Origin of the sequence: Phascolarctobacterium succinatutens, assembly GCF_958453765.1 — a bacterium.
In the GTDB taxonomy this organism is placed as follows: Bacteria; Bacillota; Negativicutes; order Acidaminococcales; family Acidaminococcaceae; genus Phascolarctobacterium_A; species Phascolarctobacterium_A succinatutens_B.
In genome coordinates this window covers 1-108556 of sequence record NZ_CAUDZA010000004.1, presented here as the reverse complement: position 1 = coordinate 108556, position 108556 = coordinate 1, and the positions used below count along the sequence as shown (strand labels likewise).

The window sequence follows — 108556 nt, the reverse complement described above, 5'->3', positions numbered from 1 at the left end:
GTAGCCTCACTTCTACTAATGCTAACGTAGATTTGAACGCAGGCGGCAGCATTACGACGAATAGCACAGTAAATGCTAATAACAACGTAACAGCCAATGCTAACGGCGATATCAACACCAAAGGCGATGTTACTGCAACAAACGGTAATGCAGTGCTCAACTCTAAAGGTGGCAGCGTAAATACCCAGAACGTAACTGCTGGTCAGGCAGTAGATATCGACGCAGCGAATAATATCACTGCCAACGGTAGCCTCACTTCTACTAATGCTAACGTAGATTTGAACGCAGGCGGCAGCATTACGACCAACGGTCAAGTTACTGCACAGAAGAATGTTGATTACAATGCTAAAGGCAGCATTACTACCGGCGGTATTATCAACAGTACAACTGGCAATATCAACCTGCAGACAGATGCTGCTCAGGGCGATATCATCTTCGGCGGCGACGTAACTGCCGAGCATGGCAACATCAATATCGACGTATTGCAGAACGGTAATGTAACTGATGACGATAACAAATTTACCGCTCTTGGCGACAAGGGTGATATCAATAGCGGCAACTTCGCACTGCAGATCAAGGGTGCCGGAGATGTTGACCTGCACGAGATTTATGCTACCAACAACGCGCTTATCGACGTTGTCAACGGCAATCTTGCCTTGGCAAAAATCGACGGCAATCTGGTAGCTCTGCAGCTGAAGACCGAAGGCAAGCAGCTGAAGGTTGATGAGCTTATCGCAGGCACCAAGATTATTGCACAGAGCAGCGACATCAATATCGATAAGATTCAGCAGCGTCTGGATGCTGACGGCCTTCTGACTATAGTTCCAGATAGCGCACAGCCCAATAAGCCTATTGACAACCTAAATATTGGTGAGATAATTACTAATAAGGGTGTCCGCTTTGATCATCTGTGGCTGAATAACGGCTCTATTAACGTAAGCGAGGGCATATTCAATATCGATAAGCTGGTAGTCAATAATGTTGCTCATTTCAGCAATAAGCATATGAAGACTGCTGTATGGGGTGCACCGCCGCAACGTGACGATAGCGACAGCATTTATTGGAACAACATTGCAGTGAATAACCCTGCTAACAATTTAGCTGAATGGCAGCAGGAGGGTATAAAACCGTATAAATGGATGTACCTGCACTTCGCAGAACAGCCGAACATTCAGTACAGCAACGGCATACTGCTTTACCTGCGTAATTACTATTATGTTTATAACCAACACTATAGCGCTGTAGACTATATGCTGTATCAGCTCAATGAGAACAAAGCGGAGGAATATGATATTAACTATGCACCTGGCGTAGTACAATACTTCCGCTATGACCTGTATGACCTGGATGAAGACAATAGCAAGAGTGAACCCGAAAAAATCACTGTAGAAGCATAGGAGGAAACGCTGATGAACAAAAAGGCAGAGGCTTTTATCAAATATCTGGATAATAACAAGATTACCTGCTTTGCTATTGAACAGATTAGCGAGGATAAGCTGAACACAGTGGTCTTCCGTTCTCACATTGTTGTTGAAGGCCAGCGTCTGCCGACGCTGGTCATCCTGGACAGCAGTATTTATGGTATGCTTCGCGTGCAGCTGGCAGCAAATGCTGTCAACGAGAGCAACGAAGTGGCTATTTTGAGGGAAATCAACAAGGTGAACCGTCAATATAAGGTTTTTAAATATTATCTTACTGATGACGGTTCACTCTTCCTAGACAGCTGTCTGCTCTGCCAAAATGGCAGGCTAGAGGGCGACATGATTTATACCGTGCTGGATGTAATCATCAAGCATCTGGAAAAGGAATATAAAAGAATAATGCAGCTCATCTGGCAGGCCAATTAGCCTGCCGGATGCAGCAAAATTTTGTATATCAAAGGGGTGTTGTCGATGATTACTAATAAAACAAGCTTGCTACTGGTTACGCTTTTGCTGGGATGCAGTGCCGCTGCTTTCGCAGCGCCTACACCTTCGCAGGAAGCAGAATTCAATAAAAGCGGCTTGAATAACGCCGGTGTGGCAGCCAACAGAACTATAGAGTATATGGAGCGCCAGCGTGTTGCCAGACAGATTGCTGAGGACAAGGCTAAGGCTAGCAGCAAGGTAGAGCAGGGGAGCCAAAAGCCTGATGCAGAGCAGCAGGCTGCAGTGACCTTTAAGCTGGAAAAGCTGGAGCTTGATGAATCCACTGTACTGGAGCAGGCAGAGCTGCAGAAGCTGACGGACGAATATATCGGTAAAGAGGTTGGCGTCAAGGATTTGTACGAGCTGGTGAATAAAATCAACAAGCTGTATCTTGATAATGGTTACTTTACCTGTCGTGCAATTTTGCCGGCACAGACGATCAAAAACGGTACGGTAAAAATTGAGCTTATCGAAGGCAAAACGAATGCTGTTGAGGTGCAGGGCAACAAGTATACCAAAAGCAAATACATCAGCAAGCGTATGAGCCTGAAGCAGGGCGAGGTTGCCAACATCAACAAGCTGAATGACGATTTACTGCGCTTTAACGCTGCCAATGACGTGCAGCTGCGCATTTCTCTGCAGGCTGGCAGCGAGCCGGGAACTACGGATTACGTCATCAGCGCTTATGAACCGCAAAACATTACCTGGACTGTTTACAGTGACAACGCAGGCAGTGATACGAGCGGCGAATACCGTGGCGGCCTGTTCTTTACGGACAGAAGCCTGACAGGTGTGCGTGACGCGCTGACGCTGAACACGATGCTGAGCGATGGCACCAAATCCTTCGGCCTTGGCTACAGCAGGCCCTTAGGACATAGCGGTACTAAGCTGAACATACAGTACAGCACTAACAGTGTTCACATTACTGACGGAATACTGGAGCCTTTGAATGTACGTGGTCATGCTTACGCGATGAACGTTGGTCTGAGCCAACTGTTGGTAGCGACGGAAAAGATCCGTACTGAGGCAACACTTGATTACGGTCAGCAAAATTCTAAGACTGATTTCAGCGGCCAACATTGGCTCGATGATGCTATTAAAGGCGTTACGGCAGGATATTCCGTAACTAATTACGGCGCAAGCTCTGTTATTTACCAAAAGCACAGCTTTAACGCTGGTACGCATACCGATATTGCCGATAATGACAAGGATTTTTCCATGTACCAGCTTAACGGCCTGTACCAGAAAATGTATCAGCATGGGCAGCTTTTAAGCCTGCGCCTGGACGCACAGCGTGGCTTCAACAATTATCTGCCTTCCGCCCGCCAGTTCTACATTGGCGGTATGTACAGCGTACGTGGCTACAAAGAAAGCTTGCTTGGCGGCGACAGTGGCTACAGTGTGGGCCTGGAATATTCCGTGCCTGTGACTAAGGACAAAAAGACTAGTGCCTTCGCCTTTATGGATCATGGACAGGTCTTTGGCGACAGTGCCTTTGACAGCCATGTACTGACAAGCTGTGGCCTGGGCGTGCGCAGCAACATCACCAAGCACATCGGTGCTGTGGTAACATTGGGCGTGCCTTTGATTAAGGAAATCAATAATACTGATGTAGATTCAACTCGCATCCATTTCATGGTAAGCGGTCAATTCTAAAAAAATCTTGTGTAATAATAGGACTAGGGAAACCCGGTCCTATTATTTTTTGCCTGTATACCTGTATATATGTAGGAAAAAGAAGCTTTGCCTGTAGCTGATATCCTATTATATGAAAAAAAATTCGATAACTGATGACAATTACCGCAATTAAAGCTATAATAGGTATATAAACAAAAAATTATTTTATGAGGTGACATACAATGCAATTTCCGATAGTTTTAGGTGTTTCTGCACGTCACGCACATCTGTGCCGTGAGCATATGGATATTTTATTTGGTGAAGGCAGTGAGCTGCACGTTAAAAAGCCAATCGGCCAGCCCGGTCAGTTTGCTTCCGAAGAACAGATTACCATGGTAACTCCCAAGGATTCCATGAAGCTGCGTATCATCGGTCCTCTGCGTCCGGAAACTCAGATTGAGCTTTCTCTGACCGACGCGCGCAAGGTCGGACTGGATGCTCCTATCCGCAACAGCGGCGATATCGCAGGCAGCGCAGGCGCTAAGCTCATCGGTCCGAAGGGTGAGTTGGAGCTGAAGGAAGGTATTATCATCGCAGCACGTCACGTGCATCTGTATCCGGAAACCGCTGAAAAATACGGTCTGAAGGATGGCGATATCGTTGATATCCAGACAGAGGGCGAGCGTTCCGTAACACTGCATAATGTTCTTGTACGTGCGGGCGTAAAGCATGCTGACGAGGTTCATATCGACACTGACGAAGCTAATGCCTGCAACCTGGGCAGCGGCGTGATGGTTAACATCGTCTACAATAAATAATTCCACCGTTTTTCCAACAAAAGGATGGTGAGTATATGAAAAAAATTACAGCCTTGGCGGCAGTGCTTGTTTTGTGCGCTGCGCACGCTTCAGCCTACGAAAACAGCTATGCAGGCTACAGCGTTAAGGACGGACAGCCTTACTATAAGCTGGAAGCGAAGAAGGTTTATGCGTATACCAATATCAGCAGCAAAAAGGTTTATCAGAACGAAGAGGATTTAAAAAATACCGCAGTTAATATTGTTAACTATTACACAGCAGAGGATATGGAGCAGATTTTAGGCGAAAAATTCTCTACGGCTTATTTTGATGCGGAATATGAGAAGCTGGCACTTTTGGAGCGCTCCCAGCTTAATCCGAAAACCGTGCCTGCGCCGCTGCTGGAGCTTGATAAATATGCCGAGCATGACAGTAACGGCAATCTGACGATTCAGAGCAAGGTGCTTAAAGAAAAGCTGGAAAAGCTTACGCCTCTTATTAAGACAGGAAAAATTGCCGGCAAAAAGGCAATTACTATTTCCTACCTATATAAACAGGGTGATGTGCTGGTTAAAATTGATACCAGTCTTGTTTCTGCCAACGACAGACTTTATCTGCTGTCGACAGTAAACACAGACCAGGATCTTTACGCACCCAAGAAGGACGAAAAATCTGCTGATGCCGATGCAGATATCGACGAAACAGACACTGATGAAGAAAACGAAGAAGCGAAGACCGAGCCCAAATCTGCTGCTTCCGTAAAGGAAGAAATGGAAAAGGCTCTGGAGGTTGAGAACGTTTTTGTTCGCGATGTACCGGCCGAAACCATGCAGCGCTTTGATAAAGCACATACTGATTTGCTGAAGGGCTTTAAGGCTTTTGCTCCGACAAGCACGCCGAAGGCTATCAGCTTTACCGATGCCGCAGCCGGCAAAAGTGTGCAGCTGCCGGATGACTGGTTCTACGGCCAGCTGAATCTTAAATATAAGGACAAGGGCACATTTTACCTGACTTTGGCTTCTTCGTTGAAGGAAATGCAGGAGGTTGCCGCAAATACTGATTATGACAGTATTTATTCCGTATTAGCTATTCCGCAGGCTGACCCCGAATACCAGAAGAAGGTTACGGAGCTTTACAGCAGCGGTGCGCGTAATGTTCTGCAGCACTGGAATCATCTGCTGATTACTGCCAGTGTTGATAACATTACTGACGCTGAAATCAAAGAGCTTCTTTCAACGCCTGTTGCCAACAGACTTGCGGTTGAGAGTTTTATCTCCGAAGGTCTGCAGCGCATGAAGGGTTTCAGCAACGAATACTTTGCTTTGAAGGATTATAAGACAAATTTTGACTTCACCCAGGAAAAAGCTCTTATCGGCATCAATGCTGATACCGATTTGCTGAAGGATTTTGCTTATAACAACAAAATTTTACTGAGCTGTAACCAAAAAGCTGCTACAGCGATGCTTTTTATCAAAAAAACCGACGTTATAACGGAAAAAAGCCTTGAACAGCAAGTAAACGAATGGCACTTTTAACTACACAAGTGCAATGAATTGCAGTGCATGAAAATCTCACGCCTGAGAAAAGGAAAATTTAACATAATATACATTATCGGACGTAAAATATTATTTTGCAGTCTTTGTGGTAAAAAGGCAGCATTATAGACATGTTTATTTCCCGACTGAGGAAAATGCTGAGAAAAGCGTCAGATTATGAGAATTCTTCGCTTTTTGCTCCTCCCCCGGAGGTTTTGAGAAGTTTTTAGCATTTTTTATGTTAAATTAGCCACTGTGCGCACTGCTGTTTGACGAAATTACTTTTATCTGTTATAATTTGTATAAGGTTAACTATAAACACATGATTGGAGGGTCTAAAATGGGAAGAAGAAAAGCACTCCCGCCGGACTTTGATGGCAACTATACCGAAGATATGTTGTCTGAACGCCAACGTAACATTTTGAAATTCGTCCGTACTTTTATTAATCATAAGGGCTATCCGCCTGCTGTACGCGAAATCGGTGCAGCAGTAGGTTTATCATCCAGTGCCAGCGTGCATAATCATCTGAAGAAGCTGCAGGAGTATGGCTTCATTCAGCGTGATGCTGCTAAGCCGCGTGCTCTGGAGCTGATGAGCGAAAGCGATGCCTGGAGAAACAAGCTCCTTGTTCCGGTACCGCTGGTTGGTAAGGTTACTGCAGGTGTTCCTATTCTTGCTGTCGAGAACATCGAAGAGACCTATCCTATTCCTCGTGACCTGATTGGCTGCGACGATGATGTTTTCATGCTTTCCGTATGCGGTGACAGCATGATTAACGCAGGTATTCTGGATCATGACTACATTATTGCACGTAAGCAGAATTTTGCTAATAACGGCGATATTGTTGTTGCCCTGATTGACGGCGAGGAAACTACCGTTAAGCGTTACTTCCGCGAGCTGCGCAGTGTGCGCCTGCAGCCAGAAAACGATAAGTATGAGCCTATTGTAGGTTCTGACAACATTAAGGTGCTTGGTAAGGTTATTTCTGTATTCCGTATGCTCTAATAACCTGACTGTAAAATGCATGTAAAATGATGTCACTTTAGCGTCAAATACAAAAAACAGCTCTTTACAGAGCTGTTTTTTTGTTATATATTATAGTTATGAATGTATGTAAACGATTTTTACAAGGAGATGACGCATATGTTACATCCATCTACTGATATTATCATGAACGCCCAGCAATTCTTTGCTGCGGACCAGAGCGAAGCTAATCTGGTGAAGCTGCTGCATGCAGTCAGCGTAATGCTGCAGGAAGGTGCAGAGGTGCTCATTCCTACTGCTGCCGATGCGCCGGAGGGCCAGCTGCTGCTGCAGACGCAGACTACGGACAGCGGCTTGGAATATATGACTGCTTACAGCAGCAAAGAGGCCTACGAGCAGGGCGAGCCTTGCAACGTTATCAGCCGTCCTTTAGTCAACTACTTTGAAGCTATCCTGCAAATGGACGGCATTGCCGGCATTATCTTTAACCCTGCTTCCCCTGCTCCCTTCAATATTCAAAACCGGATGATCAAGGAACTGCTGGCCGATGCCAAGAAGAACAAGCAGCAGAACGCTATTTCTGTTTGGCGCGGTGATATAACTACGTTGGACTGCGACGCGATTGTTAATGCTGCCAACAGTACGCTTTTAGGTGGCGGTGGCGTTGATGGTGCTATCCACCGCACTGCAGGACCGCAGCTTTTGGAGGAATGCAAAACCTTAGACGGCTGCACAACCGGTGCGGCAAAGATTACCTATGGCTATAACCTGCCTGCAAGCTACATTATTCATACTGTAGGACCAATTTATAATGGTAAGGTTGAACAAAGACTGGAGCTGGCCGACTGCTACAAGAACAGCCTGGACCTGGCGCGCAAGCATCATCTGCACAGCATTGCTTTCCCGGCGATTTCTACCGGTGCTTATGCTTATCCTGTGGACGAGGCTGCCCGTATCGCTCTTTTGACCTGCACCGAATGGATTAATGCCAACGCCGACTATGGCATGAGCGTTGTGCTTACCTGCTTCAACAGCGGCGTTTATAACGCTTATCAGAAGCTTGTTAAAAAGGCGCAGAACGGCGAGTTAGATTAACCTTATAGCACTTTTATGTACGACAAAACCCGTGACTTCCTTTGGAGGTCACGGGTTTTTCTTAGCTTTGGTGTAAGCTTAACAGCGTACAGATTTACGCGTTGATGATATTGTTGAACAAAGATTTATTGGCTTCAATAGGCTGCTTGCCGCCGACTACGCAGATCAGGCCGTCGCTGAGCATGTCCTCTACTACCTTAGCCAGTGCCTGCAGGTCTGCATTGCTTACATTAAGGATTTCGCTGCGGATGCGCTGGCGCAGCTCAACGGGAACGTGCTTCAGATATTGCGCGGTTGCCTTGTCAAGACGCATGCTGTTGGTCAGGGGCTTATCCATCGTGCTGATGGTACCGATAACATACTTGTTCAGCTCGCGTTCGGGGAATTCTTCGTTTCTCAGCCATTCTGCCAGACCTTGGTAAGCCTCCAGAGTTTTCGGCAGCTGCGGGTCGCGGTAGGATGCAAACACGCCTACGCCGTTAAGCTCAAAGCGTGCGGTAACACCGTAAGCGCCGCCCTGAATACGGATTTTGGTCCAGAGATATTCATAGCTCAGAATGGTTTCCAGTACAGCCATCGCGCCCACGTATTTGTGACCGTGCTTAGCAAAGTTGCCGCCTGCAGCAACGTATTGTACCTTACCTGCGGTAGCAATAGCCTCGTTAACGGTGCCTACGGGCAGAATTTCAGCCTTCTCCCCTGCTTCTGCCTCAGACAGCTTGCTGATGAAATCAAGGCACTGTTGTCTTACTGTTGCCTGCTCCTTCATGTCACAGCTATAGCTGAGCAGGAAACGGTTCTTCTGGAAGAAGCGTTTGATTAACAGGCGCAACTGCTCCAGTACCTGCGGTGCCAGCTCGTCGAAGTTATCGGTCAGCTTTTTGAGGAACTGGTAATAGCTGAATTCATCCTGCTCGTTGACGCGTGCGCCGGCAGAGCAATAGGAGAACAGTCTGGTGATAGCAACGGTCTGACCGCGGTTGAAGAAATTGTCATCCCAATCGGTTTTCAGCTCGGATACCAGCTCGCGGAAGCGCTCCAGATCGTTCATCTTGCTTTCCAAAGCAATGGCCTGCAGGATATCCAGCATTTTCGGCAGGTTATCGGTGAGGCATTTGCCTTTGGTGGAGAAGTAAATTTTATAATCATCCGTAGATTCTGCTTCGGTGAAGGCGCGTACAGCGAACGCAATGCCACCGGTATACATTATGGCGTTGGTTGCCAGCTCCTGATAGCTGTAGCGCTCGGTGTTGAACTTGCCCATGATATCTGTGAGCAGATAGCACAGAGGCAGCTTTTCGGCTTTCATATCGGTAATATCAAAATAGAAGCTGGTATAAGCAATTTTATTAGTGTTGCGCGGAAGATACAGCAAATGGCTTGCGCCCAGCTCTTCCTCCTGCGTTTCAATCTTCTCTACCTCCTGCCTGATGTCGCTGCGCTTCAGTACAGGGATGGTTGCGCGTGCTTCCTCACTGTCGGGAGTAGCCTGCAGACGGTGCAGCTCGGCGCATTCGTCGATATGCTGCTGCAGCTCCTCCTGGCTCATCTGTGCCTTGATAGCGCTCATCTTGGCAGCAGCGGCTTCCTGGTCTGCTTCCTCCTTGCCGGGCTGCGGCAGCAGGGTTACCAGCACCTTATGGGTGTTGTCCAGCAGATAGTTTTCAATAATGCTTTCGTAATAGTTGGTTTTCAGACCCTCGCGCAGAGCTGCCAGATATTTGTTGTAACAGAGGCCCTCAATCGGATTGCCGTCATACAGCCAGTTATCCATAACGCCGATGCCCAGAATCAGTCCCTTGGGATAGCCGCCGAAATCTGCTTCACGCAGCTTGAATTCCATGGAGTTGATGTTGGCCTCTAACAGCTTTTTGTCAATGCCGTTGATGGTGATGTCCTGCAGTGTTTTATAGATAACGCTGATAAATTTATCACGCAGCTCCTTCTCACTGCCGCTGGCACGTATAGAGAATACCGGCTGATACATGCTGGAGGTATAGCCGCCGTTGATAATCTGGCCTACGCCTGCATCCATCAGTGCACGGCGCAGTGCGGAGGATTCGCTGTCCAGCAGGGTGCTTTTCAGCAGGCTCAGAGCCATGCTGGTCTGCAGGTCGGTTGCCTTGCCTGTTACGATAGAAAGCTCGTGATATGTTTTGGCAGTGCAGTCCTCCTCTGCCCCAACCGGATAAAAAGCTTCGATATCCGCAGTACGCGGCAAGGACTGCTGTTCTGCGATGGCGGAATCAACAGTACCGGTTTTCTCGAAGCTGCTCAGATATTCGCTGTCGAGATATTCCAAGGTAGCGTCGATATTCATATCGCCGTATAAATAGATATAGCTGTTTTCCGGGCTGTAATAGGTTTTGTGGAACTGCTCGAATTTTTCCTGAGTCAGCTGCGGAATAGCGTCCGGATAGCCGCCGGATTCAAAGCGGTAACAGTTATCGGGGAACAAAGCCTTCAGCGCTTCGTTTTCCAGATAAGCGTCCGGCGAAGAATATACGCCCTTCATCTCGTTATAAACAACGCCGTTGTAGCTCAGCTCGCCGTCGAGGCTGTCCAGATTATAGTGCCAGCCCTCCTGACGCAGGGTGTATTTGTTTTGGTAGAAGGACGGATAGAATACAGCGTCCAGATATACGTCCATCAGGTTATGGAAATCCTTATCGTTGCGACTGGCAACGGGATACATGGTCTTATCCGAGAAGGTCATAGCGTTCAAAAAGGTGTTCAGAGAGCCCTTGACGAGATCCACGAAGGGCTCCTTTAAGGGATATTTGCGTGAGCCGCAAAGAGAGGAATGCTCCAGAATATGTGCCACACCTGTATCATCTGCAGGCGGAGTTCTGAAGGAAATAGAAAAAACCTTGTTATCGTCATCGTTAGCAAGGTACAAAAGGCGTGCGCCGCTTTTGATATGCTCCATGATATAAGCCTGAGAGCTGATTTCATCTACAAATTGTGCTTGTAAAACCTTAAAGCCGTGGTATACGGCATTTATTGCTAAAGTCATTGTTGCCTCCTAAAAAATTTACACTATGGTATTTATTATAACATATTTGCATATCTATTGTCTGAAATTCTTGTAAAAACAGTTAGCTGTTGCTAAAAAAGATTATCTCCTTGCCAAAAGCGATGTTCTTGCCTATAATAATTAGTAGAATAGTCAGAATCTGGAGGGAGTATTCATGGAAGAAGCACGCTTTACACTGCGCATTCATCCTATTATTATGAATAAGATGAAGCATTTGGCAAAGATAAATGGTCGTTCGGTCAATAAGGAAATCGAACAGATTTTAAAATGGGTTATTGATGATTACGAGCGCCAATACGGCAAAATTGAGCTGACCAAGGCGGAAATGCCGGGCTTCAGCACAGGCGCAACGGTTAAGGAAGCGCCGGAGCAGCCTATGGAAATGCTCTTCGGTTTGGATAATAAAAGCAAAAAATAATATGTAGGCTCCCCTGCACTACGCTATACAAATAATTAAGGCACTACTGCGCTCACAGTAGTGCCTTTAGTGTTTATACTTATTTTGCTATTGCGTGCTCCTTCAGCTCCAGCTTTTGCTTTTCTTCCACCTCTTTGATGCGGCAGCTGGCGAAAATAGAACCGGAAACGTTATGCCATACGCTGAAGATAGCGCCCGGAAGCGTAGCCAGCGGGTTAGCAGCGAAGTTTGCGGTTGCCAGTGCAAGCGCCAGACCGCTGTTTTGCATAGCAACCTCGATAGCAATAGAAGTTTCCTTAGCGTAGGATACCTTCATCAGACGCGCCATGCCCAGGCCCAGTGCCATACCGATGCCGTTGTGCAGGACAACTGCCAGCATTACGATCAGACCGCAGCTCATCAGCTTAGCAGCGTTTACAGCAACGATACCATCGATAATGGTTACAATCGCTACAACGGAAACCAGCGGCAGAATACCGCCCAGCTTGACGATGGTTTCGTGGAAAAGGCTGTTTAAGATGATACCTGCAAGCACAGGCAGCAGCACAATCTTCACTACGGAAAGTACCATAGCCATAAAGCTTACCTCAACCCAGGAACCTGCCAGCATGTACACCAGCACAGGTGTTACTAGCGGTGCAATCAGAGTCGAAGTGATGGTCATGCCAACGGATAAGGGAACGTCACCCTTAGCGATGTAGGCAATAACGTTACTGGCAGTACCGCCGGGGCAGCAGCCTACGAGGATAACGCCCAGAGCGATATCAGTATCAAGATTCATCACTACAGCCAGAAAATAGGCTGCCAGGGGCATGATGGTGTATTGCAGGATACAGCCGGAAATAACCTCCTTAGGTCGGGAAAAGACGATTTGGAAGTCCTCGCGCTTGATGGTCAGACCCATTCCGAACATTGCCGTGCCCAGGAAGAGAGCTGTGTACTGCGGAATCCACATGAATTCCTGCGGATGGGTAAAGGCAATCGCAGAGGTGATTAAAATCACGACGGCGATGTACTTGGATAACAATCCGCTTACCTTGCCAATGATGTTTAAAACGCTGTTTTGCTCGTTCATATTAAATTGCCTCCTTACATGTATGCTGCCCTGGGGCAGTCACGCTGTTAATTGCCTCGAGCAGAAGCAATTACATGGGTATTGTACCACAAAAAGGAGGAAAAATCTATGCCCGGCTTAAAGTATCAGCAGGCCTCCAGCAGGTGCGACACCTTCACCTGCAGCTTATCGGCGATGCGGAATACCAGGTCCATACTCGGGCGCGCGCTGCCGTGCTCTATTTTGCTCAAATACTGCGGAGTAATGCCTATCTGCTCTGCGAGCATCCCCTGCCCCAGCTCCTGCATGATTCTGTAATAACGTATTTTTCTGCCCATTTCTACATACTTTTCGCAATACATATATCATCCACTCCTCTACTTTTTACTGATTATAGCTTACAGTATTTCCGGCATTTCTTCATGTAAAAAAAGGTGCGAAGACAGCCTTGATACTGCTTGCCAAAGTAAATACAGGCGCATTCCTGAAAAACGTGCCGGCAATCAGTATTGCTTTTGCGTTATGCCTTAGCATAATCTTATTATAAAAAATAGGATAGCCAGAGATTGGCTATCCTAAAAAATTTTTTGAGAAATTTTTAGATATTTTTTGCGAAAATGAATTTTGCACTTAATTTACCGGTATCTCCTGTCTGGAAATAACCTCAATCAGCTCGCCCTGGCTTTTAAGCCAGATATCAATACCCTTGCCGAAAACCTCCGCTTCGATAAGTGTGCCGTTTTCGCTCTCCGCTACTACCTTTGCAGTAGGCAGGCGGTCAAGGATGTACTCGTAGCTGCCACCCTTAAACAGGAAGCGCAGGCGCTGCAGATGGCCGCCGTACATAAACTGGATGCGCTTGCGGAACTCGCCCTCCTCAAAGCGTTTGGAATACGGAACGGCAAAATGCGTTTCGGTGACGCTAAAGCTGTTGATTCTGTCGATGCGGTAGATAGTCGGGAAGGGATCGTTTTCTATCTCGAATTTGAGCTCCTCCTTTTCCTTGGGCACAATGAAGCCTGCCAGATAAAAGTAGAATTCGGAGAACATGATGCCTACGGGTTGCAGTCTGCGCTGCACCAGCACACCGTCGGTACGGCGGTAGTTGATGATTATTTCCAGATGCTCATGCACAGCGCCGCTAAGCTCCCACATTTTCTTCAGGAACTTGTCCTTGTGCTGCGGTTCTACATAAAGCAGCTTTTCGTTGCCTATAAGCTCGCTCACACGCTGCTGCTCCGTTTTAGGGATACAGCAGTCAATCAGCTTATCGATAATCGGGTAAAGCTCATTTTTGGTGAAGGCCCTGCTTTCCAGCAGTATTTTGAGCGTGGCGAAAACCTCCTCGTTGGACAGCAGATTGCGTGAGGGCGGTACAAGCTGGTAAGCGCCGAGCTTCTGGTTGTAGACCAAATCCTGCACCAGGCCTGATGCTTCATTCTGCTCATGTAAAAAGGACCGCAGGTCTTCTATGTCGCGCTGAATAGAGCGTAAGGAGCAGCCGAAGCGTTGGGCTTCCTCCTTCTTGTAGAGCATTTTGCCGTCTACCAGGCGCGAATACATATAGAGCAAACGATCCTTTGCGATGCGTAAATCTGTCATTATTAGTTCCTCCCTGCCATGAAATTTGCAAAGCGGCTGATGTAAGAAAATCTCTTTAAGCTTATTATAGCACAATCATTCTCTTAAGCAAACGTTTTGCCACCAGCTATAAGCAAATTTTACCATAGCGGGAGGACACATATTGTCTTTCTCTAAAAATATTTTTGGCTTTTTTATTTATTTTAGAGATAACAGGCTAAAAATTACGCCTGTTCAGTTTTAAGCGTGGGCAGAAAGCCGTCCAGTGCTTCCAAAGCGCGTGCTGCAATCTGAGCGTTCTTTTCTCTCTTCTTGCGGATGCGTACAGTGAGCGGCGGAATGAGGCCGAAGTTGATGTTCATCGGCTGGAAGTTTTCAATCGCCGGATTGCTGATGTAGTTGGCCAGCGCTCCGTGTGCGGTTACGTCGGGGAATTCTACCTCAGGCAGCTCCAATACCGCTCTTGCAGCAGCTAAACCGGCCATCAGTCCGGAGGCTGCCGACTCGACGTAGCCTTCTACGCCTGTCATCTGTCCGGCAAAGTAGAAGCGCTTGTTGCTGCGCAGGTTGAAGTGCTTATCCAGCAGCTGCGGCGAATTCAGGTAGGTGTTTTTGTGCATAACGCCGAAACGGACGAACTCTGCGTTCTCCAGACCGGGAATCATGCCGAAAACACGTCTTTGCTCCGGCCATTTGAGATGTGTCTGGAAGCCTACCAGATTATAAAGGGAGGCAGCGGCGTTATCCTGACGCAGTTGTACTACTGCATATGCTTCCTTGCCATTACGCGGGTCAATGAGGCCTACAGGCTTCAGCGGACCGAAGCGCATGGTGTCCTCGCCTCTTGCAGCCATTTCCTCGATAGGCATGCAGGCTTCAAATACATCATGCTCAAAATCCTTTACGGGAGCGCTTTCCGCATTGCAGAGAGCTTCCCAGAAGGCAACGTATTCCTCCTTCGTGTAGAAGGGGCAGTTGAGGTAGTCGGCGCCGCCCTTGTCGTAGCGGGACGCACGGTAAACCTTGTCATAGTCCAGGGAATCGGCGGTAACAATCGGTGCTGCGGCATCAAAGAAGTGCAGATAATCAGCCTGCAGCAGCTTTTTGATATCGGCGAAAAGCGCGTCGCTGGTCAGCGGGCCGCTGGCTACGATGACAGTGCCTTCGAGGCTTTCCAGGTCGGTCACCTCTTCGTGGATGACGGTAACGAGCGGATTGGCCTTCACTGCTTCGGTTACGGCAGCGGCAAAGCCGTCGCGGTCAACAGCCAGAGCGCCGCCGGCAGGCACCTGATGCTCGTCAGCCTTTTGCATGATGAGGGAGCCTAAACGACGCATTTCTTCCTTCAGCAGGCCGACAGCGTTTTCAATATTGCCCGCGCGCAGGGAGTTGCTGCAGACAAGCTCGGCAAAATATGCGGTTTTATGTGCTTCGTCACTTTTTACGGGACGCATTTCGTGCAGGATTACAGGGATACCGTGGCGTGTGAGCTGGGTAACGGCTTCGCAGCCTGCCAGCCCCGCACCGATTACATGTACAGGAGAGATAGTCATTTATTCCTTGCTGCCTTTCTTAGTTGTAGTAGTTTTTTTAGTTGCGGTTGTTTTCTTTGCAGTAGCGGTTTTTTTGGCGGTAGTTGTTTTAGTAGCGGTAGTCTTTTTTGCTGCAGTGGTTTTCTTCGCAGCAGTTTTGGTAGCAGTCGTTTTCTTAGCGGTAGTCTTTTTTGCCGCCGTAGTTTTCTTGGCTGCGGTGGTTTTAGTTGCGGTTGTTTTAGCTTCTGTAGTCTTTGCTGCAGCTGTTTTGGAAGCATATACCGGTCTTGCCTTGGAGCATTCCTGGTTGCTGCAGAATTTGCGCTTGCTGCCGTTGCGCTCCACGTGCTCTACCATCATGGCGCCGCAGTCCGGGCAGGTTTCGTTGAGCGGCTTATCCCAGGTGGTGTAATCGCACTCAGGATATTTTTCGCAGCCATAGAATACCTTGCCGGTCTTGCTCTTGCGTTCGAGGATATCGGCGCCGCACTTAGGACATTTTACACCAATAGGGTGCAGAATGGGCTTGGTATTGCGGCATTTGGGGAAGTTGGGGCAAGCCAGGAACTTGCCGAAACGTCCCTCGCGGATAACCATCATCGTGCCGTCGTTGCACTTGTCGCAGGGAACGTCGGATACCTCCAGCGGGATTTCCACGATAGGAATAGCAACGCCTGCGTGGTCCAGTTCCTTTTTGAAGGGACCGTAGAATTCGCTGAGAACCTCGTCCTTAGTGTGCTTCTTCTCGGCAACCTCATCCAGCTTTTCCTCCATCTGGGCGGTGAAGCCGATGTTGATGAGTTCCTTGAAATATTCGGTGAGCATATCTACAGTCATAATGCCAAGCTCGGTAACGAGCAGCTTTTTGGCCTCTTTGACAACGTAACCGCGGGTAAGCAGTGTAACGATGGTAGGTGCAAAGGTGCTGGGGCGGCCGATGCCCTTCTCCTCCAGCTCCTTGATGAGCGTTGCTTCGGTGAAGTGCGCAGGCGGCTCGGTGAAGTGCTGTTCTGCCGGCATGAGCTTGTAAAGCAGCAGCTTGCTGCCTGGTTCAACATAAGGAACCTTGGAGTCCTTTTCTTTATCGTCATATTTGCTGTGCAGCTGCAAGAAGCCCGGGAATTTCAGTACGGAGCCTGTTGCGCGCAACTGGTAGTCAGCAGCATCAATTGCCAATGTGGTAACGTCATATACAGCGTCTGTCATCTGGCTGGCAACAACGCGGTTCCAGATGAGCGTATACAGCTTGAGCTGGTCGTTAGTGAGGTGCTCCTGCATCTCGGACGGCGTACGCATGACGCTGGTCGGACGAATCGCCTCATGCGCGTCCTGAGCGTTCTTCTTGGTGCTGTAATGGTTGGCCTTGGCCGGGCAGAATTCGCTGCCGAAGTTTTGCTTGATGTAGTCGCGGATTTCGTCAACGGCTACGTCCGCCAGACGTACGGAGTCGGTTCTCATGTAGGTAATAAGGCCGACGGAGGTTTTGCCCAGAGATACGCCTTCATAAAGCTGCTGTGCAAGCATCATGGTCTTTTTGGCGCTGAAGTTGAGCTTTTTGTTGGCCTCCTGCTGCATGCTGGAGGTAGTGAACGGCGGTACGGGGTGACGCTTGCGTTCCTTCTTTACTGCGTCGCTCACGATGTAATCAGCCTTGGAGAGTGCTTCCTCCGCTGCTCTTGCCTCCTGCTCGTTGTGCAGCTCCAGCTTTTTGCCTTTGTATTTTACTGCTTCCGCTTCAAAGAGCTGGCCCTTGCTGCCTTCACGCAGCTTGGCGCTGAGTGTCCAGTATTCTACCGGCACGAAATCTTCGATTTCACGGTCGCGGTCGGCAACAATTTTGGTAGCAACGGACTGTACGCGGCCGGCGCTCAGGCCCTTGCGGATTTTGCGCCACAGCAACGGGCTCAGCTGATAGCCTACGATGCGGTCTAAAATGCGGCGTGCCTGCTGTGCATCAACCATATCCATGTCAATGCAGCGCGGATGCTTGATAGCGTCCTTGACAGCAGCAGCGGTAATCTCATGAAATTCAATGCGGCAGGCAGATGTCGGGTCGATGCCCAAGATAAATGCCAGATGCCAGCTGATTGCTTCACCCTCGCGGTCAGGGTCAGTTGCCAGTAAAACTTTGTCGGCTTTTTTGGCTTCAGCCTTCAGGGATTTGATCAAATCGCCCTTGCCGCGGATGTTGATATATTTCGGCTCAAATTCGTTTGCATGCTCCTCGTCCGGCAGAAAGGTTACACCTAGGGTGCTTTTCGGCAGGTCGCGCAGATGGCCCATAGAAGCCTTTACAGTATAGTTTTTGCCTAAAAATTTTTCGATAGTCTTGGATTTCGTAGGTGATTCCACGATAACCAGAGTCTTTGCCATTTATGTTCCTCCTACTTTCGGTAGTAACGCTGCGCCTGGTCTGTAGCCACCAGTCCGGCGGCCTGCAGGTCAAGCAGCTCCATGCTCACGGCAGCAAAAGCGGCTCCGCTCTGCTCCGTCAGCTTTTCTAAAGAAAGCGCTCCTGCCTGCAAAAGAGCAAGCAGCTTCGCTCCTAATTCTGTTGTGACAGGTGCGGGCGCAGGCTTTGGCTCCTGCGGCGCGCAGTCAAATATACTCGGCTGGGTTATGCGGCGGTTCATCGCCTGCTGCCAGCTTCTTTTATCGTCTAAAATATCCTGTGGCATATCCACCAGCTTGGCACCGGTGCGGATAAGCTCGTGACAGCCAATGCTGCTGCCGTCGAAAATATTCCCCGGTACGCAATATACCTCGCGTCCCTCATCTGCAGCGATATTCGCCGTAATTACAGCGCCGCTGCGCTTGCCTGCCTCTGCAACCAGCACGGCTTGCGACAGACCGACGATGATGCGGTTGCGCGCAGGAAAGTTGGCCGCTGCAGGCGGAACTCCCGGCGGATATTCCGTCACCAGTGCGCCATGCTCGGCAATGCGGGCAAACAGCTTGGCATTTTCGGACGGATAGACAATATCCAGACCGCAGCCCAGAACTGCCACCGTCACACCTCCGGCCTGCAGGCAGGCCTCGTGCGCCGCCGTATCAATGCCCTTGGCACCGCCGCTGATGATTGGTATGCCCTCACGCGTCATAGCCTGCGCAAAGCAGGCAGCAGCACGCACACCGTATTCCGTGCAGCGACGTGAGCCGACGATGGCCAAAGCATAATTTGCCTGCGGCAGCTCGCCCTTGACGTAGAGCACCAAAGGCTTGTCGTTCAGGTTTTGCAGGCTCTGCGGATAGGCAGTGTCGGTATAGGCCAGTATCTGCACGCCGTTATGACGGCAGAAGTAATCCAACCTTTGCGGCAGACGTGCATCACGGTTGCTGATAAAGTTTTGCACTGCTCGCGGCGTACAAAGCCCTGTTGCCGTGAGCGTGGCGGCGCTCGCTTCAAAAACAGCGCGGGCACTGCCCAAAGCGTTAATCAGATCAGGTATTCTGCTGCGTCCCAGACCGGGGACAACAGCGCAGACAGCGGCAAGATATAAGGTATCCATAAGGTCACACTCCTCCTGTAATACATACATTATTATGCAGTCAGAGCGGAACTTCATGCCACAGCCTTCATAATATGCGATTTTCTTACATTATAATGATGAAATTCGTATTGGTCAAGTAAATTAATTATATAATGGAAGAAATTGTCAGCAAAATACGGAGAATTTTATTCACGAAAATGCACAAAAATCGGCCTATATACAGCAAAAGGACTCCCTCATACGAAGGAGTCCGAAAATTATTTTTGCAGTCTTTGCATAACGTAGTCAACAATCTGCTGTGCTGCCAGCGGATGCGCATGTTCGCTGCAGGCTGCTGCCTCACGCGGGCTTACCGTACTGTTTTTGATGTGCTGCACCAGCTCGTCGGTAGAGCGTGCCACCAGAGCGCCGCAATACTGCTGCAGGAAGGCGGCGTTGCCCTCCTCCTGCCCCGGAAGCGGTTTGTAAATCAACAGGTCCAGTCCGCTCGCCAGCACCTCGGCAGAGGTCAGACCGCCAGCCTTGGTAATAATCATATCCGCTCCGGCCATGAGCTGCGGTACGTCCTCACGGAAGCCGTAGATTTCGGCCGTTGCGCCGTATTTGGCTTGCAGCTGTGCCGCCAACGTCTCGTTGTGGCCTGTGACAGCAACAACGCGCAGGTTTTTCAGAGAGGCGCGCTGCAGTGCCGCAATAATTTCTGCCATCGGCAGCAGGCCCTCGCCCCCGCCCATCAAAAGGCAAACGCGTTCGTTTTCGTCCCAGCCGAAGAACTCGCGGCATTTCTGCTTGTCGTGCTTAATCATAAACTGCTGGCGCACGGGAATGCCCGTAGCCTGAATGTCGGAAGTAGTAGTGAGCTTGTCACGCAGCAGCTCGTCGGCGATAAAGTAGGTATCCACGCCGTCGCAAACCCACCAGCGGTGAATCGTAAAGTCGGTCACTACAGCGCCGAGCCAGAGTTTGGGATGCTGCTTTTTGTAATAGCCGATAATGCCTGCGGGTGTAGCATGCGTAGCGATTACCGCGTCAGGCTGTACGCTGCGCAGGTAGCTGCCGCCTAAGCGTGCCAGCAGGCGGTTTAAAAGCTCACGCAACCATAAGGAGCCGCCCTGCTTATTTCCCCAGCTGTAGGCCAGCTTGTAAAGCCACGGGCAGCATTTTAAAATCCACAGGTAGGTGCCTAAAAAGGCCTTGCCCAGAAACTGCGGGAAGAAGTCGAAGATGTTGCCGTGGATGACCTCAACCTCCGGACGGTCGGCGAAGGCCTGCTCCAACGCTTCGGCTGCCAGTCTGTGTCCGGAGCCTATGGGTGCCGAAAGCAGGAGCACAGTATATTTTTTTCGTGTTTCGTGCATATGTATCACCATCTATATTGTATCGGAAATATAGCTAATCGGAATTTTTTTGCGAAAAAGACTTGCTATCATAGCCTTTATATTGTATCATATTTTTAACTACAATCAATAGTTAATGTTCTCGCAAAGAGTAAAATTCGTGAGAAATTTTTGGGAGGCTCGTCAAATGACTACAAGAAGACCTGTTGAAAGCTTTAGCTTTCCTGTAGAAAAAATTAAAGAAGGTTACTATACTGACGCATATTTTATGCGTTCCGAAGAAATCTTAAACGGTGATAATTATCATCCGCGCGTGCTGATGCAGGTGTTCGCCCGTGACCATGTTGTTGTTTGCGGTACCGACGAGGTCATTGCTCTGATCCGTCAATGCGCTTTCCATCCGGAAACTATCGAAATTCATTCCCTGCGTGACGGCGAAGAGGTTGACGAATGGGAAACCGTTATGACTATCGAAGGCGATTATGCCGACTTTGCGCATCTGGAAACCATCTATCTGGGTATTTTGGCACGCCAGAGCCGCATTGCTACCAATGTTCGCCGCGTAGTGAAGGCTGCCAACGGCAAGCCGGTGCTTTTCTTCCCTGCACGCTATGATATTTACCAGACTCAGGAATCCGACGGCTATGCAGCTTTGGTTGGCGGCATCCACGGCTTTTCTACCGATGCCAACGCACTGGCAGCAGGCGGCAAGGGCCTGGGCACTATCCCCCATGCATTGATTGCTTCCTACAAGGGTGACACTGTTGCTGCTACCGAAGCCTTCGATAAATATGTTGACCCGTCTATTGCACGTATCGCTCTGGTTGACTTTGACAACGACTGCGTAAACACTTCTTTGGCTGTTGCCCGCAAGCTGGGCAAAAAGCTCGCAGGTGTACGTCTTGATACCTCTGGCAGCATGGTTGACAAGAGCCTGTGGACTCAGATCGGTACCTTTAAGCCGACCGGTGTTTGCAAGGAGCTGGTTTGCAATGTTCGCCGTGCGCTGGATGCCGAAGGCTTCAACCACGTTAAGATTATCGCTTCCGGCGGCTTTGACGCTGAGCGCGTAGCAGCGTTTGAGGAAATGGGCGTGCCTGTTGATACCTATGCAGTAGGTTCTTCCTTCTTCGACGGCAATATCAACTATACTGCGGATATCGTTAAGGTTGACGGCAAGGACTGCGCTAAGGCCGGCCGCAAATACAATCCTAACCCCAAAATGGAGCTTGTAAAATAATTTGCAACAATGAGGTTGCAGTGCGAAAGTGCTGCAGCCTTTTTTGCTATCCTAATGAAGGAAATATGGCTATCAGCAAGAATACTTACTACGGGAAACAAAATGTCCCTTCAGTCAGGAAAAATTACGGCCACTCATTTCGTGTGGAACCAAGACGAAGCGGCGCAAAACTCGCGCGAAGCCAAGAGATTCTGCAATATGAGTTTGCATAGCGCTCAGACATTGCGCCCCTTAGCGGTTCGTGTCAAGCAAATCAGCTACGCTCTGTGAGCTTGCTTCTTGGGACACTATCGCATGGCGCGCATAAACCAATCAGCATCGTCCTACGGACTTGCTTCTTGGATGCGCCCGCATGTGGTTCCAGACACTCATTCGCTGTAATTTTTATTACTTACGCGACTTTCCGTTTCCCTATTCATAAGAATGAAGGAAATACTTACTACTGGAAATATAATGTCCCTCCGGTCAGAAAAGATTACGGTCACTCATTTCGTGTGGAACCAAGACGAAGCGGCGCAAAACTCGCGCGAAGCCAAGAGATTCTGCAATATAAGTCTGTATAGCGCTCAGACAATGCGCCTCTTCTGCGCTTCCAGACACTTATTTGCTGTAATTTTTATTCCCTGCACGACATTCCATTCCCATATTCATAAATCTTAGCTTTGATATACCATGTGATTATCAGAATTTCATCTACATAAAAAGGAGAACCCACTATGTCATTGAATACAACTCCCGCTGCCGAGCGTATCCACATCGGTATTTTCGGTAAGCGTAACGCCGGCAAGTCCAGCCTTATCAACGCCATTACCAGTCAGGAGCTTGCCATTGTCAGCGAACAAAAGGGCACCACTACCGACCCTGTATATAAGGCTATGGAGCTTTTGCCCCTCGGCCCCGTAATGATTATCGACACCCCCGGCCTTGACGATGAAGGTGAGCTGGGTGCGCAGCGCATAGCCAAGGCTCAGCAGGTGCTCAACAAGTGCGACATCGCTCTGCTCGTTGTAGATGCCAGCGTAGGCCTCAGCGAGGCGGATAAAGCACTGTGGCAGCAGCTGCAGGCAAAAAAGCTGCCATCCATCCTCGTACTGAACAAGGTAGAGCTTTTGGACGAAATGCGCCAGGCACTGCTCACTGTGGAGGCCATGAAGCTCACCAAACAATGCTTCCTTGTCAGCGCCCTTGCCAACCGCAACATCAACGAGCTGAAGGAGGCTATCGCCGCCCTGCGCCCGCGTGAGGTAGAACGCCAGCTGCTTGGCGATTTGATCAAGCCCTGCGACATCGTAGTGCTTGTAACGCCGATTGACAGCGCCGCACCCAAGGGCAGACTCATCCTGCCGCAGCAGCAGGTACTGCGTAACGTGCTCGACAACAAGGGCATTGCCGTAACCGTGCAGGAAAGCGAGCTGGCGGAAGCACTGGCACGCCTTGCCTTCCCGCCCAAGCTCGTAGTAACCGACAGTCAGGCCTTCGGCGCAGTCAGCAAAATCGTACCGCCCACCGTTCCGCTCACCTCCTTCTCCATCCTCATGGCGCGCTACAAGGGCACACTCAGTTCTGCCGTAGAGGCAGTGCGTGTGCTCGATACAGTGCAGGATGGCGATAAGATACTCATCAGCGAGGGCTGCACGCACCACCGCCAATGTCAGGATATCGGCACAGTAAAGCTTCCCGGCTGGATTCGCAGCTTCACCAAAGCGGAGCCTGAATTCTGCTTCAGCAGCGGCACGGAATTCCCCGCTGACTTGTCACAGTATAAGCTTGTAGTGCATTGCGGCGGCTGCATGCTCAACGAACGCGAAATGCAAAGCCGCAGCGAGCGTGCTGCAGCGCAGAACATCACCATGACCAACTATGGCATTGCCATTGCCTATATGCACGGCATTTTAAAGCGCAGCGTCGCTCCCCTGCCGGATATCGCCAAGCTGCTGGAGTAAAGCAGCTGAACAGGAGAAAGTGAGGGTATGAACCATGCACAGCGTTTTATATTATTACCTGATCTTCATCAACTGCACCGCCTTTGTCGTCTACGGTGCGGATAAAGCCTTCGCCAAGCTGCATAGCTGGCGTGTGCCGGAAATAGTGCTGTTGCTTTTAGCAGCGCTCGGCGGCAGCGCAGGCGCATTTATTGCCATGCAGCTTTTCCGCCACAAGACACAGCATCTGAAATTCATCTTCGGCGTACCGCTCATCTTCTTCCTGCAGGTAGCACTCATCAGCTATTTTTTCTATAAGGGCTGAGCGCTCTCTAAAAACCGTACAAAACCGTACAACCCCTTGCTGCATAAGGCTTTGGGGCTGTACGGTTTTATTTGTTGTGTACGGTTTTTAGCTGTTTAGACCTTCTCCAGTAAATCCTCGATATTACAATAAAGCTGTTTGGCTATTCTGGCAAGCGTTTTTGCCTGCGCGCGGTTAATATTCTTCTGTCGCTGCTCATACTGCTGCACAGTGCGCAGCGGAACCTCTGCCAGCTCCCTTTGCGTCAGCTTTGCCCTCTGGCGCAACAGCTTCAGGTTCGTGTCCTTTTTCGCTTCTTTATAAAGCTCCGTCATCTTCTCCGTAAAATGGCGGATATCCATCTCGTGATAAGGATTGTACAGGCTCTGCACAGTTTTGATCAGAGTTGATGTTCTAAAACCCATTGCACCAAATCATCAAGATTGCTCTTACCGGAAGCTACTGCTAAAATTACATCTATTAACTCCTGCTGACTATATACTAATTCAATTTTGTTAAGCATCAGAAACATTAACATAACATGTGCTCCAATGCGCTTATTTCCGTCGATGAAGGCATGGTTTTTTATCAAGCCATAAGCTAAGCGAGCCGCCTTTTGCTGTATTGTGGGAAAGATATCAACTCCGGAAAATCCCTGAAAAGGAGCCTGTAGTGCTGATTCAAGCAACCCGTGATCTCTTACTCCGTCAGTTCCCCCGGTGATTGCAATAAGCTGAGAATGTAATTTTAGTATTTGAGTTTTTGTCAAAACAATCATTCTGCCAGAGCCTTATATGCTTCCATATTTTTAGCAATTAATCGTTTGGAAAGCTTCATAATATCTTCATCATCGGCATCTTCTTCTTGTTCTGCAATGCTATATTCTATAATCAAATAACGTGGAGCATTATTTTTCAGAACTAATACAGAACCATTTTCATCAACCATACGGGCAATTCTGGAGAAGTTTTGATTAGCTTCTGTAATAGAAACCATATTTTTAGTATTGATATTCATTTTCTTACCTCCTCGTATATTTCTTTAACTATATTATAGCCAGCTTCTAGGAGAAATTCAACCTAATTTTGAGCGATTGACTATGATTGTGAACGCATGAATTTTACTATTCGTGTAGTTTAGTGTAAAAAAAGCGCATTTTTTCGCATATTTTTACACGAATATTTTAGGAAAATCAACATTTTTTGACACCATGACAAAAAATGTACACGCGCAACGCCTTGCCCAGCTTGCGTTTGTACAGTTTTGTTGTCTTAATGATGATGCTCTGACACATCATCATTACTTTTATCAGAAAATACTCATTCTGCCAGGACCTTAGATGCTGCCATATTTTCTGCAATCCATTGCTTGGATAGGTCCATAATATTTTCATCAGCAGCATGTTCTTACAGTTCCGCAATCTTCGGCGGATACTTTTCTTCAAAAGCTCGCAATACACCAAGCAGTCTTTCGTCCAGATAGCTCATGCCCTGCTCCCGTAGTTTTTGCGGAATGCCGTAGTAGCATTCTGCTACCGCCCCGGTGATTGCTGCCAGTGTGTCGCTGTCGCCGCCGATAGAAATAGCATTACGGATTGCATCTTCATAGCTTGTCGACTCAAAGAAGGCCATCAATGCCTGCGGTACGGTATTCTGGCAGGTTTCGTTGAACATGTAGGAATCGCGAATGCCATCGAGCGTAAAGTCCATAGGATAATAGTTAGCATCAATATAATCCCTTATGGCTTGCATATCTGCGCCCTGCTTAGCCATAAAGGCTGCCACGGCAGTTGCTTCCGCTCCCTTAATGCCCTCCGGATGGTTGTGCGTCACATCTGTCACCATCAGCGAAAGCTGTTTGACCTGCTCCATAGTATTCGCAGCATAGACAACACCGCTCACGCGCATTGCCTAACCGTTGCCATAGCTGTTATAAGGCTGCGGGTCGCCGAAATAAAGCCAGCAGGAAAACGTTCTGCCATAACCAGCATCAGGATATGCGTCACCAAAGTCACGCATTTTTGCTACAGCCTGCTCGCGCAAATCACTGAAATCAGGCTTGCTCTCCAAAAGCGCCTCGCATAACGCCAAAGACATTACGCTGTCATCTGTAAAAAAGCAGTCATTAGTCAAAAACTCAAAATCCTTCGCTTTGTAATTATCCCATTCAAAACGTGAACCGACAATATCACCGATAATTGCACCCAGCATTGTATACGCCTCCACTCATTTGTTATATGTATATTATAGCATAATTGCTGCGATATTACTTGTGATGTACGTATATACGTGCTAAAATGAGTTTGTAAACAGATAAATTCGATAGTCTTTTCAAACTTTTCTTTTATATTTTTATAAGGAGTTGGTTGTATTGGAATACTTGGTTATCAAAAACAATATTACTGAGATAAAATGCGATGCTGTTGTCAATTCAGCTAATCAACATTTAATTAAAGGCTCTGGCATTTGTAAATCAATATATGAAAGTGCCGGAGAAGCAGAATTGGATAAGTATTTAGAATGCGCTGATGGTCTTGTTGAAGGTGAATGTATTGCAACACCAGGATTTAATTTGCCGGCAAAATATATTTTTCATGTTCTCACTCCCAAGTATTATATAAAGAATGATATAAACATAGAAAAATTTAGTCAGTGCTATGCCTCTATTCTACAAGCAGCAGAATACTATCGTTGTGAAACAATAGCCATTCCATGTATTGGCACGGGACATCATGGCTGGCCGTTGGATTTGTCTTCTAACATTGCTGTAGATACTTTATATTGGATTATAAATGCAGACGAATCGCGATTTTCTTTCTTAAAGCAAGTTATTTTTAGTTGTCCCGATTGGCAGCATTACTTAACTTATAAGGGATTAATAAATACAAGGAAACTATAAATATATACTATTGTATCTTTCCGTATATTATCGAACATAAAGGAGGCGCTACATCATGCTCGTTATATATCCCGCAATTATTCATGTTGATGATGATGGCCTGTTGGCAGAATTCCCCGACCTTCCGGGCTGCTTTACGCAAGGCGATACGCAGGAGGAGCTGCTGGCCAACGCGGCGGAAGCGATGGAATGCTTTTTGCTGGGACTGCTGGAGGGCGGCGAAAAGCTGCCTCAGGCTTCTGCTCCCCAAAACATCAAATTGACCGAACCTAATACCTATACTTCCTTGATTCAGTCCAAAATAGACTTGGCAAAGAACACGAGGTCTGTTAAAAAGACGCTGACTATCCCTGCGTGGCTCAATAAGCGTGCTCTGGATGCTAATATCAATTTCAGCAGCCTGCTGCAGGACGCTCTTGTAAAAGAATTGAAAATCGTTTAAACCGTACACCAATACAAAACCGTACATGCGCAAAGCCTTGCCCTGCCTACGTTTGTACGGTTTGTACAGTTTTGTACGGTTTTTGAGGATAGCCAAAATATACACATATATACAGAAACGCTCTGCCAACCTTGCGGTCAGCAGAGCGTTTTATTGTGTCGTTATTAAGCCTCAGCTTATTTGAAGTAGCTTACGCCGGACAGGAAAATCTTCTGATCCTTGTCGCCTGCAATATTGCGGAACAGGCCCGGAGCAAAGCGCTCGCTGTGGCCCATCTTGCCGAGGATACGTCCGTCGGGGCTGGTGATGCCTTCGATAGCATACAGGCTGCCGTTCGGGTTGAACGGAGTGTTCATGGTCGGTACGCCCTGAGCATTTACATACTGGGTAGCAACCTGGCCGTTGGCGAACAGCTCTTTGATAGTGCTTTCCGGAGCGTAGAAGCGGCCTTCACCGTGGGATACGGCAACTGCATGCTCTTCGCCGGGCTCGCACAGGCTGAACCACGGAGATTTGTTGGAAACAACTCTGGTGGTAACAATCTGGGAAATATGGCGGCCGATGTTGTTGAAGGTCAAGGTCGGTGCATCGCTTATCATGTCGCGGATATCGCCGTACGGAACGAGGCCGAGCTTAATCAATGCCTGGAAGCCGTTGCAGATACCCAGCATCAGGCCATCGCGGTTTTCCAAGAGTTCGCTGATTGCTTCCTTGATGCGCGGGTTGCGGAACATGGTAGCGATGAACTTGCCGCTGCCGTCAGGCTCGTCACCGGCGCTGAAGCCGCCGGGAATCATAACGATTTGGGAGTTGTTGATATATTTAACCATTGCTTCTACGGATTCTTCGATAGCAGCAGCGGTAAGGTTGCGTACGATGAAGGTGTTAGCTTCGGCACCTGCAGCTTCAAAAGCACGGGCGCTGTCGTATTCGCAGTTGTTGCCGGGGAATACGGGGATGAATACGCGCGGTTTGGCGATATTCACCGGAGCGGTTAAAGTCAGCTCGCTCTTGTACAGCGGCATTGCGATGTCAGCAGGCTCTTCTGCCTTCGGAGTGCCGTCCGGGAAAATGCCCAGCAGCGGCTCGCGGTATGCGGCAAAGGCTTTCGCAGCGTCAATCTTGGTATCGTTGATGGTGATGCCTGCTTCGGCAGTAGTGTGGCCTAGCAGCATGTAATCAAGGCCTTCGAACAGCTCTTCCGGTTCTACGCCGGCTGCCAGCTCGAGGACCATGCCGCCGGGCTGCAGAGTGAAGAGACTGTCGGTATCGTGGAACGGTTTGATGAATTCAAAGCCAAGCTCGTTGCCCAGGCTCATGGTGGTTACCAGTGCAGCTACGCCACCCTCTTTAACAGCGGCAGCAGCAGCAATCTTGCCTGCTTCCATAGCCTTGTGTACAGCGGTCAGGTTTTCCTTCAGGGCTGCAAAGTCCAGAACTTCGGCATTATTGCGCGGGCAGGACAGGAAGATTACCTTGTCGCCTGCTGCCTTGAAGTCGGCAGATACAGCCTTGTTGCCGTCGATTACGCCTACTGCGAAGGAAACGAGTGTCGGCGGAACGGTTTTATCCATGAAGGTACCACTCATGCTGTCCTTGCCGCCGATTGCCGGCAGGTCCAGAGCATCAAGTGCGGTGAAAGCGCCCAGCAGTGCGCTGAACGGCTGGCCCCAGCTTTTGGCATCATGCAGCTTCGGAAAGTACTCCTGCAGAGTCAGGCGCAGCTTAGCGGGATCAGCACCCAGAGCTACGGCACGAACTATGGATTCAGTTACAGCGTACATTGCGCCATGGAACGGGCTCCAGCAGGCAACGTTCGGGTTATAGCCGCAGGCCATTACGCTGGCTGCGGTGGTGTTGCCGTGCAGCACAGGAATGCGGCCTACCATGCCCTCGCTCGGAGTGAGCTGGGTTTTGCCGCCGAACGGCATCATTACGGTGCCGCGGCCGATGGTGCTGTCAAAGCGCTCTGACAGGCCCTTTTCGCTGCAGACATTCAGACGGCCGAGGTTAGCCAGCCATGCAGCCTCAAGGTTAGCAGCGGAGGTTACTTCGGCAGGAACCTGCTCGAATACGTTGTCCTCTTTTTCTTCGCTTACTACGATATTGGTGTGCTGTGCAACGCCGTTGGTATCGAGGAAAGCGCGGGACAGGTCAACAATTTTATCGCCACGCCAGAACATAACCAGGCGCGGTTCTTCGGTAACGTCGGCAACAACAGTTGCTTCCAGGTTTTCTTCGTCAGCATATTTGATGAAGGCATCACGGTCAGCGGCAGCGATAACAACAGCCATACGCTCCTGAGATTCGGAGATAGCCAGCTCGGTGCCGTCCAGGCCTTCGTATTTCTTGGGAACCTTATCGAGGTCGATAACAAGACCGTCGGTCAGCTCGCCGATAGCAACGGATACACCGCCTGCACCGAAGTCGTTGCAGCGTTTGATCATTGCGGTTACGGCAGGGTTGCGGAACAGGCGTTGGATTTTGCGTTCGGTCGGAGGATTGCCCTTCTGTACCTCTGCGCCGCAGCTCATGAGGGAGTCAACGGTGTGCTCCTTGGAGGAACCGGTTGCACCGCCGCAGCCGTCACGGCCGGTTTTGCCGCCCAACAGCACTACGATATCACCGGCAGCGGGACGCTCACGACGAACTGCACTGCGGGGAGCAGCGCCGATTACGCCGCCGATTTCCATACGCTTCGCAACAAATTTATCATGATAGTATTCCTGTACATGGCCGGTTGCCAGACCGATCTGGTTGCCGTAGGAGCTGTAGCCTGCAGCTGCACCGATGGTAATCTTGCGCTGAGGCAGCTTGCCGGGCAGGGTTTCGCTGATTGGGGTGCGCGGGTCGGCACTGCCGGTTACACGCATAGCCTGATATACATAGGAACGGCCGGACAGCGGATCACGGATGGCACCGCCGAGGCAGGTAGCAGCGCCGCCGAACGGTTCGATTTCGGTCGGATGGTTATGGGTTTCGTTTTTGAACATTACCAGCCACTCTTCGGTCTTACCGTCGATTTCGATAGGCACAACGATAGAGCATGCATTGATTTCTTCGGATTGGTCAAGGTCAGCCAGCTTGCCTTCCTTGCGCAGCTTCTTCATGCCGATTACGGCAATATCCATCAGGGTTACCGGACGCTCGGTGTCTTCACCGTAAACCTCGTCACGGGCAGCCATATATTTGTCATAAGCCTCTTGCACAGGCTGGGTAAAGGTGCCGGGAACGATATCTACATCTTCAATCTGCGTCATGAAGGTGGTATGACGGCAGTGGTCGGACCAGTAGGTATCCAGCACACGGATTTCGGTAATAGTCGGCTCGCGGTGCTCTTCGTTGAAGTATTTTTGGCACCACAGCAGGTCATCCAGGCTCATAGCCAGGCCCATGGATTGGCGCAGTGCTTCTGCCTCTTCTTTAGACATGGTCAGGAAGCCTGCAACAGCCTTAACCTTTTCCGGCTCCTCGCAGGTGCTGATGAGGGTTTCAGGCTTAGCCTGTTCAGCCTCACGTGCTTCAATCGGGTTGATGCAGTAAGCCTTAATCTTTTCAACTTCTTCCGCAGTCAGCTCGCCTTCCAGCACATATACCTTAGCGGCAGCAACCATCGGGCGCTCCTTTTGGGTAATCAGCTGGATACATTGTTCGGCAAAATCCTCGCGCTGGTCGTATTGACCAGGCAGCAGCTCTACAGCGAAAGCAGCCTCGCCTGCAGCCAGCGGCAGCTCCTCTTCTACGACATTGTCGACAGGCGGCTCGGACAGCACAAGCTGTTTAGCCATAGCGAATTCTTCATCGCTCAGGCCCATCACGTCATAGCGGTTAACGATACGCATACCGGTAAGATTGCTCATACCGAGGTTGTTGCGCAGGTCTGCCAGCAAGCCATGTGCTTCGACAGCAAAGGCATCCTTCTTTTCTACAAAAAGTCTTCTAATGTTACTCATATACACGGCCTCCAATGTAATTTTTTCGAGGTGAATACTTGCTATTTATGTATCTATTTTAACACACTTCGGCGTTTTATCCAATATGGATAGCGATAAATATAGGCATATTAGTGAACATTTTTCAGTTTTAACTAAAAATAATTCGGAAAATCAGCTTTAATACAAAAATGGCCACCCTAAAAGATGACCATAATTTTATTGAACAGGAACGTTATTATAACGTTTATTATTTGGTAAACTCTTGGCTTACCCTGGCAATAGCTCTTACCGTAGCGCGGATATCAGGCTGCGCCAGTATGCCGCTGACTATGGCTGCGCCGTCAGCGCCTGCCGCGCGCACCTCGCGGTAATTGTCTGCAGTCACGCCGCCGATGCCGACAACAGGCAGTCCCTTCTCCCTGCAGATAGCCGTAAGTCCTTCCGTACCCAGCTTTTTAACGTCTGCCTTCGTAGCAGTGCCAAAGACAGCGCCGCAGCCAAGGTAATCCGCACCGCTTTGCAGCGCCGCTTTAGCCTCCGCCGGATTGTGCGCCGAAAGGCCGATGATGTAATCCTCGCCCAGAATCTTGCGTGCCGCAGCGCAGGGAAGGTCGTCCTGCCCCAAGTGTACGCCTGCTGCGCCCACCGCCATAGCGATATCCAGACGGTCGTTGATAATCAGCGGCACCTTAAAGCTGTCGCACAGTGCTTTCAGCTGCAGCGCTTCGGCGTACATCTCCGCGCTGGATGCCGTCTTGGCGCGGTACTGCACCAGCGTCACGCCGCCTTCGAGCGCCTCACGCACGCAGTCAAGCAGCGCCCTGCCCTGCAGGCAGCCATCGTCCGTAACCAGATAAATACTGTAATCAGGCTGTGCTTTCATCAGGACACCTTTTCCTCCGGCTTCAGGTTCACCAGATTCCACTTCGTAGTTACATGGTAAATTGCGTCAATCAGGCGCACCTTGAACATGCCGGGGCCGTCCTTCTTCTCGAGAAAGTTGGCTGCCAGCTCGGCGCTCTGGCCCATGATTACTACGCCCAGTGCTGCCGCAACGAGCATATCCTTGGTAATAGCGGCGCAGCAGGCAACTAAGGTAGTAGTCATGCAGCCGCTGCCGGTGATATCCTGCAGCAGCGGGTGACCGTTGTTCAGCACAACAGCCTGCTTGCCGTTGCTGATGTTGTCAATCGGGCCGGTAACAGCAAACACGCAGCCGAATTTCGCAGCAGCGTCCTTGGCGGTGCGCAGTGCTTCACCCTCTTCGGTCCCCTGCTCCATGTTGTCTACGCCACGGCCGCCGGTTGCGCCTAGCAGCAGCGCCTGACATTCGCTGTGGTTGCCGCGCACGATGTCAATATAGCCTGCGTTCAGCAGCTTCAGTGCGAAGTTCAAGCGTACGGTAGAAGCCATTACACCCACAGGGTCCAGCACTACGGGGATGCCCTTGGTTTTGGCCGCCTGCGCCGCACGCTCCATAGCTATTTGCTTATTAAAGCTCAGCGTACCAAGATTCAGCACCAGTGCATCGGCACCGGCGGTAATTTCAATAACCTCCTCCGGCTCATCGGCCATCACCGGAGAAGCGCCTGCTGCCAGCGCAGCATCTGCACAGCTTTCCGCCGTAACATAATTAGTAATTTCGTGGATGACAGGTCTTGCCTTACGCAGCTTGTCAACCAGCTCGCCAAAAGTATTTTTTAAATCCATTAGTCTAAGATACCAGCCTTTCTGTATAAATCAACAAAATGATGCGTCGGACCGCAGCCGCTGCCCAGTTCGATGCCATGCTCGATGGCTTCGGTAACGTAGGCCTTGGAGGCGCGTACCGCATCCGTCAGCCCAAGCCCCTTGGCCAGATTTGCCGCCAGACTGCTCGACAGTGTGCAGCCTGTGCCGTGGGTATTCTTCGTAGCAATGCGCTTGCCGGGGAACCATGTTTCCGTGCTGCCGTCAAAGAGTAAATCATCCGCCGTATCGCTTAAATGACCGCCCTTTACGAGCACAGCCTTCGCACCCAGAGCAATAATTTTTTCCGCTACTGCGCGCATCTGCGCTTTTTCCGTAACCTGCATACCGGTAATCGCCTCTGCTTCCGGCAGGTTGGGCGTAACCAGTGTAGCCAACGGCAGCAGCTCCTTAATCAGCGTTTCGCAGGCCTCCGGTGCCAGTAGCGGATAACCGCTTTTGGAAATCATCACCGGGTCCACCACTATAATGCGCGGCTGATAACGGCGCAGGCAGGCGGCAATCGTACGGATAATCTCCGGCTGCGATACCATGCCTATTTTCACTGCGTCCACACGGATATCGTCAAAAACGGCAGAAATCTGTGCTTCGACGATATCACAGTCAATATTCTGTACTGCGGTAACACCACAGGTGTTTTGTGCCGTAACGGCGGTAATGACGCTCATACCGAAGGTGCCATGAGCGGCAAAGGTCTTTAAATCGGCCTGGATTCCTGCGCCGCCGCTGGAATCACTGCCGGCAATCGTCAGCAAATTCTTCATCTGCTTTCTGCCTCCTTTAATGCGCACTCAACGCGCGCAGGTATTTTCCTTGTTCTGTCCGGAGTAATCGAACAGGCCATCGTTCTTTTCCTCCAACGCTTTGATAATATGATAGGTATATTCGTTGTAGGGAGTGGGAATCCCCAGCTCCTTGCCCATCGCCATCAGAGCACCGGAGAACATATCAATCTCGGTGTGTCTGCCTGCGTCCAGATCCTGCAGCGTGGAATAGCGCACAGATGGCGGAACGGCACTGCCACGGCCGGAGCTTGCGGGACATTTACTCATATCAATGCCCTTGGCGGCGGCGATGGCCTCCAGCTCACGGCGCAGACCTTCCTTAATAGCACGCATATGCTCACTGTCCTGATAGCAGCCAAGACCTGCGCCAATCACAGCCTGCGGCAGATTGTTGCAGACGTTCAGGCGGAACTTGCACCAGATTTCTTCATTAATGCAATCCGTATGACGGATATGGATATCGGCACTGTGCATAAGCGCTTCAATCGCCAGCACACGCTCGCTGTCAAAGGGAGCCTGCACTTCACCGAAAACAATACCGATAGTTTTTTCCGGGTTGAAGCGCACGCCGTTGCCCTCGTGACGCGACGCAATCTTAATCAGAGCAGGCAGAATCTGCTTGCTGTCGATAGCACCGGCAATAATCTCCTCGCTGTCCACGCCGTTCATCAGGCTCATGACAGTAGTATGGGGGCCTACTGCCTCGCGGATGCTTGCCAACGCGCCCGGCAGAGCGCCATATTTTAAGGCGACAATCAAAAGATCTACGCCCTTGGCCTCCTGCGGGCTCCACACCTGCGGATGATAGGTAACGTTGTTGATGGTGCAGCCCTCGTCACGCAAACGCGCAGCACGGCTGCCTTCGGCGATAATGCCGAATCTGATATCGGGGAGCTTGCTCAGTCCCCAGATTATATAAGAGCCAACGGCTCCTGCTCCTAAAAGTGCGACAGATTTTATCTCCATGCTTATCACTCCTTATTGCTTGCGAAAAAGCGCTGCAGGCCGTAGCGGAATTTATTCTGCTGAGGCTGTAACGCTCATTGCAGTAAAGCTAATTATACACTATATATTATAGCAGATTTTAGCGCATAAAAAAACAGCAGCGAAGTGCAAGGCACAAGCTGCTGTGAAGAACGGGTGAAATTTATAATATTATGGAAGAAGTTTTTATGCGGTCAGCTTGGAGGCAAGCTCACGTACCTCTGCTTCAGAAAGTTTAGAGTGACGTACAGTGAATTCGATACTCATGCCGTCAGCCAAAAGGCCTTTGGCAAGCTCGATTTTGTTTGCCTGCTCTTTTTTCTTAGCTTCTTTTGCGACTGCTTCAGCCTTTTTTGCAGCATATTCTTCAACTGCCTTCGCTGCTGCTTCTGCTTTTCTTGCAGCATATTCCTCAATTACGTCTGTCATTTTTTCTTCGCCCTCCTTGCTGTATTTCAAAAATTCCATGCGCTCGGCAAATTCTTGGTAATGTAAATTTTTAGGCTCTGTGCAGTATAAGTCCTGCATGAGCTTGCCCAGCGCTGTATCATCACGGCGCTGACTGTTGACATAAATAATATGCGAACCATCTTCAAAATCCCTAGCACTTTGCTTAATTGTTCGTCTTATATCATATAACGGCAAATTATCGCGCAAGACATCATTCTCGGTGATAAAAATCACGTAGGTATCCGGCAGCTCTTCATAGAGCTTACTTGGCTGCAGAAAATGCGTATCAAGAATACTGCTGTAAAATCTGGCACGTCTTGCCGGAGCGCCTTCATCGCTTCTCTGCACTTCTACGTTAAAATAACGTCCTTTGCTATCCTGCGCTAAAATATCCAGTTGCGAAGAATGTCCGTAGATATTTTGGATAAAGCTCTGTATTCTGACATTCTTCACTTTAATTTTATCATCTCCCAGGATAATGCGCAAGAAAACCTGCGCTGCTTTCTTGTTGTCATCAAGCATGAAGTTCATAAACCTGTTATTCATCATACATAGGCTACGGATGACCTGCTTGATTTCACTTTCTTGACTTGCTTCATTTGTCTGCATTACTTCAACTCCCTTCTTAATAAAAAACGCCATATGTACTACTTCAATAATACATAAGGCGTTCGTGACGCTGCAGTGACCGTGCTCCAGGCAGGTGTGCAAAATCTTATGGGTTTATATTATCAGATAATTGTGACAATGTCAAGAATAGTTAGAAAATTCTCTAATCCCTAAGATCAGCCTTCAAGATCTATATTTACTTCTTTCGTCCCCGAAAGAAGTTGAATTAACCCAAAGTATCAAAAAACAAAATCCCCCGCAGGGTTCCATACGGGGGATTTGTGCATCCTAAAGTATTCAAAGCATACAGCTGCTCTATTCACTTCTTCACAGCCAGGCTGCGGATGGAAACATTCACATTATTCACCTTCATGGCCGTCATATACTCAATCTTTTCCTTAATCTTCGCCTGGAACTGCTTGGTAACGGCAAAGAGCTTAACACCGTAATACAGCACAACCTCTACGCTGATAACAATGCCCTTGCTGTTGTCACTGCGGCGGCGCACCTTAATTGAGGTGATGCGCTCCACGCCCTCCAGCTTGCGCCCGATAATTTTGATGATATCCTCCAGCGCACTGTCGGAAATCAGCAGCTTGCCGTAAAAGCTAAACGAAGGACGTACAATAGAACGGTCCGCATCCTTCTCCTGCTTGCGCTGGCTGGAAAAAATATTATAGGGCAAATCGGCAAAATAGCCTGTGAAATGAGGTTTCAGCTCAATCGTCGGCACCGGCACGATATGTTTGCCCTCCTGCAGACGCGCATGGCGGGCCTTCTTGATTTCGGCCTTGCTGGCAATCTGGTTGATATACACCGTCTTAACCGGCTTATCCAGCTTCAGCCTGCCGATAATCTTGTTGATCATATTGTCCGAGGTAGCGATAATCAGCAGACGATGAATGTTGTTGGTCGCCAGCGCCTCACGCACCGCCTGCGCGTGCCCTTCATCTGTGAAGATAGCGCGCTTAACGGCCTGTATTCTGTTGTCTTCGTTTTTGGCGGAGGTGCCTGCCAGAATTTTGGTGCCCTTAATCAGCAGGCCGTCGTCAATAATAGCGTCACAGCGGTTGTCAAAGGCCACGCCGATGGCATGGTGGCTCTTGCCTGTGCCGCTGGGTCCTACAAAAGCAACTACTTCCATTCTATTACACCCTTAACATCATCATATTGCACCTGCCATATTCCGAGCTTTGTGGGGAAACGGTCAGGAATTCCATGAAAGTCACTGCCGCCGCTCACCAACAGTCCGCGCTCCTTTGCCAAAGCACGCCAATGGGCTTGCGCCTGCACATCTGCGCTGGGGTGCCACACCTCTATGCCGTCAAACGGTTCTGCGGCAAGCAAGCGCTCGGGCAGCGTTTTATCAACAAGCTCCGAGGGATGCGCCAGCACAGCTATGCCGCCTGCCTTGTGAATCAGCGCCACTGCCTCCTGCGGAGAAAGCTTGGGCTGCGGCACATACGCCGGTCCGCCGCGGTGCAGCAGTGCGTCAAAAACCTCCTGCACGGTAGCAAAATATCCCTTGGCCACCAGTGCCTTGGCCACATGCGGACGGCCTACTGCCCTGTTCTTGGGGTCGCAGGCCTCTACCTCTACATGGTAGCCTAATTTTTCCAGCTTTTCCAGCATGGCATATAAACGGTGCTCGCGCGCATGGCGCATTTCGTTCATTTTCTTATGCAGCGCTTCACAGTCCATAGAAACGTGATAGCCTAAAATATGCACGGCATCATCCTCGTACTGCGTTCCCAGCTCCACGCCGGTGAGGACGCGGATGCGTCCGCCGTAGCGCTTCGCCGCCTCGCGCGCCTCCGCCAGACCGTTCCACGAATCATGGTCGGTGACAGCGATAACGCTGATGCCTTTAGACACAGCCTCGTCCACCAGCATGGTCGGCGTATAGCGTCCGTCGCTGAAGGTGCTGTGCAAATGTAAATCTACAAGCTGCGTAGCCATTACAGCATACCTGCCAGCTTGATAAGCGTCATAGTGCCAAAGGCAGTACCGCCTTTAACCTTGAAGCCCTCCGTCTTGGTTGCGGTGGAGGTGCCGCCGATATCAAGATGCGCCCACGGGATATCTTTATCAACGAATTCACCAATGAACAGGCCGCCGGTGATGCAGCCGCCAGCACGTCCTGCGCTGTTCAGCAAATCGGCAACGTCGCTCTTGATGGCTTCCTTGCATTCGGGCAGGGAAGGCAGCTGCCAGTAGTTTTCACCGGCCATGCGACCTGCCAGCTTAATCTGCTCCACCAGCTCGTCGTCATTGGCCACAATCCCGCTGGTTTCATTGCCCAGGGCGATGATTACCGCACCGGTGAGCGTTGCTATATCAATAACCTTTTTGGCACCCATTTGGCAGGCATACCAGACTGCGTCCGCCAGCACCATGCGTCCTTCCGCATCGGTGGAAACAACCTCGATGGTCTTGCCGTTGGCTGCACGCACGATGTCGCCAGGGCGTTGCGCCTTGCCGTCAGGCATATTTTCCGCGCAGGCCAGCACACCGATAACGTTGCATTTCAGGCCTAAACGTGCGATGGCACGCATAGCGCCGAGCACAGCACCTGCACCTGTCATATCGTCCTTCATCTCGCCCATGTTATCGTCAGGCTTAATGGAAATACCGCCGCTGTCGAAGGTGATGCCCTTGCCTACGAAGGCTGTATAGGGAGCGTCACCGTTGCCGTTGTAGCGCAAGGCAACGAGGCACGGAGGGTTATGACTGCCCTGACCTACTGCCAGCAGTGCATGCATGCCTCTTGCTTCCATCAGTGTTTCGTCCATAATGGTAATTTCCAGCGGCAGCTCCTGCCCCAGCTTCAGGGCATCGTCAGCCATGGTCTGCGGTGTTACCACGTTACCGGGGTTATTCACCAGATCACGTGCATAGCACACTGCTTCCGCAGAGATTTCCGCAGCGTTAATGATTTCCGCCGCCTCCGGCACAGCGCTCAGCACGGTAGCCTCGCACAGCGGTGCCTGCTTTGCTTCGCTCTTGAAGCGGTTGAAGGTGTACGCGCCGAGGTACAGGCCTTCAACAAGCGCCTGCAGGTTTTTGCTGCGTTCGGCGTTCAACAGAATAGGTGCGGCAAGTACCGCTTTTTGCGCCTTATCCTTGTGCAAAGCGCGGGCAGCAGCGCCGGCAGACTTACGGAAATTGTTCGGCTTGCAGTCCTTGCCCTCGCCACAGCCTGCCAAAAGCAGTGTCAGCAAACCTTCTCCCTGCGGCAGCACCAGTGTGGTTACGCTGCCTGCGTCATAAATATCATCGTGCTGTGCAGTGTACGCCATCACCGCCTTGGCTGCAGCCTCCGGCAGCTCCAGCTTGTCGATAGCTGCCGCACATTCCTTACACAGAAAGAGGACAATACTGTCCGCATCATTATAAGCTGCAGCGTTGACTTCCGCTGCAATGCATTGAAATTGGTTTAACATATCTTAAACTCTCCTATCATTATTTATATTCTATTGCAGTCTGCAATTCGTTAAGCATGGTATTGCCGCTGGAACGCTGCAACGACAAATCGCTCACCAGCACCTTCATCTCACGCATCAGGCGGCCCTTGGAAAAATAAGAGCCCAGCGCATGAATCGTATACGGTGTCTGGTTGATATTGCCGATATACATCAGGCAATGGCCATCCATATAAAGCGCTGCACCGGGCATCAGCTTGCTGATAACGGTGGCGCGTTCCTGTGAGCTGCCGCTGAGCTTTTTCTTCGTGCCTGCGGTCAACTCCTGCTGGTCGGCATTACGCGGCAGCACAATGCCCACAGTGCGGTAAGCATTGAACACCAGGCTTGAGCAATCCACGCTGTTTTTCAAACCGCCCCAGCCATAAGGCTTGCCGTAAAATTTGAAGGCGGAATTAAGCAGATTATTGCTTGTATAGGGCAAATAGCCGTAATGCACGGCGGATGCAGCCTTCGGCACCAACAGCTTCTGCTTCTGCAGCTGGCCTGCTTTAGTGCGCACAGGCGCAATTACCGTATAGGTATTGCTTTGCACACTGTCAACCGGCAGGCGTGCTCCCTGTTGGTACAGCACCTGCTCGCCGTCTGTTTTCAGGTTATATTCCGCATCGGTAACAACAAGAAACTTCTGCGGCTTTACAAAGCTGTTCCAGGAATTCTTATCGGTCATGGCTACATTATACTTGCTCACCCAACCGCTGTAATTTACTGCCTGCACGTAGTAAAAATAACCGTTGGCACTGGTGTGCAGCACAGCCACAGGCTCGCCGGGGTCCAGCATAGTTTCTTGCAGCGCGTCAAAATCTCTGTCTCCCGCGTAATAATACAGGCCTTCGCCCGTAGGCAGCGCACGCACCGCTGTACGGCGCACCGTCACTGCGTATTGCACAGCCACGCTTTTGGGAATAGCGCTGATATTGCTCTGTTTGCGTAGGATATTCTTATAGTTTTCGCTCACCTTGTTGCCATGCAGATACAGGTCATCGTCAAGGATAGAATAATCCATAATCCTCGTTTTGAGCGCATCACCGCTCATCGTCGCAGGATAATTTGCCAGGTCAGGCATACTGCGGGAAGCAGCGCGCACCTTGACGTTGAAGGCTGCCACACCCTTCGCATCCAGAATAACCGTATCACCGCTCTTATTCTGCTCCGTCCAGTGCGACGGATTCACCAGCGGCGGATAATTGGTAATGCCTGCGGCCGAAGCACCCAAAGGCAGCAGCAGTCCGCAAACAACAGCAGCTGTATATAAAAGCTTTGCTAATCGCAATTTCGTTCCTCCCTTCTTGCAGCATATATTTTACTGCAAGTAACCTAAAATACTTGTAATATTATTATATTCTTTAGGCAGAACAAAAATCCTGCTTTAGTATATGAAAAAAGCTGATGTAAGCATTGGCCTACATCAGCGTAGAAGCGATATTTTATTTCTGCAGATCCTTGGCATTGCCCGGTTTGATTTTGCTTTCGGTGCCTGTGAGCAGGCGATGGATATTTTCCTTGTGGCGCAAAACTACAAAGAAAGCGGCAACCACCGAGAAAATCACATAGGCAGAGGGATAACCCAGATACCACGCCAGCGGCGGCGTAAAGATGGCAGCCATAATGGAGCCAAGCGATACATAGCGCGTCAGCAGCACGCACACCAGCCAGATACCGAAGCTAGCCACAGCAACCTTAGGCATCATGAAAATCAACAGGCCCAGTGCGGTCGCAACGCCCTTGCCACCCTTAAAGCCCAGAAAAAGCGAATAATTGTGTCCCAAAAGCGCCCCCAAAGCCGTAACCACATCCAGCAGCGGATTGTGGAAAAAATAACTCATAATACCAACCGCGAGAATACCCTTGAAGGCATCGGCAATCAGCACCAGCACCGCAGTCTTGGGACCGACGGTACGGAAAACGTTCGTCGTGCCGATATTTTTGCTGCCGTAATTACGGATATCAATACCGTGAAAGGCCTGCACCAGCCATAAGCCGCTGGGAACAGAGCCGCAGACATGACCGAGCACAAAGCCCAGCAGAAAATGTAATATACCCACCTCATTGAACATAACAAATCACCTGACTTTTATTTATTCATCCTCGTTCTTACCACGGATAATCATCTGAATAGGTGTGCCTTCAAAGCCAAAGGCCTCACGCAGTTTGTTCTCCAGATAACGTTGATAGGAGAAATGCATGATTTCCGGTTCGTTGACAAAGATAACAAAGGTTGGCGGTTTGATTTTAACCTGTGTAACATAAAGAATCTTAAGACGCTTGCCTTTTTCGGTCGGCGGCGGATTGATAGCCACAGCGTCCTCGATAACCTGGTTGAGAATACTGGTAGCGATACGCATAGCATTCTGCTCGGCAACATAGGAGATAACCTCCGGCAGTCGGTGAATACGCTGCTTGGTAACGGCAGAAACGAAAACTACCGGCGCATACTGCAGGAAAACAAGCTCCTTGCGCAAAGTTTCGGTATAACGCAGAGTGGAGGAATTGTCCTTCTCGTACAAATCCCACTTGTTGACAACCAGAATAACAGCCTTGCCTGCCTCATGAGCATAGCCGACGATACGTTTATCCTGCTCGGTAACACCCTCGACAGCATCAAAAACCATCAGCACAACGTCACTGCGGTCAACTGCGCGCAGTGAACGCATAACGCTGTATTTTTCAATCGGTTCGTCAACCTTAGCCTTGCGGCGCATGCCTGCGGTATCAATGAACAGGTACTTCTGACCGTTGCGTACTACCGGAGTATCAATCGCATCACGGGTAGTGCCTGCAACATCACTTACGATAGAACGCTCCTCGCCTACCAGTGCGTTGAAAATAGAGGACTTGCCCACATTAGGACGGCCGATCAGAGCAACCTTGATTTCGTCCTCTTCCTCCAGGTCGCCTGCCATCTTATCGGACGGGAACTTGGCAACAACGGCATCCAGCAAATCGCCCAGGCCCAAATGGTTGGACGCGGAAACAGCAATCGGATCACCGATACCCAGATTATAGAATTCAAAGGTATTCATCTCCTGCTTCGGAGAATCCGCCTTATTGACAGCCAGCACAATCGGCTTCTTGGACTGACGCAGCAGACGGGCAACGTCAGCATCCTCGGTAGTAATGCCTGCGCGCGCATCGCAGACGAACAGAATAACGTCCGCCTCCTTAATCGCAATCTGTGCCTGCTGACGGATAGAAACAGCAATAGCATCGGCATTCATGATTTCGATACCGCCGGTATCAACCATCATAAACTCGTGGTCCAGCCATTCGGCGGTAGCATACAGACGGTCGCGGGTAACGCCCGGTGTATCCTCAACAATGGAAATCCTGCTGTTGGCAAAAATATTAAAAAGAGTAGATTTGCCTACGTTCGGACGTCCAACTATAGCAACTATCGGTTTAGCCATAATCAAATCTCCTTCATCATAATAAATTTTTTAGTATGTGTCTATCATAGAAATGTAAATTTTTTGTATATTTATGGGGAATATGTCTATTACAGCGCATACAACCCTCAGTCATCGCCTTCGGCGATGCCAGCTCCCTTGACGCTACGACCCAGTTTGTCGCAAGCACAACCCTCAGTCAAAATCACTGACGTGATTTTGCCAGCTCCCTTTCAGGGAGCATATAGAGGTTAGCGATAATTGTGAACTATAATCTTAAATCGAGCCTACTATATCTCCCCTGAAAGGGGAGGTGGCTACGAGCGTCAGCGAGTAGACGGAAGGGTTGCCTCTAGTGATCAATTCCATTCCTGGAAGAAACTCCCTTATGGAAGTAATGCTTAACCTCGCTCATATCAGTAACAAGGTCGGCAATTTTAATAAGCTCTTCCGGTGCACCTCTACCAGTAGTAACAACCTCAACGTTATTTTTATGCTCACGCAAAAAATCGACAACCTCCTGCGTTGGCAGCATCTGAGTAGCAAGCACAATATTCAGCTCATCGAGGATAATAATGTCCGCAGCGTGCGAGCTGATAGCCTCTTTCGCCTCTTCCCAGCCGTCACGGCACATCCTCAAATCAATAGGATCAGGATTATGGAAATTAACAAAGGCGTCGCGTCCCACCTGCCGCAGCGTAAACCAGGGCAGATTCTTTGCAGCCCGCGCCTCGCCGTACTCAGGATCATCCTTCAAAAATGAAAGCATCAGTGTCTTCATACCATAACCGGAGGCACGCAACGCTACGCCCAAAGCGGCAGTAGTCTTGCCCTTGCCTGTACCTGTATAAACCTGCAGCATACGCTTCACCTATCTTTCCAATAATAAATGCAGCAGCTCCTTCGCACCCTTGGCAATTTCCACCTTGCCGGGGTAACGCTCCTTGAACTGCGCCAGCGACATATCATCCAAAAACAGCTTATCATTATTCAAAACCACATCCGGCAGAATAATCTTCTTGTCCTGAACGTTCGCTAAGATATCGCTGCCCGTCAAAAGACCGGTAACATTCACCTTGCCGCCGAAAAAGCTGTTAGGCACAGGCACAAAACGGTGCTCCGAACCGAACTGACTGTTCAGCTTCGCCATCAAAGGCTCCAGCACACGGTAAGCGCCCTCACCCACGGGAATCACCGCAGGCTCTGCAGCATGAAAGCTCTGCATCTGCGCCAACGCCTCGTCCCACTCCAGCATAAAGTTGGCCGTAAGGCCGATGCCGTTTTCCAGCTGCGGGAAGCCGTCGTACCATTCGGTAGGAGGAAAAGGCTTTTCCGCCAGCAGATAAAATTCATCGCCCAAGTAGATAAACGTCTTGCCTGTTTCCTTACGGCAGCGCTCCTGCCATGCGGTCACCTGCTCCACAACCTCTGCGGCCTGCTCCTTCGTAAAGGTAGCAAGCTGTGTCAGGTGCTCGCGGTGCTTAGTAGTACCTACGGGAACAACCGCCATAGTCAGTACATTGGGATACTGCGCGTACAAATCGTGGAAGCTCTTGGCAAGAATCTCGCCGTCATTATAACCGGGGCAGCACACAATCTGCGTATGCACCTGAATGCCCGCATCGAACAAAAGCTGCAAGCGCTCCATCAGCTGACCGGCGAAACGGTTGTGCATCATCTGGCAGCGCACCTGCGGGTCGGTAGCGTGTACCGAAACATATAGCGGCGTAAGATGCGTGCGGATAATACGTTCAAAATCTTCATCCTTCATATTGGTGAGTGTAATGAAGTTACCATATAAGAAGGACAGACGGTAATCGTCATCACGCACATACAGACCCGGACGCATACCGGGAATCATCTGGTCAACAAAGCAGAAAACACAGTTATTGTAGCAGGTCGCAACTCTGTCGAAAACTGCGGAATCAAACTCCAGGCCAAGATCCTCATCCGGATATTTTTCTATATGTACCTGACGGCGTGTGCCATCGGTGGCCTCTATCTCCAGATCAACCTCGTAATCGGAGGTATAGAAGCTCAATTCAATTATATCCTTAACCTGTACGCCGTCCACGCTGCACAGCTTTTCGCCGGCCTTGATGCCTGCGTCCGCTGCCAAACTGTTCTTGCGTACACCACTAATAAGTCCTACCATTACAACTCCTTAAAAAAATGCAGATAATCAACCGTGAAAAGATTAGTCGTCAAATTATTATATCATATTAGCTTAAAGAATGCAAAAAGGGGACGCTATATACGCTAAAAGCTTCCGGACGAGCCATAAAAGCAGGTCTGGAAGCTTTTATTGTGTAAATCAGTACTTAGATGACAAATTATTATAAGGATTGCCGTCAGGCAGAGTGCGATAATGCTCGCCAACATAGGTGCCGTCACTTCGTGTATAACCATCGACATGCACTAGCGGTCTGCCATCATCACCAAAAATCAGTGGATGCGCCTGATAGTTATGAGCGTGCACCAATGGATCTACCTCGCACAAAATGCAATGAGCATTACCATGACCAATGGCTGCACTCGCATCATGATAAAATGCTGCCCCGCCATCTAGGGGCAACAAATGCGCATCATAATGGCCTGTGCCGTCATGAATATAGCCACCATCATCATTATGAGTGTAGGAATCATGTCCATACATATTATGGTCAAATTGGTCAAAAATGTTCATCTTAATACACCTCCTGTAATGCTTGTAATGCCTTGTAATGTTTTGTTGATGCTGTTGATTTCCGCACTGAGCTTGGCAATTTCTCCGCCTAAATCATTGCTCAAATGCTTCTTTTCATCTATTTCTGCATCTATACGCGACCGCAAATCCTCCAACACGGTATCATAAGCATATTCCGAATTTTTTATAATAGTCGTGCTCTGTTCATCAATATATTTATGCAGCTCCTGCTGCATCCGAAAAACGCAGTCCGACAGCTGCTCCTGAATGGACGGAATAACCTGCTCCTTCGCTGTAGCCAGCTGATCCTCTAAGAATCTGCGCTGCAAAAATGGGAACGCTGCCATGCTGATAAACGGCATCAGTACTGGTCCGCCAATCAGCATTAGTAGGCCCGCGCCGCCAGCTGTAAGCGCTCCGGCCTTTACAGTTGCATTGGACACATCCAGCGCCGTAACATTCACGCCATAGCCGCCACTACTAACCTTACCGCCAAAGTTAGCGTTCAACGCAATCTTTTGGTTGAATCGATAAGAAATGCCGCGATCAATTTCTTTTTCCACTGTACGCAGCAGGACGTCAATATTAGGCGCATAGCTCATAAGCCAATTTTCCAGCTCTCGCTGTATCGCCTTAGAAACACGCTGCTCCACATAATCCTTAAAATCAAGACCTTTATAAAACTGTACGTCGTCAATAATCCTTTCTTCTAACCTTTTATAGAAGAAGCGTAAGGATTTATCCGTCATCGCGATGATATTCTTCTTTTCCTCTTCTACAAAGCCAGCCAGCTTCTGTTTATTTTCTAGCTGCTCGTCGAACAGCTCCTGCAAGCCAGCCTGCGCCTCTCGCAGCTTCTCCAAGTCTGCGGATTTCAAGGCTCGTTTATATTCCAACTCACTGCCTAAGCCTAGCAGCACGGTCTGCACTCTGGCCTTATAGCGTGCCAGCTTTTCTTCCTCCACACGACCTTCGCTGACAGTTTTTTGTAGAGTTGTCTTTATTTCCATAATACCAGAAGCATCAATAAAATTCTGCTTTTGCTCCAACACACCACGCAAAGCCATTTTTGCTGAAAGTGGATACATATTCAAAGCCTTCAGCGGATGCTCGCTTTCAGAGAACGCCTTGATCATGTGTACTTGCAGATTTTCCCAAAAATCCTCGTCCTCTTCATCATCAATGTTATCATATTTGTTGACAAGAAAAATGATATTATCTATACCCTGTGCCAGCAGCTTTTTTTCAATAAAATCAAGCTCAGATTTTTTCAGCGGAGAGTTGGCGTCCAGCAAAAATAAAACAGCATTAGCCTTGGGAATAAAGTTATAGGTCACGTCGCAGCGCTGCTCGTTGAGGTCCGAAACACCAGGAGTATCAACGATGACGACGTTGTTATTCAAAAGCTTGAATGGATAACCAATTTTAAGATATTTGATTTTACTACATTCGTCAGTCTGGTTTTTAGCAGAGAAGCGCTCCAAAAAGCTCCTTTCCACCTGCCCACACTCTACGCTTCCGTCCTGCATAATGATTTCTAGCTCTGGCTTTTCGTTGTAAATCAAGGCGTTAATCGTCGCTGTTTCCGGCAGTACATCCGTCGGCAGCAGGTCATTGCCTATCAGCGCATTAATAAAGGTTGATTTACCGCGTTTAAATTCGCCTAAGACAACTACGACAAAAAAATCATTTTTGATATCCTGCTGCAGCTCCGTAAGTTTTTCGTAGGCAGCTGTATTCTCCTGCACAAAATCCTGTGCTAATAGTTCATACAAAACTGCTTGAATCCTCTTTTTTGCCTCAACTGTACTCATTATTTAAGCACCTCATTTAACTTATTTTGCAGGCCTGCAATAGTCTGCTGCTTTTTATCTAAATCAGCAAGTACGTCATCTACGTTCTGCTGCCTGCTTTCCTTTTGCTGAATCAAGGACTGCAGCTGATCGTTCATCTCGCCCACACGCTCGTCGACTTCGGTCTGCATCTCCTGACAAATCTGCTGCACGCTCTTATTGTACTGGTCGGCAATATTTTTGCTAAAATCGCGCAGATTGCTGTTGAACTGACTGCGCACCTGCTCCTTTGTTTTACGCTTTTTGTCCTCAAATGGATTGGCACCGCCACTAAGGAACCAGGCTGCTGCACCTGCCAGCAAGCCGAATATACCGCCAAATAGCGCACCAACAATTAAACCAGAGCCTACGGCTGTACCTAAGCTATCATTATTATTAGCATTAGTAGGCACATTATGGATTTCTCCTAACGCCGCAAAACGATTGGTTATCGGCAAAGTAGCAGCGTCAAAGTCCATGTCCTGCCAAATCTGCTTGAGTTTTTCTGCCGCCTGCGCTACCTCTTCCTGCACAAGTTTGTTTTGCAGATCGTTTATATCCTTGATAAACTGCTTTTGAATAGGCGTAACAGTTCCGAACCGGAAAGCTCACTGATGTTGCCGTCATAGCCATCTATTGAGCCTATGGCTGCCTGCTTGATTTTGTTGGCAGTCAAGTCTGCCAGCTGCTCAATATCCATCTGCCTGCTTTCAAGCTGCATCTGTAAGCCCTGCGTAATCTGCGCCGCCATACTCTTGGTTTTCATAAACTTAGGCCGTTCTTCAAAAGCTTAGCCTTTAAATCGTCTAAGGAATGAGAAAGTCCTTCCTTCTGCACTGCTATGCCGTGCTCTGCTTCTCTCAATGCCAGGTAGCAGCGTTCTGCATATTTTTTCAGCTTGGCATTGCCCTTTTCTTCGCTGAGAAAGCGAGCTAAGGCAGTTTCTAACTCCTCAATGCCAGTCTCTTTCAAGGTAGCAGGACAGTTCAGCAAGGCCTTAGTCTTCAAAGCCTCGCCTGCCTGCTTACGGCGATAAAGCAATGCCTGCTTGCTGCTCACGATAAAAATGCGCTGAGAAAAATCCTGCACGTCCTGCAAATTGTCTAGCACATGCTTAACTACACGCTCTTCCTGCCCTATAACCTCGTCCTTGTAGTTGATGACGATAACAATATCCTTGATATTGTTACCCACAACCTGCTCGACGAGGAATTCCTTTTCTGTGCGCGTCAAGGGCTGCGTTGCCGAAAGTACCAGAATCGCTGCCTCTGCCTGACGCAAAAAGCGATAGGTGATTTCAATGCGGCCTACATTAAGGTCATTCGTGCCCGGCGTGTCCACTACATCTACCTTGTTTTCGCAGAAGGATAAGGGATAGGAAATCTCCGCATGGTCGATGTTGCCAAAATCCACATGGCTTTCTTCATGCTTGAGCTTGCTCACAACCCCCTTTAGCAAAGAGAATTTATCCGGTTTATCCTCGGTCTGCGCCTTGATGAGGTCAAACTCCTCCTTGCTAATCTCCTGCTTCTTGCCGTCCTTATAAAATAATGTATACTTTTCCTGCTCACCATAGACAATTTTACTGATGATATTCGTTGTAGGATTAGCACTAGCAGGTAAAATGCTTCTTCCCAGTAAGGCGTTGATAAAGGTCGACTTGCCACGGGAAAACTCACCGATAATGACGAGATTAAAGCGCTCGTCTGCGAGGCGGGCGGCGTCATCTGTCATGCGCTTGTAGGCGCTGGTTAGGTTGAGGGATTGGAGAACGGAGAGAGTGGTGGTGATGGTTTGTTGTAATTTTGTTTTTCTATTGTTGTAGAGAGTAAAGTCCATGGTTAGCTCCTTAAAAATTCTTAATTTCTAGTTTGTTTAATTGTTCGCTGTTAATTTTCTCTCTTTGTTTTTTATTCGGATAATGCTTTATCTCTAATGCTCTTTTATCGGATATATCAAACTCAATCCATTGATATCCTATTGTAAAATTTATTTCAAATCCATTGGCAATTAAAGCATTTATATGTTCAGCCTCCGGGTGATGATACCTATTAACACCTGTTGAAATTATTGCTCTAGCATGGCCTTGAGCATCAACGCAACAATTCATATCACTAGATTCATTAAGTACCGCATATTTTGAACCGTGATGTGCAGTAACAAGAAAATCATATTTCTCTCTAAAGATTTCTGAATGCATTTGTGCATATTCACAATCTCCTGTAAAAAGTAATCTTTGTGTCATTTTCTGAGACTTATTATTATTAGTATCAACTTCTATAGACAATATTAAACCAATATTATTACGAATACCATTAGCAGTATCCCTTCCAGTTCCTTGATATATTTTTATTTTTTTATCTTTTGATTCTAAAACACTAACGAGTTTCTTAGTTTCATCTAAACTTTCACTAACACCATTTCCAAACATCAAAATAACTTTATTTTTCACCAAATAGGCACATAATCTAGCAGAAGAAACTGATATTTTCTCTTTTGAAAGCATCTTTAAGTTTGGAGCAATCCAGTATGTTGTTTCTTTTTGTTTATCTATATCTATAAAAACTTTTTCTGATAACAAATGTACACCCAAAATATGATCTAAATCCCAATGAGATAATAAAATTATAGATGGATCTACTTTACTGATTTTTTTACTATTTTTTTCAATATAAAATTGTTCTTCTGCCACATCTTTGGGAGCCATAGATTCTCCAATATCACAAAAAATACTTTTTATACCTTCATCATTTTGAAAATCAATTGAAATGCAATTTCCTTGCCCAACATTGTATACAAATCCTTGCAGACCAACTATTTCATTAGTTATACTTTTAAATCTTTCCTTAATAACTTTAGTTTCATTTTCTGAATAGCCGTCAACTACATTCCATAAATTATTTTTTTTCATCATTTTATAAAATGATATTTCAGAAAATGATTCTTCATAATTGCTAAAGTCAAAAGTTAAGTAGCAGCCTACTCTTATAATGGGACTTGCACTAAATATAAGCTCACCCTGTAATGAATAAGCATCTCCATCGCTAAATTGCTCCCCAATAATACGTATCTTTAACCATTTTCCAATACTGGAGTTTAAAATTTTTTTAGTTATTTTATCTAATTTTTTAGAGCTATCTATGCTAAATTCACAAAAGTAAGGATGGTAATCTGTAGTTTTATTGTCAAAGTACTTATTATCCATATCCAACATTTCTTCGCTCATTATTGAAATCTGATCTATCTCACCTTCTTCCCCCTCAAGTACCTTTCCATAAACAATCTTTTCTTCTCCAGTTAGTGAATAGACACTATAGAATAAGTTTTTACTAAAATCAGTATCTGGTTTATTGATTTTTTTAGATTCCTTTAATTTAATGTATTTATTCATATCAACACTACCTATACGCAAAATTTTATAATACAAGTAATTTAAATAATACTCCTATGGCAACTACTATAAACAACAAGCACCACAACATCAGAGCTGCTAGCTTTTTTTGCGCATCTTTATTACCTCTTTTGGCCGCTAATGTATACCATTTTAACGCTTCGATTTTATCACCATCACAGTCCTTACCATAATAAAGCTTTTCAGCTACAATATATTGTGCATATTCATTTCCTGTTTCAGCTACTGCCATAATATCTCCCAGATCATTATTTTTACTTTTTGACCATACTCTTCTTCCGATATCAATTTTAGCAGCTTCATATCCTTGTTTAGCAGCCTTCCTATGCCATTTTAACGCCTCTTCAGCATCTGCATTTCCTTTTGCGGCTGCTTTCTTATACCAGTTTAATGCTTCCTCCTTATTCTGTTGACAACCTTTTCCATAATATAATTTATCCGCTAATCTATATTGTGCTTTTGCATGTCCTTGCTCAGCTGCCTTTTTATACCATTTCAATGCTTTTTCTTCATCTTTTGCACAACCTATTCCATTTGCTAAGAAAACCGCTAAATTATATTGAGCCAGATCATATCCCTGCTCAGCAGCCTTTCTATACCACTCAACTGCCTCTATTTTATTTTTCGTTACACCTCCCCAACCTTCTTCTAAATATCTTCCTACCATATTTTGTGCGTTTGCAATGTTTTGTTCTGCAGCTTTTTTATACCATTTAAACGCTTCTGCTTTATCTGCTGCACAACCAATACCTTCATCTACTTGTCAGATTGATTCTTCACAAAATACACCGCCATAAAGTACTGGGCAACAAAATCATGCTTCTCAACAGCTTTTTCGCACCATTTTTTAGCTAATTCAAGGTCAGCAGTTACACCAACACCATTAATATAGCACTCCGCAAGATTCCCCTGTGCTCGCGCTAAGTCTTGCTCTGCGGCTTTTTTATACCATTTAAATGCTTCTTCTTTCTCATTTCGTTTTTGCAAAATTTCAGCATACTTATTTTGAGCTTCTGCAAATCCATCTTCTGCTGCCGTTTTATACCAGTATTCTCCTACCGACCTGCCTTTCCAATTTCTTTCTTGATTACAAGCAAATTCCATATCATCATTAATTGTGTAATTCTTATCCATGTTGATTGCTTTTCTGTAAACATCAACCACTTTTTTTAAAGCATACTTTGCATTAATATAATAAAAATTATTAGCAAGAATATATTGATCTTCAGCACTCCAATTCCCTACTATCTTTTCATACCAAGCTAATGCTTGTACCCTATCAACCGCACAGCCATCTCCGTTATATAAGCACTCCGCTAATGCATATTGCGCTGATACTACACCTTTTTTAGCGTCCTCAGTATACTTATTAAATAGAGCTTGTTTTTCAAGTGCCTTTTCTATTACTTCTATATGTTGCTTAACTTTAACACCTTGTGCATAAGCCTTTTTATACCAACACAATGCTTCTTGAAGATTTTTTTGGCACCCAGCTCCTTTTTCAAAACACTCTGCTAAGTTTCTTGCAGCATATTTATGTCCCTGCTGCGCTGCTTTTCTATAAAAGTTTACTGCCTCTGCACACATGGCTTTTTTATATAGATATTCTCCCCATATATTTTGCGCTTCTGCTAGTCCACCCTCTGCTGCCTGTTCATACCACATAAAAGCATCATCTATATTTTTCTGGCATCCAGTTCCTTTTTCCAAACACTGTGCCAATAAATATTGTGCCTGCACATCTCCTTTTTCTACTTTCTCCCTATATTCTGCGACCTGCAATTCCGCTTTTATCTTTTCTATTACTGGCGCAACGCTTTTCAATCCTTGCTTATAAGCCTTCTGACACCACTTCAAAGCTTCCTCTAGATTTTTTGCACATACTATACCATCATAAAGACATTCCGCTAATCTCTTTTCAGCCGCAATATATCCTTGCTCCGCTAATTTTTTATACCAAAAATAAGCTTCTTTTTTACACGAAGTATCTCCGCCTGCTCCGTTTATCAATTTATTAATAGTGTAATTAGCCTGCTCATTAATTGATATCTCATATATTTCCGTAACACTCACACGTTTAAGCAAATTATTTTCATTATACATGTTTTCGGCAATAATTAGCTGAGCTTCTTTATTCCATCTTCCAACAATTTGTCTATATAAATTTATTGCCTTCAGTTCATTTAAAGCGCACCCAATCCCTTTGCTCAAGCACTCCGCCAATTTATATTGCGCACCAACGTCTCCTTGTCCGGCAAGCTTTTCGCACCATATAAAATATTCTTCATATTTTTCCTGCACTCTTAACAAATCAATATATTTATGCTGCGCCTCCGGCAAGCCCTGCTCTGCCAATTTTTGCAGCCAATACTCTGCTGTTTCATCAGCTCCATTATCATTATAATAGTTATACATATTCAGCATAGCACCCTGATGCTTCTTTAGCGCAGCCTTTTGGTAAAACTTCAAAGCTTTTTCTGTATCCTGTAATACGCCTATGCCGGCATCATATAGTACGCCCAACAAGAATAAAGCCTGCTCATTATTACGTCCTGCTTCACGCTCACAGTAATCCTGTATACCACTAATAACATTTGCAAGAATATCCTCTACCTGCATAAATCTTTCTTCATTCTGCATATAAACAGCATAATTCCCACTTTTATGAGCTTCGTTCTTTTCCTTCGCCTGCGCAAACTCTCTATTGAACGCAGCAAAATAAGCACCCAGCTCATCGAGCAGTGTGTTCAGCTTAAACTTCTCGCGGTGAGGCATCACCAAATCAGCCACAGCCTTTTCCAACTCGGCAAAATTACCAATCTCCCGCTTTAGCGGATTATTCTCCTTCTTTCCTTCCAGCTCATACTTTGCAGAAATGCCCACAACAGACTGCACTCTGCCCTTTAATGTTTGTCTGGCCTTTGCTAAAAACTCTGCTGGGTCGTCCTCTTCCTCGTCCAGCAAATCCATCTTATTAACAACAGCAATCGGCTTCAGGCGCGGCGTCAGTCTGTCCATCGCCGCCATCTCTTTCCTCGTTGCCAGCTGGAAAACATCCACAGCACCGTATCCGCCTTACTGACAAAACGCTCCGTTGCTTCCGAGCGTTTTTCCTTCACATCATTGAGGCCCGGGCTGTCAATAATGCTGACCTGCTTTAAGATTTCCAGCGGCATCTGGCGTTCGACATAATCCAGCTTTTCATGAACCTCGTTGAGCATTTCTTCATCGTTAACAGCTGTCATTCTAGTAAATTCCTGCGGCGTTGCAGACTGCACCTTGCCATCTCTGAAATGCAGCAAAAGCTTATCCTGCTGACCATAGCAAAGCTTCGTTACAACAGCCGTTGTCGGCTTCGCCTCAACAGCCGCAATTTCTTCGCCCACTAATGCATTAATAAATGACGACTTACCCGTAGAAAAAGAGCCCATGACCATAAGCATCAATGGCTCTGATGTATGGGAAATAAGCTCATCTAGTCCTGTAGCAAACCGCGCAAAGCGCTGCTGCTTTTGCAGCTCTCCCTTCGCTGTTTGTAATTTATTAATAATCTCCTGTAAATTGACATTCATCACTAGCAACCTCCAGTTGAGCTAAATTTTGTATAATATAAGCTTACAATTTTTCTTTATAAGTATTCTTTGATAAAAATTATAACATCTTATCTCCCCCAGTCAAACTCTTCTCCCAATAAGCTGAACTCTTGACGATTTTTCCCCTTCTGCTCGCATAGCTATACAATTTTTAACATATTGCCATCTCAGCATCATCCTCCAAAATGTAAAAAACGCCATCGCAGGTTTCACCCACGATGACGTTCTATGCATATTTTATTATAACTAGAGCTTACGCGCTCAGATTTTCTGCCAGCTTACGCACCTCTGCAACAAACGAAGTAGTTACTCTTGCAGTACGCTCGATGGTTTACGTTTTCTGCCACAAGATTCTTGGCAAACTCAATACTCTTCTATATCCCTTAGAAGCCAGTCAATAACATTCACGACTTTTATGCCTTCATAATTTCCGAGGGAGAAGCGATCAAGCGTCAAGACGATTTTCTCATAATTGTCTTGTATTCCCCGTAGCGGACGCATCTCTCGTTCAAATGTTTCCTCAGCAGTCATATTAGCAGTAACCTGATAATAAGTTAATATTCCTTGCTTCTGAGCGACAAAGTCCACTTCAGTTGAGCCAAACTTTCCAATATTGACCTGATAGCCTCGCCGTAAAAGCTCGAAATATACAATATTCTCAATGGAAAAGCCCAAATCATACCGTTTTCTCGGAAGAATATGATTGCGAAGTCCCAGATCAACCATATACAGCTTTTTATTGGCTTTCAAAAGCTGTTTTCCAACAATATCAAATCTTTCAGCTGGGTAAAAGACAAATGATTCAGTCAAAGCCTCCACATAATCACTAACCGTATTCGGGGAAATCTTTCTGCCAGAAGAGATTAAGTAATCGGTTACGCTTTTCATAGAAATCGGACTGCCGATTACACTTGCCAAATAGCGTGCAATGGTCTTCAGTAGTGCAATATCTGTGATTTTACGTTTACCTGCATCTTTTTCTTTTCTTGCCTGGCGTTCCTCAATATCTTTAACAATAACGGTGTTGTAGATTCCCTCCAGATATTGATTTACTTTTTCATCCGTACGGTTCATCACCGCAACATACGGAAGTCCTCCCGTTTGCATATATTCTGAAAAAGCATCTTCTTGCGGTCTCCCCGTCACAGTGACATACTCACTGAAAGAAAGGGGAAGCATTGATATTTCCACATACCTTCCAGACAAAAGGGTTGCCAGTTCACTTGAAAGCAAATACGAATTTGAACCCGTAATATATACATCCGTGTTGTTCTTTACATATAGACTATCTACTACTTTGGGGAAATCAGGCACGTTCTGAATTTCATCCAAAAATATATATGTCATTTTATCGCTGCACAGACGTTCTTTTATATAACGATAAAGTACCTTATAATCCAAAAGCTCTTCAAACTCTAGGTCTTCAAAGTTGATTGATATAATCTGTTCTGCTTCCACGCCAGCTAAATGAAGTCTGTCCTTAAACTGTTCCAGAAGCACCGATTTACCACAACGTCTAATTCCCGTCACAACTTTAATGATGTGCTCGTCTTTCCACTCCCAAAGCTGTGCGAGGTATTCTTTTCTTTCAACCATAGTTCCATCACTCCTTTATCCGAGTATAGCACATTATGTTTTGAAAATCAAACTATATTCCCATTTCGGAATTTACTTTTAAATATTTTATTTTGTCTTCTTGTTTTGGAAGCTTTAGTTATAAATATCCATAAGCTTCACTAACTATCACGAAGTCTATTTCGTAGTTGGCGAGAAAAAATCTGCGCAAGCTTTCATGCCCTCGCAGATAGTATGCTATGAAATTTGTTAATAAATAACCTCTACTCTGCTCAACCTCTCCAACGACTAATCCTCATTACACAACTTTCATTTAGATAAAAAATACGATACAGAACTTCTCGCTCGTAAAGTACATACCATTTACAAATATGGTATTACGTTTAGAGGTAAAGAAGTAAAAGTCATAAGTAACTTAGAACGGTTTTCTCACCAAAAACTGCGGAGCAAGCTCTCGCCTGCTCCGCAGTTTTTCTATCCTCTTCTTTTTTCTACCCTCTGCGCCATCTGCACAGCTTCGCCAGCTCGTAGCCGCGGCTAGCGATAAAGTCACGTGTTTCTCCCGTCACAATCAGCGAAACGTCACGCAGCTCCTTCGGCGTCAGGCAGCCCAAAAGCAGCATGTACTTCTGCAGTCCTTCCGCCAACGCTTCCACATAGTTTGCGGCAGCGTCAATACCTTGCTCCATGACCAGACGCAAAAGCGGAGCGGTAATCCCCACCGCGTCCGCACCCAGAGCAAAAGCACGCGCTACGTCACCTGCACTGCGGATGCCGCCGCTCGCCAAAAGCAGAGCATTCTGCGGCAGTGTCTGCTGCGCGTCAAGCAAGCTCCAGCACGTAGGCACGCCCCAGGCAGCAAACTCCTCCGTCAGCTCAATCCCCTGACGCTTCGCCTCAATCGCCGGGAAGTTCGTCCCCCCTGCGCCGGCACAGTCAAAGGCTGTAAAGCCCTGCTCCAGCAAAAGCTCGTACTGCTCTGCCGCAATACCACAGCCTGTTTCCTTGACGATAACAGGCACGCTCACAGCATCACGAATCTGCACCAGGTTTGCCAAAAGTCCGCAGGTATCCTTGTCGCCCTCGGCCATCCACAGCTCCTGCGCAGCGTTCAGGTGAACCTCCAGCGCGTCAGCCTGCAGCATGTCAATGGCAGCCTGCGCCTGCGCGGGCGTAGCAAGTGCGCTGATGTTACCGATAACAAGACCTTCGGCAAGCTCCTCGCGCACCACAGTATAGCTCGCGATACCGCTGCCGTCACGCACAGCGCCGAACTGCGAGCCGACAGCCATACCGATACCGGTTCTTGCCGCCACCTGCGCCAGCTTTCTGTTAATCTCCGTCACCGCATCTGTACTGCCGGTAATAGCATCAATGAAAAAAGGCAAACGCAGACGTTTGCCTAAAATTTCTACAGATAAAACAAAGTCTGCCGGATTAATCTCCGGCAGACAGTTGTGTAAGAAGCGGAGATCAGCAAGGTGCGTTGCCGCCGGGCCGTCGCCCAGCTCCAGTGCATATTGAATATGTTCTAGCTTACGCTTTGCACGTTGCATATCCTTCTCCAATTATTTTTCGAGGCTTTCCAGCTGCTCGGACAGGTTTTGGCTCAGGTGAGATTTTTTGCTGCCCATGTAGGAACGGAATTCGTTCTTTTCAGCATCACGTTTAACTTTGGAAATGCTCAGGCCGATTTTTTTGCTGTCCAGATCCATTTTAATGATTTCAGCTTTAACAACTTGGCCAACTTCCAGAACGTCGCTCGGAGCTTCGATACGCTCAGGAGCGATTTCGGAAATGTGAACCAGACCTTCAACCTTGTCGCTCAGTTTAACGATAGCGCCGAAAGCCAGCAGACGAACAACTTCTACATCCAGAATGTCGCCGATGTGGAATTGAGAAGCTTCAACCTTCCAAGGATCTTCCAGAGTAGCTTTGATGCTCAGAGCAACACGTTTGTTTTCGCGGTCGATGCTCTTAACCAGAACTGTTACTTCGTCGCCTTCTTTAGCAACATCAGCAGCTTTTACGCTACGGTCCCAAGACAGCTCGGTGTTGTGAACCAAGCCAACCAGGCCTTCGCCGATTTCAACGAACAGACCGAATTCAGCAACTTTTACAACCTTACCGGTGTATACTTTACCTTCTTCAACAGAGTTGTAAGCAGCTTCTTCAGCAGCAGCGCGTGCTTCTTTAGCAGCAGCAATGCGAGCTTCTTTAGCTTCCTTGTAAGCTTTGCGTTTAGCGTCAGCTTCAGCTCTCAGCAGGTCGCGGCGGGAAACAACGATGCGTTTTTTCTCCAGGTCAACTTCGATGATTTCAGCTTCCAGCTCTTTGCCGATATAACCGGTGAAGTCTTCTACGCGGCGCAGTTCAACATGAGATGCTGGCATGAAGCCTTCAACACCTTCAACTGCAACACCCAGACCAACGATGTTTTTAGCTTTGTTTTTGATGATGCGCAGAACTTTAACGGTTGCCGGGCGTTTTTCGCCTTCGGGCAGTTCAGCAACATTTTTCCATGCTGCGTCGCGCTCTGCTTTGATTTTGGACAGACGAACGAAATCGCTCTTGGTGCTGCCAGGAACAACCTTAGCTTCTACTTCGTCGCCAACTTTGATGGAGTTTTGCAGTTCTTCAGCAGATTCGGTCTGGGACCATTCGGAATAAGGAATCAGACCATCATGTCTATATCCAAAAGATACATAAACGCCGTCTTTATCCAATTGAATAACGGTACCGTTGACAACTTTGCCAGGATATACCTCTACCTCCATACTTTCGTTGAGCATGCTTTCAAAATCCATGTTTTCCATTACTAAAATAGCCTCCTTAATTAAACGGTCCGGAGTCGATGCTCCTGCCGTGATTCCTATTTTATTGCAACCCCTTAGCATATCGCTGCTCAGTTCGCTGGCAGTCTCTATATGATATGCTTGCCTGCAATGCTTTTGCACCAGCTCGAAAAGATGCCTTGTGTTGGCGCTGTTGCGTCCGCCGATGACGATAACGGCATCCGACTCTGCAGCCAGTTTTACAGCCGCCTGCTGTCTTTGCGCTGTCGCCAGACAGATGGTGCGCTCCACACGGTATTCTCCCGGGCGCTGCTCCTGCAGTGCCTGCAATATATCATTAAATTTCTGCAGCTCAAAAGTCGTCTGGATTATTACTCCATAACGCTCCCGGCGCGGTACATAAGAGATATCTTTTATACATTCTACACAGATAGCGTTTTTTCCTGCCCATTTTAAAATACTTTTTACTTCCGGATGATTTTTTTCTCCGACTATTACAGGAAAATAGCCATCAGCTGCTGCCTGAGCAGCCTTTTGCTGTGCCAGGCGCACATTCGGACAGGTTGCGTCCAGAATTGTCAGCCCTTGTTTTTCTGCCTGCGCGTAGGTTTCAGGCCCCTCGCCGTGTGAACGGAAGATAACCGTTTCACCGGGAGCAAACTGCTCCAGGCTGTCCTTACAGGCAATGCCATTAGATGCAAGCTCAGCAATTAGCTGAGGATTGTGTATCAAAGGTCCCAGCGTTGCACCCTGCACACGGTCGGTTGCAGCTTTCTGGGCCAACGCCACCGCGCGCTTCACACCATAGCAAAAACCACAGTGCTCTGCTACCTTAATTTCCATTATGCATTTTCACCTGCCTGCAGCCTTGCAATGTGCTGCATCAGCTCTTCAGTCATTGCATGAAAAAATTCTTTGTTGACCACAGCGTCTTCAGGAAAAGGCATCGGTTTGCCAAAGCGCACCGTAACCTTCGGCCATATACGGCCGTGACGCTTGTAATCGGTACCGATGATGCAGGCCGGCACAATAGTTGCCTTCGCCTTGCTCGCCATCATCAGCGCTCCGGGCTGAGCCTTACCAAGCTCGCCGGTCTTGCTGCGTGTTCCCTCAGGGAAAATCGCCAGCACCTGACCGCTTTCCAGAATATCAATACCATGCTTGATTGCAGCACGGTCCGCGCCGCCACGGCGCACCGGGAAAGCACCCAGAATTTTATAGATAGTGCCCAGAACCGGCACAAACAGCTCTTCCTTGGCCATAAAATGGACCTTACGGGTTGCTGCCGTACCAAGTACAGGCGGATCAAGCAGACTCAGATGGTTGCTCGCTATAACTAGTGGACCATCCTTGGGAATATTTTCTGTTCCTTCTACCTTCAATCGCAAAAAGATGGTAAAAAGAATTTTAAAGAGATTCTTCACTAAGGTATAAATCATTGTGCGCGCTCCTGCACCAGCTGTAAAATTCTATCGGTAACCTCGCTGATGCCCATATCGGATGTATCCAGAAGCAAGGCATCCTCTGCCTGACGCAGCGGACTGATAGCACGCTCGCTGTCCTGCTTGTCGCGCTCGGCAATATCCGCCTGCAGCTGCTGCAGATCAACCTGCTGACCTTTGGCCACCATTTCCGCATAGCGGCGGCGCGCTCTTTCCTCTACCGAAGCTGTAAGGAAAATTTTCAGCTGTGCGTTCGGGAAAACTACCGTACCGATATCACGGCCGTCCATCAGGACACCGCCTGCCTCGCCCATACGGCGCTGCTGGTCTACCATTGCCTCACGCACTGCTCCGATAGCAGCAACACGCGATACAATCGCCGTCACTTCGGGAGTACGGATAGCATCGGTAACCTCGGTACCGTCCACAAAAACACGGTTGATTTTTGCTTCCGGTTTGAAGTCAATCAGCATAGTTTTGGATAAGCCGCTGATAAAGTCCTCGTCAAAAGGTTTGCCTGTCTGCAAAAACTTCCAGGCTACGCTTCTGTACATGGCACCGGTATCAATATAGGCATAGCCTAATTTTTCGGCAGCCAGCTTCGCAATAGTGCTTTTGCCTGCACCTGCGGGACCATCAATTGCCACAACAATTTTCTTCATTCTACATAACCACACTTTATAATGTATTAGCTATCTATATAATACCATGTTTTACATGTATATGGATAGCCTAATTTAAGTCAAATTTATGAATTATTCTTCCGCAGCTGCCGCTTCGCCCGCAGCATGGCCGCTGCTGAACGCCGCCTGCAGATTATAGCCGCCGGTATAGCCGTCGACATCCATAACCTCGCCTGCAAAGTACAGGCCCTTGATGCGCTTGGATTCCATGGTCTTGGGGTCAATCTCCTTCACGCTCACGCCGCCTGCGGTAACGATAGCCTCTGCAATCGGACGTGTTGCGGAAATGGTGATGACAAAATGCTTCAGCGTCTGCAGCAGTCTGTGACGCTCCTCGCGCGAAACCTGGTTGATGAATTTGTTCTCATCAACGTAGGACATATCCAGCACAACTGGAATCAGTCGCTGCGGCAGCAAATCCTTCATGCCGTTGAGCACCTGCTTACGGCTGTACTGCACAAAATCGCGCTGAATGCGCGCATCCAGCTTTTCCTCGCTTAGCGCAGGCTTCAGGTCAACCTCTAGCTCTACATCCTTACCTGCAGCCAAAGCGTCTACGGCAAGATTGCTCAGCGAAAGCACAATGGGACCGGAAACGCCGAAATGTGTAAACAGCATCTCGCCGAATTCACTGCCCAGCTTCACGCCGTCGGCAAAAAGCGTTGCCTGCACGTTGCGCAGGGAAAGTCCCTGCAAATCATCCACATAAGGATAATCGCTTTCCAGCGGTATCAGAGAAGGCTTCAGCGGCACAATCGTGTGACCCAGCTTTTTCGCAAGCTTGGCACCGCCGCCATCGCTGCCTGTGCCCGGATAGGACGCACCGCCCGCAGCCAGAATAACTCTGTCTGCCTCGTACACGCCGTTGACCGTGCGCACGCCGTACACATGGCCTTCCTTGACCATGATATCAATAACCTTGGTGTCAGTCTGCAGCTTGCCGCCGGCCTCGGTATAAACCCTTACCAGCGTATCGACTACATCCTTCGCCTTGTCGCTTACCGGAAAAATACGTCCGCCGCGTTCAACCTTCGTCGGCAATCCGTTACTCTCCAACAGCAATACTATATCATCATTTGTGAACCTATGTAAAGCACTATTTAAAAATCTTCCGTTTCCGGGCAGATTTTTTATGAAATCGGGGATTTCGCAAGCGTTGGTAATGTTGCAGCGTCCCTTGCCGGTGATGAGCATTTTCTTGCCCGGCACACGCATTTTTTCATAAATCGTTACCTGCGCTCCGCCCCAGGCTGCAGCAATACCTGCCAACAGGCCTGCCGCGCCGCCGCCTACAATCGCAACTCGCGTCATAGCTTAGCCGCCTTTCTGAGCTGAGATAATTCCTGCTCGCTCAGGCTACGGAACTTGCCGCGTCCCAAGTTGCTCAGCTGCAGCGGTCCCAGCTTGATGCGCTTCAGATCGCGCACCGGAAAGCCGATAGCGTCGCACATGCGGCGAATTTGGCGGTTACGTCCCTCATGGATGGTGATATCAAAAAGCGTAAAGCCACGCTCATGGTCATAATCACGCAGGTTGACAATCGCCGGAGCGGTCGGACCGTCCTCCAGCTTTACGCCCAAGCGCAGCTGGTCCAGCTTTTCCTGCGGCACAATGCCCGGAACCTTAACGAGGTAGGTTTTATTAACCTCATGGCTCGGATGCATCAGCGCCTGTGCCAGCGCACCGTCATTCGTCAGCAGCAACAGTCCTTCGGTATTGAAGTCCAGGCGGCCTACCGGGAAAACTCTCTCCGGCAGGTTCTGCACGAAATCGGCAATGCTGCGGCGGTTTTGCGGGTCGGACATCGTGGTGACTACTCCCCTCGGCTTATAGAACATGTAATATGCCTTGGCCTCTTGGGCAATCGGCTTGCCGTCAACGCTGATGCGTACCTTAGCGGCATCAAACTTGCAGCCCAGCTCGGTAACAACCTTACCGTTCACGCGGACGCGACCTGCCGTAATAATTTTTTCTGCTTCGCGGCGGGAGGCAACGCCTGCTGCCGCCAGAATTTTTTGTAAACGTTCTTCCATCTATCTCAGTTTTCCTTTGCTTCTAATGTATTATCAAGCTGCAGCACCTGCTGCGTAGCCTCTTCCTCATCTTCAGGCTTCGTTTCCAGCGGAGGCAGCTCCTCCAATGAGTTTAGTCCGAACACCATCAGAAATTTTTCTGTCGTAGCATACAAAATCGGGTTGCCCAAAGCTTTTTTGCGTCCTGCTTCCGCCACCAGACCTAAGTCCAGCAGTGTATTGAGTACACCGTCAACCTTCACGCCGCGGATGGCTTCCATCTCAGCGCGCGTCACCGGCTGCTTAAAAGCGACAATCGCCAAGGTTTCCAAAGACGCATTCGTCAGCTTTACTTCCTTTTTGCGTCCCAAGCCCAGCAATATGCTGTAGTAAACCGGCTTAGTCACCAGCTGAAAGCAGCCTGCTGTTTCACGCAGCATCAATCCCCTGCTTTCCGCCTCGTAGGATTGCTTCAGCTCCGAAACAAGCTCCCACACCTGCGGCTTTTCCAGTTGCAGAAGGTCCGCAAGCTCCGCCACAGAAACAGGCTCACCTGCAGCAAACAGCAGCGCTTCCAGTGCTCCTGTCATTTTGTCAAGATACATCGTTTGCTTCCTCCTGTCCCTGCTTGGCGAAGATATAAATCGGTGCAAAGCGCTGTGCCTGGCTGATAGTAATCAGTCCCAGCTTCAGCAGCTCCAACACACCCAAAAAGCAGGCCACCTTTTCGGCAGGGCTGCCTGCGGTAAAAATCTCATTCAGCATAAAGCCCTGCGGCTGACGCTGCAGTCTTTGCAGAATATCTGCCATTTTATCCTGTACGCTGAAGGCCTGCGGCTCAATAAAGGCTGCCGGCTTGCCATCAGCTGACGTCGTCATGCCTGCCAAAGCCTTCAATAACTGCTGCACCGTGCAGGGAGCAACAGTGCGCTCCACCAAGTTGCCGAACATCGGCTCACGCTGCCAGTACAGGTCAGCGCTCTGCTTCATATCCGCCAAAGCGGCAGCGGCACGCTTAATGCGGCGGTATTCCACCAGCATCTCCACCAGCTGTTGGCGCGGGTCTGCTTCCTCCTCCTCGCCCTCAGCGGACTGCTTGGGCAGCAGCATACGCGATTTAATCTGCAGCAGCGTTGCGGCCATCACCAGAAAATCACTGGCGACCTCCATATCAAATTCACTCATGCTGCGCAGATAGCTTATATACTGCTCCGTAACCGCAGCGATGGGAATATCATAAATATCTACTTTATCACGCTCGATAAGGTGCAGGAGCAAATCCAGCGGACCTTCGAACGCAGTCAGCTTCAACGATAAATCAGCCATGGCTTAGAACACTAAACCCAATATACCGTTTACCAACATCATGTAGCCTGCGGCAAGCGGTCTGATAATCGCACCTGTAATACCGGTGAACACCAAAGCAATCAGAATATAAAAGCCGTAGCGTCCCACCAGATTGTCAAACTTCCAGGCCATAGACGGCGGCAAAAGCTCCGAAAGAATCTTGGAGCCGTCCAGCGGCGGAACCGGAATCAGATTGAAGAAAGCAAACCATACATTATATAATTGCATCCACAGCAAAAAGCGGTAAACGCCATCACTCAAAAGACCGAAGCGATTTAAAAATGTCATGAAGAATGCTGCAAGAAAGCACAAAAACAGATTGGCTGCGGGACCGGCAAAGGAAACCTTCAGAATACCCTCGCGGCGGTTGCGGAAATTGCCGGGGTTAATTTCTACGGGCTTAGCCCAACCGAAGCCTGCTACCACCAGCAGAATCGCGCCCAACGGGTCCAGATGCGCCATCGGGTTGAAGGTCATGCGTCCCATATAACGCGCAGTCGGGTCACCCATGCTGTCCGCACATTGCGCATGGGCATATTCGTGTATTGTAATCGCAAACAGCAGCGCAGGAATGCGATAGATCATTGTACTGAAATCGAGCATACTTTCCTCCGAGAAAAATTTATCAATAGATTTATTATACAACATCTTGTATTCCTACGTCAAAAAGAAAACGGAACCATCAGTATAAATTATGTGACAGTTCCGTAAACATTTACTTTTTTCTGCTGATTATTTTCTTATTTGCCTGTGAATTGCGGCGCACGCTTTTCATAGAAGGCAGCAATGCCTTCCTTGCAGTCATCGGTACCCATCAGCAGTGCCTGGGTAGTTTCTTCGATTGCCAGCACCTCGTCCAATGTCAGGTCGTGGTCATTGAGATATTTTTTCGTCAGGCTGATAGACAGCGGAGCGCTTGCTGCCAGACGTGCAGCCATAGCATAAACCTTGCCCTTCAGCTCTTCGTCCTCATAGACATCATTCAGCATGCCAAGCTCCTTGGCAGTTGCAGCGTCAATCAGGTCACCGGTAAACATCAGCTCTTTAGCCTTCAGCACACCGATAGCCTTCGGCAGGAAGTACAAGCCGCCGCAGTCGGGAATCAGGCCAACCTTGGCAAAGCTCTCGCCAAAGCGTGCCTTGGCAGATGCATATACCAGGTCGCAGGCCAGCATTAGGTTAACGCCGGCACCGGCAGTAACGCCATTGATATAAGCAATAACAGGTTTAGGAATAGTAGTCAGGCGTTTGGCAACGTCGCCCACCTTAGCGATGAAGTCCTTCTTGGCAGCAACGCCCTCCAAGCCGTTCAGATAGCTCAGGTCGCCGCCGGCACAAAATGCTTTGCCGTTGCCGGTAAGTACGATAGCACGCACCTCAGCGTCAGCAGCAGCCTTGGTAATGGCAGCATGCAAACCGTCAATCAGCGCGTCATTCATTGAATTCAGGCTCTTCGGACGGTTCATAGTAATCGTCGCAATATTGTTTTCCACAGCGTATAATACAGCTTCTTCCATGGGGAACACTCCTTTACACATGTAGTTTATATCATTAAGGATATTATAGCATAAAACCTTAAACAAGCCTACTATTTATCTAAAGATTTTATCTTTTCTTACTGTCTGCAGTTGTTGTATTAACTAAAGGCAAAGGGCGGAGTCTTTATGGTAACGCACCCGGAACAGCTATCCCTCGCCATCTATATCACTTGCCTTCGTTCCATATATAAGCTTATTCCCTGCTGAAACCTGCGCTATTATCGCCTTCAAAAAATACTTATAAATTTTTCTAAAAAAACTGTTGACAAATAATTGCCATGCGAGTATAATAATCTTCGTTGGTTGACTTACCAACCTTAATTCCCCGATAGTTCAGCCGGTAGAACACCTGACTGTTAATCAGGGCGTCGTAGGTTCGAGTCCTACTCGGGGAGCCAAGAAGTTAAAGCTTCGAACTTTTAGGAGTTCGGAGCTTTTTATTTTTATTCTTTTAGCAATCCTTCATCAATCTTCCTTGCATACTAAAAATTTAATTGATATAATAGAAAAAGCTGAAAATTATATAAAAGGAGATTCTGTTTATGACCAACAACCATTCCAAGGGGCGTGCCATCGCTCTGCTGCCTATCGCAGTCTTTTTGCTGTTTTTTATAGGCTCAGGCCTGATTACCGGGGATTTTTACAGCATGCCTGCGATTGTAGGCTTTTTAATTGCTTTAATCATAGCTTTCCTGCAAAACAAAAAGCTCAGCTTTGTGCAGAAGCTGCGCCTTGCTTCTACCGGCGTAGGTGACGAAAATATTCTCACCATGTGCCTCATCTTCCTTGCCGCAGGTGCCTTTTCCGGCGCTGTCCGCGCTGCCGGCGGTGTAGAAAGCACCGTTAACCTCGGCCTTTCCATTCTGCCGGGCAACATGGCGGTTGCAGGCCTCTTCGCCATCGGGTGCTTCATTTCCATTTCTATGGGTACTTCCGTAGGCACAATTACCGCACTTGCTCCGATTGCTGCAGGCATCAGCGACAAAACCGGCTTCCCGATGGCTATCTGCGCCGGTGCCGTAGTCTGCGGTGCAATGTTCGGTGACAACCTTTCTATTATTTCCGATACAACCATTGCTGCTGTTAAAACACAGGGCTGCGATATGCGCGACAAGTTCCGCGAGAACTTCAAAATCGTTCTTCCGGCAGCAATCATCACTCTTGGCCTGTTCTACTTCTTGGGCAAAACCAACGAATATCAGGTCAACGGCAACCTCGATTACAGTCTGATTAAGGTTCTCCCCTATCTGTTCGTATTAATCGGTGCCGTAAGCGGTGTAAACGTTTTCGTTATTCTTATTATCGGTACCGTGCTCAGTATGCTGGTAGGCCTCGGAACAGGCATGTTTACTGCTACCAAAATGTTCACCCATGTCGGCAACGGCATTATGTCTATGTATGACATCACCGTTATTTCTATCATTGTAGCCTGCATCATCACTCTGATTAAGGAATACGGCGGTATTGATTTCGTACTGAACTTCATCAAGAGCCGCATCAGCAGCACCAAAGGCGGTGAGCTTGGTATTGCTGCTCTCGCTCTGCTTGTTGATATCTGCACCGCGAACAACACTGTTGCGATTGTTATGGCAGGTCCGATTGCCAAGGACATCAGCGAAGAGTTCGGCGTAACGCCTCGCCGCAGTGCTTCTCTGCTTGATATGTTCAGCTCCATGGGCCAGGGACTTATCCCCTACGGCGCACAGCTTCTGGCTGCGGCAAGCCTCACTGGACTTAACCCCTTCGCCATCATCCCCTACTGCTTCTACCCGCTGCTGATGGGTATCAGCGGACTGATCTTCATCTTCATCAAGAATAAAGACTAAAAACAAGCCGTACTGCTATAAATTTACTGTAATAGTAAAAATCAAGCCGTACGGCTTTTTTCATGCTTTAATAACAACATAACGCCAACGTAAAAAGCCTGAGCAAACGCCCAGGCTTTTGTTATAGCTTATTATTTTTCAAACGGGAATTTGTACTGAGTCAGGCCCAGCTCATCTCTGAGCTGAACGAATTCCTTCTGAATGGATTCGCCAACCGGTACACCCTTGTCTTTTCTATCCAGCCAAGACATATATTCCTTCTCGCCGGCAGTATAGATGCGTTCCTGACCGGGAGCCTTGGTGGAATTGCGCAGACCGCGGCAGATATCGCCGGCAGTTTTCTTGAAGGTGTCAACGCCCATGAAGAATGCAGGGTTGATAACGAAGAAGAAGTGACCCAGATGATACATAGCGTTGTTGCCGTTTTCATCCTTACCGGACAGCGCCTTCATGAAAGGACCGCCTGCCAGTGCGGAGGACAGAATCTCTACGATAGTAGTGAAGCCGTAGCCCTTGTAGCCGCCAGTTTCTTCGCCCAGACCGCCCAACGGCAGCAGAGCAACGTTGCCTGCACGCATTTCCTTCAGGATGGTAGCGGATTCGGTCATAGTGCCGCCGTCCTTAGCAACTACCAGACCTGCCGGAGTATCCTTACCCTGTCTAGCATAGAACTCAATCTTACCGTTTTGGATGATGCTGGTTGCACAGTCAAAGTTGAACGGGAATTCCTCATCGGTAGGCATAGTAAAGGTCAGCGGGTTGGTGCCCATCATCGGCTCAACGCCGAAGGTAGGAGCAACGGAAGGTCTTGCGTTGGTACCGGAAATACCGATCATGCCTGCCTTTTCAGCCATAGTGGTCCAGTAGCCTGCAATGCCATAGTGAGTAGAATTAAAGATGGTGCCGCCGGCCATACCGTACTTGGAAGCCTTTTCAATCAGCATTTCCATCATCTTATGGGAAGCAACCATGCCCATGCCGTTATGAGCATCCATAACTACAGTACAAGGAGTATCCTTGACAATTTCAATTTCGGTTTTCGGCAGCAGGGTGCCGTTTTTAATTCGATCCAAGTAAATAGGCTTGAAGCGGTTGCAGCCGTGGCTTTCAATACCGCGTCTGTCGCTTTCCAGCAGAACGTCTGTACAAATGCGTGCATCCTCTTCGGGAACGCCGTATTTAACAAATACGTCTACCATAAAATCGTGGACTAAGTCCCAGCTTACAAAGGGTCTTGTTTCTTCCATGCTGTTTCCTCCTTGAAGAAAATTTTTTCAATTCATAATAATATTGCTTTCGCACTACATATAGTATACCTCATTACTCCATAATTGTACAGTATTGCTTTTACGGCTACACTTAGCACCTGTTACAAACGCTGATGTCAAAAAAAATATTTTATTCTTAGGCATTACCCACCTATAAAAAAATACCGTGCAGACCTCAGCGTCATAGCCACCGAAGCCTGTACGGTATTTACGTTTTGTAATTTTCTGCTTATCCCTGCTCTGCTCCGTCCGCAGTAAAGGCAACCGGTGCCTTAGCCTCCAGCTCCTTCGTGCTGCCGTCGGCATTATGCCACAAGGTTTTCTTGTTCAGCGAACCGTTGGTTACAAGGCCGGTCGCATCAAAAGTGATGCCTGTACCGCTCTTGAACTCTACAAAGCCAGCGCTTTCATCCTGCAGGTTGTGCTGCCAGCCACGAGGACGCAGCTTCGTTGCCTCCGCCAGTGTACCGCTTATAACCCTGCCGTTTGTATCAAAGGTCAGCAGATTGTCATTTTTAAAGCGCACAAAGCCGTAGCCGTTATCGCTCAGCTGCAGGATAACGTCATTATCAATCACACCGCTGAGCACAGTGCCGTCCTTGGCAAAGGTCACGGACTTGTTGCCCATGTAGCGCACATGACCATCAGCAGGAATCACCAGCCCCGGGCGGTACGGATGGTAGAAGAAGCGCGGAGGGAAGAACGGCGCACTGCGCTCCACATAATAATAGTTGCTCGCCAGGCTCTTCCATCCTGCAGGACGCAGATAGGTTGCGCTCGCCAGCACGCCCTCGATTACCTGACCGTCATCGTTGAGCTTTACAACAGTATTCTTCTTGAACTTGATATCGTCCGCTACCGTCCAGCCCTGCGGCACCAGCTTGGTATCCTTGTCTAAGGTTATGGTTTTATCAGCAAGAGCTGTATTGGCGCCTACAAGCACTAAGGCAGCTAATAGTAAGACTGTAACTTTACGCATGATAATCACCTCATTTTCACTTTCTAAGCATATTATAGCATAGGTTACTAAAAGAAAATATAAAACTATTGTGAATTAAGTGTGGAGGGGATGTGGGGGTATTCTTCTATTTACTATTCACCCCTGCTACGCTATAATATAATTAAATAAGCTCATTGAAAGGAGTTGTGCGTCTATGTGTACCAACAAGCATTACTACTGCATGTTCAACGGCATTACAGTCACTACCAGCGACATTATAGATGAAGAATACAAGGAATATATTTGCGTAAGATTTGAACGGCCCAACAATAATAATGGTTTTGATTTCGCTGAAATCATTATGCCTGACAAAAAGTTTATCAAGGCTTTTGGCTTTAGTGAGGACGAGCTTTATTGGATTGAGAGCTTCGCAGCGGATAATCTTTTACTTATGTGGGAAATGGCAAAGGAGAGTAAGCAAATTGCCTAAAATATTAGCAGGTTTCTTAGGGTATGTGTTTTATTTTTGGGCTAATGAAAACATGGAGCCAATACATGTTCATGTTGCAAAAGGTACTCAAACACCTAATGCCACCAAGTTTTGGATTACCAGTGATGGAGCAGAATTAGCCAATAATAACGGAAAAATTCCGGATAATGAGATTCGCCAAATCAGGAAATATATTTTACTGAATCGCGAGCGTATTATAGCTCAATGGATTAGTGTTTTTGGCGAAGGCAAAGTAAAAAAATAAGATTAGAATAGTAAGTAGTATTCTCCCCCTCTAAAGGCATTGCCTACAGAGGGGTTTTCTTTATGCTTTATGATGGACTTCATGCATTGAAATGCAAAAACTTTATTTTTTTGAGAGTTTTTGCACTCAAGTGCAGAAACTTTTTATTTTGAAAAGTTTTTGCAGTAGTCAAGATGGTAAAATCCAAAAGCATATTTTGCATATCTTCAAAAACTATGTTAATATTCTTCACTGTCTTTACTCATGTAAATCCTGTGAGCATCCCCAAGTGATATATTTCTCACATTTTTCTTGACTACGAGCAAATTATGTGATATTATTTCAGCATATGTTAGAAATATATCGCATTGGAGGCATTAAAAATGAAGAATTTCAGATTAACACTCAAGCAAAAATATGGTTATGCCAATATTTTTTTCGGAGCCAGCTTTGTCCTTATGGCACTATTTATCAAATCCGGCAACATATATTTAAGCATGAGCAGCACATTATTAAATTTAGTAGCAGTATTAGGACTTCTGCTGACATTTTTTCTTAAATCTGACATTGATGATGAACGTGCTCTTGATAACCTTCACCGGGCTGCTTACCGTTCTTTAATGCTGACATTGAGCTTAATCAGCGCCCTTCTCTTCATTATGGTTTTAATCAATATTACCGTTGATACTGATACCATACTTAGAATTATTCTTGGCATCAGCTTAACACTTTATGGGTACTTTTTCCTACAATTTGAACGTGAATAATGAGGATGGTGCAAAATGCCTATATTAAAAACTAGAATCCACGAACTGCGCAAGGAAAGAAAAATGCAGCAAAGTGACCTTGCAGAGCTTGTCGGTGTCAGGAGAGAAACCATCGGCAATCTGGAAAACGGAAAATACAATCCCTCGCTTAAGCTGGCTATGGATATCTCCAAGGTGTTTGGCAAGCCGGTGGAATATATTTTTCAGTTCGAGGAAGAAGATAAGTAAGGTTATTTTTGGGATTAACAAATACAAACTCCTGTCATAAGTTGGCCAACGCCAGCCTATGGCAGGAGTTTTATTCTTTTGCTATCTGACAACTAAATACCGAAACCGCTTATCGTTTGATTGCTTTTCTATAATCTATTTCACCATTTCTATATTAAAGTATTAACATTAAGCAGAATATTCACTTTTTAATCATAGACTGATACTTATCAAATTCTGTTTTTGCAACACTAATTGCTTTTCTATACAACTCTCGTTGCGGTGACATATCAGTTACATTCACAAGGTGCCCCGTTTTACTAAAAGCCTTTAAATCGGGACTACTAAATACCATGCCATGAGAAGCTGGTCCTATACGGTCAACCATTAAATAGCCTGTCTGAGGATTAACAAAAAAAGTGTAATAGGTTCCCATATGACTGCCTCCAGATGCACAATATGCAACAGGAACTAATCCCATTGCAGTGTATATTCTCATTGAATATGATGCATCTGGAGTTACTATTCCTGATTCGTTAATAGTCATATCCGCCATAACCCAACCATTATAACTAGAGAATCCCTCATCAGCAGATATACTTGCACTAGAATGAGCTTCTGCTTTATTCATAGATATACCAAGTATTACTACCATCAACAAGAAACTACACAATATTTTTAGCATTAAAACCAACTCCTATTATTCATTGTAGACATCTATTAAATAAGCATACTACATTAATCCACAGAAATAATCAGACTATTTTAATGGACACCAAATCGTTTTTCAAACAAAATTATTTTTAGTCTACTCAGTACCCTCTAACATATCTGTTATAATCATCTACAGCTTCATTTGCTGATGCAATAGCCTCTTGTTTAGCTTCAATAATGCGTTCTATATCATTATCTGCAGCTTCAACATAATTTCTTGCATCTTGAATATAATTTTCTACTTCACTTCTATATCTGGAATCATCATACTGATTACGAGAATAAGGCGCCGTTGGCTTTTTGTAACGATATCTGTCAAAATCAGGATAATCGCTTAAAGGCAAATTACTGTTCCCTATTACATAACCAAAAGCTACAGAAACTGAGCATAGAAGTATAATTAAAGTCAACAAAACAATCTTTTTCAAAATAAATGATTCCTTTCTAAAAAAAGTCTATCTATCGTCTGAAATCTTATCATATACATCGCAAACTTTACTTAAAAGCTCGTATGCAATAGTTTCGGTATCAGCAAGACGTACATCAGGAATAATTTCGTCGATAATAAGCAAGCCGGTATTAACATACTCTTCTGCAATCTTATGAACCTCATCAGTTGAGGTTATAAGATTTTCTTTGTTGTCACGTATAAGCTCCCTTAGTGCCACAGCATCAATATAAGCGAGGTAATCTCTAGGAAATGCACTCGGTCGTACCCAGCCTTTAACCTTTTTGAGTGGTGTACGAAGACCTTTATTAACACCTAAAGCAAGACAAATCATAAAAATATTGCAGTTTCCCTGTTCATTTAAGCCCAAAACATTAAGCTTTTTAATCTTGTTCTCTATTATGGATTCAAGATTATTTATATCTACGTTAAAAGGACTATCTCCAATGTTTTTGTCAAGCATTTCAATTCTCCTTAAACACACAATTATTCTTTAAATACAATCTAGCATAACTTGAAAGTTCCGGCTGTGACAAAACGTCCTTTATTTCATCAGAATACTCGGAAGGTGTTACTTCTAAAATGATTTGTTTTTCGGTGCTGATTTTCAGCAGCACTTCAGCAAAATTCTTTCTGTTAGTATCAGAAACCCTGCCTACCGGTGTGTCTATAAGTAAAAAACTATCATAACCAGATACTTCATGAACAGCCAAGGTGAATGCTAAAGCCAAAAGTTCTGTTTCTGAAGCAGAACAACTGTCAAGACAAGATTTGTTATTATACTTATGATAAAGCTTTAATGAATAATCTTCTGCAAGTTCGACTCTGCCATAGGTATCTTTTTTCCAGATAAGTTCTCCGAAAAGTTTTTCTGTTCGTTCTGCAATACGGTTTCTACCGGTTTCTGCCAAATCATTAATAACCTTGTTAAGAACATCATAAGATTCACTGGCAAATTCCCAGTATTTCTTAGATGATTCTTGTTCTGCTGCTAAATTTAACGCTTTTTTGTATTCGATTTCTAATTTGGCAACTTGATTTTTTACATCTTCAAGCTGACTCGAAAAATTATGTTGCTCTTTTTTCTTCTTTTCTAAAAGGGTTTCATAGTCTTTTCTTTTTTGTATTAATTCAGCTATATTTGCGACTGCATTAGAACCGAATTCTTTTAATTTAACGTCCAATTCGTCAATTTCTTTTGTGATTCCTTCGATTGCATAATTTTTATCTTCAATAGACTTTAACAATGTATTTTTACGAGAAGTGAAATCATTGATATCTAAAGAATTTCTTATTAATGGAGCAAGTTCAGCAATTTTCTTCATAGAGGAATTGCCTTTAATTTTTTCCAGTAAGAATTTCAATACTTGGAGTTTGGTTTTGTCTAATTTCTGTTTGCAAAGCTTACATTCACAATTAGCAATGCTTTCTTCAATATCAGTATCACGAAGATCAGTGAAAGCATCGTCTTCTTCCTGTCTATTGTTTATGTACTCTGTTACAGATTTATTATTATGATAAAGTAAAATATTGATTATTGAATCTCTAATAAATCTATCTCGTTCAGAATACAATCTGCTTAAGTCTTCCTCATATGACTGTAAAAGTTTCTTTTTATCATTATAGTTGTTGTTGTAAACCGAAATAAACTCTTGCCCATTTATATCAGAATTAATTATTGCCAATTCTTTTTCTGCTTTCTTTAATTCAGAGACAGTTTGATCAAGTTTTAATTTTAATGCTTCACGATTTTCTTTAGCAGAATTCAGTTCTGTTTCTTTATCCGAGAGCTTAGGATCTTTTTTCAAGTATTCATTCTTGTAATAGTCCTTTGTAGATTTCAAATGTTTCTTGACTGTATCAAGGATATTGATTTGAGCAATTGTATAAACATTATCTCTAACATTTCTGCGTTTGCTATCACGGAAGTAAGTTAAAAGCTGTTCACCATCGAAGTAAAAATATTCCCTGATATCTTTAGGTAAAACCGTTTGTAATTTCGTATATATATCATCTTCCTGCAAAAACTCTGTATTACCAAACGAAGTTAATCTGCTACATGTTCTTTTCTCCTGGCCGAAAGGAACTCCATTATCTACTTTAAAAGACTGTTCGCGAGTAAATGTATATTTTTCACCATCAATATCCAGTTCTACAATTACTTTAACTAAGCAAAAACTTGCGCCTGTTTCTTTTAATTCTTGCATAACCTCAATGTTATATAAAGGCAGGCTGTTGGAATCGTCTTTCGTTTCGTGAATGTCATCACGTTGAAAGATTCCGGATTTATGAGGTTCGTCACCATAGAGACACCAGTTGATGGCATTAAGAAAATTGGTCTTTCCTACGCCGTTAGAAGCTTCTAAGATATGGATATCATAGCTGCCATTTTTCGGAAAAGTCAGCTCTAAATCCTTATATTGTCTGAAATTATGTGTTTTAACAGATATGAGTCGCATAAATTTACTCCCCTTTATCTACAGCGTTTTCAACGAGTTTTCTGTATTGCTTTGAATACTGTCCACCTTCTGTTTCGTGCTTTATAATATCAAGCAAGAATTTGGCAATCTGTTTGTTCCCATTACTATATTTTTCAACCTTATCTTTTATAGCAGGATTCATTTTCATAATTTGCTTTCCTCCAAAACCTTGTAAACCTTTGTCAATACGGTAACACTATTAGCTGCATCCTGTGACAAGTCTTTTACCCTAACCATTTCTTTTTCAAAAATCCGTCGTTCGACAGCAGCAAGTTTGTCATCACCAAGCCTATAATAATCAGGTTCTAAAATCATATCATAGATACGGGCAGAATACTTATTGGGTGCCTGACGGATAATACGTCCTATACGCTGCACATATTCTCTGGGATTAGTGCTGGAAGCCATAATAATAGCTGTGTCGGCTGAAGGAATGTCTATGCCTTCGTCTAAACATTTTATGGCGACAAGCACCTGATAATCCTTAGACTTGAATTTACTTATAATATAATCACGTTCTGAAAGCCCACCATATTTTGCCATAGGTGCAGTGCCTTGCTCCTGCGTAAACTTAGTTGTTGATATCCCGCGCTTTCCTAGTGTTTGGACAACATTGTCAATCTGGGCATCAGAAACAAATATAATCATATTGCTTATGTCGTTGCCAAGGTTATCAAGGATTCTTTCGAGCTCGTCGTACTTGGCAACAGCATTTTTCTCAATATCCGCACGTTTAAATCTTAATATCTGCAGATATGTATCTTTATCATCCATGTAACGCTTAGACTTAATAATTTTCTCTGTAAGCTTTTTATATTCTTCGATTTCATTATCTGTAAGAGAAACAAAGCATGGCTCATAATCAAACTTAACCAGAAAATTCTTTTTAGTTATAGGATTAATTTCTGTTAAAGCATCATGAATTGTAAATTCAAAAGACTTGCCGCCAAAATACTCCTCAATAAGTTTACTGCCAGCATCATCAAACCAACGTTGCGGAGTTGCACTTAAGCCAAGTCTATAAGTATATTCATCAATAAGACCATTTCTGGTTTTATCAGCACCCATACCGTGAACTTCATCACCTATCAAGAATTTAGTAACACTACTGAATTTCTGAGATGTAATGATCTCAAGAAATTTAGTAACACTACTGAATTTCTGAGATGTAATGATCTCAAGAAATTTAGCTGATGAACAAATCTGGTGCGTAGTATATACTACCAGATGCTTATACTGCCCTAATTTAAGCTTCAGCATCTCTCGATTGAATATGGTCTGCCAGTTTTTCACATTGCCATTTAATGATATACTGTGCGTTATATCAATATCCAAAGAATCAATATCTCGTTTCCACTGGTCAGATAAAGTAACCTGCGGGCAGGCTATTATTACCAAAAGATGCTTAGTATCCTTTAATGCTTTATCAAGACAACCGATAGCAGTCCTCGTCTTACCTGTACCAGTAGCCATCTGCAAGAGCAATGAGCGATTATTTTCTTGCCACATATCCAGCGCATTCTTTTGATAATAGAACAACTCGAGTTTCTGTTTTGGCTTTGGTTTATCAGTTACAGTAGAAAAATATTTTTTAGTTGCTATATGTTCAGGTTTAAAATCTTTACTTTCAACTATCAGCTTTTCCTTTATTGCCTCTGGTATATCTTTAACCTCAACATCAAAACGCCGGCCTCCCCAAAAGCTGTCAAAACGTTCTTTATCAGCTTCTATATAAGGCAATGCACCTTGCCAACTACAAAACACTTTAAATTCCTCAGTATTAGCCATCCATCCGCTGGCAGATTCATTATTGGAGCCACTAAAAGAAAGTGCATTCCCAGCTTGGTCATACAACACCCCTACTTTCTGATGCATTATTCCCAAACGTTCAATTTCATCACTGTTGCATACCCCAGAATTATTGCGAACAACAGCAATTTTTATTGTCAAAAGATTATTAGCAATCATCCATCCCAAGGCTTTAACATGATCAAGTTCAAATTTATCAGTTATATCCTCATATGAATGAATAAAATTCTTATAGATTACCGAATCCAAGCTATCAATAGAACCTTTCATTGCTTCAACATCAGAACTGCTTAACCTGGGACAAGTTACAAGGCGCATTGTTCCACCGTTTTCAATAAAGGCCTCCATACCTCTTGCAGCTACAGCCAAAGTACTTGATGAAAAAAATCCGGCAATACGGTCATATCTGTTTGCTGTAGATAATACAGGAATATAAAAGTCCCTTAAGACATTATCTTTACCGGAATCGTATGATATTTTTAAAGAAAGATTGCTAAAATCCTTTAACATACACAATCACACCCATTTAATATTAATGTCGTAATTAACCTTGTTAATAGAAAGTGAAACCAAAGCTTCAATCAATATTTTTACGTTACTGAGCCTTCTTCTGACTGTGGAATCAGATAAACTTAATGCCATAATTTCAGATACATTTACGAATTCCGTCTTAGCTTTAATCAAAACATGCCTAACTAATGGTATACGAAGATATAACAATGGCTTCAGCTTTTTTACAACAGGGATAGGCAGTTCCATATATAATTTACCTAAGGGTGTTACATCAAAAGGCTTCTTTTTCTTAGTTAATCCCATAAGCATAGCAGTTTTATAATGATTTTCACCGTATTTCGTCTGAGCACCAACCTTGCTACCCTTGTAAAAGAGATAACCAATTAAAGCATATGTACATTTATCTCCTGCATTTGCTTCGACATAAGGCAAAAGAGGCTCTATTGCATTTATATCACTGAATTGAGGGATATTAGTTGAATTGATTAAGGGCAACATGTCAGTGCCATCATCAAGAATATCAATAATTTCATCAATAGAATAATGTTGAAGGGCAGTTAAAAGCTTGTTTCCTACGCCAAGAAACTCTTCTTCACTATGATTGCTCAAAATATCATCATCATAAGACGAATAAAACAATCTGATTACATCCGAAATATCATATGTTTCGTTATTCAATAAATCTATATAATCCATTTCGCACCACCATTATTCAGGCCAAATATATCTGACATCAAAAAATTTTGCTGCTATTTTAGGATATTCTGCTTCAAATTCAATCATAGACCTCATTGCAGAACACATAGTCCCTTCGGTTTTGTGAAGAGCCTGATTCGCAACACAGAATTCTCTAAATGTCATCTTTTTAACTATATTAGCCTGATTACACCATCTGGCAATCGTTACATAAAGAGCACGATATTTAGAATCCTTCCACGGAGCATTATCCTTACTCTGGTATCGCATTATATAAGGCAGGCAGCCATAACGAAGCAATAGCTCAATACGAATAAAAGCTCCTTCGATATCTTTATAATCTGTACTTTCAAAGCCAACAAGAACATAAAAACGTATTCCTTTACGCTTTCTATATTTTTTAAGAATCTCAAGTTTTTGATGAATAAGATCATAATCACTCAAGTTATCAAAAGCAAATGTAAAGTCACCATCATACCTCAGACTAAACAACAATTTGCTTTTCTCATCCGTTAAAAGACGTTCATCAAGACCCTGCTTAAACTTAAAAGATTTTTTTGTTTCTGAAAGCTCCTCTATCAACTCACTGAATTTAGGATAACCTAAAACATTATCATCAAGAAGACATATTTTTTTTCGTGTATTATCCAAAAACTCCTTCAACGGACTATGTTGAAAAACATGGTCATATTTTTGATTAACACAAAAAGGACATTTTCTAAAACAACCACGAGTCAAAAAACCAATGGAATACTCGAGATACTCCTTGAACTGCACAAGATATCTTGTTTTATTAAAAACTTTGCCTTCAGATTCCGCCTTTTTACGCGCATTTTCTACCTGCTCAGCAATCCAAGAATCGTACAAATGATAATCAGGCATATAATGCTCTATTTCATCCGGCAAATTCGGAGCTTTATCGAAGAAAAAGCCAGTACCACCCAAATGAATTTTCTCAGTTTCTACAATTCCTTCAGGAAATGGGGTGTCAGTAAAAACTTTAGCAATATAAACGGCTTCATAGTCTTCTAGATTCTCATAGTCAAGTTTTAATACAGGATTTTTTCCTTCAACCTCTTTAAGATAATTCGACAGCTTCATGCAGACAAGATTGGGAAATCTATGCTTTTGTCTGCCAATAAGGTCTGCATCAATAATAGCAATCTGAGTTGCTCTTTTTTCCCGTTCTGCTTCGTTATCTGAAAACGTCAAAGCTATTTGTGAATCTATTTTTTCAATAGGCATACACTAAATCCATCCTTACACAAAATTAATCATCACTATTAGGAAAGTTGTATTTCCGATCATCATTCTTCAAATATAACGATAAGGCTTTTTCTACAACTACTGTTTTAGGTATTCCTGTTACTGTAGAATACTCACACAATTTTTCGTATATGTTCTTTTCCAGCTTAAATGATGCTGCAACATGTTCTTTACGTTGACGAACCATTCTTTTCTCCTTTCAAACAGTAAAAATAGCTCTATATTCTTTCTTTTTATATATTATACACCTAAAGAAATTTTGAAATCAATACTTTTCAATACTAATACATACCATAATTTAAACAAACTAATTATAGACTATTTTTATGCTGCTCTTTATTTTATAAACGTGAAGCTAACAACTTTTAATGATATCTCCGAAAGAATTTAGTTAATTTTCTGATTTTTACTAGCAATTATGGTTGTGCTATGGTATACTTACAGTATAAATTACCGAACATTATTAGAGTCCAAATGGATACAAAACGGTTCCCCCAGAGAGTAAAAACTTAAAGGAGTGAAAACAACTGATGAACCTTAGAAATAACATGAAGCAATTATATAAAACTTTTGGCAGCGACTATGACCAAAACTTCCAGAAAACAAAAGATGCCCTAAAGCAACTCAGAAAAGAAAACAACATCAGAGAAGGAAAACTTATAATGATGGAATGCATAACAGCCCTCATAGAACTCAAACAAAAATACCGGCAAACAATCGAAATCGAAGAACAGATTCACCAGAAAATATCTGCCAGGAACGCTTTGGGAACGCTCTCCTACTCTGAATACCGCATCATCCTGCACATTCTAGATGAACTCAACAACCAGGACGAGACAATCATCGTAGCATCACAAATAGCGGACAAGATTGGCATCACCCGAAGCGTCGCAGTCAATGCCCTCAAAAAACTTCAGAGTGGCAAAGTTTTCGAAACCAAATCCAAGGGTGCAAAGGGTACTTTGATTAAGCTTATTAATCCAGCCATCTACAAAGAAGTTGAACACCTTAAAATTATTCACTCCTGGAAAATTTAATAGCTTCCACTACCCCACAGCCCTCCCAAAATCCCCTCCGCAAACCATTCAGGTTTGACAAAAAACAAGATAAAACGTATAATAAACATAAAGAGACAACTGGTTGTGGAAAGCCGGTTCTCCTCATTGTTTAAAAGTTAGAAAGAAACCGTCTTACCGCTAGGCGGTTTTTTTCATGCCGTAATTACTTACGATACGTAAGGATCAGCACGACCAGAGTTGCGAAAGCAATCATCAGAGATAACGCTTCGAAAACAGTCATAACATCACCCCCACTCGCTAGGGAGTAGAAAAACCAACTACCAGTTGTCTCAAAGTGTATTATAATCTAATATTGATATTTTTAAAATGCACCTCTAAAGGTGTGTTTTTTATTTTGAGCATATTTAAAAACAAAGAAGCCGGGTTTTGTCCCAACCTCTTTTATATTTTAAATGAATTGTACTACTGTACCCATTAATCTACTATATTTCCCGTCGCTAATTGCTTTGACGTAAATTATAGCATGACCTTTCATTGCTAAAGCCTTGGTTTTCAGTTTAATGAGTTCAACTTCCCAATCTTGCGTACTGTCTCCTAAAGAACCATCTGAGAAAATGATTCCCATGATAGAATATTCTTCTTTTAAGTCGCCGGTTGTTGTAATAATAGAATCATAATCTGTTTCAGGATTTTTGTTTGAACTAAACCATCCCATTTGCTGCACTCCTTTGTTCTTATGGTGAAGATAGCTACATTATATTATTTTATTACGTGAAAAGCAAATATTTTTCAAAGTTTTTTTGATTGTTTTAAAGTCATTATAAATACCAGAACTGATACGTCCGAATTCTTTCACCCTTATTATAATAAAAATACAACAATGTATATAAATAAAAATCCTATTGCAGACTAACTCAGAACATCTGCAATAGGATTTTACGCTTATTTCATATTAAATTATGCAACAGCGCCGGCTTTCCCCTTACTTGCTCAGGTACTCGTCAATAGCAGCTGCAGCCTTCTTGCCTGCGCCCATAGCGCTGATTACGGTAGCAGCACCGGTTACGATATCGCCACCGGCGAACACGCCCGGAATAGAGGTAGCACCTGTCTCGTCGGCAACGATGTTACCGCGCTTGTTGACCTCCAAGTCGGGGGTAGTCTGCTTAATCAGCGGGTTCGGGCCCTGGCCGATAGCCATAACTACCATGTCAACGTCGAGCACATACTCGCTGCCTGCGATAGCCACAGGACTGCGACGGCCACTGGCATCCGCTTCACCCAGCTCCATCTTGATGCACTTCAGGCCGTTAACCCAGCCCTTTTCATCGCCCAGAATAGCAACCGGATTGTTCAGCAGGCGCAGCTCAATGCCTTCTTCCTTAGCATGGCCGATTTCTTCCTTACGTGCGGGCATTTCTTCCTCGCTGCGGCGATACACTATATATACATGCTCCGCGCCAAGGCGCTTCGCGGTACGCGCTGCGTCCATAGCTACGTTGCCCGCGCCAACGATAGCAGCCTTCTTGCCAACGTATACAGGTGTCGCGTAATTCGGGAATTCGTAAGCCTTCATCAGGTTTACACGCGTCAAAAATTCGTTGGCGGAATATACGCCGTTAAGGTTTTCGCCGTCAATCTGCATAAAATGCGGCAGACCGGCGCCGGTACCAACATAAACAGCGCTGAAGCCTTCCTCCTCCATCAGCTCCTTGATGGTGAAGGTGCGACCGATAACAGCGTCAACTACGATTTTTACGCCCAGCTTTTTCAGTGCGGAGATTTCATGCTGTACGATTTCCTTGGGCAGACGGAACTGCGGAATACCGTACATCAGCACACCGCCTGCAGCGTGCAGCGCTTCGTACATGGTTACATCATAGCCCATTTTTGCCAAATCGCCTGCGCAGGTCAGACCGCTGGGGCCGCTGCCTACTACGGCAACCTTCTTGCCCTTGCGTTCTGCCGGAGCTTCTACATCGTTATCCAGGCCATGCTCACGCGCATAGTCGGCAACAAAGCGCTCCAGACGGCCAATAGCTACAGGCTCGCCCTTGATGCCCAGCACGCACTTGCCCTCGCACTGGTTTTCCTGCGGGCAGACACGTCCGCAGACAGCAGGCAATGTACTCTTTTGCTTAAGGATTTTATAAGCCTCGGCAAAGTTTTCCTGTGCAACCTCATGGATAAACTTAGGAATATCAATATTAACCGGGCAGCTGCCTACACAACGCGGTTTGGGGCAGTTCAGGCAACGCTGTGCCTCGTCTACCGCCATTTCCTTAGTGTAGCCAAGCGCTACCTCCTGAAAGTTTTTGTTACGCACATCAGCCGGCTGCTCCGGCATAGCATTTCTCATTCCTCCACGCATTTGCAATGACCTCCACAGCTATATTCCAGTGCTTCCTGGTCCTTGTACATCTGCTGACGCATTACCAGGTTCGCAAAATCTACCTCGTGAGCATCAAACTCCGGTCCGTCTACACAGGCAAATTTGTTCTCGCCGCCAACCATTACACGGCAGCCGCCGCACATGCCGGTGCCGTCTACCATGATGGTGTTGAGGCTGGCTGTAGTTTTAACGCCGAAGGGTTTGGTGGTCGCTGCCACGTTTTTCATCATGATAACAGGGCCGATGGCCAATACCAGGTCAATCTTCTCGCCTGCCTCCAGCATTTCACGCAGCGGGTCGGTTACAAAGCCCTTGCGGCCTGCACTGCCGTTATCGGTGGTCAAAATCAGCTCGTCGCTGATAGCAGCCATTTTATCCTGCCAGATTACCAGATCCTTGTCGCGCGCACCGATGATGGAGATAACCTTGTTGCCCAGCTCGTGATATGCACGCGCGATGGGATAAACAGGCGCAACGCCGATGCCGCCGCCAACTACTACAACAGTACCGAAGTTGCCCATCTTGGAAGGATGTCCTAGAGGACCAACTACGTCGAGAATATCATCACCCTCGTTAAAGGTGTCGCACAGATGCTTGGTAGTGTTGCCCACCGCCTGCACGATTAAGGTAATATAGCCTTTTTCACGATCAAAATCCGCAATAGTCAGAGGAATACGTTCGCTGTATTCGTCAGTGCGGATGATTACAAACTGTCCCGGATGGCATTTGTGTGCCACCAGCGGCGCGTCTACGACGAACTCGTAAACAGCAGGTGCTAAATTTGCTTTGGTAATGATTTTAGCCATTTTCTTGCTTTTCTCCTTTTGCTGCTATTTGCTATTTATTCAAGAGTTTTCTAGTGCAAGCCTCAGCTTCCGCGTAAATCTTTTCTTCGTCAAAGGTCAGCAGCTTGCCAGCTTCCACAACCTTTTTGCCTGCTACGAAAACAGTGTCGGCATCGGTGCTGCTTGCTGCATAAACCAGCTGGGACAGCTTATTGTGACGCGGATACCAGTAAGGCTTGTGCATATCCCACAGTACGATATCTGCCTGCTGGCCTGCCTCCAAAAGTCCGGTATTGGCAAATCCCAGAGTCTTGGCGCCGTCAACGGTTGCCATCTCCCACGCTTTTTTAGCAGGAACAACGAGGGGATCAAAGGTTGTTGCCTTATGCAGCATTGCGGCAGCACGGCATTCCTCCAGCATATCCAGATTGTTGTTGCTGGAAGCGCCATCCGTGCCCAGGCCAACACAAATGCCCTTGTTCAGCATTGCCGCTACCGGTGCGATGCCGCTTGCTAGCTTTAGGTTGCTCTGCGGGTTATGCGCTACACGCACGTGCTTGGCAGCCATGATATCCATATCCTCGTCGGTCAGATGTACACAGTGTGCAGCAATGGTACCCAGCTCAAACATGCCCAGCTTATCCATCAGCTGAATCGGTGTCATGCCATGCTCTTTAACAACGGTATCAACCTCAAATTTAGTTTCGCACAGATGCATCTGGATTTCTGCCTTGTTGGCAGCAGCCTCGGCAATAACCTTTTCCAAATAATCAACAGGACAGGTATAAGGAGCGTGCGGACCGTAGGTGATGCGGATACGGCCGTTGTCGTAGCCCTGCCAGTTCTTCGCCAGCACAGTGTTTTCAGCCAGCTTTACGTCCTTGTCCGGTGCTACGCCAATCAGACCGCGGCTGAGGTTAGCGCGGATACCGGTTTCGGCGCAGGCACGCGCAACATCCTCCATGAAGGCGTACATGTCGGCAAAACAGGTAGTACCGCCCTTCAGCATTTCTACGATGCCCAGCATAGCACCCCAGTAGATGTCATTAGCGTCCATCTTGTCTTCAATCGGCCAGATTTTGTTTTGCAGCCAGTCCATGAGCGCCATATCATCGGCATAACTGCGCAGCAGTGTCATAGAAACGTGGCCGTGGGTGTTGACCATGCCGGCGGTAGCCAGCTTGCCCTTACCGTCTACAATTTCGTCGGCAGCAAAGTCTGCAGGCACGTCCTTGCCTACATAAACAATCTTATTATCTTCAACGGCGATGTTCTGCATTTCACCGTTCGGAGTATGCAGAAGCTCGATATTCTTAATCAGTAGCTTAGCCAAAAGATTTCACTTCCTTGGTATATTGGTATAAATTAAGTCCTGCCTCCCTGTTTAATGCTTAGGTAGGCAAATGACAGTGATATTATTGTTTTCTACTCTTCGCCTTGCTGACGCTTGGAGTAATGCTTTTCATAAAAATCATGCATCACATCCACGTCCTCACAGCTCAGCTCGTACACCTTGTTGCCAGTGCCTGCACAGATTACGGCAATCTGCGCCGCCTTTTCCAGAATTTCGGCAGCCAGCAGTGCCTCTGCCAGATTCTTGCCCCAGCAGACAGCGCCATGGTTGGCCAGCAGTACAGCCTTTTTGCCGTTCAGCGCGCGCACGGTGTTCTCCACCAGCTCCTGCGTACCGCAAAGAGCGTACTCAGCACACTCTACCCTGCCGCCGATAATCTGCACGATATCCTCGATAATCGCCGGCACTCCCTGATGCATAGCCGCAAGCGCACTGGCATAAATACTGTGCGTATGGATTACGGCACCTGCCTCGGGATAGGCGTTGTAAATGGCAGTGTGCACCTTCAGTTCGGAAGAAGGAATGTGCTTGCCCTCAACAACTTCGCCTTCACGGTTGATAATGACAACATCCTCGGGTGTCAGCGTTTCATAACCGTGGCCGGAGGGTGTAATAGCAATATTCTGCGCATCAATGCGGCAGCTGATGTTGCCCCAGGAGCCTGCGACAAGCTTTTTTTCAATCAGCGCGTGGCCTGTTTCCACAATGGCGGCACATGCACTTTCTTTAGCAAATAACTGCGTTTCCATGATTATTCGGCAGCCAGATATGCCTTCTGCTCTTCGCTCAGGGTGTCGATGCCTGCACCCATAGCCTGCAGCTTCAAAGCAGCGATTTCGGTGTTCAGTTCTTCCGGCAGTACATACAGTTTGTTTTCCATTGCTCCCTTATGGTCGAGCAGGTATTTCATAGCCAGGAACTGCATAGCGAAGGACAGATCCATAATTTCAATCGGATGTCCGTCGCCGCAAGCCAGGTTAACCAGACGGCCTTCGCCCAGCAGGTTCAGCTTACGTCCGTCAGCCATGGTGTAGGTCATGATATTTTTGCGTACTTCATACGGAGCAACTACGGAAAGCTCCTCCAAATGATGTTTGTTGATTTCTACGTCGAAGTGGCCTGCGTTGCACATAACAGCGCCGTTCTTCATAACCTCCATATGCGGTTTGGTGATTACGTCCTTGCAGCCGGTTACGGTTACAAAGATATCGCCGTGTTTTGCAGCCTCCTGCATCGGCATAACGCGGAAGCCGTCAAATACTGCTTCGATACCCTTAATCGGATCAACCTCGGTAACGATAACGTTTGCGCCAAGGCCCTTGGCACGCATAGCAACGCCCTTACCGCACCAGCCATAGCCTGCAACAACAACAGTTCTGCCTGCTACGGACATGTTGGTGGTACGCATGATGCCATCCCAGGAGGATTGGCCGGTACCGTAACGGTTATCAAACAGATACTTGCAGTAAGCATCATTAACGGCAATCATCGGGAATGCCAGATGACCTGCTGCAGCCAGAGCCTTCAGACGATGTACACCGGTGGTGGTTTCCTCGCTGCCGCCCATCAGGTTAGGAATCAGGTCACGACGTTCGCCGTGCAGCATATTAACCAAATCGCCGCCGTCATCAATAATCAGCTGCGGTTCGCTCTTCAAAGCCTCGCGCAGATACATATCATATTCTTCGTTGGTGCAGCCATGGGTTGCGAAAACAGTTACGCCGCTGTCAACCAGTGCTGCGGCAATTTCGTCCTGAGTGGAAAGCGGGTTGCTGCCGGTAACAACAACATTAGCGCCTGCATTCTTCAAAACGAGTGCCAGATAAGCGGTTTTTGCTTCCAGGTGAATGGTTACAACCATGTTGATGCCCTGGAAGGGCTTAGTTTTGCTGTATTCATCGTTCAGATGGTTCAGCAGGGGCATATATTCCTTTGCCCACGCAATACGTTGATGACCTAACGGTGCCAATTTGATGTCTTTAATAATGCTTTGCATAAATCTAAAAATCCTCCTTTAATATATGCTCTTTAATCTTGTAAAAGAGCCTGCAATTTCTTAATACTTTCTGTATACGGCGCTTTAAGCACGCCATGCTCGGTAATAATACCGGTAATAAGCTCTGCCGGTGTCACGTCAAACGCAGGGTTAAACACTGCCACGCCCTCAGGCGCAGTCTGCTCGCTGCGGAAATGACGTACCTCGTCGGCCTTGCGCTCCTCGATAGGAATCTGCGCACCTGTCGCAATCGTAAAATCAAAGGTGCTCGTCGGTGCGGCGATATAAAACGGAATTCCGTGCGCCTTCGCCGCCAGTGCCACGCCATAGGTGCCGATCTTGTTCGCCGTGTCGCCGTTGGCCGCAATTCTGTCGGCACCGACAACAATAGCGTTCACGCCCTTCGTGCGCATTGTCCACGCTGCCATATTATCGGTAATCAGCGTAACCGGGATGCCGTCCTCAAACAGCTCAAACGCCGTCAGGCGCGCACCCTGCAGCAGCGGACGTGTTTCGTCGGCATAAACCATCTTCAGCTTGCCCTGCGCGTAAGCACTGCGGATAACGCCCAGCGCTGTGCCCCAACCGCACGTTGCCAATGCGCCTGCATTGCAGTGCGTCAGCACTACGGCAGCGTCAGGCAGCACAGCAGCGCCGTATTCGCCCATACGCTTATTCATAGTGATATCGTCCGCATAAATCTGCTCGGCCTTGACCTCCAGCGCCTTGATAATCGCCGCGGGGGACTTGTCCTCGCCGTTCAGGCGCACAGCCAACGCATACTGCAGATTTGCCGCCCATGCCAAATTTACCGCCGTCGGACGCGCAGTAATCAGATCTGCACGCACAACGTCCAGTGCACCCAAAAAGTCAGGCTTGTCCGCAACCTCGCGCGCACCCAGCACCATAGCGAAGGCAGCGGCAGCGCCGATTGCCGGTGCACCGCGCACCTCCAAGCGTTCAATTGCCACTTTCACGCGCTTGTAATCCACGCAGGTAATCCATTCTATCTTTTGCGGCAGCAGAGTCTGGTCCAGCAGCACCAGGCTCCCCTGCTCCCAACGCATAGTTTCTACCATAACAACCTCTTACAGCTTAAAGCCGCCAAACTCCTGCATAGCGTGATGGCAGTTGCATTTTGCCTCAGTAGGCTCTTCATAAGCGATGAAGGACAGAATCAGCTTTTCCATATTCTTAATGCTCAGCGCCATAGCGTCGCAAACCTCTTTATGGGAAAGCGGTGTCGGGGAAATGCCCGCTGCCATATTGGTAACGATGGAGCAGTTAGTGTAGCACATCTCTGCCTCACGCGCCAGAATAGATTCGGGCATATTGGTCATGCCAACCAGATCACCGCCCAGCATAGCGAACATTTTTATTTCGGCAGCACTTTCAAAGCGCGGGCCTTCGGTGCAAACATAAACACCATGCTTATGGAAGGTAATATCCGTTTTCTCCAGGCATTTGATAACCTTCTCGCGCAAAGTTGGGCAATACGGATAGGTGAAATCGCAATGCGCTACACCACGCTCCGGAGAATCGTAGAAGGTGTTGATACGGCTCTTGGTGAAGTCCAGCACGTTGTCGCAAACTACGAAGTGACCTGCCTTCATCTCCGGGTTGAGGGAACCAACTGCGGTAGTAGCAAAAATCTCCTCTGTACCCAAGCTCTTCATAGCCCAGATGTTGGCACGGTAGTTTACCTTGTGGGGCGGTACGGAATGGTCTACGCCGTGACGGCTCACGAAAACCACCTGATTACCGCTCATTGTGCCGATGTTGCACAATGCTTTACCAAACGGTGTTTCTATAATCTTTTTTTCGAATCCCTTCAGGGTATCAGGATTATCAATACCGGTTCCGCCAATGATAGCAATTTTACGCATATGCTTTGCCTCCCTTATAGTTAAATGTGATAATGAAAACTGTTTGCTGAAGTATGTTATTACGCATAATATCTATGCAGATTCTCCACACTTTTTCTATTATATAATACCATAAATAAGGCATAATTTAAAGAGTAAAGAAAAAGCACTCTCAGCAGGTGTGAGAGTGCGAAGTGGGTGTGGAGTATCCGGCACTGCTTACTCAGTATCCGGCATTTTTGACAGATTATCCGGCACTCCAGGGCAAATTTATTAGGACACTGATGTTGATTATCTTACTTTTATTAGGACACTAATGAATCTTCTCCACTATCTCCAGCAGCTCCTGCGGTCTTGTAATCACAAAATCGGGCCTGCCCTCCTCCAGCAGCTTCTCCCAGCCAAAGGCCGTATAGCGCACGGCAACGGTTTTTGCCCCCGCACTACGTCCGCTCTGCAAATCGAAGGGACTGTCACCGACGCACAGGCATTCCTCCGGCTGCAGGCCCAGCTTGGCACACGCCGCCAGCATCGGCTCGGGATGCGGTTTGCTCTCCTTCGTATCGCCCAAGGCAACGGTCGCATCAAAATACTGCGTCAGCTGCAGGCAGTCCAGCCCACGGCGCAGCATCGGCGGCTTCTTGGAGGTGACCACCGCCAGCTTAATGCCTTGCGCCTTCAGCTGCTCCAGTGTTTCCTTCACGCCGGGGATAGGACGGATCATATCATCGTGATGCGCGTTATTATATTCTCTGTAAGTGTCGCGCATAGTTTCCACCAGCTCCGGCTTACCGGAAAGCGCAATCATTGCCTCCGGCAACGGCAAGCCGAAGGTAGCCACAATCTTTTCACGCTCCGGTGTAAAGCCCAGCACCTCACGGCAGGTGTGCTCAAAGGTGGCAATAATCAAATCTATGGTATTGGCAATAGTGCCGTCAAAATCAAAAAGTATTCCCTTAATCCGCATCTTCATATCCTCTCCGCTCTTTTTGCTAATCTTCATAACGTTTGTATAAGCACAATAAATTTATTATATCATGTTTACCTGCCTTTGCGCACTAAAAAAGCACTCCCGCTTGCGCAGAAGTGCTTATAAAGCTTATTTGTCGTCCTTTTTTGCAAAGACTACTTCCTTAGGACCGTCGTTTACTGCGTCCTCGGGAATAATTACATCGTCGAAGCTGATGCCGCGGGTGTGCAGCGTGTGGCTCCACTCATGGTCATGGCGGTGCCACCAGCCAAGGGCTGTAATAGGAATCCAGCTGTAAATAAACAGCGGATACAGCAACAGATACATCCAAGACTTGAAGGAAGCGCGGATTTTCCACAGTACCGCTACCGGGAAAATATACTGGCCGATACCAACCAGAGTCCAAACCTCTACCGGAATAATGGTATACAGGATATTGGTGTAGAACGGATAGAAGTTATAAATATAGCTGCACAGCACAAAGAACGTGGAAATCATCAGGAAGTACGGCTGAATGAGGTTCACGGAGCAGTCCAGCATGACGATATTGCGTGTCTTGATCGCTTTTTTAATCATCGGAATCAGATAGCGGTCCGCAACATCAAAGTGACCCTGCGACCAACGCTTACGCTGGTTCCAGGTCTGCTTGAAGGTCAGCGGCTTTTCATCATAGATGATTGCATCATGCGCCCAGGTTGTAGGAATACCTTCCATCATCGCCTGAATGGTGAACTCCATATCCTCGGTCAGGCAGGTTGCACGCCAGCCGTAACGCTTCAGCACCTCGGTGTCAAAGCACATGCCAGTACCGCCAAGACAGCAGGACAGGCCCATGTTATACTTTGCCAAGCTCCATACATGGTTAACAATCCAGAAGGAAATTGCAAACACACCGCTTACCCAGGTATCAGTCGGGTTTTTTGCATCCATATAGCCTTGGATAATGCGTTCGCCGTTGCACAGACGGCTGTTCATCTCCTGCAGGAAGTTAGGATGCACCAGGTTATCGGCATCGAAAACGCAAACTGCATCATATTTCTTATCCAGCTTGAACAGTCTGTCGAACATCCACGCGAGAGCAAAGCCTTTGCCCTTACCGGTTTCGCTGAAGCGCTCATGCACCAGCGCGCCGGCCTTGCGTGCAACCTCTGCGGTTTTGTCCGAGCAGTTATCCGCAACAACATAGATATCATATAAAGCGTCATTGTAATTCAGACGGCGCAGGTTATCTACTAACTGGGCAATAACTCTTTCCTCGTTATGCGCGCAGGCAATCAAGGCAAAGGTCTTGCTTTCATTATATATCTTAACTTCCTTCTTCTTGCCGAACAGGCCGAACCAAGAAACAAAAAAGTAGTAGAGCGTAAAAAATATAATCAATAGCTGCAAAGGTATCATGATTATATCAAAAGCTGTATACATCAAAAATCTCCTTTACTCCCCTAACGGCAAATTATTTGTTCTTACCTGTAAGAGCACGGTAAACATGGTTTACAATGCCTGCCAGCGTATAGGTGAACATTGCTACAAACGGCCACGCACCGGGACGCTCGTAGAGCATTACGGCACCGACGATTACGGCAATAATTACAGGCAGACGGTACATAGGATTACCCTTGCCCTTGAAATCCGGAAATTTGACCTCACTGTACATGATGCAGGCAATTACCAGAGTAACTGCTGCCAGCACAGCCGGAGCGAATTGATAACCGGAAACAACATAGGTTGCCAAGAAGCAGGCACCAGCCGGAATAGGCATGCCCTGGAAATAACCGTGTACAACACCGGTGTTGCAGTTGAAGCGTGCCAGACGCAGGCAGCCGCCCACAGCGAAGAGTGCGGCGATAACCTGACCTGCAAGGCCCAGCTCCTGCAGACCATACATATAAATCATGATGGCAGGCGCAACGCCGAAGGAGCACATATCGCAGAGAGAATCCATCTCCTTGCCGAAGTCACCGCCGCCAACGCCGAGAGCACGGGCAGCACGGCCATCCATAGAATCAAAAATTACAGCGATTACGATGAAAACGGGGGCAAGGAAGAAATCACCCTCGATAGTTTTAAAGATAGACAGCACACCGAAAATAAGGCTCGCAGAGCTGATGCTGTTAGGAATCAGACGACGCCAGTTCATTGTTCTTTAACCCTCCCCACTACGGTAATACCGCCAACAACCTTATCACCCTTCTTAACGGTGATTTCAACATTTCTTGGCACAACCAGCTCCGTGCTGGAGCCGAATTTGATCATGCCGTAGGTTTCGCCCTGTTTTAGGTTGGTTCCTACAGTTACCCAGGAAACGATGCGGCGTGCCAGCAGACCGGCAATCTGGATTACCAGGAAGCGCATACGGCCGTTATCCATACCGATAGCATGACGCTCGTTTTCAAAAGAAGCGTTTTTCTCATACGCAGGCACGAACTGACCGCAGGTATAGCGCTGATATTTGATTTCGCCGTCGAGCGGCGCACGGTTGGTGTGCACGTTGAATACGGAAAGGAAAATAGTTACCTTAATCGCAGGCTCGTTGAGATATTCATCATCAAAAATTTCATCTACGCCCATTACCGTACCGTCTGCAGGCGAATACAGGATGTTGGGATCATAGGGCGTAACGCGGTGGAAATCACGGAAGAAGTAGGCAAAGTATAACGCCAGCACTACAGGGATTACGGCCCACACAGCGCCGAAGAAATAATATACTATTGCAGCCACCAACAGAGAAACACCAACATAAATATAACCATCTTTTACAATAAACATATAAAGCCTCGCTTTCCTGCGAATATTTCTTTTGATTTCAGCTTAAATCAGCAAACATTTCCAAACTGACTGTGCAGTCTGTTTTTTGCGGATATAAAAAGTGATGGAATGCTACTTCCATCACTTTATTATAATACACCAACCTGCTTTTGTCTATATAAGTGTAAAATTCTTAGCACTTTTGACAAGCACAATGTTCTTGCAGTATAGCCTAAAACTTAGACGCCATTACCTTGATTACAAACTTAGGCAACGCCATCATGCGCATAAAACGGCTGGGCTGCTTGTACAGGCGGAAGGCCCATTCCAAAGAAGCATCCTGCATCCATTTCGGTGCGCGCTCCATTTTGCCGGCGAGCACGTCAAAGCTGCCGCCGATGCCCATCAGAATTTTTGCATTAAGCTCCGCGCGGTGTGCCACCAGCCATTTTTCCTGCTTAGGTGCGCCCAAGGCAACGAAAAGCATATCTGCACCGCTGGCGTTGATGTCCGCAATAATCTGAGGCACATCCTCATCTTTGAAATAACCGTTGTGGCAGCCTACTACCTGCACTCCCGGATAAAGCTCCTCAGCCTTTGCCTTCGCAGCTTCGGCAACTCCCGGACTGCCACCGAAGAAGTACGCCTTGTAGCCCTTGTGCGCAGATAAATCCAAAAGCTCGTTGTACAGGTCAAAGCCTGCTACACGCTCCGGCACCTTGTAGCCGAGGTGTCTGCCTGCCCACACGGCACCGGCGCCGTCAGGCAGCACCAGCTCCGCATCCTCGCAGATTATTTTTTTATACTCTGCGTTTTCCTGGCACATCATGATTATTTCGGCATTCGCGGTAACAACGAAGGTCTGCTCCTTGGCGAGCATTCTTTCTTCAAGTGTTTTCACTGCCTCCTGCATAGTCATTGCGTGTACAGGCACGCCTAATATTTTAATCGGGTCTTGCATATGTTTTGCCCCCTCTTTTCTGCATAATAATACTACTATTGTACACTACTTTAACGATTATTTCAAATCTGTATAAGAAAAAGCGAACCCTCAGACAAATACTGCCGAGGGTTCACCCGAATCGCTTTACTGTATATATGCCTTCAGCACATCGCTCTGCTTGTCAAGGCACAGATACTTGTAGACCGGTCTGCCAACGCTGCCGCGGTGCAAATCCAGCTTCAGCAGATGCAGGGATTTCAAAAACTCCAGATATTTACGGATAGAAACGCGGGAGATTCCCACCATGCCTGCCACCTCTTCGGTAGTAAACATGCCGTCAATACCGCAGATGCAATCCCAAACAGTGCCTAAGGTGTTTTTATCAAGTCCCTTTGGCAAAGTTACCGCAACCTGATTTTCCTGACGCATAATAGTAGTGTCAAGGTCAGCCTGCTTAATGATGCCCTGCTCCTCAACAATCTGATAACGCTTCAGATAATTGTTCAGCGCAAGGTTAAAGCGTTCAAACTCAAAGGGCTTGATAATATAATCGACAGCGCCCAAACGCAGCGCCAGCTTAATTTTATCCTTATCGTTTGCTGCCGAAACGATGATAACATCTACATCGTAACCATTCTCGCGTATTTTAGCCAAAAGCTGTAAACCATCCATAGTAGGCATAAAGACATCAAGAATGATTAAGTCGTATTTGTTCTGACGCAGCAGCTTCAGTGCAGTATCTCCGTTACCCGCGATATCACACAGCTGAAACCCCTTGATCTGGCTAAGATAGTGCTCATGTAATTGGGCAACCATCGGGTCATCTTCTACAACTAACACGTTAATCATCTTAATCCCCCTCTTTCCTGGTCGGAAGCCTTACGGTAAAGGTAGTGCCCTCACCCGGAGCAGACTCCACAGTAATGGTGCCATTAAGGTTATTGATGCTTTGCTTAACCAGATATAAGCCAAAGCCATGACCACTTTCACCCTTGCTGCTGAAGCCACGCTGGAAGATATGCTCGCGTATCTCGTCACTCATACCGGGTCCGGAATCCTCCACGACAATAACTATTTCGCGGTCAAAATCCAGAATTGAGAGATTAACGATGCGTTCACCGTCAAAATTCTTCAACGCATCAAAGGCGTTTTCGATAATATTGCCGGCAATCAGTACAATATCATGTACCGAAGGCACATCCAGCTCGCTGTGCAGCTCACTTTCCTCTGTCAGAGAGAAGTCGATATCAAGTTCACGGCTGCGGCTTATTTTACCGAGGATAAAGCCTGATAATGTTATATCCTTCAGGCGGGTTACTACATAAGAAACCTCAGATTGTCTGTTATAGGCAATTTCCTGCGTAAAATTCTTCAGCTCGTCATAGGCCTTCATATCTATCAGGCCCATAATCACATGCATTTTGTTCATAAACTCATGTGTCTGCGCTCTTAAAGCAGTAGCATAATTTTTAAAGCCTGTCAGCTGGTTAGCCATCTCTTCTACTACAGATTTTTTGCGGAAGGTAATTACGGCACCGATAATGTTCTTATCCTCCAGTAACGGTACTGCAGTAATAATAAAGACAGTATTACCCATCTTGACACTGGCATCAACTAAAGTTTTACCTTCTTTTATAATATCATCCAACGGCACACGTTTCAAGACATCTTTTGCAGATTTTCCAAATAGTTCATTAACTCCTTCAATACCGGCCTGCTTCAAAAGCAATTGGGCCTCGGAGTTGACAAGCGTAATGCAGCCGTTGCTGTTGATATTGATAATGCCTTCACGTACAGAGTTAAGAATAACGTCGCGTTCCTGCAGCATTCTGGCGATTTCTTCAGGCTCATAGCCGAAAAGAACACGTTTAATCCTCTGCGCCAGATAAATCGCACCCCAGATGCCGACAATCAGACCAAGCAGCGTCATAGACAGCAAGAATAAAACCGCATCTATTGTAGAGTTATTGACGATTTCGTCGGAATAACCGGTAACAACGTAGCCAATTACTTTTTTCTCATCATTCTTGACAAAGCCAATAGCCTTATTGGGTATCGCATAATTTTCCTTATAGGAAATATCACTGCGTCCCGCATATTTGTCAACCAGATTACGCGCACTATGCTCGAAGTCAGGCAGCTTGCCGGGGTTATACAACACGCGCAGATGGCGGTTCTTGTCGTAAATCGCTACGCCCGCTTCATCCGAATGGTCAACATCGTTAACAAAGGCAGCCATAAAGCTGTCTACGGAATCCTCCGGCCTCTTGTTCTGCTTCTCCAGGCTCTCCCTTATTTCCGGAGAGTTACAGAGAATGTTGTTGATGCTTACGGCGTTGATACTTACGCGGTCATAAATTACCCGCGCCACCTTCTGTGTCGTAAACAAAGACGTCGGCAGCAGTGCGATACACACTACGAGCGTAATAAGTACTACTATTTTCTGTAAAAGTGAAAGCGTTTTTCCTGATTTGTAATTGTAATTATCTTTAGATTTTCTCCACATCAGCAGGTACCGTCAGGAACTGAATACCAGGATTTCGTTCCAGAATCCAATTCAGGGACCACTCGTTATTTACAAGAATAACAGGTCTGTCCTTTTTATCATAAACAAGCATTCCGTTATCCAAGCCTTTAATGTTCTCAATCAGCTTCTTATCCTCTGCATATACCCAACGTGCAACGGAGTACGGCAGCTGGTTCATCAGCAGCTTAGAGCTGTACTCGTTAAGCAGACGGTATTCCAGAACCTCCAGCTGCAGTACACCGACTACGCCGACGATGTAGCTTTCAAGACCTACGCCCTCCTGACGGAATACCTGAATAGCACCCTCCTGCGACAGCTGGATGATACCCTTTTCAAACTGCTTGCGTTTGAGGGAGTCCTTAGGCTGTACGCGGGCAAAAATTTCCGGCGGGAATACGGGGAAGTCTTCAAATTGCAGCTTCAGGCTGCTGTCGCTCAGGGAATCACCGATACCGAAGATACCCGGATCAAAAACGCCGATAATGTCACCTGGATATGCTTTTTCCACTATTGTGCGCTCCTGAGCCAGGAACTGCTGCGGCTGTGCCAGCTTAACCATCTTACCTGATTGCTTGTGGTAAACGCTCATTCCCTTGTCAAAGACGCCGGAACAAATACGCATGAAGGAAATTCTGTCACGGTGAGCAGGATTCATATTAGCCTGGATTTTAAAAACAAAAGCAGAGAATTTTTCGTTCTCCGGTGACAATATTGTACCATCCTGCAGCATTCTTGGCTGTGGCATGGGAGACATTTCCAGGAATTTTTCCAGGAAGCTTTGTACGCCGAAGTTAGTCATAGCACTGCCGAAGAACATCGGAGTCAGCTCGCCGGTGTTAACCTTTTCCATGTCAAACTCATCGCCTGCCATGTCCAGCAGCTCGATATCGTTGCACAGGTTTTCGTACAGCTCGTCACCCAGCAGCTCTCTGATTTTGGGATCATCTAAAGAACCGGTAGTGGATTTCAGCTTTTTGGCACCATGGCTGGTGTCATCCTCGAACAGTTCGATAGTGTTTTCCAGACGGTTATACACGCCCTTGTAATGGCCGTCGATACCGATAGGCCAGTTAATCGGATATGCGCGGATGTTCAGCACCTTTTCCAGCTCGTCCATCAGGTCGAAGGGATTACGGCCGTAGCGGTCCAATTTGTTGACAAAGGTAAAGATAGGCAGACGGCGGCGGTGGCAAACCCAGAACAGCTTCTTGGTCTGCGGCTCTACGCCCTTAGCAGCGTCAATCAGCATGACAGCGCTGTCGGCAGCCATCAATGTACGGTAGGTATCCTCGGAGAAGTCCTGGTGACCGGGGGTATCCAGAATGTTTACGCGGAAGCCGTCGTAGTCAAATTGCAGCACGGAGGAGGTAACGGAAATACCACGCTGCTTTTCAATCTCCATCCAGTCGGATACAGCGTGCTTATTGCTCTTTCTAGCCTTTACAGAGCCTGCCAGGTGAATAGCTCCGCCGTAAAGCAGCAGCTTTTCGGTAAGGGTTGTTTTACCTGCGTCAGGGTGAGAAATAATAGCGAAAGTACGGCGTTTCTTAATTTTATCCATCAATTCTGTCATTATGTATATGCTCTCCTATTTCTTTAAATTTTTGGTAATCCTGGCAATTTCATCCTCATCGGAAACCAGCTCGTCTACTGCCGGATAATCGGCGTTCTGCTCCTCGTACAGCTTGTAGGCATCAAGAATTTGCATTTTGATGTAGTCGGGAACAGGGATTTCCGTCTGCAACTCGCCGCGCATGGTTACGCGGAAGGCAACGTTCTCGTAGCGTTCACCGCTGTAGGTTTCGCAGGTGAAGGAGGTACGCATGAATTCATCCTTGAAGGTACAGTCCTTCAGGATGTGCGCCTTGCGCTCCTTATCCCAGGCTGCATATATTTTATACAGCTCCTGCTGTGCCTCCACCGGCACGTCCTCTCCCAGGACAACGGTTTCGGTTTCATCTATCGGCGTGCAGTCCATGTTGTTATAGACGGTGCCGTCCTCCAGCTCCAGGTCAACTGTCAACACATAGTCAACCTCATGAAAGCTGGCTGTTTTAATCTGCCATTTCTGCTGCCAGCGGGCAATACATTCCGGGCAGATAAATTTGGTATCGCGAATGCTGTTATTCATGTAATTATCACGATAATACAATTTTTCTCCGGGCACAAAATGTTCGCCGCATTCACTGCAGACGAATTCCAATGTACGAATCATCGGTCAAAACCTCCCAATATAATATGAAAAAGCCCTTACTTCGAATGCAAGGCGCTCTGCTATAACAGTAATCAATAGCCGTCATAACCGTAAGTAAGCTTATGCTCTTTAACGATGGCTTCGGCCTGATGTTTTGCAGCTTTTGCTGTCAATTACTGTTCAAATTGCTTTATTATACCGCCAGCAGCAATTGTATTCACCTCTGCTGCCCGACAGCTGCGCAAAATATATTCACACGTTCTATATTATAACATATCAGATTGTTTTTCCCTAATAATTTTTCTTTAAAATGAGGGTTGTTTTGGACGTAATAATATTTTCCCGCGTGCCCCAACTTCCTTTTAAACATAAAAAAAGCCTTTACGATAAACGTAAAGGCTATAAGTCCGACATTGGTCGGAGCGGCGGGATTCGAACCCACGACCTCTTCCACCCCAAGGAAGCGCTCTACCAAGCTGAGCCACGCCCCGAATCACAAGGAGTATTATACAGGTTTATTTGGATTTTGTCAACACTATTTTATAAATTATTTTAAACTTTTTTTACACCGTCTGTATCCAGGTCCAAAATATGGTAGCAGGCATGCTCATTATTGGCAGCAAAAACGTCTACCATAGCCTTGGCAATGCGCTCACAGTCTGCCTCCGGCGAAGCATAGGCCATCACCGTAGAGCCTGCACCGCTAATGATAGCGTTATAAGCGCCTGCCTCTTTGGCAGCCGCAAAAACGTCGGGCAAGCCCGGAATCAGATGCGCACGGTACGGCTGATGCAGCTTGTCCTCCAGCGCCATGCCCAGATACTCATAATTGCCGCTCAGCAGCGCACCGACCAAAAGCGAAGCTCTGGAGGTGTTATACACTGCGTCCTTGTGCGGTACAGTCTTGGGAATAGCCTGACGCGCAAGCGACGTTGGCAGCTTGCTGTCGGGAACAACGGCGATGAACTTCAACGGCTTGGCAGGCAGCAGACGCAGAGAATGCGCCTTTTCCTGCTCCATATAGCTGATGGTGAAGCCGCCGTACAGCGCCGGTGCCACATTATCGGGATGACCTTCGATTTCTGTAGCGATACCGAGAAGCTCATCCTTGGTATAATGGTCATCACACAAAGCGTTGGCTGCATACAGACCGGCAACGATAGCACTGGAGCTGCTGCCCAGACCGCGGGACATTGGAATGCGGTTGATCATCTTTACCTTCAGACCGATGCGCTCACCGCCTGTTACGGCGTTCCAAACGCGCAGAAAGCTGGCAAAGGCTAAATTACGGCCAAACGGCTTCAGATAATCTGCACCCTCGCCCTCTACCTCCAGCTGGAAGCCCTTTCTGTCGGTTATTTCATAGCTTACTTCGTTATACAGATTGCAGGCCAGGCCGAGAGTATCAAAGCCGGGGCCGCAGTTGGCTGAGGTTGCGGGAACCTGAATAAATACTTTTTTCATGCTGCCGCCTCTTTATGCCAAATGGCTGTCTTCTACACGAATCACACAGCTGATAGCCTCTACTACCGGCAGTACGCGCAAAATTTGCAGCGCCATCTGCAGATTAGCTTCGGAAACACTGTGGGTAATTACAACAATTTCTGCCTTGTTGCTCAGAACATCGTTTGTCTGCACAACATTACGCAGGCTCACGTTCTGTGCGCCGAAGGCTGCAGCGATGGCTGCCAGTGCGCCAGGTTTATCTGCTACCTGCAGACGGATATATGCCGGTGCGGACATCTTATCAGGCGGGCAGAGGCGTTTTTCCTCAAAGCAGGTGCAGCTGATGCGTCCGGTGGACTTGTGCTGCATATTGCGGGCAATATCAATAATATCGCCGCAGACAGAGCTTGCAGTCGGCAGACGGCCTGCACCGAGGCCCAGGAACATTGCTTCACCGATAGCATCACCGTTGACAAAAACTGCGTTGTAGACGCCGTTTACGCCTGCCAGCGGATGAGAAAGCGGAATCATCGTCGGGTTAACACGCAGGCTTACACCGTTTTCCGGATCGTTCTTGGCGATTGCCAGAAGCTTTACTGCGTAGCCGAGATCGGTTGCATATTTGATATCGCAGGCTTCAATGCTTTCAATGCCTTCAACCTGTACATCGTCCAGATTAAAGCGTGTATTGAAGGCGATAGATGCCAGAATAGTAATTTTACGCGCAGCATCCAGGCCTCCGACATCGGCAGTAGGATCGGACTCTGCATAGCCCTTGGCCTGCGCTTCCTTCAGTACCTCATCATAATCAAGGTGTTCGTTAGCCATCTTGGACAGCATATAGTTAGTGGTGCCGTTCACAATACCCATGATAGAGGTAATCTGATTGGCTGCCATACTGGTTTTCAAAGGTCCGATGATAGGAATACCGCCGCAGACGCTGGCCTCAAACATAAAGTCGCAGTTATGCTCATGCGCCAGCGGGAACAGCTCTGCGCCGTATTTAGCCAGAACGTCCTTGTTGGCAGTAACAACATGCTTGCCGTTGGCAAAGGCTCTGGCGATAAATTCCTTGGCAGGATGCTCGCGGCCCAGCAGCTCAACGATAATATCAATATCCTTATCCTCAAGCACCTCATCGGCATTGTCGGTAAAAATATATTTATCACCGTATTCCTGTTTCAGGTGGTCTACATGGCGGTCAAGCACCTTGGTGATTCTTACCGGCTTGCCTACCTCTTTGGCTATTTTTTCTGCATTTTTCTCTAAAACCTTCAGCACGCCGCCACCGACAGTGCCGGCGCCCAATAGACCAACATTTACAAAATCCTTCATTTAGTACCCCTCCAATACCTCAATCAGTAATCGGTTATACCTGACCTAAAACTTCCAGACGTTTTACGCCGTCAATCATGCGCAGCTTGTCCAGCAATGCCTCCAGATCTACTGTCAGATGCTTGGTCTCGATAGAAATAGTAGTATTCGCAACACCCTGCAGAGGAATGCCCTGATTGATGGTCATAATGCTGCCGGAATCATCGGCAACAGTATTCAGAACCTTGGAGAGCACGCCGGATTTGTGCTCCAGCAGCAAGGACAGAGTAATAATTTTTTCCTTGCTTGCTTCGTAAAACGGGAATACGAAATCCTTATATTTGTAATAAGCACTGCGGCTCAGGCCCATTTTTTCAACTGCTTCGTTGATAGTTTTGATTTCACCGCGTTTAAGGATTTCTTTAACCTTTATAGTTTTTTTAATTGCTTCAGGAAGAATTTCTTCGCGAACCAAATAGAATGTAGATTTTTCAGACATACTAGTGTCCCCTTTCTTCATACAAAGTTCTTTTAATATTATACCACTGTTCTCTTGAAAAGTACACTTGTTATTTTTGTAAATTTTGAACAAATTCAGTGCACAATACACGCATGCAAATATACAAAAAAACTGCCGCAGGCAGGTTCCGTCACCGTAAGTAACAGAACAAGCCTGCAGCAGCTGCTGCGTAATTCTTAATTAAAATTAAGCGCGGGAAATGTAGTCGCCGGTTCTGGTATCGATAGCCAGAACGTCGCCCTCGTTGATGAACAGAGGAACCTTAACAATATAGCCGGTATCCATGGTAGCATTCTTGCTGCCGCCGGTAGCGGTATCGCCTTTGATGCCGGGTTCGGTTTCAACTACGGTCAGTTCTACAGTGTTCGGCAGGTCAACGCCCAGTACACGGTTGTCATAAATCATGATTTTAACATCCATGTTCTCTTTCAGGAAGTTCAGTGCGCTGCCCAGAGTTTCTTTGCTCAGCTCGGTTTGTTCGTAGGTTTCATTGTCCATGAATACATACATGCCGTCGGATTCATACAGATATTGCATTTCGCGACGGTCGATGTGAGCCTTCGGCAGACGCTCGCCTGCGTTGAAGGTACGCTCAACAACAGCACCGGTGCACAGGTTACGCATTTTTGCACGTACGAAAGCAGCACCCTTACCAGGTTTTACGTGTTGGAATTCAACAACCTGCCAAGCGTCGCCATCGATGGTAACAGTTACGTTGGTTTTAAATTCGTTTGTGGAAATCATTGGAAGCCCTCCTATAAATTTAAATATTAGACAATTTCAATAAGCTGCTTTTTGACACCGTTCAAGGCTCTCGCCCCATCCTCTGTCAAAACAACAGTATCTTCTATACGTACCCCGCCTTTACCGGGAATGTATATACCGGGTTCAATAGTGAAGATCATGCCTGTCTGCAGCACTGTAGCGCCACGCTTGTTGATCATCGGCATTTCGTGGATTTCCAGGCCTACGCCGTGACCTGTACCGTGCACATAATAATCGCCGTAGCCGCAGGCGGTAATGCTGTCACGCACAATAGCGTCGAGCTCTCTGCCGGTCATGCCTGCTTCGGCAGCCTTCAGGCCCTTGCGCTGTGCTTCTTCAACTATAGTATAAATTTCCTGCTGCCAGGAATTTGCCAGGCCCACTACCAGAGTACGCGTCATATCGGAATGATATCCCTTATAGACAGCGCCGAAGTCAAAGGTAATAAAATCACCGACCTCGATAACCTTGTCGGATGCCATGCCATGCGGCAAAGCACTGCGTACGCCGGAGGCTACAATCGTATCAAAGGAAGCCTTTTCGCTTCCCAAGGCACGCATATAGTATTCCAGACGGCCTGCCAGACTGCGCTCGGTACAACCGGGCTTGATATCCTCCAGCAGATGGATAAAGGCTTCGTCAGCAATGCTGGCAGCCTTCAGCAGCATATCCAGCTCTTTCTTATCCTTAATCATGCGGATATCGCTGAAATCAATGCTCTGCATATAGGTTTCACCCAAAAGCTCGTGCAGCACAGTATAATCATCATAGCTGTAATACGCTCCGTCAAAGCCTACTACCTGCGCTTGGGCATTCTTTGCCAAATCAGCGGCGGCAGCCCAGATGCTGTGCGCACCTGCCGGAGTATACTCCAGCACCTTGAAGAACTTCATTTCGTTTCTGGCCTGCTCTGTATAACGGCCATCCGTAATCAGCACGCCCTGTTGTCTGTCCAGATACAGCAGACTGGAATCTCCTGTAAAGCCGGTCAGATAACGGATTGTGGTAACATCCTTAATAATGACACTGTCTACCTGCAGCTTGGCCATATGCTCCAAAACTCTATTGATACGCGTCATGATATTACCCTCTTTCCATAAAACTAGTGACAGCTATGAATCACCTAAATATTTTACCACTCATTGGCAAAACTTTCAACTATTATCTTTGTTAAGGCACTTTTTTTGTTAACTTTGTAGCATAACCAGCAAAAAAGCAGGCCGTAAGCAGCGCCTTGCAGCGTTGTCGGCCTGCCTTTTCCAAGACATACTTTAAAAATTATTTACATTCGGCAGGAGCAATGCCTTCTGCGGTTTTGATGTTCTTGCGTACATCGTCGCAGCATTTGTGGAAGTTTGCCAGCTCCTCAGCAGTCAGAGGCAGCTCCAGCACACGCTCTGCGCCGTTTTTGCCAAGCAGAACCGGAACACCTACGAATACATCCTTTTCACCGTATTCGCCGTCAAGCAACATGGAAGCAGGCATAATGCGTTGCTCGTCATTGAAAATGCAGCGTACCATGCGGGCTGCGGTAGAGCAGATGCCGTATTCGGTGCAGTGCTTGCCGCTGTAGGTTACCCAGCCGCCGCCGATAGCGCGTTTTTGCAGCTCCGGTTTGTCAAAGGCAAATTTAGGATCCTCGTGCTCCAAAGAGCTTAAAGGAATGCCGTTGAAGTTTACGCAGGACCATGCAGCTATTTGGGAAGCACCATGCTCGCCAATCATGTAAGCGCTGATGGATTGCGGAGAAACGCCGGTCTGCAGGGATAAAGCAGATACCAGACGGGAGGTATCCAGACCGGTACCGGTGCCGATTACATGGCCTTTCGGCAAACCGCTTTCGCGATAAAGGATGTTGGTGATAACATCGCAAGGATTGGTGACGTTAACAATGAAGCCGTTGAAGCCGCTGGCCATAACCTTGTGGATATAACCTTTAACCTGTGCTGCGGTAAAGGTAAGTTCATCTAAACGGTCACCGCTGGCAACCAGATCGATATCGCCGATGCAGTTTACGATAGCGTCGCAGTCGCCTAAGTCAGCGTAGGTACCGCCGTTGATTTTTACATCATGCGGACAATACAAAATTGCGTCGCGCAGGTCCTGTACCTCGGCAGCCAGCTTGGATTCCTTCGGGTCCACCAGCACCAGCTCAGCAGCAATGCCCTGAATAGCCAGGCTGTACGCAACATGTGCACCAACGTGACCTAAACCGATAATACCAACTTTTCTTGTTTTCATAATTAAGTTCCCCCCAAATTTTTCTTTTTTTCTTTATTTATCCAAAATAGGCAGCGTAGCTGACGCATGGCCCATAATGGTAATATTGTAATCCTTTTTGCCCTGCTCTGCAAGTTTTTCCTGAGCCAGATCCCAGGCCTCCTGCAAGGATGCACAGGGAATATGACCTGTCTTGCGGACAAAATCGAAGTTTTCCGGGCGTGTTACCAGATAAGCCGTTACATCGTTGACAATGCAGCGCGCCTTGAAGGCAACAAAGGCCGGAATAGTGAAATTAGCACGGATATCCTTTTCAAACTGCTCCATATCGTTACGGCTGAAGCAGTCCGTAAAAATAGCAGGCTCCTTAATATCCGGGCAGTCCAAAGTAAAAATCATGATGCCGCCGTGCTTAACCGCAAACTGTGCGTTCATGTGGCACTTGGTAGCCTGATACAGGTTCAAATCCTTCGGATAACCGCCTGCGGAAGCAATTACTACATCAGCAAGCTGCTTGATGTGCACGCCTGCCATAGCCAGCAAATCCTTACAGCCCTTCTGCCAAGCCTCGTACCAGTGACCGGCAACAACCTCGCTGATTTCTCCGTCTGGAGTAAATACGGTGTTCACCAGAAAATCGGGATTCAGCAGCTTGCAGGATTCATACATATCCTGATGAATGGGATTGCCCTCCAACAGACTTGCGTCACAGGCCTTGTTGCAGCCTGCGCCCTCTACCGGAGACATAGTCATGCAATGGTTCTTCATAATACTGTCATATGCCGCTACGCCCGGCATAACAGCCTTGCGTCCGCCGCCGAAGCCGGCAAAGGGATGCAGCGTTACGGCACCGGTCAGAATAACTCTGTCGGCATTGGCAACATATTTGCTGATAGCAACATCATTGCCGAAGGAGGTTTGGCCAAGCAGTACCATATCCTCGCTCTTGCGGGAGTCATGCTGAACGATTTTCAGACGGCGCACCATCTCCTCGCCGCAAACGGTGATATCCTCTTCATGTGTATGACCGCGGTGGGTACCGGTAGCAACAATAACAGTAATGTCCTCGTCCTTTACGCCCACACTGTTCAGCTCGGCCACAATAACCGGCAGAAATTCGGACGTGCCGCACAGACGGGTAATATCGCTGATGACAATGGCCACAGTTTCGCCTGCATGCACAATTTCGCGCAGAGGCTTGGTACCAATCGGGTTACGGATTGCTTCGGTAGTAGCGGCAACAACGTCCTCGCAGACGCTGGATTCATTGCCGTGTATATCATATATAACGCGCTCCTCGGGGAGCACTACCTCTTCCTGTCGTTTGCCTATAGGCAGAAAGTATTTTTTCATCGACATCCCTCCATTTGAAAAAACTAACTCTATTATACATGAAATCAGCTAAATATACAAGCTGACAGCAAAACTGTAAAGAAAATTCAGCCTTTGTCTAAAATTGTGTTATAATACTACTATATGAAAGCGAGGTTCCCATTATGAAGAAAACTCTTATCGCCTATTTCACACGCACAGGCATTACCAAAAAGCTGGCCGAGAACACCGCCAAGCAAACCGGCGCCGACCTTTTTGCTATCGAGCCGGTAAAAGAATATTCCTCCTCTTATCTTATCTGCGTAGGCCAGGCCAAGCTGGAAAACCTGCAGAACGCCCGTCCTGCGATGAAGGCTAAGCCGCAGAACCTGCAGGACTATGACACCATTGTGGTGATGTTCCCTATCTGGTGGTTCACCTGCCCCAATATCATCCTCACCTTCCTGGAGGAAAACGACCTGAGCGGCAAAACAATTATCCCTGTCTGCACCTACGGCAGCAGCGGTAAAGGCAGCAGTGAAAAGGCTATGACTGCAGTTTGCAAGAACGTAGCATTCAAGCCCTGCATCGAAGCAACCGGCCTTAAAGGCAAGGCTGTTGCAGCCATTGCCACAGCTATAAAAGAAGCATAATAAAGAATAATAAGCGTAAAATTAAGGCTTCCGCAGTTTGGCAACACCTTACTGCAGAAGCCTTTTGCTTCATAATTTTTCAGGATATGCTTACGGCTTTACGCATAAAATACGTTGCGTAAGATTTGTCAGCACGTTAATAGCATTAGCCAGTGCGCTGTGCTCAAAGTGCATATCGCGGTCATGCAGGCGCGGCTCCAGGTCACAGCCAATGCCAAGGCTGGCAGTTTTCAGCTGCGGACGCTCCTGCTTGAAGAAGTTGAAGTCCTCGCCTACCGTAATATTGGCAGCAGGAATCAGTCCCCCCGCTCCCAGCTCTGCGGAAATTACCTCCTGCGTCAGCGCCAACAGTGACGGGTCAGCCTCCGCTGCCGGGCAGGTACCAACGATATGACAGTCCGCTTCCGCGCCGTACACCTTCGCCGTATTCACAACGATATCCTCTACCTTGCGGCGCAGCTCCAACATCTCTGCGTTCGACGTACTGCGCAGGTCAAAGCCAATGCTTACCTTGTCGCAAATAGCGTTGAGCGAGCCTGCACCGCCCATGAAGCGGGTAGTTTTGATACTGCCGCCCAAAAGCGGGTTGCTGTGCAGCGCGTTGATGGCATTGACGATGGCGGCACCGGCATCAATAGCGTTCACGCCCAGATGCGGCTGGGAGCCGTGCGCTGCCAAACCGCGGATTTCGCCTTCCATCAGGGTGCAGGCCGTCCAGTTAATCTGGGCGATAATCTGACCGCTGCGTGCCATATCCTTCGGCATTACATGATAACCCAAAGCGTACTGCACATCATCAAGCGCTCCTGCCTCCAGCATCGCCAGTGCGCCTCTGCCGATTTCCTCCGCAGGCTGGCAAAGAATCTTCACGCGGCCGCAGGCAAGCCCCTGCTCTTGCAGCAGCTTGGCTACGCCCAAAGCGATAGTCATATGCGCATCATGACCGCAGGCGTGAATGGGCTCTAGCGAGCCATCCTCGTTCTTAAACAGCAGGCAGTCCATATCGGTACGCACTGCTACCGTAGGTCCCGGTTTACCGCTGTCGAGCACAGCGGTAAGTGCGGTAGTATTGCCGACGTTTTCGGTTACGTCGTAACCAAGCTTACGCAAAAAATCTGCCAGAAAAGCTGCTGTCTTAACTTCCTTGAAGGCAGGCTCCGCCAGAGCATGCAGCTTGGGCCATACCTCATTAATATGTGCTTGAATATCCATAATTAAAACCACCTTTGCATAGACAAAAGGCCAACGGCAAAGCTCCCGCAGGAGTTTTGCGCGTTGACCATGAGCTCATTATTTATTATCCCAGCCTAAGTATACAGAACCGGGGAATTTCTTCTCGATGAATTCTGCATTTTCCTTAGATTGATATGCTTCCTGGAAAATCTTCAGTCGCGGATCGTTCAGGTCTTTTTCCTGTACGGCAACAATGTTTACATACAGAGAATCCTTTGTTTCGCGCAGGATAGGATCCTTGGCGGGGTCCAGGCCGGCGCTGATTGCGTAGGTAGTGTTGATTGCTGCGCAGGTCAGGTCATCCAGGCTACGGGGAATTGCAGCAGCCTCCAGCTCAACAATTTCGAAATGATGCGGATTTTCGGTGATATCCTTAACGCTGGTGGTAACATCCTTCGGGTCTTTAACCTTAATCAGGTTGTTGGCAGCAAGCAGCAGAATAGCACGGCCGCCGTTGGTCGGATCGTTAGGAATACCGATTTTCGCACCGTCGGGAATGGTATCGCCGGGTTTCAATTTTTTAGAATAGATGTTAATCGGGAACAGTGCGGTGTTGAAAGCCTTAGCCAGCTTGAAGGAAGGCTCCTTCTTCATGGTTGCCTTCAGGAAGGGCTCGTGCTGGAAGCAGTTAGCCCAGATTTCACCGGAAGCCAGAGCGGAGTTAGGAGTTACGAAATCGCTGAACTCTTTAACTTCAATCTTCAGGCCTTTTTTCTCGGCAATCTTCTTTACGTTATCCATAATAATAGCATGAGGACCGGGGTTTACGCCTACGATAACGGGCTTATTCATATCTACCTTGCCGTCATCTTTAGAACCGCCGCAGCCTGCAGCTACGATAGCAAACATTGTCAGTACGCCCACAAGAGCGTATTTTAAAAACTTATTCATTATACATTAACCTCCCCAGCAGTTTACTAGACTGCTAAAACAAAATACGTTGTTATTATATTCTTTTGCAAGAGTATAGTCAAGCAGGAAAAATGTATACTATTTTACACTTTTTTAAAAGTTTTGCAGTGCAAAAAAGGCTACCACAATTACTTGTGATAGCCTTAAATGTTCAGTTGCAGTCCAAACTAAACGGATTATTTAAGGTTCTTTGTCAAGTTTTGGGGTATTCAAGACTTTAACATCATAGACCTAGAC

Annotated in this window: 103 protein-coding genes, 2 tRNA genes and 2 pseudogenes; 22 read left to right on the top strand and 85 right to left on the bottom strand. The window is 47.0% G+C overall.

The window, feature by feature from the left end:
• The 8 genes and pseudogenes from Q7Q81_RS03385 to Q7Q81_RS11060 form a co-directional block, all read left to right on the top strand.
• Window positions 1-1397: hypothetical protein (locus Q7Q81_RS03385; protein WP_304273728.1), on the top strand; the 1397-nt coding region annotated here is incomplete at its 5' end.
• Window positions 1398-1409: 12 nt separating this feature from the next.
• The gene (locus tag Q7Q81_RS03380; protein WP_304268440.1) at window positions 1410-1847 is read left to right on the top strand and encodes a YbjN domain-containing protein; all 438 of its coding nucleotides are present in this window, start codon (window positions 1410-1412) and stop codon (window positions 1845-1847) included.
• A gap of 45 nt (window positions 1848-1892) precedes the next feature.
• Complete coding sequence (locus tag Q7Q81_RS03375) at window positions 1893-3563, top strand: ShlB/FhaC/HecB family hemolysin secretion/activation protein (RefSeq protein WP_304273726.1); 1671 nt, start codon at window positions 1893-1895, stop codon at window positions 3561-3563.
• A gap of 203 nt (window positions 3564-3766) precedes the next feature.
• Window positions 3767-4342 carry a phosphate propanoyltransferase gene (gene pduL / locus Q7Q81_RS03370; protein ID WP_021720810.1) on the top strand — a complete coding sequence of 192 codons (576 nt, stop codon included), beginning with the start codon at window positions 3767-3769 and terminating at the stop codon, window positions 4340-4342.
• Between the two features lie 35 nt (window positions 4343-4377).
• The gene (locus tag Q7Q81_RS03365) at window positions 4378-5856 is read left to right on the top strand and encodes a hypothetical protein (protein WP_304273724.1); all 1479 of its coding nucleotides are present in this window, start codon (window positions 4378-4380) and stop codon (window positions 5854-5856) included.
• A 340-nt stretch (window positions 5857-6196) separates the two neighbouring features.
• On the top strand, window positions 6197-6862 hold the full coding sequence (lexA, locus tag Q7Q81_RS03360; protein WP_050787083.1) for a transcriptional repressor LexA: 666 nt from the start codon (window positions 6197-6199) through the stop codon (window positions 6860-6862).
• Window positions 6863-6964: 102 nt separating this feature from the next.
• Window positions 6965-7363: pseudogene (locus Q7Q81_RS11065) on the top strand (SseB family protein); the annotation flags it as partial.
• Window positions 7364-7366: 3 nt separating this feature from the next.
• Window positions 7367-7936 carry an O-acetyl-ADP-ribose deacetylase gene (locus tag Q7Q81_RS11060; RefSeq protein ID WP_368502105.1) on the top strand — a complete coding sequence of 190 codons (570 nt, stop codon included), beginning with the start codon at window positions 7367-7369 and terminating at the stop codon, window positions 7934-7936.
• Window positions 7937-8030: 94 nt separating this feature from the next.
• Here Q7Q81_RS11060 and Q7Q81_RS03350 read toward each other — a convergent pair whose 3' ends face one another.
• Window positions 8031-10952 carry an insulinase family protein gene (locus tag Q7Q81_RS03350; RefSeq protein ID WP_304273720.1) on the bottom strand — a complete coding sequence of 974 codons (2922 nt, stop codon included), beginning with the start codon at window positions 10950-10952 and terminating at the stop codon, window positions 8031-8033.
• 175 nt (window positions 10953-11127) lie between these two features.
• Between Q7Q81_RS03350 and Q7Q81_RS03345 the strand changes: the two genes are divergently transcribed.
• Window positions 11128-11391 carry an Arc family DNA-binding protein gene (locus Q7Q81_RS03345; RefSeq protein WP_009144608.1) on the top strand — a complete coding sequence of 88 codons (264 nt, stop codon included), beginning with the start codon at window positions 11128-11130 and terminating at the stop codon, window positions 11389-11391.
• A gap of 79 nt (window positions 11392-11470) precedes the next feature.
• On the opposite strand, the gene Q7Q81_RS03340 is transcribed toward Q7Q81_RS03345, so the two are convergent.
• The 7 genes from Q7Q81_RS03340 to Q7Q81_RS03310 all read right to left on the bottom strand — a co-directional run bounded on the left by Q7Q81_RS03340 (window position 11471) and on the right by Q7Q81_RS03310 (window position 20407).
• The gene (locus Q7Q81_RS03340) at window positions 11471-12466 is read right to left on the bottom strand and encodes a bile acid:sodium symporter family protein (RefSeq protein ID WP_299823369.1); all 996 of its coding nucleotides are present in this window, start codon (window positions 12464-12466) and stop codon (window positions 11471-11473) included.
• A 125-nt stretch (window positions 12467-12591) separates the two neighbouring features.
• A complete protein-coding gene (locus tag Q7Q81_RS03335) occupies window positions 12592-12807 on the bottom strand; it encodes a helix-turn-helix domain-containing protein (protein ID WP_210684417.1) in 216 nt (71 codons plus the stop codon).
• 268 nt (window positions 12808-13075) lie between these two features.
• Complete coding sequence (locus Q7Q81_RS03330; RefSeq protein ID WP_304273718.1) at window positions 13076-14047, bottom strand: helix-turn-helix transcriptional regulator; 972 nt, start codon at window positions 14045-14047, stop codon at window positions 13076-13078.
• A gap of 203 nt (window positions 14048-14250) precedes the next feature.
• The gene (trmFO, locus tag Q7Q81_RS03325; RefSeq protein ID WP_304273716.1) at window positions 14251-15579 is read right to left on the bottom strand and encodes a methylenetetrahydrofolate--tRNA-(uracil(54)-C(5))-methyltransferase (FADH(2)-oxidizing) TrmFO; all 1329 of its coding nucleotides are present in this window, start codon (window positions 15577-15579) and stop codon (window positions 14251-14253) included.
• A complete protein-coding gene (gene topA, locus Q7Q81_RS03320; RefSeq protein ID WP_304273714.1) occupies window positions 15580-17931 on the bottom strand; it encodes a type I DNA topoisomerase in 2352 nt (783 codons plus the stop codon).
• A gap of 11 nt (window positions 17932-17942) precedes the next feature.
• Entirely contained in the window at window positions 17943-19067 is a 1125-nt protein-coding gene (gene dprA, locus Q7Q81_RS03315) for a DNA-processing protein DprA (protein ID WP_304273712.1), read from the bottom strand.
• 239 nt (window positions 19068-19306) lie between these two features.
• Window positions 19307-20407 carry an MGDG synthase family glycosyltransferase gene (locus Q7Q81_RS03310; RefSeq protein WP_304273709.1) on the bottom strand — a complete coding sequence of 367 codons (1101 nt, stop codon included), beginning with the start codon at window positions 20405-20407 and terminating at the stop codon, window positions 19307-19309.
• Window positions 20408-20573: 166 nt separating this feature from the next.
• On the opposite strand from Q7Q81_RS03310, the gene Q7Q81_RS03305 reads away from it, so the two are divergent.
• The 3 genes from Q7Q81_RS03305 (at window position 20574) to Q7Q81_RS03295 (ending at window position 23873) form a co-directional block, all read left to right on the top strand.
• Entirely contained in the window at window positions 20574-21626 is a 1053-nt protein-coding gene (locus tag Q7Q81_RS03305) for a nicotinate phosphoribosyltransferase (RefSeq protein ID WP_249747009.1), read from the top strand.
• 716 nt (window positions 21627-22342) lie between these two features.
• Window positions 22343-23569, top strand: coding sequence for a [FeFe] hydrogenase H-cluster maturation GTPase HydF (gene hydF / locus Q7Q81_RS03300; RefSeq protein WP_304273707.1), 1227 nt, complete (start codon window positions 22343-22345; stop codon window positions 23567-23569).
• A 34-nt stretch (window positions 23570-23603) separates the two neighbouring features.
• The gene (locus Q7Q81_RS03295; RefSeq protein WP_304273705.1) at window positions 23604-23873 is read left to right on the top strand and encodes a DUF1294 domain-containing protein; all 270 of its coding nucleotides are present in this window, start codon (window positions 23604-23606) and stop codon (window positions 23871-23873) included.
• A gap of 95 nt (window positions 23874-23968) precedes the next feature.
• On the opposite strand, the gene Q7Q81_RS03290 is transcribed toward Q7Q81_RS03295, so the two are convergent.
• The 4 genes and pseudogenes from Q7Q81_RS03290 to Q7Q81_RS11055 all read right to left on the bottom strand — a co-directional run bounded on the left by Q7Q81_RS03290 (window position 23969) and on the right by Q7Q81_RS11055 (window position 26062).
• Window positions 23969-24277, bottom strand: coding sequence for a helix-turn-helix domain-containing protein (locus tag Q7Q81_RS03290; protein WP_304273703.1), 309 nt, complete (start codon window positions 24275-24277; stop codon window positions 23969-23971).
• Window positions 24253-24630, bottom strand: a complete 378-nt coding sequence (locus Q7Q81_RS03285; RefSeq protein ID WP_304273700.1) for a type II toxin-antitoxin system death-on-curing family toxin — start codon at window positions 24628-24630, stop codon at window positions 24253-24255. The genes Q7Q81_RS03290 and Q7Q81_RS03285 overlap by 25 nt, the downstream gene beginning before the upstream one ends.
• Entirely contained in the window at window positions 24627-24869 is a 243-nt protein-coding gene (locus tag Q7Q81_RS03280; RefSeq protein ID WP_304273698.1) for a type II toxin-antitoxin system Phd/YefM family antitoxin, read from the bottom strand. The genes Q7Q81_RS03285 and Q7Q81_RS03280 overlap by 4 nt, the downstream gene beginning before the upstream one ends.
• A 389-nt stretch (window positions 24870-25258) precedes the next feature.
• Window positions 25259-26062 (bottom strand): annotated as a pseudogene (locus Q7Q81_RS11055) (ADP-ribosylglycohydrolase family protein).
• Between the two features lie 160 nt (window positions 26063-26222).
• Between Q7Q81_RS11055 and Q7Q81_RS03265 the strand changes: the two are divergent.
• Both Q7Q81_RS03265 and Q7Q81_RS03260 read left to right on the top strand, forming a co-directional pair.
• A complete protein-coding gene (locus tag Q7Q81_RS03265; protein WP_304222969.1) occupies window positions 26223-26750 on the top strand; it encodes a macro domain-containing protein in 528 nt (175 codons plus the stop codon).
• 55 nt (window positions 26751-26805) lie between these two features.
• Window positions 26806-27192, top strand: coding sequence for a type II toxin-antitoxin system HicB family antitoxin (locus tag Q7Q81_RS03260; protein ID WP_304222972.1), 387 nt, complete (start codon window positions 26806-26808; stop codon window positions 27190-27192).
• A 176-nt stretch (window positions 27193-27368) separates the two neighbouring features.
• Here Q7Q81_RS03260 and Q7Q81_RS03255 read toward each other — a convergent pair whose 3' ends face one another.
• The 34 genes from Q7Q81_RS03255 to Q7Q81_RS03090 form a co-directional block, all read right to left on the bottom strand.
• Entirely contained in the window at window positions 27369-31145 is a 3777-nt protein-coding gene (locus Q7Q81_RS03255) for a phosphoribosylformylglycinamidine synthase (RefSeq protein WP_304273693.1), read from the bottom strand.
• 229 nt (window positions 31146-31374) lie between these two features.
• Complete coding sequence (thiE, locus tag Q7Q81_RS03250) at window positions 31375-32010, bottom strand: thiamine phosphate synthase (protein ID WP_304222978.1); 636 nt, start codon at window positions 32008-32010, stop codon at window positions 31375-31377.
• Window positions 32010-32837 (bottom strand): hydroxyethylthiazole kinase, encoded by an 828-nt coding sequence (gene thiM, locus Q7Q81_RS03245; protein ID WP_210684429.1) that lies wholly within the window; start codon window positions 32835-32837, stop codon window positions 32010-32012. Before thiM ends, thiE begins: the two co-directional genes overlap by 1 nt.
• Complete coding sequence (gene thiD, locus Q7Q81_RS03240) at window positions 32837-33640, bottom strand: bifunctional hydroxymethylpyrimidine kinase/phosphomethylpyrimidine kinase (RefSeq protein ID WP_304273691.1); 804 nt, start codon at window positions 33638-33640, stop codon at window positions 32837-32839. The genes thiM and thiD overlap by 1 nt, the downstream gene beginning before the upstream one ends.
• A gap of 27 nt (window positions 33641-33667) precedes the next feature.
• Window positions 33668-34627 carry a ketopantoate reductase family protein gene (locus tag Q7Q81_RS03235; protein WP_304273689.1) on the bottom strand — a complete coding sequence of 320 codons (960 nt, stop codon included), beginning with the start codon at window positions 34625-34627 and terminating at the stop codon, window positions 33668-33670.
• Window positions 34628-34831: 204 nt separating this feature from the next.
• Window positions 34832-35704 (bottom strand): Rpn family recombination-promoting nuclease/putative transposase, encoded by an 873-nt coding sequence (locus Q7Q81_RS03230; RefSeq protein ID WP_304134467.1) that lies wholly within the window; start codon window positions 35702-35704, stop codon window positions 34832-34834.
• Window positions 35705-36023: 319 nt separating this feature from the next.
• Entirely contained in the window at window positions 36024-36848 is an 825-nt protein-coding gene (locus tag Q7Q81_RS03225) for an Asp23/Gls24 family envelope stress response protein (RefSeq protein WP_009145763.1), read from the bottom strand.
• The gene (locus Q7Q81_RS03220) at window positions 36839-37663 is read right to left on the bottom strand and encodes a PHP domain-containing protein (protein WP_304273687.1); all 825 of its coding nucleotides are present in this window, start codon (window positions 37661-37663) and stop codon (window positions 36839-36841) included. The genes Q7Q81_RS03225 and Q7Q81_RS03220 overlap by 10 nt, the downstream gene beginning before the upstream one ends.
• Complete coding sequence (locus Q7Q81_RS03215; RefSeq protein WP_304273685.1) at window positions 37663-39147, bottom strand: leucyl aminopeptidase; 1485 nt, start codon at window positions 39145-39147, stop codon at window positions 37663-37665. The genes Q7Q81_RS03220 and Q7Q81_RS03215 overlap by 1 nt, the downstream gene beginning before the upstream one ends.
• A gap of 19 nt (window positions 39148-39166) precedes the next feature.
• Window positions 39167-40459 (bottom strand): SH3 domain-containing protein, encoded by a 1293-nt coding sequence (locus tag Q7Q81_RS03210; RefSeq protein WP_304273683.1) that lies wholly within the window; start codon window positions 40457-40459, stop codon window positions 39167-39169.
• Window positions 40460-40613: 154 nt separating this feature from the next.
• On the bottom strand, window positions 40614-41243 hold the full coding sequence (gene plsY, locus Q7Q81_RS03205) for a glycerol-3-phosphate 1-O-acyltransferase PlsY (RefSeq protein WP_210684437.1): 630 nt from the start codon (window positions 41241-41243) through the stop codon (window positions 40614-40616).
• A gap of 21 nt (window positions 41244-41264) precedes the next feature.
• Window positions 41265-42593, bottom strand: a complete 1329-nt coding sequence (gene der, locus Q7Q81_RS03200) for a ribosome biogenesis GTPase Der (RefSeq protein ID WP_021719958.1) — start codon at window positions 42591-42593, stop codon at window positions 41265-41267.
• Window positions 42594-42924: 331 nt separating this feature from the next.
• The gene (locus tag Q7Q81_RS03195) at window positions 42925-43434 is read right to left on the bottom strand and encodes a cob(I)yrinic acid a,c-diamide adenosyltransferase (RefSeq protein ID WP_304273681.1); all 510 of its coding nucleotides are present in this window, start codon (window positions 43432-43434) and stop codon (window positions 42925-42927) included.
• Window positions 43435-43443: 9 nt separating this feature from the next.
• Entirely contained in the window at window positions 43444-44727 is a 1284-nt protein-coding gene (locus Q7Q81_RS03190; protein ID WP_304273679.1) for a DUF512 domain-containing protein, read from the bottom strand.
• A 159-nt stretch (window positions 44728-44886) separates the two neighbouring features.
• On the bottom strand, window positions 44887-45258 hold the full coding sequence (locus Q7Q81_RS03185) for a hypothetical protein (RefSeq protein WP_304273677.1): 372 nt from the start codon (window positions 45256-45258) through the stop codon (window positions 44887-44889).
• Window positions 45255-47033: a dynamin family protein gene (locus Q7Q81_RS03180; RefSeq protein ID WP_304273675.1), complete on the bottom strand. Its 1779-nt coding sequence runs from the start codon at window positions 47031-47033 to the stop codon at window positions 45255-45257. The genes Q7Q81_RS03185 and Q7Q81_RS03180 overlap by 4 nt, the downstream gene beginning before the upstream one ends.
• 38 nt (window positions 47034-47071) lie before the next feature.
• Window positions 47072-47623: a hypothetical protein gene (locus Q7Q81_RS03175; protein ID WP_304273673.1), complete on the bottom strand. Its 552-nt coding sequence runs from the start codon at window positions 47621-47623 to the stop codon at window positions 47072-47074.
• A 20-nt stretch (window positions 47624-47643) separates the two neighbouring features.
• Complete coding sequence (locus Q7Q81_RS03170) at window positions 47644-47856, bottom strand: hypothetical protein (protein ID WP_304273671.1); 213 nt, start codon at window positions 47854-47856, stop codon at window positions 47644-47646.
• Window positions 47853-48929 carry a dynamin family protein gene (locus Q7Q81_RS03165; protein WP_304273669.1) on the bottom strand — a complete coding sequence of 359 codons (1077 nt, stop codon included), beginning with the start codon at window positions 48927-48929 and terminating at the stop codon, window positions 47853-47855. The genes Q7Q81_RS03170 and Q7Q81_RS03165 overlap by 4 nt, the downstream gene beginning before the upstream one ends.
• A 10-nt stretch (window positions 48930-48939) precedes the next feature.
• Entirely contained in the window at window positions 48940-50481 is a 1542-nt protein-coding gene (locus Q7Q81_RS03160; protein ID WP_304273667.1) for an MBL fold metallo-hydrolase, read from the bottom strand.
• A gap of 25 nt (window positions 50482-50506) precedes the next feature.
• A complete protein-coding gene (locus tag Q7Q81_RS03155; protein ID WP_368502104.1) occupies window positions 50507-51250 on the bottom strand; it encodes a tetratricopeptide repeat protein in 744 nt (247 codons plus the stop codon).
• Window positions 51251-51258: 8 nt separating this feature from the next.
• Window positions 51259-53529, bottom strand: a complete 2271-nt coding sequence (locus Q7Q81_RS03150; protein ID WP_304273663.1) for a hypothetical protein — start codon at window positions 53527-53529, stop codon at window positions 51259-51261.
• Window positions 53508-54074, bottom strand: a complete 567-nt coding sequence (locus tag Q7Q81_RS03145; RefSeq protein WP_304273661.1) for a dynamin family protein — start codon at window positions 54072-54074, stop codon at window positions 53508-53510. The genes Q7Q81_RS03150 and Q7Q81_RS03145 overlap by 22 nt, the downstream gene beginning before the upstream one ends.
• 384 nt (window positions 54075-54458) lie before the next feature.
• Window positions 54459-55691 carry an ATP-binding protein gene (locus Q7Q81_RS03140; protein WP_304273660.1) on the bottom strand — a complete coding sequence of 411 codons (1233 nt, stop codon included), beginning with the start codon at window positions 55689-55691 and terminating at the stop codon, window positions 54459-54461.
• A gap of 470 nt (window positions 55692-56161) precedes the next feature.
• Window positions 56162-57226 (bottom strand): type 2 isopentenyl-diphosphate Delta-isomerase, encoded by a 1065-nt coding sequence (gene fni / locus Q7Q81_RS03135; protein ID WP_304273658.1) that lies wholly within the window; start codon window positions 57224-57226, stop codon window positions 56162-56164.
• Window positions 57227-57238: 12 nt separating this feature from the next.
• A complete protein-coding gene (gene ispH / locus Q7Q81_RS03130; protein WP_304273655.1) occupies window positions 57239-59308 on the bottom strand; it encodes a 4-hydroxy-3-methylbut-2-enyl diphosphate reductase in 2070 nt (689 codons plus the stop codon).
• Complete coding sequence (locus Q7Q81_RS03125) at window positions 59308-59904, bottom strand: lysophospholipid acyltransferase family protein (protein ID WP_304273653.1); 597 nt, start codon at window positions 59902-59904, stop codon at window positions 59308-59310. Before Q7Q81_RS03125 ends, ispH begins: the two co-directional genes overlap by 1 nt.
• On the bottom strand, window positions 59901-60569 hold the full coding sequence (cmk, locus tag Q7Q81_RS03120) for a (d)CMP kinase (RefSeq protein WP_276706420.1): 669 nt from the start codon (window positions 60567-60569) through the stop codon (window positions 59901-59903). The genes Q7Q81_RS03125 and cmk overlap by 4 nt, the downstream gene beginning before the upstream one ends.
• A 93-nt stretch (window positions 60570-60662) precedes the next feature.
• Entirely contained in the window at window positions 60663-61901 is a 1239-nt protein-coding gene (locus Q7Q81_RS03115) for an NAD(P)/FAD-dependent oxidoreductase (RefSeq protein WP_304273651.1), read from the bottom strand.
• The gene (locus Q7Q81_RS03110) at window positions 61898-62623 is read right to left on the bottom strand and encodes a pseudouridine synthase (protein WP_304134531.1); all 726 of its coding nucleotides are present in this window, start codon (window positions 62621-62623) and stop codon (window positions 61898-61900) included. Before Q7Q81_RS03110 ends, Q7Q81_RS03115 begins: the two co-directional genes overlap by 4 nt.
• A 5-nt stretch (window positions 62624-62628) precedes the next feature.
• Window positions 62629-63207, bottom strand: coding sequence for an SMC-Scp complex subunit ScpB (gene scpB / locus Q7Q81_RS03105; RefSeq protein WP_304273649.1), 579 nt, complete (start codon window positions 63205-63207; stop codon window positions 62629-62631).
• Window positions 63197-63928: a segregation and condensation protein A gene (locus tag Q7Q81_RS03100; protein ID WP_304273647.1), complete on the bottom strand. Its 732-nt coding sequence runs from the start codon at window positions 63926-63928 to the stop codon at window positions 63197-63199. Before Q7Q81_RS03100 ends, scpB begins: the two co-directional genes overlap by 11 nt.
• Window positions 63929-63931: 3 nt before the next feature.
• Window positions 63932-64552 (bottom strand): site-2 protease family protein, encoded by a 621-nt coding sequence (locus Q7Q81_RS03095; protein ID WP_303710443.1) that lies wholly within the window; start codon window positions 64550-64552, stop codon window positions 63932-63934.
• A 137-nt stretch (window positions 64553-64689) separates the two neighbouring features.
• Entirely contained in the window at window positions 64690-65466 is a 777-nt protein-coding gene (locus Q7Q81_RS03090) for an enoyl-CoA hydratase/isomerase family protein (protein ID WP_293390256.1), read from the bottom strand.
• 343 nt (window positions 65467-65809) lie between these two features.
• Between Q7Q81_RS03090 and Q7Q81_RS03085 the strand changes: the two genes are divergently transcribed.
• Together Q7Q81_RS03085 and Q7Q81_RS03080 are read left to right on the top strand one after the other, a co-directional pair.
• A tRNA-Asn gene (locus tag Q7Q81_RS03085) sits at window positions 65810-65885 on the top strand.
• 144 nt (window positions 65886-66029) lie between these two features.
• Window positions 66030-67313, top strand: a complete 1284-nt coding sequence (locus Q7Q81_RS03080) for a Na+/H+ antiporter NhaC family protein (RefSeq protein WP_304273644.1) — start codon at window positions 66030-66032, stop codon at window positions 67311-67313.
• Between the two features lie 131 nt (window positions 67314-67444).
• Here Q7Q81_RS03080 and Q7Q81_RS03075 read toward each other — a convergent pair whose 3' ends face one another.
• Entirely contained in the window at window positions 67445-68560 is a 1116-nt protein-coding gene (locus tag Q7Q81_RS03075) for an Ldh family oxidoreductase (protein ID WP_304273642.1), read from the bottom strand.
• A gap of 250 nt (window positions 68561-68810) precedes the next feature.
• A complete protein-coding gene (locus Q7Q81_RS03070) occupies window positions 68811-69560 on the bottom strand; it encodes a hypothetical protein (protein ID WP_304273640.1) in 750 nt (249 codons plus the stop codon).
• A gap of 175 nt (window positions 69561-69735) precedes the next feature.
• On the opposite strand from Q7Q81_RS03070, the gene Q7Q81_RS03065 reads away from it, so the two are divergent.
• The 4 genes from Q7Q81_RS03065 to Q7Q81_RS03050 all read left to right on the top strand — a co-directional run bounded on the left by Q7Q81_RS03065 (window position 69736) and on the right by Q7Q81_RS03050 (window position 71250).
• The gene (locus tag Q7Q81_RS03065; protein WP_021719293.1) at window positions 69736-70011 is read left to right on the top strand and encodes a hypothetical protein; all 276 of its coding nucleotides are present in this window, start codon (window positions 69736-69738) and stop codon (window positions 70009-70011) included.
• On the top strand, window positions 70004-70276 hold the full coding sequence (locus Q7Q81_RS03060) for a DUF4160 domain-containing protein (protein WP_304273638.1): 273 nt from the start codon (window positions 70004-70006) through the stop codon (window positions 70274-70276). The genes Q7Q81_RS03065 and Q7Q81_RS03060 overlap by 8 nt, the downstream gene beginning before the upstream one ends.
• Before the next feature lie 362 nt (window positions 70277-70638).
• Window positions 70639-71022 (top strand): hypothetical protein, encoded by a 384-nt coding sequence (locus Q7Q81_RS03055; RefSeq protein ID WP_293692236.1) that lies wholly within the window; start codon window positions 70639-70641, stop codon window positions 71020-71022.
• 15 nt (window positions 71023-71037) lie between these two features.
• On the top strand, window positions 71038-71250 hold the full coding sequence (locus tag Q7Q81_RS03050; RefSeq protein WP_304273635.1) for a helix-turn-helix transcriptional regulator: 213 nt from the start codon (window positions 71038-71040) through the stop codon (window positions 71248-71250).
• Window positions 71251-71431: 181 nt separating this feature from the next.
• Here Q7Q81_RS03050 and Q7Q81_RS03045 read toward each other — a convergent pair whose 3' ends face one another.
• The 9 genes from Q7Q81_RS03045 to Q7Q81_RS03005 all read right to left on the bottom strand — a co-directional run bounded on the left by Q7Q81_RS03045 (window position 71432) and on the right by Q7Q81_RS03005 (window position 79342).
• The gene (locus Q7Q81_RS03045) at window positions 71432-71914 is read right to left on the bottom strand and encodes a hypothetical protein (protein ID WP_304273633.1); all 483 of its coding nucleotides are present in this window, start codon (window positions 71912-71914) and stop codon (window positions 71432-71434) included.
• Between the two features lie 127 nt (window positions 71915-72041).
• Window positions 72042-72371 carry a hypothetical protein gene (locus Q7Q81_RS03040; protein WP_304273631.1) on the bottom strand — a complete coding sequence of 110 codons (330 nt, stop codon included), beginning with the start codon at window positions 72369-72371 and terminating at the stop codon, window positions 72042-72044.
• A 27-nt stretch (window positions 72372-72398) separates the two neighbouring features.
• Window positions 72399-72854 carry a hypothetical protein gene (locus Q7Q81_RS03035; RefSeq protein ID WP_304273629.1) on the bottom strand — a complete coding sequence of 152 codons (456 nt, stop codon included), beginning with the start codon at window positions 72852-72854 and terminating at the stop codon, window positions 72399-72401.
• A 1-nt stretch (window position 72855) separates the two neighbouring features.
• Window positions 72856-74850, bottom strand: coding sequence for an AAA family ATPase (locus tag Q7Q81_RS03030; protein WP_304273627.1), 1995 nt, complete (start codon window positions 74848-74850; stop codon window positions 72856-72858).
• Between the two features lie 4 nt (window positions 74851-74854).
• Window positions 74855-75019 (bottom strand): hypothetical protein, encoded by a 165-nt coding sequence (locus Q7Q81_RS03025; RefSeq protein WP_304273624.1) that lies wholly within the window; start codon window positions 75017-75019, stop codon window positions 74855-74857.
• Window positions 75016-77190: a DEAD/DEAH box helicase family protein gene (locus Q7Q81_RS03020; protein WP_304273622.1), complete on the bottom strand. Its 2175-nt coding sequence runs from the start codon at window positions 77188-77190 to the stop codon at window positions 75016-75018. The genes Q7Q81_RS03025 and Q7Q81_RS03020 overlap by 4 nt, the downstream gene beginning before the upstream one ends.
• 6 nt (window positions 77191-77196) lie before the next feature.
• Complete coding sequence (locus tag Q7Q81_RS03015; protein WP_304273620.1) at window positions 77197-77889, bottom strand: hypothetical protein; 693 nt, start codon at window positions 77887-77889, stop codon at window positions 77197-77199.
• A 12-nt stretch (window positions 77890-77901) separates the two neighbouring features.
• Window positions 77902-79134 (bottom strand): hypothetical protein, encoded by a 1233-nt coding sequence (locus Q7Q81_RS03010; RefSeq protein ID WP_304273618.1) that lies wholly within the window; start codon window positions 79132-79134, stop codon window positions 77902-77904.
• A 25-nt stretch (window positions 79135-79159) separates the two neighbouring features.
• A complete protein-coding gene (locus Q7Q81_RS03005) occupies window positions 79160-79342 on the bottom strand; it encodes a ribbon-helix-helix domain-containing protein (protein WP_304273616.1) in 183 nt (60 codons plus the stop codon).
• 343 nt (window positions 79343-79685) lie between these two features.
• Here Q7Q81_RS03005 and Q7Q81_RS03000 point away from each other — a divergent pair, with 343 nt between their 5' ends.
• Complete coding sequence (locus tag Q7Q81_RS03000) at window positions 79686-80192, top strand: replication/maintenance protein RepL (protein WP_304273614.1); 507 nt, start codon at window positions 79686-79688, stop codon at window positions 80190-80192.
• Window positions 80193-80376: 184 nt separating this feature from the next.
• Here the strand turns inward: Q7Q81_RS03000 and Q7Q81_RS11050 are convergent, their stop codons facing one another.
• The 26 genes from Q7Q81_RS11050 to larA form a co-directional block, all read right to left on the bottom strand.
• Window positions 80377-80454 carry a putative holin-like toxin gene (locus Q7Q81_RS11050; protein ID WP_366939773.1) on the bottom strand — a complete coding sequence of 26 codons (78 nt, stop codon included), beginning with the start codon at window positions 80452-80454 and terminating at the stop codon, window positions 80377-80379.
• A 168-nt stretch (window positions 80455-80622) separates the two neighbouring features.
• Entirely contained in the window at window positions 80623-80889 is a 267-nt protein-coding gene (locus Q7Q81_RS02995) for a hypothetical protein (protein ID WP_304224082.1), read from the bottom strand.
• A 267-nt stretch (window positions 80890-81156) separates the two neighbouring features.
• Entirely contained in the window at window positions 81157-82545 is a 1389-nt protein-coding gene (gltA, locus tag Q7Q81_RS02990; protein ID WP_304273612.1) for an NADPH-dependent glutamate synthase, read from the bottom strand.
• Window positions 82530-83372 carry a sulfide/dihydroorotate dehydrogenase-like FAD/NAD-binding protein gene (locus Q7Q81_RS02985; RefSeq protein WP_304273610.1) on the bottom strand — a complete coding sequence of 281 codons (843 nt, stop codon included), beginning with the start codon at window positions 83370-83372 and terminating at the stop codon, window positions 82530-82532. The genes gltA and Q7Q81_RS02985 overlap by 16 nt, the downstream gene beginning before the upstream one ends.
• 31 nt (window positions 83373-83403) lie before the next feature.
• Window positions 83404-84684, bottom strand: coding sequence for an amidohydrolase (locus tag Q7Q81_RS02980; protein ID WP_277228287.1), 1281 nt, complete (start codon window positions 84682-84684; stop codon window positions 83404-83406).
• A gap of 92 nt (window positions 84685-84776) precedes the next feature.
• Entirely contained in the window at window positions 84777-85454 is a 678-nt protein-coding gene (locus Q7Q81_RS02975) for a class II aldolase/adducin family protein (protein ID WP_304273608.1), read from the bottom strand.
• A 2-nt stretch (window positions 85455-85456) separates the two neighbouring features.
• Window positions 85457-86701: an adenosylhomocysteinase gene (locus tag Q7Q81_RS02970; RefSeq protein ID WP_293851175.1), complete on the bottom strand. Its 1245-nt coding sequence runs from the start codon at window positions 86699-86701 to the stop codon at window positions 85457-85459.
• A gap of 32 nt (window positions 86702-86733) precedes the next feature.
• Window positions 86734-87780: an S-methyl-5-thioribose-1-phosphate isomerase gene (gene mtnA, locus Q7Q81_RS02965; protein WP_304273605.1), complete on the bottom strand. Its 1047-nt coding sequence runs from the start codon at window positions 87778-87780 to the stop codon at window positions 86734-86736.
• A 9-nt stretch (window positions 87781-87789) separates the two neighbouring features.
• Window positions 87790-88587, bottom strand: a complete 798-nt coding sequence (mtnP, locus tag Q7Q81_RS02960; protein WP_009145105.1) for an S-methyl-5'-thioadenosine phosphorylase — start codon at window positions 88585-88587, stop codon at window positions 87790-87792.
• 292 nt (window positions 88588-88879) lie between these two features.
• Complete coding sequence (locus Q7Q81_RS02955; protein WP_304273603.1) at window positions 88880-89539, bottom strand: HAD-IA family hydrolase; 660 nt, start codon at window positions 89537-89539, stop codon at window positions 88880-88882.
• Between the two features lie 126 nt (window positions 89540-89665).
• Window positions 89666-90958, bottom strand: a complete 1293-nt coding sequence (locus Q7Q81_RS02950) for a glycosyltransferase family 2 protein (RefSeq protein WP_304273602.1) — start codon at window positions 90956-90958, stop codon at window positions 89666-89668.
• A gap of 31 nt (window positions 90959-90989) precedes the next feature.
• Window positions 90990-91673 carry a CDP-diacylglycerol--serine O-phosphatidyltransferase gene (gene pssA / locus Q7Q81_RS02945; protein WP_293388400.1) on the bottom strand — a complete coding sequence of 228 codons (684 nt, stop codon included), beginning with the start codon at window positions 91671-91673 and terminating at the stop codon, window positions 90990-90992.
• On the bottom strand, window positions 91670-92302 hold the full coding sequence (locus tag Q7Q81_RS02940) for a phosphatidylserine decarboxylase family protein (protein WP_293388403.1): 633 nt from the start codon (window positions 92300-92302) through the stop codon (window positions 91670-91672). The genes pssA and Q7Q81_RS02940 overlap by 4 nt, the downstream gene beginning before the upstream one ends.
• A gap of 211 nt (window positions 92303-92513) precedes the next feature.
• Complete coding sequence (locus Q7Q81_RS02935) at window positions 92514-93242, bottom strand: WecB/TagA/CpsF family glycosyltransferase (protein ID WP_276864992.1); 729 nt, start codon at window positions 93240-93242, stop codon at window positions 92514-92516.
• A gap of 126 nt (window positions 93243-93368) precedes the next feature.
• Complete coding sequence (locus tag Q7Q81_RS02930) at window positions 93369-94073, bottom strand: response regulator (RefSeq protein ID WP_277256810.1); 705 nt, start codon at window positions 94071-94073, stop codon at window positions 93369-93371.
• Window position 94074: 1 nt separating this feature from the next.
• On the bottom strand, window positions 94075-95730 hold the full coding sequence (locus Q7Q81_RS02925; RefSeq protein ID WP_304273600.1) for an ATP-binding protein: 1656 nt from the start codon (window positions 95728-95730) through the stop codon (window positions 94075-94077).
• Window positions 95714-97324: a peptide chain release factor 3 gene (locus Q7Q81_RS02920; protein WP_293392983.1), complete on the bottom strand. Its 1611-nt coding sequence runs from the start codon at window positions 97322-97324 to the stop codon at window positions 95714-95716. Before Q7Q81_RS02920 ends, Q7Q81_RS02925 begins: the two co-directional genes overlap by 17 nt.
• 15 nt (window positions 97325-97339) lie before the next feature.
• The gene (locus tag Q7Q81_RS02915) at window positions 97340-97966 is read right to left on the bottom strand and encodes a hypothetical protein (protein WP_302291797.1); all 627 of its coding nucleotides are present in this window, start codon (window positions 97964-97966) and stop codon (window positions 97340-97342) included.
• Between the two features lie 393 nt (window positions 97967-98359).
• Window positions 98360-98436: transfer RNA gene (locus Q7Q81_RS02910), tRNA-Pro, on the bottom strand.
• A gap of 61 nt (window positions 98437-98497) precedes the next feature.
• Window positions 98498-99409 carry a homoserine kinase gene (gene thrB / locus Q7Q81_RS02905; RefSeq protein WP_304273598.1) on the bottom strand — a complete coding sequence of 304 codons (912 nt, stop codon included), beginning with the start codon at window positions 99407-99409 and terminating at the stop codon, window positions 98498-98500.
• A 12-nt stretch (window positions 99410-99421) separates the two neighbouring features.
• Complete coding sequence (locus Q7Q81_RS02900; protein WP_304273596.1) at window positions 99422-100726, bottom strand: homoserine dehydrogenase; 1305 nt, start codon at window positions 100724-100726, stop codon at window positions 99422-99424.
• A gap of 34 nt (window positions 100727-100760) precedes the next feature.
• Window positions 100761-101204 (bottom strand): ACT domain-containing protein, encoded by a 444-nt coding sequence (locus Q7Q81_RS02895; RefSeq protein ID WP_040564968.1) that lies wholly within the window; start codon window positions 101202-101204, stop codon window positions 100761-100763.
• 207 nt (window positions 101205-101411) lie between these two features.
• Entirely contained in the window at window positions 101412-101969 is a 558-nt protein-coding gene (gene efp / locus Q7Q81_RS02890; protein ID WP_304273594.1) for an elongation factor P, read from the bottom strand.
• Between the two features lie 26 nt (window positions 101970-101995).
• A complete protein-coding gene (locus Q7Q81_RS02885) occupies window positions 101996-103069 on the bottom strand; it encodes an aminopeptidase P family protein (protein ID WP_304111606.1) in 1074 nt (357 codons plus the stop codon).
• Window positions 103070-103268: 199 nt separating this feature from the next.
• Window positions 103269-104231: an L-lactate dehydrogenase gene (locus Q7Q81_RS02880; RefSeq protein WP_304273591.1), complete on the bottom strand. Its 963-nt coding sequence runs from the start codon at window positions 104229-104231 to the stop codon at window positions 103269-103271.
• Between the two features lie 33 nt (window positions 104232-104264).
• Window positions 104265-105563: a nickel-dependent lactate racemase gene (larA, locus tag Q7Q81_RS02875; protein WP_304273590.1), complete on the bottom strand. Its 1299-nt coding sequence runs from the start codon at window positions 105561-105563 to the stop codon at window positions 104265-104267.
• A gap of 143 nt (window positions 105564-105706) precedes the next feature.
• On the opposite strand from larA, the gene Q7Q81_RS02870 reads away from it, so the two are divergent.
• The gene (locus Q7Q81_RS02870) at window positions 105707-106174 is read left to right on the top strand and encodes a flavodoxin (RefSeq protein ID WP_304273589.1); all 468 of its coding nucleotides are present in this window, start codon (window positions 105707-105709) and stop codon (window positions 106172-106174) included.
• 90 nt (window positions 106175-106264) lie between these two features.
• Here the strand turns inward: Q7Q81_RS02870 and Q7Q81_RS02865 are convergent, their stop codons facing one another.
• Together Q7Q81_RS02865 and Q7Q81_RS02860 are read right to left on the bottom strand one after the other, a co-directional pair.
• A complete protein-coding gene (locus Q7Q81_RS02865) occupies window positions 106265-107386 on the bottom strand; it encodes an amidohydrolase (RefSeq protein WP_304273587.1) in 1122 nt (373 codons plus the stop codon).
• Window positions 107387-107464: 78 nt separating this feature from the next.
• The gene (locus Q7Q81_RS02860) at window positions 107465-108298 is read right to left on the bottom strand and encodes a MetQ/NlpA family ABC transporter substrate-binding protein (protein WP_210684476.1); all 834 of its coding nucleotides are present in this window, start codon (window positions 108296-108298) and stop codon (window positions 107465-107467) included.
• Window positions 108299-108556 lie beyond the last annotated feature (258 nt).

Bases quoted from the DNA above. Each gene is read 5' to 3' on its own strand.
- thiD (WP_304273691.1), bottom strand. From the start codon at position 33,640: ATGAAGAATTTGCTGACGATTGCCGGCAGTGATTCCAGCGGCGGCGCA.
- Q7Q81_RS03305 (WP_249747009.1), top strand. From the start codon at position 20,574: ATGACTACAAGAAGACCTGTTGAAAGCTTTAGCTTTCCTGTAGAAAAA.
- Q7Q81_RS03030 (WP_304273627.1), bottom strand. From the start codon at position 74,850: ATGCGACTCATATCTGTTAAAACACATAATTTCAGACAATATAAGGAT.
- Q7Q81_RS03225 (WP_009145763.1), bottom strand. From the start codon at position 36,848: ATGGAAGTAGTTGCTTTTGTAGGACCCAGCGGCACAGGCAAGAGCCAC.
- Q7Q81_RS03015 (WP_304273620.1), bottom strand. From the start codon at position 77,889: ATGGATTATATAGATTTATTGAATAACGAAACATATGATATTTCGGAT.
- ispH (WP_304273655.1), bottom strand. From the start codon at position 59,308: ATGGAAATTAAGGTAGCAGAGCACTGTGGTTTTTGCTATGGTGTGAAG.
- Q7Q81_RS03020 (WP_304273622.1), bottom strand. From the start codon at position 77,190: ATGTTAAAGGATTTTAGCAATCTTTCTTTAAAAATATCATACGATTCC.
- Q7Q81_RS03140 (WP_304273660.1), bottom strand. From the start codon at position 55,691: ATGGTTGAAAGAAAAGAATACCTCGCACAGCTTTGGGAGTGGAAAGAC.
- Q7Q81_RS03145 (WP_304273661.1), bottom strand. From the start codon at position 54,074: ATGAATGTCAATTTACAGGAGATTATTAATAAATTACAAACAGCGAAG.
- Q7Q81_RS02930 (WP_277256810.1), bottom strand. From the start codon at position 94,073: ATGATTAACGTGTTAGTTGTAGAAGATGACCCGATGGTTGCCCAATTA.
- Q7Q81_RS03100 (WP_304273647.1), bottom strand. From the start codon at position 63,928: ATGGCTGATTTATCGTTGAAGCTGACTGCGTTCGAAGGTCCGCTGGAT.
- thiM (WP_210684429.1), bottom strand. From the start codon at position 32,837: ATGGATTTAAAAAATACTTTTGGCGAGCTGGTTGACAAGCTGCGTAAG.
- Q7Q81_RS03115 (WP_304273651.1), bottom strand. From the start codon at position 61,901: ATGACGCGAGTTGCGATTGTAGGCGGCGGCGCGGCAGGCCTGTTGGCA.
- Q7Q81_RS02915 (WP_302291797.1), bottom strand. From the start codon at position 97,966: ATGATTCGTACATTGGAATTCGTCTGCAGTGAATGCGGCGAACATTTT.
- Q7Q81_RS02920 (WP_293392983.1), bottom strand. From the start codon at position 97,324: ATGACAGAATTGATGGATAAAATTAAGAAACGCCGTACTTTCGCTATT.
- Q7Q81_RS03290 (WP_304273703.1), bottom strand. From the start codon at position 24,277: ATGGGTTTTAGAACATCAACTCTGATCAAAACTGTGCAGAGCCTGTAC.
- fni (WP_304273658.1), bottom strand. From the start codon at position 57,226: ATGCAACGTGCAAAGCGTAAGCTAGAACATATTCAATATGCACTGGAG.
- Q7Q81_RS03230 (WP_304134467.1), bottom strand. From the start codon at position 35,704: ATGCAGACAAATGAAGCAAGTCAAGAAAGTGAAATCAAGCAGGTCATC.
- Q7Q81_RS02865 (WP_304273587.1), bottom strand. From the start codon at position 107,386: ATGGATATTCAAGCACATATTAATGAGGTATGGCCCAAGCTGCATGCT.
- Q7Q81_RS03090 (WP_293390256.1), bottom strand. From the start codon at position 65,466: ATGGAAGAAGCTGTATTATACGCTGTGGAAAACAATATTGCGACGATT.
- Q7Q81_RS02940 (WP_293388403.1), bottom strand. From the start codon at position 92,302: ATGTTTATTGTAAAAGATGGTTATATTTATGTTGGTGTTTCTCTGTTG.
- mtnP (WP_009145105.1), bottom strand. From the start codon at position 88,587: ATGCGTAAAATTGCTATCATTGGCGGAACCGGTATTGATAATCCTGAT.
- scpB (WP_304273649.1), bottom strand. From the start codon at position 63,207: ATGTATCTTGACAAAATGACAGGAGCACTGGAAGCGCTGCTGTTTGCT.
- Q7Q81_RS03330 (WP_304273718.1), bottom strand. From the start codon at position 14,047: ATGACAGATTTACGCATCGCAAAGGATCGTTTGCTCTATATGTATTCG.
- Q7Q81_RS03380 (WP_304268440.1), top strand. From the start codon at position 1,410: ATGAACAAAAAGGCAGAGGCTTTTATCAAATATCTGGATAATAACAAG.
- thrB (WP_304273598.1), bottom strand. From the start codon at position 99,409: ATGAAAAAAGTATTTATTCAGGTTCCCGCAACCTCAGCCAACTGCGGC.
- Q7Q81_RS03150 (WP_304273663.1), bottom strand. From the start codon at position 53,529: ATGGCGGCGATGGACAGACTGACGCCGCGCCTGAAGCCGATTGCTGTT.
- Q7Q81_RS02935 (WP_276864992.1), bottom strand. From the start codon at position 93,242: ATGCAAGACCCGATTAAAATATTAGGCGTGCCTGTACACGCAATGACT.
- Q7Q81_RS03195 (WP_304273681.1), bottom strand. From the start codon at position 43,434: ATGCTGCAGGTTTATACAGGTACAGGCAAGGGCAAGACTACTGCCGCT.
- Q7Q81_RS03365 (WP_304273724.1), top strand. From the start codon at position 4,378: ATGAAAAAAATTACAGCCTTGGCGGCAGTGCTTGTTTTGTGCGCTGCG.
- Q7Q81_RS02955 (WP_304273603.1), bottom strand. From the start codon at position 89,539: ATGAAGATGCGGATTAAGGGAATACTTTTTGATTTTGACGGCACTATT.
- pduL (WP_021720810.1), top strand. From the start codon at position 3,767: ATGCAATTTCCGATAGTTTTAGGTGTTTCTGCACGTCACGCACATCTG.
- Q7Q81_RS03295 (WP_304273705.1), top strand. From the start codon at position 23,604: ATGCACAGCGTTTTATATTATTACCTGATCTTCATCAACTGCACCGCC.
- Q7Q81_RS03220 (WP_304273687.1), bottom strand. From the start codon at position 37,663: ATGGCTACGCAGCTTGTAGATTTACATTTGCACAGCACCTTCAGCGAC.
- Q7Q81_RS03160 (WP_304273667.1), bottom strand. From the start codon at position 50,481: ATGAATAAATACATTAAATTAAAGGAATCTAAAAAAATCAATAAACCA.
- lexA (WP_050787083.1), top strand. From the start codon at position 6,197: ATGGGAAGAAGAAAAGCACTCCCGCCGGACTTTGATGGCAACTATACC.
- thiE (WP_304222978.1), bottom strand. From the start codon at position 32,010: ATGAAAGCACAGCCTGATTACAGTATTTATCTGGTTACGGACGATGGC.
- Q7Q81_RS03185 (WP_304273677.1), bottom strand. From the start codon at position 45,258: ATGAACATTTTTGACCAATTTGACCATAATATGTATGGACATGATTCC.
- pssA (WP_293388400.1), bottom strand. From the start codon at position 91,673: ATGAACTGGCGTCGTCTGATTCCTAACAGCATCAGCTCTGCGAGCCTT.
- Q7Q81_RS03095 (WP_303710443.1), bottom strand. From the start codon at position 64,552: ATGCTCGATTTCAGTACAATGATCTATCGCATTCCTGCGCTGCTGTTT.
- der (WP_021719958.1), bottom strand. From the start codon at position 42,593: ATGGCTAAACCGATAGTTGCTATAGTTGGACGTCCGAACGTAGGCAAA.
- Q7Q81_RS03025 (WP_304273624.1), bottom strand. From the start codon at position 75,019: ATGAAAATGAATCCTGCTATAAAAGATAAGGTTGAAAAATATAGTAAT.
- Q7Q81_RS03070 (WP_304273640.1), bottom strand. From the start codon at position 69,560: ATGCGTAAAGTTACAGTCTTACTATTAGCTGCCTTAGTGCTTGTAGGC.
- Q7Q81_RS02885 (WP_304111606.1), bottom strand. From the start codon at position 103,069: ATGACGCGTATCAATAGAGTTTTGGAGCATATGGCCAAGCTGCAGGTA.
- Q7Q81_RS03110 (WP_304134531.1), bottom strand. From the start codon at position 62,623: ATGGAAGAACGTTTACAAAAAATTCTGGCGGCAGCAGGCGTTGCCTCC.
- Q7Q81_RS03255 (WP_304273693.1), bottom strand. From the start codon at position 31,145: ATGAGTAACATTAGAAGACTTTTTGTAGAAAAGAAGGATGCCTTTGCT.
- Q7Q81_RS03235 (WP_304273689.1), bottom strand. From the start codon at position 34,627: ATGGAGATAAAATCTGTCGCACTTTTAGGAGCAGGAGCCGTTGGCTCT.
- Q7Q81_RS02925 (WP_304273600.1), bottom strand. From the start codon at position 95,730: ATGTGGAGAAAATCTAAAGATAATTACAATTACAAATCAGGAAAAACG.
- Q7Q81_RS03335 (WP_210684417.1), bottom strand. From the start codon at position 12,807: ATGTATTGCGAAAAGTATGTAGAAATGGGCAGAAAAATACGTTATTAC.
- Q7Q81_RS03280 (WP_304273698.1), bottom strand. From the start codon at position 24,869: ATGAATATCAATACTAAAAATATGGTTTCTATTACAGAAGCTAATCAA.
- Q7Q81_RS03345 (WP_009144608.1), top strand. From the start codon at position 11,128: ATGGAAGAAGCACGCTTTACACTGCGCATTCATCCTATTATTATGAAT.
- Q7Q81_RS02895 (WP_040564968.1), bottom strand. From the start codon at position 101,204: ATGTCTGAAAAATCTACATTCTATTTGGTTCGCGAAGAAATTCTTCCT.
- Q7Q81_RS02975 (WP_304273608.1), bottom strand. From the start codon at position 85,454: ATGGAAACGCAGTTATTTGCTAAAGAAAGTGCATGTGCCGCCATTGTG.
- Q7Q81_RS03080 (WP_304273644.1), top strand. From the start codon at position 66,030: ATGACCAACAACCATTCCAAGGGGCGTGCCATCGCTCTGCTGCCTATC.
- Q7Q81_RS03045 (WP_304273633.1), bottom strand. From the start codon at position 71,914: ATGCTAAAAATATTGTGTAGTTTCTTGTTGATGGTAGTAATACTTGGT.
- Q7Q81_RS03340 (WP_299823369.1), bottom strand. From the start codon at position 12,466: ATGAACGAGCAAAACAGCGTTTTAAACATCATTGGCAAGGTAAGCGGA.
- Q7Q81_RS02900 (WP_304273596.1), bottom strand. From the start codon at position 100,726: ATGAAGGATTTTGTAAATGTTGGTCTATTGGGCGCCGGCACTGTCGGT.
- Q7Q81_RS02970 (WP_293851175.1), bottom strand. From the start codon at position 86,701: ATGCAAAGCATTATTAAAGACATCAAATTGGCACCGTTAGGTCATCAA.
- larA (WP_304273590.1), bottom strand. From the start codon at position 105,563: ATGAAAAAATACTTTCTGCCTATAGGCAAACGACAGGAAGAGGTAGTG.
- Q7Q81_RS03075 (WP_304273642.1), bottom strand. From the start codon at position 68,560: ATGGAAGAAACAAGACCCTTTGTAAGCTGGGACTTAGTCCACGATTTT.
- Q7Q81_RS03215 (WP_304273685.1), bottom strand. From the start codon at position 39,147: ATGTTAAACCAATTTCAATGCATTGCAGCGGAAGTCAACGCTGCAGCT.
- hydF (WP_304273707.1), top strand. From the start codon at position 22,343: ATGTCATTGAATACAACTCCCGCTGCCGAGCGTATCCACATCGGTATT.
- Q7Q81_RS02880 (WP_304273591.1), bottom strand. From the start codon at position 104,231: ATGAAAACAAGAAAAGTTGGTATTATCGGTTTAGGTCACGTTGGTGCA.
- Q7Q81_RS03000 (WP_304273614.1), top strand. From the start codon at position 79,686: ATGAACCTTAGAAATAACATGAAGCAATTATATAAAACTTTTGGCAGC.
- Q7Q81_RS03350 (WP_304273720.1), bottom strand. From the start codon at position 10,952: ATGACTTTAGCAATAAATGCCGTATACCACGGCTTTAAGGTTTTACAA.
- trmFO (WP_304273716.1), bottom strand. From the start codon at position 15,579: ATGACTATCTCTCCTGTACATGTAATCGGTGCGGGGCTGGCAGGCTGC.
- Q7Q81_RS03050 (WP_304273635.1), top strand. From the start codon at position 71,038: ATGCCTATATTAAAAACTAGAATCCACGAACTGCGCAAGGAAAGAAAA.
- Q7Q81_RS02995 (WP_304224082.1), bottom strand. From the start codon at position 80,889: ATGGGATGGTTTAGTTCAAACAAAAATCCTGAAACAGATTATGATTCT.
- cmk (WP_276706420.1), bottom strand. From the start codon at position 60,569: ATGAAGAAAATTGTTGTGGCAATTGATGGTCCCGCAGGTGCAGGCAAA.
- Q7Q81_RS03260 (WP_304222972.1), top strand. From the start codon at position 26,806: ATGCTCGTTATATATCCCGCAATTATTCATGTTGATGATGATGGCCTG.
- Q7Q81_RS03190 (WP_304273679.1), bottom strand. From the start codon at position 44,727: ATGGTAGGACTTATTAGTGGTGTACGCAAGAACAGTTTGGCAGCGGAC.
- plsY (WP_210684437.1), bottom strand. From the start codon at position 41,243: ATGTTCAATGAGGTGGGTATATTACATTTTCTGCTGGGCTTTGTGCTC.
- Q7Q81_RS03055 (WP_293692236.1), top strand. From the start codon at position 70,639: ATGAAGAATTTCAGATTAACACTCAAGCAAAAATATGGTTATGCCAAT.
- Q7Q81_RS02950 (WP_304273602.1), bottom strand. From the start codon at position 90,958: ATGTATACAGCTTTTGATATAATCATGATACCTTTGCAGCTATTGATT.
- Q7Q81_RS11060 (WP_368502105.1), top strand. From the start codon at position 7,367: ATGATCAAGGAACTGCTGGCCGATGCCAAGAAGAACAAGCAGCAGAAC.
- gltA (WP_304273612.1), bottom strand. From the start codon at position 82,545: ATGCGTGGAGGAATGAGAAATGCTATGCCGGAGCAGCCGGCTGATGTG.
- Q7Q81_RS03170 (WP_304273671.1), bottom strand. From the start codon at position 47,856: ATGAAAACCAAGAGTATGGCGGCGCAGATTACGCAGGGCTTACAGATG.
- mtnA (WP_304273605.1), bottom strand. From the start codon at position 87,780: ATGGTAGAAACTATGCGTTGGGAGCAGGGGAGCCTGGTGCTGCTGGAC.
- efp (WP_304273594.1), bottom strand. From the start codon at position 101,969: ATGATTTCCACAAACGAATTTAAAACCAACGTAACTGTTACCATCGAT.
- Q7Q81_RS03285 (WP_304273700.1), bottom strand. From the start codon at position 24,630: ATGATTGTTTTGACAAAAACTCAAATACTAAAATTACATTCTCAGCTT.
- Q7Q81_RS03035 (WP_304273629.1), bottom strand. From the start codon at position 72,854: ATGCTTGACAAAAACATTGGAGATAGTCCTTTTAACGTAGATATAAAT.
- Q7Q81_RS03065 (WP_021719293.1), top strand. From the start codon at position 69,736: ATGTGTACCAACAAGCATTACTACTGCATGTTCAACGGCATTACAGTC.
- Q7Q81_RS03165 (WP_304273669.1), bottom strand. From the start codon at position 48,929: ATGGACTTTACTCTCTACAACAATAGAAAAACAAAATTACAACAAACC.
- Q7Q81_RS02870 (WP_304273589.1), top strand. From the start codon at position 105,707: ATGAAGAAAACTCTTATCGCCTATTTCACACGCACAGGCATTACCAAA.
- Q7Q81_RS03375 (WP_304273726.1), top strand. From the start codon at position 1,893: ATGATTACTAATAAAACAAGCTTGCTACTGGTTACGCTTTTGCTGGGA.
- Q7Q81_RS03310 (WP_304273709.1), bottom strand. From the start codon at position 20,407: ATGCACGAAACACGAAAAAAATATACTGTGCTCCTGCTTTCGGCACCC.
- topA (WP_304273714.1), bottom strand. From the start codon at position 17,931: ATGGCAAAGACTCTGGTTATCGTGGAATCACCTACGAAATCCAAGACT.
- Q7Q81_RS03005 (WP_304273616.1), bottom strand. From the start codon at position 79,342: ATGGTTCGTCAACGTAAAGAACATGTTGCAGCATCATTTAAGCTGGAA.
- Q7Q81_RS11050 (WP_366939773.1), bottom strand. From the start codon at position 80,454: ATGACTGTTTTCGAAGCGTTATCTCTGATGATTGCTTTCGCAACTCTG.
- dprA (WP_304273712.1), bottom strand. From the start codon at position 19,067: ATGGATACCTTATATCTTGCCGCTGTCTGCGCTGTTGTCCCCGGTCTG.
- Q7Q81_RS02985 (WP_304273610.1), bottom strand. From the start codon at position 83,372: ATGGCTAAAATCATTACCAAAGCAAATTTAGCACCTGCTGTTTACGAG.
- Q7Q81_RS03010 (WP_304273618.1), bottom strand. From the start codon at position 79,134: ATGCCTATTGAAAAAATAGATTCACAAATAGCTTTGACGTTTTCAGAT.
- Q7Q81_RS03125 (WP_304273653.1), bottom strand. From the start codon at position 59,904: ATGATTTATACCTTAGTGAAGAATCTCTTTAAAATTCTTTTTACCATC.
- Q7Q81_RS02860 (WP_210684476.1), bottom strand. From the start codon at position 108,298: ATGAATAAGTTTTTAAAATACGCTCTTGTGGGCGTACTGACAATGTTT.